Origin of the sequence: Kineosporia sp. NBRC 101731 (assembly GCF_030269305.1) — a bacterium.
Classification (GTDB): Bacteria; Actinomycetota; Actinomycetes; order Actinomycetales; family Kineosporiaceae; genus Kineosporia.
The window spans coordinates 1-112,935 of the sequence record NZ_BSTC01000010.1; the positions used below are offsets into that span (position 1 = coordinate 1).

Annotated in this window: 109 protein-coding genes (1 of these 109 only partly in view); 62 read left to right on the plus strand and 47 right to left on the minus strand. The window is 70.1% G+C overall.

The genetic code is table 11. The features are described from left to right. From QSK05_RS24375 to QSK05_RS24385, 3 genes are all read right to left on the minus strand, one after another. A partial coding sequence (locus tag QSK05_RS24375; RefSeq protein WP_285599632.1) for a DUF222 domain-containing protein occupies positions 1–645 on the minus strand: 645 nt, incomplete at its 3' end. A 155-nt stretch (positions 646–800) separates the two neighbouring features. Then, the gene (locus QSK05_RS24380) at positions 801–4,352 is read right to left on the minus strand and encodes an AAA family ATPase (protein ID WP_285599633.1); all 3,552 of its coding nucleotides are present in this window, start codon (positions 4,350–4,352) and stop codon (positions 801–803) included. Continuing rightward, positions 4,352–5,656: an exonuclease SbcCD subunit D gene (locus QSK05_RS24385; protein ID WP_285599634.1), complete on the minus strand. Its 1,305-nt coding sequence runs from the start codon at positions 5,654–5,656 to the stop codon at positions 4,352–4,354. The genes QSK05_RS24380 and QSK05_RS24385 overlap by 1 nt, the downstream gene beginning before the upstream one ends. A gap of 123 nt (positions 5,657–5,779) precedes the next feature. Between QSK05_RS24385 and QSK05_RS24390 the strand changes: the two genes are divergently transcribed. From QSK05_RS24390 to QSK05_RS24415, 6 genes are all read left to right on the plus strand, one after another. Continuing rightward, the gene (locus tag QSK05_RS24390) at positions 5,780–7,267 is read left to right on the plus strand and encodes a glutamate-cysteine ligase family protein (RefSeq protein ID WP_285599635.1); all 1,488 of its coding nucleotides are present in this window, start codon (positions 5,780–5,782) and stop codon (positions 7,265–7,267) included. Between the two features lie 159 nt (positions 7,268–7,426). Then, positions 7,427–8,482: a magnesium and cobalt transport protein CorA gene (locus tag QSK05_RS24395; protein ID WP_285599636.1), complete on the plus strand. Its 1,056-nt coding sequence runs from the start codon at positions 7,427–7,429 to the stop codon at positions 8,480–8,482. Between the two features lie 67 nt (positions 8,483–8,549). Next, positions 8,550–9,152: an ECF RNA polymerase sigma factor SigK gene (gene sigK / locus QSK05_RS24400; RefSeq protein ID WP_285599637.1), complete on the plus strand. Its 603-nt coding sequence runs from the start codon at positions 8,550–8,552 to the stop codon at positions 9,150–9,152. Further along, complete coding sequence (locus QSK05_RS24405; protein ID WP_285599638.1) at positions 9,145–9,861, plus strand: anti-sigma factor; 717 nt, start codon at positions 9,145–9,147, stop codon at positions 9,859–9,861. The genes sigK and QSK05_RS24405 overlap by 8 nt, the downstream gene beginning before the upstream one ends. A 123-nt stretch (positions 9,862–9,984) precedes the next feature. Further along, positions 9,985–10,620: a fasciclin domain-containing protein gene (locus tag QSK05_RS24410; protein ID WP_285599639.1), complete on the plus strand. Its 636-nt coding sequence runs from the start codon at positions 9,985–9,987 to the stop codon at positions 10,618–10,620. Positions 10,621–10,747: 127 nt separating this feature from the next. Then, the gene (locus tag QSK05_RS24415) at positions 10,748–11,476 is read left to right on the plus strand and encodes a PilZ domain-containing protein (RefSeq protein ID WP_285599640.1); all 729 of its coding nucleotides are present in this window, start codon (positions 10,748–10,750) and stop codon (positions 11,474–11,476) included. Between the two features lie 33 nt (positions 11,477–11,509). Here the strand turns inward: QSK05_RS24415 and QSK05_RS24420 are convergent, their stop codons facing one another. Beyond that, positions 11,510–12,319, minus strand: a complete 810-nt coding sequence (locus tag QSK05_RS24420; protein ID WP_285599641.1) for a sugar phosphate isomerase/epimerase family protein — start codon at positions 12,317–12,319, stop codon at positions 11,510–11,512. 79 nt (positions 12,320–12,398) lie between these two features. Between QSK05_RS24420 and QSK05_RS24425 the strand changes: the two genes are divergently transcribed. From QSK05_RS24425 to QSK05_RS24445, 5 genes are read left to right on the plus strand one after another with little or no spacing between them, the layout of a single operon-like run. After that, on the plus strand, positions 12,399–13,367 hold the full coding sequence (locus tag QSK05_RS24425; protein ID WP_285599642.1) for an ABC transporter substrate-binding protein: 969 nt from the start codon (positions 12,399–12,401) through the stop codon (positions 13,365–13,367). Further along, positions 13,364–14,425 carry a FecCD family ABC transporter permease gene (locus QSK05_RS24430; RefSeq protein WP_285599643.1) on the plus strand — a complete coding sequence of 354 codons (1,062 nt, stop codon included), beginning with the start codon at positions 13,364–13,366 and terminating at the stop codon, positions 14,423–14,425. The genes QSK05_RS24425 and QSK05_RS24430 overlap by 4 nt, the downstream gene beginning before the upstream one ends. Next, complete coding sequence (locus QSK05_RS24435) at positions 14,422–15,501, plus strand: FecCD family ABC transporter permease (RefSeq protein ID WP_285599644.1); 1,080 nt, start codon at positions 14,422–14,424, stop codon at positions 15,499–15,501. Before QSK05_RS24430 ends, QSK05_RS24435 begins: the two co-directional genes overlap by 4 nt. After that, complete coding sequence (locus QSK05_RS24440) at positions 15,498–16,325, plus strand: ABC transporter ATP-binding protein (protein ID WP_285599645.1); 828 nt, start codon at positions 15,498–15,500, stop codon at positions 16,323–16,325. Before QSK05_RS24435 ends, QSK05_RS24440 begins: the two co-directional genes overlap by 4 nt. Continuing rightward, positions 16,322–17,059: a GntR family transcriptional regulator gene (locus tag QSK05_RS24445; RefSeq protein ID WP_285599646.1), complete on the plus strand. Its 738-nt coding sequence runs from the start codon at positions 16,322–16,324 to the stop codon at positions 17,057–17,059. Before QSK05_RS24440 ends, QSK05_RS24445 begins: the two co-directional genes overlap by 4 nt. A gap of 6 nt (positions 17,060–17,065) precedes the next feature. Here the strand turns inward: QSK05_RS24445 and QSK05_RS24450 are convergent, their stop codons facing one another. The 3 genes from QSK05_RS24450 to QSK05_RS24460 form a co-directional block, all read right to left on the minus strand. Beyond that, entirely contained in the window at positions 17,066–18,184 is a 1,119-nt protein-coding gene (locus QSK05_RS24450; protein WP_285599647.1) for an acetamidase/formamidase family protein, read from the minus strand. Between the two features lie 146 nt (positions 18,185–18,330). Then, complete coding sequence (locus QSK05_RS24455; protein ID WP_285599648.1) at positions 18,331–20,499, minus strand: cytochrome P450/oxidoreductase; 2,169 nt, start codon at positions 20,497–20,499, stop codon at positions 18,331–18,333. A gap of 187 nt (positions 20,500–20,686) precedes the next feature. After that, positions 20,687–21,775 (minus strand): NAD(P)-dependent alcohol dehydrogenase, encoded by a 1,089-nt coding sequence (locus tag QSK05_RS24460; RefSeq protein WP_285599649.1) that lies wholly within the window; start codon positions 21,773–21,775, stop codon positions 20,687–20,689. Positions 21,776–21,848: 73 nt separating this feature from the next. Here QSK05_RS24460 and QSK05_RS24465 point away from each other — a divergent pair, with 73 nt between their 5' ends. From QSK05_RS24465 to QSK05_RS24495, 7 genes are all read left to right on the plus strand, one after another. Next, a complete protein-coding gene (locus tag QSK05_RS24465) occupies positions 21,849–23,285 on the plus strand; it encodes an aldehyde dehydrogenase family protein (RefSeq protein WP_285599650.1) in 1,437 nt (478 codons plus the stop codon). Next, entirely contained in the window at positions 23,282–24,085 is an 804-nt protein-coding gene (locus tag QSK05_RS24470; RefSeq protein ID WP_285599651.1) for a PucR family transcriptional regulator, read from the plus strand. The genes QSK05_RS24465 and QSK05_RS24470 overlap by 4 nt, the downstream gene beginning before the upstream one ends. Before the next feature lie 62 nt (positions 24,086–24,147). Then, positions 24,148–25,548, plus strand: coding sequence for an amidohydrolase family protein (locus QSK05_RS24475; RefSeq protein WP_285599652.1), 1,401 nt, complete (start codon positions 24,148–24,150; stop codon positions 25,546–25,548). A gap of 1 nt (position 25,549) precedes the next feature. Then, entirely contained in the window at positions 25,550–26,632 is a 1,083-nt protein-coding gene (locus QSK05_RS24480) for a BMP family lipoprotein (protein WP_285599653.1), read from the plus strand. Continuing rightward, positions 26,629–28,131, plus strand: coding sequence for an ABC transporter ATP-binding protein (locus QSK05_RS24485; RefSeq protein WP_285599654.1), 1,503 nt, complete (start codon positions 26,629–26,631; stop codon positions 28,129–28,131). The genes QSK05_RS24480 and QSK05_RS24485 overlap by 4 nt, the downstream gene beginning before the upstream one ends. Then, entirely contained in the window at positions 28,128–29,198 is a 1,071-nt protein-coding gene (locus QSK05_RS24490; protein ID WP_285599655.1) for an ABC transporter permease, read from the plus strand. The genes QSK05_RS24485 and QSK05_RS24490 overlap by 4 nt, the downstream gene beginning before the upstream one ends. 1 nt (position 29,199) lies before the next feature. Then, positions 29,200–30,114, plus strand: a complete 915-nt coding sequence (locus QSK05_RS24495; RefSeq protein ID WP_285599656.1) for an ABC transporter permease — start codon at positions 29,200–29,202, stop codon at positions 30,112–30,114. Between the two features lie 12 nt (positions 30,115–30,126). Here the strand turns inward: QSK05_RS24495 and QSK05_RS24500 are convergent, their stop codons facing one another. Further along, positions 30,127–31,161: an aldo/keto reductase gene (locus tag QSK05_RS24500; RefSeq protein WP_285599657.1), complete on the minus strand. Its 1,035-nt coding sequence runs from the start codon at positions 31,159–31,161 to the stop codon at positions 30,127–30,129. 155 nt (positions 31,162–31,316) lie between these two features. Here QSK05_RS24500 and QSK05_RS24505 point away from each other — a divergent pair, with 155 nt between their 5' ends. The 6 genes from QSK05_RS24505 to QSK05_RS24530 all read left to right on the plus strand — a co-directional run bounded on the left by QSK05_RS24505 (position 31,317) and on the right by QSK05_RS24530 (position 36,330). Then, positions 31,317–31,775: a VOC family protein gene (locus QSK05_RS24505; RefSeq protein ID WP_285599658.1), complete on the plus strand. Its 459-nt coding sequence runs from the start codon at positions 31,317–31,319 to the stop codon at positions 31,773–31,775. A 4-nt stretch (positions 31,776–31,779) separates the two neighbouring features. Further along, the gene (locus QSK05_RS24510) at positions 31,780–32,157 is read left to right on the plus strand and encodes a nuclear transport factor 2 family protein (RefSeq protein WP_285599659.1); all 378 of its coding nucleotides are present in this window, start codon (positions 31,780–31,782) and stop codon (positions 32,155–32,157) included. Positions 32,158–32,196: 39 nt separating this feature from the next. After that, positions 32,197–33,534: an aromatic ring-hydroxylating oxygenase subunit alpha gene (locus QSK05_RS24515; RefSeq protein WP_285599660.1), complete on the plus strand. Its 1,338-nt coding sequence runs from the start codon at positions 32,197–32,199 to the stop codon at positions 33,532–33,534. Then, positions 33,531–34,100 (plus strand): aromatic-ring-hydroxylating dioxygenase subunit beta, encoded by a 570-nt coding sequence (locus QSK05_RS24520; protein ID WP_285599661.1) that lies wholly within the window; start codon positions 33,531–33,533, stop codon positions 34,098–34,100. The genes QSK05_RS24515 and QSK05_RS24520 overlap by 4 nt, the downstream gene beginning before the upstream one ends. A gap of 26 nt (positions 34,101–34,126) precedes the next feature. Then, positions 34,127–35,137: a VOC family protein gene (locus tag QSK05_RS24525; RefSeq protein ID WP_285599662.1), complete on the plus strand. Its 1,011-nt coding sequence runs from the start codon at positions 34,127–34,129 to the stop codon at positions 35,135–35,137. Between the two features lie 77 nt (positions 35,138–35,214). Then, positions 35,215–36,330 carry a zinc-binding metallopeptidase family protein gene (locus QSK05_RS24530; RefSeq protein WP_285599663.1) on the plus strand — a complete coding sequence of 372 codons (1,116 nt, stop codon included), beginning with the start codon at positions 35,215–35,217 and terminating at the stop codon, positions 36,328–36,330. A gap of 49 nt (positions 36,331–36,379) precedes the next feature. On the opposite strand, the gene QSK05_RS24535 is transcribed toward QSK05_RS24530, so the two are convergent. From QSK05_RS24535 to QSK05_RS24620, 18 genes are all read right to left on the minus strand, one after another. After that, a complete protein-coding gene (locus QSK05_RS24535; protein ID WP_285599664.1) occupies positions 36,380–37,456 on the minus strand; it encodes a TauD/TfdA family dioxygenase in 1,077 nt (358 codons plus the stop codon). 106 nt (positions 37,457–37,562) lie between these two features. Then, on the minus strand, positions 37,563–37,694 hold the full coding sequence (locus QSK05_RS24540) for a hypothetical protein (protein WP_285599665.1): 132 nt from the start codon (positions 37,692–37,694) through the stop codon (positions 37,563–37,565). Between the two features lie 133 nt (positions 37,695–37,827). Continuing rightward, entirely contained in the window at positions 37,828–39,426 is a 1,599-nt protein-coding gene (locus tag QSK05_RS24545) for an amidohydrolase (RefSeq protein WP_285599666.1), read from the minus strand. Between the two features lie 85 nt (positions 39,427–39,511). Continuing rightward, the gene (locus QSK05_RS24550) at positions 39,512–41,014 is read right to left on the minus strand and encodes a gamma-glutamyltransferase (RefSeq protein WP_285599667.1); all 1,503 of its coding nucleotides are present in this window, start codon (positions 41,012–41,014) and stop codon (positions 39,512–39,514) included. An 8-nt stretch (positions 41,015–41,022) separates the two neighbouring features. Then, positions 41,023–41,655 carry a cyclase family protein gene (locus tag QSK05_RS24555; protein ID WP_285599668.1) on the minus strand — a complete coding sequence of 211 codons (633 nt, stop codon included), beginning with the start codon at positions 41,653–41,655 and terminating at the stop codon, positions 41,023–41,025. 13 nt (positions 41,656–41,668) lie between these two features. Further along, a complete protein-coding gene (locus QSK05_RS24560) occupies positions 41,669–42,427 on the minus strand; it encodes a creatininase family protein (protein ID WP_285599669.1) in 759 nt (252 codons plus the stop codon). Positions 42,428–42,444: 17 nt separating this feature from the next. Further along, positions 42,445–42,870 carry a cytidine/deoxycytidylate deaminase family protein gene (locus QSK05_RS24565; RefSeq protein WP_285599670.1) on the minus strand — a complete coding sequence of 142 codons (426 nt, stop codon included), beginning with the start codon at positions 42,868–42,870 and terminating at the stop codon, positions 42,445–42,447. Further along, positions 42,867–43,625: an amidohydrolase family protein gene (locus QSK05_RS24570; RefSeq protein ID WP_285599671.1), complete on the minus strand. Its 759-nt coding sequence runs from the start codon at positions 43,623–43,625 to the stop codon at positions 42,867–42,869. The genes QSK05_RS24565 and QSK05_RS24570 overlap by 4 nt, the downstream gene beginning before the upstream one ends. Next, positions 43,615–44,634, minus strand: coding sequence for an ABC transporter ATP-binding protein (locus tag QSK05_RS24575; protein WP_285599672.1), 1,020 nt, complete (start codon positions 44,632–44,634; stop codon positions 43,615–43,617). The genes QSK05_RS24570 and QSK05_RS24575 overlap by 11 nt, the downstream gene beginning before the upstream one ends. Further along, on the minus strand, positions 44,631–45,638 hold the full coding sequence (locus tag QSK05_RS24580; RefSeq protein WP_285599673.1) for an ABC transporter ATP-binding protein: 1,008 nt from the start codon (positions 45,636–45,638) through the stop codon (positions 44,631–44,633). Before QSK05_RS24580 ends, QSK05_RS24575 begins: the two co-directional genes overlap by 4 nt. After that, on the minus strand, positions 45,635–46,324 hold the full coding sequence (locus QSK05_RS24585; protein ID WP_285599674.1) for an alpha/beta hydrolase: 690 nt from the start codon (positions 46,322–46,324) through the stop codon (positions 45,635–45,637). The genes QSK05_RS24580 and QSK05_RS24585 overlap by 4 nt, the downstream gene beginning before the upstream one ends. 1 nt (position 46,325) lies before the next feature. Further along, positions 46,326–47,405, minus strand: a complete 1,080-nt coding sequence (locus QSK05_RS24590; protein ID WP_285599675.1) for an ABC transporter permease — start codon at positions 47,403–47,405, stop codon at positions 46,326–46,328. Then, a complete protein-coding gene (locus QSK05_RS24595) occupies positions 47,402–48,238 on the minus strand; it encodes an ABC transporter permease (RefSeq protein WP_285599676.1) in 837 nt (278 codons plus the stop codon). Before QSK05_RS24595 ends, QSK05_RS24590 begins: the two co-directional genes overlap by 4 nt. After that, positions 48,231–49,895, minus strand: a complete 1,665-nt coding sequence (locus QSK05_RS24600) for an ABC transporter substrate-binding protein (RefSeq protein ID WP_285599677.1) — start codon at positions 49,893–49,895, stop codon at positions 48,231–48,233. The genes QSK05_RS24595 and QSK05_RS24600 overlap by 8 nt, the downstream gene beginning before the upstream one ends. A gap of 396 nt (positions 49,896–50,291) precedes the next feature. Beyond that, positions 50,292–50,423: a hypothetical protein gene (locus QSK05_RS24605; RefSeq protein WP_285599678.1), complete on the minus strand. Its 132-nt coding sequence runs from the start codon at positions 50,421–50,423 to the stop codon at positions 50,292–50,294. A 152-nt stretch (positions 50,424–50,575) separates the two neighbouring features. Next, on the minus strand, positions 50,576–51,118 hold the full coding sequence (locus QSK05_RS24610; protein ID WP_285599679.1) for a flavoprotein: 543 nt from the start codon (positions 51,116–51,118) through the stop codon (positions 50,576–50,578). A gap of 201 nt (positions 51,119–51,319) precedes the next feature. Then, complete coding sequence (locus QSK05_RS24615) at positions 51,320–52,120, minus strand: ABC transporter permease (protein WP_285599680.1); 801 nt, start codon at positions 52,118–52,120, stop codon at positions 51,320–51,322. After that, positions 52,117–53,097: an ABC transporter ATP-binding protein gene (locus QSK05_RS24620; RefSeq protein ID WP_285599681.1), complete on the minus strand. Its 981-nt coding sequence runs from the start codon at positions 53,095–53,097 to the stop codon at positions 52,117–52,119. Before QSK05_RS24620 ends, QSK05_RS24615 begins: the two co-directional genes overlap by 4 nt. Positions 53,098–53,337: 240 nt before the next feature. Here QSK05_RS24620 and QSK05_RS24625 point away from each other — a divergent pair, with 240 nt between their 5' ends. The 10 genes from QSK05_RS24625 to QSK05_RS24670 all read left to right on the plus strand — a co-directional run bounded on the left by QSK05_RS24625 (position 53,338) and on the right by QSK05_RS24670 (position 62,627). Further along, positions 53,338–54,144 (plus strand): helix-turn-helix transcriptional regulator, encoded by an 807-nt coding sequence (locus QSK05_RS24625; RefSeq protein ID WP_285599682.1) that lies wholly within the window; start codon positions 53,338–53,340, stop codon positions 54,142–54,144. Continuing rightward, positions 54,122–55,534: a Fe-S cluster assembly protein SufB gene (gene sufB / locus QSK05_RS24630; RefSeq protein WP_285599683.1), complete on the plus strand. Its 1,413-nt coding sequence runs from the start codon at positions 54,122–54,124 to the stop codon at positions 55,532–55,534. Before QSK05_RS24625 ends, sufB begins: the two co-directional genes overlap by 23 nt. Before the next feature lie 49 nt (positions 55,535–55,583). Further along, entirely contained in the window at positions 55,584–56,753 is a 1,170-nt protein-coding gene (gene sufD / locus QSK05_RS24635) for a Fe-S cluster assembly protein SufD (RefSeq protein WP_285599684.1), read from the plus strand. Further along, positions 56,750–57,115, plus strand: a complete 366-nt coding sequence (locus QSK05_RS24640; RefSeq protein ID WP_285599685.1) for a non-heme iron oxygenase ferredoxin subunit — start codon at positions 56,750–56,752, stop codon at positions 57,113–57,115. The genes sufD and QSK05_RS24640 overlap by 4 nt, the downstream gene beginning before the upstream one ends. A 6-nt stretch (positions 57,116–57,121) precedes the next feature. Continuing rightward, a complete protein-coding gene (gene sufC, locus QSK05_RS24645; RefSeq protein WP_285599686.1) occupies positions 57,122–57,883 on the plus strand; it encodes a Fe-S cluster assembly ATPase SufC in 762 nt (253 codons plus the stop codon). A 79-nt stretch (positions 57,884–57,962) separates the two neighbouring features. Further along, positions 57,963–59,252, plus strand: a complete 1,290-nt coding sequence (locus tag QSK05_RS24650) for a SufS family cysteine desulfurase (protein WP_285599687.1) — start codon at positions 57,963–57,965, stop codon at positions 59,250–59,252. A gap of 3 nt (positions 59,253–59,255) precedes the next feature. Then, positions 59,256–59,741 (plus strand): Fe-S cluster assembly sulfur transfer protein SufU, encoded by a 486-nt coding sequence (gene sufU, locus QSK05_RS24655; RefSeq protein WP_285599688.1) that lies wholly within the window; start codon positions 59,256–59,258, stop codon positions 59,739–59,741. Then, positions 59,738–60,094, plus strand: coding sequence for a metal-sulfur cluster assembly factor (locus QSK05_RS24660; protein ID WP_285599689.1), 357 nt, complete (start codon positions 59,738–59,740; stop codon positions 60,092–60,094). The genes sufU and QSK05_RS24660 overlap by 4 nt, the downstream gene beginning before the upstream one ends. Positions 60,095–60,164: 70 nt before the next feature. Then, positions 60,165–61,403, plus strand: coding sequence for a GGDEF domain-containing protein (locus tag QSK05_RS24665; protein ID WP_285599690.1), 1,239 nt, complete (start codon positions 60,165–60,167; stop codon positions 61,401–61,403). A 3-nt stretch (positions 61,404–61,406) separates the two neighbouring features. Further along, positions 61,407–62,627, plus strand: coding sequence for a GGDEF domain-containing protein (locus tag QSK05_RS24670; RefSeq protein ID WP_285599691.1), 1,221 nt, complete (start codon positions 61,407–61,409; stop codon positions 62,625–62,627). Between the two features lie 4 nt (positions 62,628–62,631). Here the strand turns inward: QSK05_RS24670 and ypfJ are convergent, their stop codons facing one another. Next, entirely contained in the window at positions 62,632–63,543 is a 912-nt protein-coding gene (gene ypfJ, locus QSK05_RS24675) for a KPN_02809 family neutral zinc metallopeptidase (RefSeq protein WP_502879824.1), read from the minus strand. A gap of 149 nt (positions 63,544–63,692) precedes the next feature. Here ypfJ and QSK05_RS24680 point away from each other — a divergent pair, with 149 nt between their 5' ends. The 5 genes from QSK05_RS24680 (at position 63,693) to QSK05_RS24700 (ending at position 67,782) form a co-directional block, all read left to right on the plus strand. Then, entirely contained in the window at positions 63,693–65,291 is a 1,599-nt protein-coding gene (locus QSK05_RS24680; protein ID WP_285599693.1) for an ABC-F family ATP-binding cassette domain-containing protein, read from the plus strand. Positions 65,292–65,531: 240 nt separating this feature from the next. Continuing rightward, positions 65,532–65,750: a helix-turn-helix domain-containing protein gene (locus QSK05_RS24685; RefSeq protein WP_231482189.1), complete on the plus strand. Its 219-nt coding sequence runs from the start codon at positions 65,532–65,534 to the stop codon at positions 65,748–65,750. Between the two features lie 300 nt (positions 65,751–66,050). Further along, entirely contained in the window at positions 66,051–66,485 is a 435-nt protein-coding gene (locus QSK05_RS24690) for a DUF3099 domain-containing protein (RefSeq protein WP_285599695.1), read from the plus strand. A 182-nt stretch (positions 66,486–66,667) separates the two neighbouring features. Continuing rightward, positions 66,668–66,853 (plus strand): hypothetical protein, encoded by a 186-nt coding sequence (locus QSK05_RS24695; protein WP_352302574.1) that lies wholly within the window; start codon positions 66,668–66,670, stop codon positions 66,851–66,853. Continuing rightward, entirely contained in the window at positions 66,850–67,782 is a 933-nt protein-coding gene (locus QSK05_RS24700; protein ID WP_285599697.1) for an SURF1 family cytochrome oxidase biogenesis protein, read from the plus strand. Before QSK05_RS24695 ends, QSK05_RS24700 begins: the two co-directional genes overlap by 4 nt. Before the next feature lie 14 nt (positions 67,783–67,796). On the opposite strand, the gene QSK05_RS24705 is transcribed toward QSK05_RS24700, so the two are convergent. Next, positions 67,797–68,654: a prephenate dehydratase gene (locus QSK05_RS24705; protein ID WP_285599698.1), complete on the minus strand. Its 858-nt coding sequence runs from the start codon at positions 68,652–68,654 to the stop codon at positions 67,797–67,799. A 156-nt stretch (positions 68,655–68,810) separates the two neighbouring features. Here QSK05_RS24705 and QSK05_RS24710 point away from each other — a divergent pair, with 156 nt between their 5' ends. After that, a complete protein-coding gene (locus QSK05_RS24710) occupies positions 68,811–69,575 on the plus strand; it encodes an SDR family oxidoreductase (RefSeq protein ID WP_285599699.1) in 765 nt (254 codons plus the stop codon). 13 nt (positions 69,576–69,588) lie between these two features. Here QSK05_RS24710 and QSK05_RS24715 read toward each other — a convergent pair whose 3' ends face one another. The 3 genes from QSK05_RS24715 to QSK05_RS24725 are packed head-to-tail and all read right to left on the minus strand — an operon-like array spanning position 69,589 to position 73,529. After that, entirely contained in the window at positions 69,589–70,983 is a 1,395-nt protein-coding gene (locus QSK05_RS24715; protein ID WP_285599700.1) for a metallopeptidase TldD-related protein, read from the minus strand. Continuing rightward, positions 70,980–72,500: a TldD/PmbA family protein gene (locus tag QSK05_RS24720; protein WP_352302576.1), complete on the minus strand. Its 1,521-nt coding sequence runs from the start codon at positions 72,498–72,500 to the stop codon at positions 70,980–70,982. Before QSK05_RS24720 ends, QSK05_RS24715 begins: the two co-directional genes overlap by 4 nt. Positions 72,501–72,509: 9 nt before the next feature. After that, on the minus strand, positions 72,510–73,529 hold the full coding sequence (locus tag QSK05_RS24725) for a quinone oxidoreductase family protein (RefSeq protein ID WP_285599702.1): 1,020 nt from the start codon (positions 73,527–73,529) through the stop codon (positions 72,510–72,512). A 288-nt stretch (positions 73,530–73,817) separates the two neighbouring features. Between QSK05_RS24725 and fabG the strand changes: the two genes are divergently transcribed. Together fabG and fabI are read left to right on the plus strand one after the other, a co-directional pair. After that, entirely contained in the window at positions 73,818–74,522 is a 705-nt protein-coding gene (fabG, locus tag QSK05_RS24730; protein WP_285599703.1) for a 3-oxoacyl-[acyl-carrier-protein] reductase, read from the plus strand. 72 nt (positions 74,523–74,594) lie between these two features. Then, a complete protein-coding gene (gene fabI / locus QSK05_RS24735) occupies positions 74,595–75,368 on the plus strand; it encodes an enoyl-ACP reductase FabI (RefSeq protein ID WP_285599704.1) in 774 nt (257 codons plus the stop codon). Positions 75,369–75,437: 69 nt separating this feature from the next. Here the strand turns inward: fabI and QSK05_RS24740 are convergent, their stop codons facing one another. The 3 genes from QSK05_RS24740 to QSK05_RS24750 form a co-directional block, all read right to left on the minus strand. Next, positions 75,438–75,998, minus strand: coding sequence for a SixA phosphatase family protein (locus QSK05_RS24740; protein WP_285599705.1), 561 nt, complete (start codon positions 75,996–75,998; stop codon positions 75,438–75,440). Beyond that, positions 75,995–77,284 carry a phosphoserine phosphatase SerB gene (gene serB / locus QSK05_RS24745; RefSeq protein ID WP_502879822.1) on the minus strand — a complete coding sequence of 430 codons (1,290 nt, stop codon included), beginning with the start codon at positions 77,282–77,284 and terminating at the stop codon, positions 75,995–75,997. The genes QSK05_RS24740 and serB overlap by 4 nt, the downstream gene beginning before the upstream one ends. Before the next feature lie 110 nt (positions 77,285–77,394). Beyond that, complete coding sequence (locus tag QSK05_RS24750) at positions 77,395–78,009, minus strand: helix-turn-helix domain-containing protein (RefSeq protein WP_285599707.1); 615 nt, start codon at positions 78,007–78,009, stop codon at positions 77,395–77,397. A gap of 144 nt (positions 78,010–78,153) precedes the next feature. Here QSK05_RS24750 and QSK05_RS24755 point away from each other — a divergent pair, with 144 nt between their 5' ends. Together QSK05_RS24755 and QSK05_RS24760 are read left to right on the plus strand one after the other, a co-directional pair. After that, entirely contained in the window at positions 78,154–79,101 is a 948-nt protein-coding gene (locus QSK05_RS24755) for an NAD(P)/FAD-dependent oxidoreductase (RefSeq protein WP_285599708.1), read from the plus strand. After that, positions 79,098–79,727, plus strand: coding sequence for a class I SAM-dependent methyltransferase (locus tag QSK05_RS24760; RefSeq protein ID WP_285599709.1), 630 nt, complete (start codon positions 79,098–79,100; stop codon positions 79,725–79,727). The genes QSK05_RS24755 and QSK05_RS24760 overlap by 4 nt, the downstream gene beginning before the upstream one ends. A gap of 92 nt (positions 79,728–79,819) precedes the next feature. Here the strand turns inward: QSK05_RS24760 and QSK05_RS24765 are convergent, their stop codons facing one another. Then, positions 79,820–80,590, minus strand: coding sequence for an LLM class F420-dependent oxidoreductase (locus tag QSK05_RS24765; RefSeq protein WP_285599710.1), 771 nt, complete (start codon positions 80,588–80,590; stop codon positions 79,820–79,822). A 42-nt stretch (positions 80,591–80,632) separates the two neighbouring features. Continuing rightward, on the minus strand, positions 80,633–81,874 hold the full coding sequence (glgC, locus tag QSK05_RS24770) for a glucose-1-phosphate adenylyltransferase (protein WP_285599711.1): 1,242 nt from the start codon (positions 81,872–81,874) through the stop codon (positions 80,633–80,635). 47 nt (positions 81,875–81,921) lie between these two features. Between glgC and glgA the strand changes: the two genes are divergently transcribed. Continuing rightward, positions 81,922–83,103, plus strand: a complete 1,182-nt coding sequence (gene glgA / locus QSK05_RS24775) for a glycogen synthase (protein ID WP_285599712.1) — start codon at positions 81,922–81,924, stop codon at positions 83,101–83,103. 89 nt (positions 83,104–83,192) lie between these two features. Here the strand turns inward: glgA and QSK05_RS24780 are convergent, their stop codons facing one another. Beyond that, positions 83,193–84,005 (minus strand): Rv1486c family protein, encoded by an 813-nt coding sequence (locus QSK05_RS24780; protein WP_285599713.1) that lies wholly within the window; start codon positions 84,003–84,005, stop codon positions 83,193–83,195. A gap of 105 nt (positions 84,006–84,110) precedes the next feature. On the opposite strand from QSK05_RS24780, the gene QSK05_RS24785 reads away from it, so the two are divergent. The 3 genes from QSK05_RS24785 to QSK05_RS24795 are packed head-to-tail and all read left to right on the plus strand — an operon-like array spanning position 84,111 to position 86,541. After that, entirely contained in the window at positions 84,111–84,899 is a 789-nt protein-coding gene (locus QSK05_RS24785; RefSeq protein ID WP_285599714.1) for an ABC transporter ATP-binding protein, read from the plus strand. Between the two features lie 44 nt (positions 84,900–84,943). Continuing rightward, a complete protein-coding gene (locus QSK05_RS24790) occupies positions 84,944–85,411 on the plus strand; it encodes an NfeD family protein (RefSeq protein ID WP_285599715.1) in 468 nt (155 codons plus the stop codon). A gap of 2 nt (positions 85,412–85,413) precedes the next feature. Then, the gene (locus tag QSK05_RS24795; protein WP_285599716.1) at positions 85,414–86,541 is read left to right on the plus strand and encodes an SPFH domain-containing protein; all 1,128 of its coding nucleotides are present in this window, start codon (positions 85,414–85,416) and stop codon (positions 86,539–86,541) included. A gap of 15 nt (positions 86,542–86,556) precedes the next feature. On the opposite strand, the gene QSK05_RS24800 is transcribed toward QSK05_RS24795, so the two are convergent. Beyond that, on the minus strand, positions 86,557–87,660 hold the full coding sequence (locus QSK05_RS24800) for a lytic transglycosylase domain-containing protein (protein WP_285599717.1): 1,104 nt from the start codon (positions 87,658–87,660) through the stop codon (positions 86,557–86,559). 165 nt (positions 87,661–87,825) lie between these two features. Between QSK05_RS24800 and QSK05_RS24805 the strand changes: the two genes are divergently transcribed. Both QSK05_RS24805 and QSK05_RS24810 read left to right on the plus strand, forming a co-directional pair. Next, positions 87,826–89,319 (plus strand): cryptochrome/photolyase family protein, encoded by a 1,494-nt coding sequence (locus QSK05_RS24805; protein WP_285599718.1) that lies wholly within the window; start codon positions 87,826–87,828, stop codon positions 89,317–89,319. A gap of 13 nt (positions 89,320–89,332) precedes the next feature. Next, the gene (locus QSK05_RS24810; RefSeq protein WP_285599719.1) at positions 89,333–90,142 is read left to right on the plus strand and encodes a TrmH family RNA methyltransferase; all 810 of its coding nucleotides are present in this window, start codon (positions 89,333–89,335) and stop codon (positions 90,140–90,142) included. Positions 90,143–90,235: 93 nt separating this feature from the next. Here the strand turns inward: QSK05_RS24810 and QSK05_RS24815 are convergent, their stop codons facing one another. After that, entirely contained in the window at positions 90,236–91,216 is a 981-nt protein-coding gene (locus QSK05_RS24815; RefSeq protein ID WP_285599720.1) for an EAL domain-containing protein, read from the minus strand. Between the two features lie 202 nt (positions 91,217–91,418). Then, positions 91,419–91,961 (minus strand): MarR family winged helix-turn-helix transcriptional regulator, encoded by a 543-nt coding sequence (locus QSK05_RS24820; protein WP_285599721.1) that lies wholly within the window; start codon positions 91,959–91,961, stop codon positions 91,419–91,421. Between the two features lie 102 nt (positions 91,962–92,063). Here QSK05_RS24820 and QSK05_RS24825 point away from each other — a divergent pair, with 102 nt between their 5' ends. Beyond that, positions 92,064–93,536 (plus strand): DUF6924 domain-containing protein, encoded by a 1,473-nt coding sequence (locus QSK05_RS24825; RefSeq protein WP_285599722.1) that lies wholly within the window; start codon positions 92,064–92,066, stop codon positions 93,534–93,536. 124 nt (positions 93,537–93,660) lie between these two features. On the opposite strand, the gene QSK05_RS24830 is transcribed toward QSK05_RS24825, so the two are convergent. The 5 genes from QSK05_RS24830 to QSK05_RS24850 all read right to left on the minus strand — a co-directional run bounded on the left by QSK05_RS24830 (position 93,661) and on the right by QSK05_RS24850 (position 97,575). Beyond that, on the minus strand, positions 93,661–94,599 hold the full coding sequence (locus QSK05_RS24830; protein ID WP_285599723.1) for a ribose-phosphate diphosphokinase: 939 nt from the start codon (positions 94,597–94,599) through the stop codon (positions 93,661–93,663). A gap of 11 nt (positions 94,600–94,610) precedes the next feature. Next, positions 94,611–95,984 carry an acyl-CoA synthetase gene (locus QSK05_RS24835; RefSeq protein WP_285599724.1) on the minus strand — a complete coding sequence of 458 codons (1,374 nt, stop codon included), beginning with the start codon at positions 95,982–95,984 and terminating at the stop codon, positions 94,611–94,613. Between the two features lie 18 nt (positions 95,985–96,002). After that, complete coding sequence (locus tag QSK05_RS24840) at positions 96,003–96,407, minus strand: RidA family protein (protein ID WP_285599725.1); 405 nt, start codon at positions 96,405–96,407, stop codon at positions 96,003–96,005. 133 nt (positions 96,408–96,540) lie between these two features. After that, on the minus strand, positions 96,541–97,077 hold the full coding sequence (locus tag QSK05_RS24845) for a ferritin (protein WP_285599726.1): 537 nt from the start codon (positions 97,075–97,077) through the stop codon (positions 96,541–96,543). Positions 97,078–97,131: 54 nt separating this feature from the next. Beyond that, positions 97,132–97,575 carry a DUF2470 domain-containing protein gene (locus QSK05_RS24850; RefSeq protein WP_285599727.1) on the minus strand — a complete coding sequence of 148 codons (444 nt, stop codon included), beginning with the start codon at positions 97,573–97,575 and terminating at the stop codon, positions 97,132–97,134. A 361-nt stretch (positions 97,576–97,936) separates the two neighbouring features. Here QSK05_RS24850 and rpsD point away from each other — a divergent pair, with 361 nt between their 5' ends. The 4 genes from rpsD to QSK05_RS24870 all read left to right on the plus strand — a co-directional run bounded on the left by rpsD (position 97,937) and on the right by QSK05_RS24870 (position 102,028). After that, positions 97,937–98,545, plus strand: coding sequence for a 30S ribosomal protein S4 (gene rpsD, locus QSK05_RS24855; RefSeq protein WP_285599728.1), 609 nt, complete (start codon positions 97,937–97,939; stop codon positions 98,543–98,545). Positions 98,546–98,725: 180 nt separating this feature from the next. Then, entirely contained in the window at positions 98,726–99,412 is a 687-nt protein-coding gene (locus QSK05_RS24860; RefSeq protein ID WP_285599729.1) for a (2Fe-2S)-binding protein, read from the plus strand. A 116-nt stretch (positions 99,413–99,528) separates the two neighbouring features. Beyond that, positions 99,529–100,362 (plus strand): SGNH/GDSL hydrolase family protein, encoded by an 834-nt coding sequence (locus QSK05_RS24865; protein WP_285599730.1) that lies wholly within the window; start codon positions 99,529–99,531, stop codon positions 100,360–100,362. 94 nt (positions 100,363–100,456) lie between these two features. After that, the gene (locus QSK05_RS24870) at positions 100,457–102,028 is read left to right on the plus strand and encodes a methyl-accepting chemotaxis protein (protein ID WP_285599731.1); all 1,572 of its coding nucleotides are present in this window, start codon (positions 100,457–100,459) and stop codon (positions 102,026–102,028) included. A 69-nt stretch (positions 102,029–102,097) separates the two neighbouring features. Here the strand turns inward: QSK05_RS24870 and QSK05_RS24875 are convergent, their stop codons facing one another. Both QSK05_RS24875 and QSK05_RS24880 read right to left on the minus strand, forming a co-directional pair. Then, positions 102,098–102,805 carry a TetR/AcrR family transcriptional regulator gene (locus QSK05_RS24875; protein WP_285599732.1) on the minus strand — a complete coding sequence of 236 codons (708 nt, stop codon included), beginning with the start codon at positions 102,803–102,805 and terminating at the stop codon, positions 102,098–102,100. A gap of 75 nt (positions 102,806–102,880) precedes the next feature. After that, complete coding sequence (locus QSK05_RS24880) at positions 102,881–104,497, minus strand: DHA2 family efflux MFS transporter permease subunit (protein ID WP_285599733.1); 1,617 nt, start codon at positions 104,495–104,497, stop codon at positions 102,881–102,883. Positions 104,498–104,691: 194 nt separating this feature from the next. On the opposite strand from QSK05_RS24880, the gene QSK05_RS24885 reads away from it, so the two are divergent. The 7 genes from QSK05_RS24885 to QSK05_RS24915 form a co-directional block, all read left to right on the plus strand. Then, the gene (locus QSK05_RS24885; RefSeq protein WP_285599734.1) at positions 104,692–106,221 is read left to right on the plus strand and encodes a GntT/GntP/DsdX family permease; all 1,530 of its coding nucleotides are present in this window, start codon (positions 104,692–104,694) and stop codon (positions 106,219–106,221) included. Positions 106,222–106,272: 51 nt separating this feature from the next. Further along, positions 106,273–107,376, plus strand: a complete 1,104-nt coding sequence (locus tag QSK05_RS24890) for a phospholipase D-like domain-containing protein (RefSeq protein WP_285599735.1) — start codon at positions 106,273–106,275, stop codon at positions 107,374–107,376. Between the two features lie 369 nt (positions 107,377–107,745). Continuing rightward, on the plus strand, positions 107,746–108,741 hold the full coding sequence (locus tag QSK05_RS24895) for an ABC transporter permease (RefSeq protein WP_285599736.1): 996 nt from the start codon (positions 107,746–107,748) through the stop codon (positions 108,739–108,741). A gap of 60 nt (positions 108,742–108,801) precedes the next feature. Then, positions 108,802–110,589, plus strand: a complete 1,788-nt coding sequence (locus QSK05_RS24900; RefSeq protein WP_285599737.1) for an ABC transporter substrate-binding protein — start codon at positions 108,802–108,804, stop codon at positions 110,587–110,589. A 54-nt stretch (positions 110,590–110,643) separates the two neighbouring features. After that, positions 110,644–111,657, plus strand: a complete 1,014-nt coding sequence (locus tag QSK05_RS24905; protein ID WP_285599738.1) for an ABC transporter permease — start codon at positions 110,644–110,646, stop codon at positions 111,655–111,657. Position 111,658: 1 nt separating this feature from the next. Beyond that, complete coding sequence (locus QSK05_RS24910) at positions 111,659–112,720, plus strand: ABC transporter ATP-binding protein (protein ID WP_285599739.1); 1,062 nt, start codon at positions 111,659–111,661, stop codon at positions 112,718–112,720. Next, on the plus strand, positions 112,717–112,935 hold the 5' end (the start) of the coding sequence (locus QSK05_RS24915; protein WP_285599740.1) for an ABC transporter ATP-binding protein. It continues 849 nt past the right edge of the window; the window shows 219 of its 1,068 coding nt (coding positions 1–219); it begins with the start codon at positions 112,717–112,719; its stop codon lies off the right edge, out of view. The genes QSK05_RS24910 and QSK05_RS24915 overlap by 4 nt, the downstream gene beginning before the upstream one ends.

Consider the following 112,935-nt stretch of genomic DNA (forward strand, 5'->3'; position numbering starts at 1 on the left):
CTGCAGCACGGCGTCCAGCCCTCCCATCCCATCGGTCAACGGGTAGGCATGCACGCAGCGTTCTTTCTTCTTCGCCTCCCGCCGCCGACGGGCCGCCTCCGGATCGGCCTTCTGAATCGCGCGCCGCACGGCATCCGTGGCCTGCTGATAGGTCTTGCCCGCCAGACGCGCCGCCAGAGAGTCCTGCACGGCCTGCCACGCCGGTGTCCCGGGCTGTAAAGCGTTACGCATCTGGGTGTTCACCGCGACCGCCGTGCGCCAGTCCAGGCTCCCCGCCCGCACCAGCGCCAGGATCGCCGGCAGATCTTCACAGACCTGGATCGAGTCACCCACCCGGTTCATCGCTGCCCCACGACCCAGCCCCAGCGACAAGGCAATCTCACTGCCGGTCAGCTCAATCCCATCGACCGCGTCGTAGGAACCGCTCGAGGTCATGCTCCGAGCAGCAAGATCTGCTGCACGGGTGAGCCATTCAGCCTGCGAGGCGTCGAGGTAGCGCTTGATTCTCTCGGCGGCAGCCACGGAACCCAGAAGAAACGTCTCCGAACCGTTCGAACAGGAACAATTTTCAACAGCCTGAAGCAGCTCAAGAGCAGACATGGCCGCCAGATCGACATCCGGCCAAGCCGACAGCAGAACACCCACTCCCATGACCGCGCCCCCGCACTCGTGGTTCGAACAGGTGTCCCTAGTCTACGCCACTTTTGCGTAGGCAGGACCCACCACAACCCGAGTGAAGCATGAGACAACGGTGACGCAATGAGTCGAAATCTCTTCTATATCTAGGATTTAGTCAAAACTCATACGGCAGAAGCTGTTACTCCGACCCGCAGGTACGACCCTGTCCGGGTCTTGACCACCTCGAGCTGGGCCGGGATCCGGTCGCGCAGGTCGGCTACGTGGCTGACCAGGCCGACTGCCCGCCCGCCGCTGCGCAGGCCGTCGAGCACGTCCATCACCTCGTCCAGGGTGTCCTGGTCGAGACTGCCGAAACCCTCGTCCACCAGAAGGGTCTCGATGGTCGCACCGCCCGCTTCGGCCTGCACCACGTCGGCCAGGCCGAGAGCCAGGGCCAGGGAGGTGCAGAACGTCTCACCGCCGGACAGGGTGCCCGGGTCGCGCTGCTGACCGGTCCAGCCGTCGACCACGGCCAGCCCCAGGCCGGAGCGGGCGCCGCCCTTCGACGGGCCGTCGGTGTGCACGAGTTCGTAGCGTCCGCCAGACATCGCCGCCAGCCGTGAACTGGCCGCCTGGGCAACCTGTTCCAGGCGCGCGGCCAGTACGTACGCGCTCAGTCGCATGCGCATCTGATTGTCTCCGCCGGTGCCCTCGACACAGCGGGACACAGCATCCAGCGTGGCGAAAGAGCTTCGCAGTGGAGCGGTCTCGGTGGCGTGCAGCTCCAGCTCGTCGGCCAGGCCGCTGAGGGCCCGGGCTGCCCGGGTGGCCAGCGTGTGCCGCTCCTGCGCCGCCTGATGTGCCGCCCGCGCGACCGCGAAGGCTTCGGTCAGCTCGTCGGCCAGGGTGTCGAGATCGGCGGCCTCCACCCAATGGGGGACGCCCGCCCGCCCGGTTCCCGGGACGGTCCCCACCTCCTCCGGCGTGTCGTCCTCAGTTTCACGAGCCTTCCCGGTCGGGCGGACCCGTCCGGTCTCGCCGACCCGTCCAGCCCCGTCGGCCGTTCCAGCACCGCCGGCCAGTCCAGCACCGCCGGCCAGTCCAGCACCGCCGGCCAGTCCAGCACTGCCGGCCAGTCCAGCACCGCCAGATTGTCCGACACCACTGGCCTGTCCAGTGTCGCCAGCCCTTCCCATCCCGACAGTCTGTCCAGCGCTACCGGTCTGTCCAGCATCGCCAGTCTTTCCAGTAACGTCGACCTTTCCGATGCCGTCGGCCCGACCCCGCCCGATCTCGTCGTCCTCAGTTCTGTCGGCAGTTGTGTCGGCCTGGGGTGACCCGATCTCCGGCGGCGCCGTGTCCGGGAGGTCCAGGACGAGACCGGTCTCTTCCCAGAGACCCAGCATGGGCTGGTCCTGGGTGGCCTTCTTCCGGCGCGGCCTCTTCGCCGGCCGTGGTTTCGGGGGAGGACCGGCGGCGGCCTGTTCCGCCCGGGTCAGCTCGTCGAGCAGCGCGGTGACCTGGGCCAGCCGGGTGTCGTGGTCGGTGATGAGCGCGGCCAGTTCCTCGCGCTCCGACTCGGTCAGAGCGGCTGCCGCGGCGGCCTCGCGGTCAGGGAAACCCGCTGCGGCAGAGGCATCATCGGCCGCAGCCCGGGCGCGTTTGAGGCGGGAGAGAGCCGCGATCAGGGCCCGGGAGGCGTCTTCGTACTCGGTCAGGGCGTCGACCGCGTCGACCAGGCGGCTGTGCCGGGCCTGCAACCCGGCGTCTTCGCCCCGGGCCTCGTCGAGGCGGGCACGCAGGTCGTCACGGCGGCTGTCGAGCGCGGCCAGGTCTTCCCGGCCGGCGGAGGCGGCCTCGGTGGCCGTCTCGATCCGGGAGCGGGCGGCCTCCAGCGACGCCTGCAGCCCGGCCAGCTGGTCGTTCAGCTGGGTCACCCGGGCCTGGGCCCGGTTCGCCTCGGTGAGGCGGGCCTGGGCGGCGGCCAGGTCGTCCATCGCGGACCCGGCGTCGGCGCCGTCGGTCATGGCGGTCAGCGCGGCCATCTCCTGACGCCCCGACTCCACCCGCTGGCGTGCCTTCTCCCGGCGGGCGGCGGTCTGGGCCTCCCGCTCGGCGGCGCGTTCCTGCTCCTGGTCGGTGACCAGGCCGCCGTGATCCTGGGCCGGGCGGGGATGTTCCCGCGACCCGCAGACCGGGCACGCGTCGTGGCGGCCCAGACCCGCCGCCAGCTCGGCGGCCATCCCGGCCAGGCGCCGGGCCTGGAGCTCCTGCTGGGCCGAGACCGCTGCCTGGTGCACGTCGATCACCGCGCGCAGCGTGTCTTCCAGCGCGTTCTGCTCCTGCGCCAGGTGCTGCGCGGTGAGCACGGCCTCGGCCACCCGCTTGGCGCGTTCCAGGTCGCGCTGCCGGTCACCGGCGGAGGAAGCCAGTACCTCACTGTCGTTACGGGCCGCCAGCAGCTGCTCGACCTGCCCGGCCAGCGCGAGGCCGGCCCGCTCGGCGACGGCCCGCTCCTGCTCGGCCCGGTTCACCTGATCGTGTCGCGCGGTGAACTCGCGGTCGAGGCGCCCCAGCTCGAGCTCGGCGGAGAGCAACGTGGAGAGGGCCCCCAGCTCGGCCCGCAGTTGCGCCAGCCGGGTGGCCGGGACCGCCTCGAGCACGGCGGCCTCACCGGTCTTGCGCACCCCGGTCGCGGCCGACTCGACGCGGAATTCGGCGGTCTCGACCTCCGCCGACGCCGCGTCGAGTTCGGCCAGCAACGGCAGCAGCACCGGGGCGTGCCCCGCGGCCTGCAGCCGGGCCCGGCGCTCTTCCTGATCCTGGGCGTGCGCGGTCAGGAGATCGCGTTCGGCGCCCAGTTCGCGCCGGCGGTCGCGCAGGCGCACCCGCTCGGTGATCGCGTCGCTCGCGAGACGGGCCTTCTCGTGCGCGGTCTCGGCCCGTCCCACGGCCGCGTGGGCACTGCGCAGCTCGGTCTGGGCCTGCCGGGCCCAGGCGCGTACCCGCCGGGCGACGGCCTCGGTGTCACCGAGATCGGGCGCGGGACCCGGGGGAACGGACGGCCCGAGGCTGGCCTCGGACGCCCGGGCGAAGAGGCGCGCCGTCTCCTCGCGGGCCGCGCCCACCGACCCCGCAGCCTCACGCCGCCGTTCGCCCAGCCAGCCCTCGACGGCGGCGAAACGGTCGGTGCCGAAGAGCTTCTGGAGCAGCGGGCGGCGTTCCTCGGCGGTGGCCCGCAGGAACGCCGCGAACTCGCCCTGGGGCAGCAGCACCAGCTTGGTGAACTGGTCGGGCCCCAGCCCGATGAGCTGCCCGATCAGGTCGCCGGCCTCGTCCATGCGATGGGTGAGGCCGACCCAGTCGTCACCGGCCCGCTCGCGCACCACCACCCGCGCCTGCTCACGGGTGAATCCGGTGCCGCGCTTCTTCGGGCGCTGCCACTCGGGGGAGCGGGTGATCTCCAGACGCCGCCCCGAGACCGTGAACTCGCACACCACCTCGGACTTCACGGCCGGGTCGGCGTGGTCGCTGCGGTAGCGGGACCCGGCGCCGCGACTGCCCGGCACCCGGCCGTAGAGGGCGAAGCAGATGGCGTCGAGCACGCTGGTCTTGCCCGCCCCGGTGGGGCCGTGCAGCAGGAACAGCCCGGCGTCGCTGAGCTCGTCGAAGTCGATGCTCTGACGCTCCGCGAAAGGCCCGAACGCGGTGATCTCCAGCCGGTGCAGACGCATCAGGCGGACCGGCCCGGACGGCGGCCCTTACCCCGGGGCGAGAGCAGGGCGTGCAGTTCCGCGTCCGAGACCGTCTCCGCGGCCATCGCCGCCAGGTCGCGGTAGGCCGGGCCGGGGGCGACGCCCTCCATGCTCTCGATCAGCGCGGCCTCCAGCGCCTGCTGCATGAGCACCGTCTCGGCGGGGGTGGCGGGACGGTCCCGGACATGCTCGAGAAAGCCGCAGCAGACATCCAGATCGGGCCGCCCGGCGATCTTCTCGGTGTACGACGCGGGCCCGGCACCGGCCGAACGGTCGGGCTCCAGCCGTAGTTCCAGCAGATGCGGAAAACGCCGCCGCAGCTGCTCCATCGGCTCGGCCGGACGCTGCGGATCGGTGAGGGTGATCTGGGCCCAGCTGCTCTCATCGTTCGCAAAGCGTTCTGAACCCAGCAACTCGGAGAGGTGACCGCGCAACCGGGCCAGCCGCCGCGGCACCGGCGCCGGGACCTCCTCGACGGACCGCAGGCCGTCCGCGTCCAGAGACACCATCCAGCTGCCCTTGACGTGAGCCGCCTCGGAGAACGAGAACGCCAGCGGGGAACCGCTGTACCGCACCGGGCGGGCCAGGTGCTGCCGCCCGTGCAGATGCCCCAGCGCCACGTAGTCGATGCCGTCGAACAACCCCAGCGGCACCTGGCCCAGACCCCCGACGGACAGCTCGCGCTCGCTGTCGGAGGCCGAGCCGCCCATCACGAAGGCGTGTGCGGAGACCACCGAGCGCACCCCGGGCCGGGACGCCAGGTCGTGCCGGACCAGGTCCAGGGCCGCCCCGAGCACCCCCGGGTGACTGCGCTCGGACCCCAGCACCCCGGCGGCCAGCGCGGGTTCAAGGTAGGGGATCGGGTAGAACGCCACCTCACCGTGCTCGTCGGGCAGCAGGACGGGTGTGCCCACGGCGACCGGATCGGTGCGGATGTGCAGCCCGGCCGCGGACAGCAGCCGGGCGTTGAACCCCAGCCGGCGGGAGGAGTCGTGGTTGCCGCTGGAGAGGATCACCTGCGCCCCGGCCGAGACCAGCCGGTGCAGACCCTCGTCGAGCAGGGCCACCGCGTCGACCCCCGGCAGCGCCCGGTCGTAGATGTCGCCCGCGACCAGCACCACGTCGATCTTCTCGGCCCGCACCACCCCGACCAGGTGATCGAACTGGGCCGCCTGGGCGGCCAGCAGATCCACCCGGTGGAACGACCGGCCCAGGTGCCAGTCGGAGCTGTGGAGGATGCGCACGACGAACACCGTAGGCTCGCCCACCGACAGTTCCGTCATCGCCACTCCGAAAATACGGACAAAAGCGGAGCGTCTCGGACATGCATCGCCGGGTGTAACTCCGTATGCACCATTGATCATCTGCTCTCGCCAGCACGGCCGGAGTGTGGTTTGGTCGAGAGCATGGGTGACGAGATCTCCGCGAGCCGCTACACGGCGGAGGAGAGGCAGCGCTACCGCGAGAAGGTGGATCTCTGCCTCGACGTGTTCGAGCGGGTCCTGGCCACCTGGAACTTCGACGACGACCGGCCGATGACCGGCCTGGAGATGGAACTGAACCTGGTCGGCCCGGACTACCGGCCGACGCTGCGCAACGCCGCGGTGCTCGAGGGGATCGGCGACCCGAACTTCCAGACCGAGCTGGGTGCCTACAACATCGAGCTGAACGTGGAGCCCTCGCCGCTGGGCGAGCTGGCCCGCATGGAGGGTCGCCTGCGGGAGGTGCTGAACCAGGCGGAGAGCGCCGCCAACGAGAACGGCGCGCACATCGTGATGGTGGGCATCCTGCCCACGACGATGCCCGAGCACCTGAACGACCCGGAGTGGATGACCGCCTCCCCGCGGTACAAGGCCCTCAACGACTCGATCCTCGCCGCGCGGGGTGAGAACCTGCACCTCGACATCACCGGCGCCGAACGGCTCTCCACCTTCGCGAACTCGCTGGCGCCCGAGTCCGCCTGCACCAGCGTGCAATTGCATGTGCAGGTGCACCCGGACGACTTCGCCCGCGCCTGGAACGCCGCGCAGGTGCTGGCCGGCCCGCAGCTGGCGGTGGGCGCGAACTCGCCGTTCTTCTTCGGTCGCCGGCTCTGGGCCGAGACCCGGATCGAGCTCTTCAAGCAGGCCACCGACACCCGCCCGCAGGAGCTGCAGAACCAGGGGGTGCGTCCCCGGGTCTGGTTCGGGGAGAAGTGGATCTCCTCGATCTTCGACCTGTTCGCCGAGAACGGCTGGTACTTCCCCTCGCTGCTGCCCGAACTGAGCGAGGAGGACCCGGTGGCGGTGCTCGACGCCGGGAAGGCCCCCACGCTCCAGGAGCTGCGGCTGCACAACGGCACGGTCTACCGCTGGAACCGGCCGATCTACGCGGTGGTCGACGGGGAACCGCACGTGCGGGTGGAGAACCGGGTGCTGCCGGCCGGCCCGACGGTGGTGGACACGGTGGCCAACGCGGCGTTCTTCCACGGGGTGCTGCGCACGCTGATGGAGGAGTCCCGGCCGGTCTGGTCGAAGATGTCGTTCGCGGCGGCCGAGGACAATTTCCTGGCCTGTGCCAAGGACGGTCTGGACGCCACGGTGTACACCCCCGGGCTGGGGCAGTCCGGGGTGGACGAGCTGGTGCTGCGGCGGATGCTGCCGATGGCGGCCGAGGGTCTGGCCTCGGCCGGGGTGCCGGGCAGCGACGTGGACCGTTACCTGGGCATCATCGAGGACCGGGTGAAGTCCGGCCTGAACGGGGCGGCCTGGCAGGTGGCGGCGGTGGAGCGGCTGGAGCAGGGCGCCGGTGGCTCGTCCGGGATGGATCGCGCCGAGGCGCTACGCCGGATGACCGAGCGTTACTGCGAGGGTATGCACGCGAATGAGCCGGTACACACCTGGTCGTTGCCGTAGCCTCGCGGGGTTCGGTGGTCGGTTCGGGGTATGTGGGCTGGAGTTCAATTGAGGACGCCTCAGCGCTGGTTCGCGCGTGGGTTACAGAACCGGGATCTCGCGTTGGAGCGCCTGCGCGCGGCGCGGCCGGTGTGGATGAGTACGTGGGACAGGCGGCCCGTGGACACGGAGCAGACGGACGGCATCCCTCGTCGGCAACGGCACCACAACGTGGAAGACGTGATCGGCGACTGTGCGGTCTACGAGCCGGGCCTCAAGCGCAGCACCCGGCTGCCCATGCAGAAGGCCGCCCGTACCGCCCGCCGCACCGACGGTTTCGTCTGGATCGGCCTGCAGAATCCGTCCGCGGACGACGTGCTGCACGTGGCCGAGGAGTTCCGGCTGCCCGACCTGGCCGTGGAGGACGCGATCAGCGCCCACCAGCGGGCCAAGCTCGAGGTGTACGAGGACCTGTGGTTCATGGTGCTGCGCCCGGTGCGGTACGTGGACCGCGAGGAGATCGTCGACGTCGAGGAGATCGCGCTCTTCATCGGCCCGCACTTCCTGGTGTCGGTGCGGCACGGCAAGACCGATGTGCTCACCCGGGTGCGCAAGGAACTGGACGCCGGGCGGCTGGAGTCGAGCGAGCGCGGCCCGATCGCGGTGCTGCACCGGGTGGCCGACCTGATCGTGGACGAGTACGCCGAGGTGGCGCAGTCGATCGACGACGACATCGCGGAGATCGAGCAGCAGGTGTTCGGCGAGCGTGAGGCCGACCACACCGAGCGTATCTACAAGCTCAAGCGTGAGGTGCTGGAGTTCCGCCGGGCGGTGATACCGCTGGGCGAACCGATGTTCAAGCTGATGACGGGCTCACTGCCCGGGATGGATGACAAGGCCCGGCAGTACTTCCGCGACGTGCACGACCACATCATGCGGGTGACCGACGAGATCGAGCGCCAGGACAGCCTGCTCTCCGACGTGCTCCAGGCCAACGTGGCCCGTCTGTCGGTGACGCAGAACGAGGTCTCGGTGCGGCAGAACGAGGACATGCGCAAGATCTCGGCGTGGGCCGCGATCGGCCTGGTGCCCACCGCGATCGCCGGGATCTACGGAATGAACTTCGACAACATGCCCGAGCTGAGATGGCATTACGGGTACTACTTCGCCATCACCGCGATCGTCGGCATCAGCGCCGGGCTCTGGGGCCTGTTCAAGCGCAACAACTGGCTCTGACGGTGCCACCAATCCGCGGGCGGGGGCGCTCCGAACTGATGCCGGAGTGCGGATCTGGGAGGCACTGATGGTGGGACGGCAAGAGGCCGCACCCGGTCTGAGTTCGGTTCCTGAACCGGGCGAGACGACCGAGACGCTGCTGGAGCGGGTGGGGCGTGGTGACGAGGCCGCCTTCGAGCAGGTGTACGCCCGGGTGGCCGACGTGGTGTTCGGCCTGGCCCGGTCGGTGCTGCGCGACCCGCACCAGGCCGAGGAGGTCGCCCAGGAGGTGCTGCTCGAGGTCTGGCGCAGCGCTGCCCGCTTCGACGCGGCCAAGGGCAGCGCCCGCGCCTGGATCGCCACCCTCACCCACCGCCGGGCCGTCGACCGGGTGCGCAGTTCCCAGGCCGCCCGCAACCGCGACCAGGTGGTGGCCTCGCGCAGCAACGAGCGCGAGTACGACGAGGTGGTCGAGAAGGTGGAACGCACCCTCGACGCCGAGCGGGTGCGTCACTGCCTGGACGGCCTGACCCCGCGTCAGCGGGACACGGTCACCCTGGCCTATTACGGCGGTCGCTCGTACGCCGACGTGGCCGGCCTGCTCAAGCTCCCGCTGGGCACGGTAAAGACGAGAATGCGTGACGGGCTGATCCGGCTGCGCGACTGCCTGGGGGTGGGCTCGGATGCCTGACCTGCATGATCTGCACACACTGGCCGCTGCCTACGCGCTGGACGCGCTGGACGACCTGGAACGCCGCGCCTTCGAGCGGCACCTGCCCGACTGCGAGTCCTGCACCCTCGAGGTGCGGGAGTTCTCCGAGGCCGCGGCCTCCCTGGCCGCCCGGGTCGCCGAGCCGGCTCCCGCCGGTCTGCACGCCGCGGTGATGTCCGAGATCGGCCGTACCCGGCAACTGTCCTCCAGCAGTGGACGACCCGGTCGCCGTTTCGGTCAGGGGCGCCTTCTCGCCGGGGCCGCGGCGGTCCTGCTCGTGATCGCCGGGGTGGCGGGGCTCGGCGGGACGGCCTGGCACGAGCACCGCCTCGCCCAGGAGGCCCGCGCGACGGCCGCCGGGATCACCCGCGTCCTCACCGACCCCGACCGGATCGAGACGAGCCGCGAGGTGGCGGGCGGTGGCCGGGCCACGATGGTGATGGCCGACGGCGGAGCCGTGCTGTCCACCAGCGGGATACCGGACGCGCCGAGCGGCCACGAGTACCAGATGTGGGTGATGCGGGACGGGACGGTGCAGTCCGGGGGGATCCTGAGCGTCCGGGACGGTGACGGTTCCGCGTTCATGACCGGCCTGAGCACCGACGTCCGCCTGGCGGTGTCGGTCGAGCCGGCCGGCGGGTCGGTGCGGCCGACCACCACCCCGGTGGTGGAGCTCAGCGCGTCCTGAATTCCGGTCGCTCCCACGATCGGACGATTTCCCTACCAGGTGTTTCGCTCTGGTCGCCGGGGCTGCCCCCCGGAGGAGGGTGGAGCCGGAAATCGACGTCTGCCAGGGGAAGAAGGCCGTTCCATGAACACGCAGATCCGCCGGACGATCGCTCTCGGTGCCACGCTCACGGCGACCGTCGGGCTGGCGGCGTGCAGCGGCAGCGACAGCACGGCGAACGCCACCCCGACCGCGGTTTCCGCCACCGCCCCCGCCAACCTGTCCGTGGAGCAGGCCAGCCTGGTCGGGCCGGGCTGCAATGCCTACGTCACCCAGGTACCCACCGGGAAGGGCTCGGTGGAGGGCATGGCGAACGACCCCGTCGTCACCGCCGCGAGCCACAACCCGATGCTGAAGACGCTCACCAAGGCCCTCTCCGGCAAGCTGAACCCCACGGTGAACCTCAAGGAGACCCTCAACGGCAAGGAGTACACCGTCTTCGCGCCGGTCGACACGGCCTTCGCCCAGCTCGACGCGAAGACCATGGACAAGCTCAGGAAGAACCCCGCCGAACTGGCCAAGGTGCTCACCTACCACGTGATCGCCGATGAGCTGGAGCCCTCCGAGGTGGTCGGCAAGCAGGTCAGCGTGCAGGGTGAAGAACTCGACGTCACCGGTAAGGGCAACACCATCAAGGTCAACGGCGCAAACGTGATCTGCGGCGGTATCAAGACCGCCAACGCCACGGTGTACCTGATCGACAAGGTGCTCCGGCCCTGAAATCGTGACCGGGCGTCACGGCCTGCTGCGTTCGGGTGATCATTTCGTCGATACCTGAACAACAGGCTGTGACGGCCCCACACTGAATCCGGCAGGAGTACAGCCGGTTCGAGGATGGGGTTTTCCGATGGCGTCGATCGCCTGGGGCAGCAAGCTGGTCGTGCGGGCCGGCGACGTCGAGGTGTCGATGCGCTCGCTGCGTACCGTGGACCTGACCGGCTCCGGCTGGGCGATCCCGGTCATGGCCGATCTGCAGAGCCTGCAGGACGCCGGCCTCCCGGACCCCGCGTCCGGCCCGCTCACCGTCGACCTCACCACCGACTCCGGCCCGATCCGGATGGACGTCGAGATCGTCGCCACTGCCGGTGATCTCATGCTGCGCTCGGCCAAGACCCGGCCCTCGGAGGCGCTCCGTCCTGCCTCTCTCACCGATCAGCGTCGGGAGAACGTGCGCGGGCCGGTGAATCTGGAGTTCCGGGGGACGCTGATGGGGCGCCCGGACCAGACGGGCGTCCGCCGGGGTCCACCGACCCGCCGCCCCCTGCAGCCGGGTTCGCTGGCCGCGATGGGACCGGGTCCCGAGGCGATGGCCACCCTGATCGGCGTCACCACGTCGATCTCGGCCGGTGGGCTGTGCGCCGACCTGGAGGAGAGCGCCCCGATCACCCCCGGCGTCCAGATCTACGGCGAGGTCACGCTGCCCGGCGGCGACCTGGTGCCGGTGCTGATGATCGTGCTGGAGGAGACCCGCAAGGGCTTTCGCGCCGAGTTCACCGACATCTCACCCATCGACCGCGAACGCCTGGTGCGCCTGGTGTTCAACCGCGAACGCACCGAGCGGGCCAACCGCCGCTAGCCCCACCCGCCGCGTGCTCACCGAAGGGGTTTTTCACGGCAGGTGGTGCGGGGCCTTCTCGCGGAGGTGGGTCAGGCTTCGGGTCTGGGCGTCGGGGGAGTCCAGCTCGATCGCGACCTGGGCGTCGTAACCCGTTGCGGCCAGGGCGTCCAGGGCCGCAGCCACATCGAGGGTGCCCTCGCCCAGGGCCAGGTGGTGGTCGATGACGCCGTCGTTGTCGGTGAGCTGCACGTGCCCGATGCGGCCCTTCAGCTGTTCCACGAACGCCGGTGCACCACCGGGCAGCAGGTTCGCGTGGCCCAGGTCGGCGCAGGCGGTCAGGGCGGGGGAGTCGGCCAGGTCGAGGATGGTCAGCACCTCGTCGGCCGTGCAGCCCAGGTAGCGGATCTCCGCCGTGGTCGGCAGCTCGTTCATGTTCTCCAGCGCCAGGGTGATGCCCCGCTCCGCGGCGTACCGGGCGGCCCGGCCCAGGGTGCGCGCCGCCTGCTCGACCCGCGCCTCGCGGTCGTCACCGAACCAGTAGCCGCCGTGCACGATGACGACGGGGCAGCCCAGACCCTCGGCGAGGTCGACATATCCGGTCAGGTGCTCCGCAACCGCCTCGCGGACGCCCGGTGTGATCTCGGCGACGTTCACCGCCGAGTCGGTGTGCAGAACGGCGGAGAAGTCGTGCTGGTCCAGCAGGTCCGCGACCAGTGTCAACCGCTCGGCGTCGAAGCGCTCGGGTCGGTTCGCGGCGTGCTGGCAGCTGAACTCCAGCCCGGAGAGCCCCTCTTCGGCAACTCGCGGAAAAGTCTCCTCGAGCGGGGAGGGGCCGGTGGCGAGAGCGATCTGCAGGGACATGGGTGACCTTTCGCGGCGTCTGGGCCCTCCCATCCTGCCCCATTGCCTTCTGTAGACAATGTTAGGTAAACCTATCCTCATGTCTTCCGTTCGATCTTCGCTGCGCCGGGCCGGTGCGGCCTGCACCATCGCTCTTCTCACCACGGCCTGCGGGTCGGCCAGCTCCGGCAGCTCCGGCAGCACCGGTACGGCCGGAGCCACCCGCACGGTCCAGACCGCGCTCGGCGCCGTCGAGGTACCCGAGAAGATCGACTCCGTGGTCGTTCTCGAGGGCCGACGCGACCAGGACCTGGTGCTCGCCCTCGGCCTGCCGCTCACCGGCGTCCCGCAGCTCGACCCGGGGGCCGGCTACGAACTGGAGAATCCGCTCGCCGCCGCGGTGAAGGCCTCCGGCGCGAAGGAACTCTTCATCGAGGGCGAGATCAACCTCGAGGCCATCGCCGCCACCGGCCCCGACCTGATCGTCAGCCGGGCCGGTGACGTGGAGGGCATCCAGGCCGAACTCCAGGCCATCGCCCCGGTCGTGACCGTCGGCGAGCAGACCACCTCGACCTGGCAGGACGACCTCACCCTGCTCGGCGAGGCCACCGGCACCAGCGCGAAGGCCGCCGGGCAGATCGCCGCCTACGACGCCCGGGTGGCGCAGATCAAGGAGAAGTACGCCGACGAGATCGCGAGCACCAAGGTCGCGCCGATCGTCTACAACCTGGAGGGAACCGGCGTCCGCGCCCAGCGCCTGCAGTCGCAGGTGCTGCGCGACATCGGCGCCACCCCGTCACAGGCCTTCGCCGACGCGATCGCCGACGCCGACACCGAGGTCGAGTTCAGCCCGGAACAGACGCTGAAGGCTTACCAGGACGCCGACGCCATGCTGGTCGCCATCAACACCACGGACGACCGGGAGGCGTCCGAGAAGGACAAACTCTTCCAGGAACTGCCCGCGGTGAAGAACGACCGGGTCGTGCGCACCGACAAGTTCTCGTTCGAGGGCGGCCCGATCACCGCGATGCACGTGCTCGACGTGGTCGAGCAGCTCTACCGGACATGAGCCTCTCCGGATCCGTGGCCACCCGGCCCCCGGCCGCCCGGGCGAGAACCGCTCCGGCGCAGGCCGGCCAGCTCGCCGCGACCGCCGCCGGCCTGGGGCTCGCCGTGCTGCTCAGTCTCGCCGCCGGGTCCCGTGCCCTGGGCCCCGGTGAACTGCTCGACGTGGTCCGGGGTTCTGGTTCCCTCGAGGCCCGCGCCATCGTGCTCGACCTGCGTCTGAGCCGCACCGTCGCCGCCGTGATCGCCGGTGCGGGACTCGCGGTGGCGGGTGCCGTCATCCAGGGCCACACCCGCAACCCCCTCGCCGATCCCGGCCTGCTCGGCGTCACCTCGGGCGCCGCCGTCGCCGTGGTTCTGGCGATCTTCCTGCTCGGCATCACCGACCCGGCCGGCTACCTGTGGTTCTGCCTGCTCGGCGCCTTCACCGGAACCGTGCTGGTCGCCGCGGTGGGCCTGGCCGGAGCCCGCCGCCGCGACGCCTCACCCGCCTCTCTGGTGCTCGCCGGGGCCGCCGTCAACGCCCTGCTCGGGGCCATCACCGGGGTCATGCTCCTGCTCGACTCGGCCACCCTCGACGTGTACCGCTTCTGGACCGTCGGCTCCCTGGCCGGCGCTCCCGGCCCGGAGGTCCTGACCGTCGCCGGCCCGCTGGTCCTCGCCGGGATCGTCCTCGCGCTGGTCCACGCCCCCGCCCTGGATGCCCTCGCCCTCGGCGACGACGCCGCGAAGGCTTTGGGCCGAAACCCTCTACATACCCGTCTGATCGGTCTGGCGGCCGTCACCCTGCTGGTCGGGGGAGCCGTCGCCGGCGCCGGTTCCCTGGGGTTCGTCGGGCTCCTCGCACCGCACGTGGTGCGTCACCTCACCGGTCCCGCCCACCGCTGGCTCCTGCCGCAGTGTGCGCTCGTGGGTGCGATTCTCGTGCTGCTCGCCGACGTCGCGGGCCGTCTGGTGGTGCATCCGGCCGAACTTCCGGTGGGGGTGGTGCTGGGTGTCTTCGGGGCCCCGGCGTTCGTCGTGATCGTGCTGCGCCTACGAGCCAATGGGGGACGCCGATGAGCACCGAGGTCTCCCGGCTCACCGGTGCGGTGCCCGCCGTCCGGGTGTTCGGCCTCAGCGCCCGGCTGCGGGTGCGTCATCTGACGGTGATCGGGATCGGCCTGGTGCTTGCGCTCGCGGTCGCCGTGATCTCCGCCGGGACGGGTGATTACCGCATCCCGCCGGGCCGCGTGATCGCGGTGCTGCTCGGTCGCGGCAACCCGATGGAAGAGCTCGTGCTCACCACGATCCGCCTGCCCCGGGTCCTGCTCGGCCTGGTGGTCGGCGCGGCTCTCGGGGTGTCCGGTGCGATCGTGCAGGCCACCGCCCGTAACGCGCTGGCCAGTCCCGACCTGCTCGGCGTCACCGCCGGGGCGAGCGTCGGGGCCGTGACGGTCATCGTCATCGGTGGTGACGGCGCCTCGTCCGGCCTGCTCCGCTCGGTCGGGCTGCCGGCGGCGGCGCTGATCGGGGCGGGCCTCGCGACCGGAGGCGTGCTCATCCTGCTGCGGCGCACCGGAGCCGACGGGCTTCGTCCTCTGCTCGTCGGTATCGGGGTGTCGGCCTTTCTGTCGGGCATCGTCAGCTGGCTGATGGTCGCGGCGACCGTCGACGACGCCGCCCGGGCCAACCTCTGGCTCACCGGGACCCTGAACGGCCGCTCCTGGCCGGAGTTCTGGTCAGCCACGGCGGCCCTGGCGGTGATCGGCCCGCCGCTGGTGGTGCTGGCGCCGCGCCTGCTCACGCTGCGCCTGGGGATCGACGTCGCGCGGGGCCTGGGCCTGGCCACCGGCCGCACCCAGACGATGCTGCTGATGGCGGCCGTGGTGCTCGCCGGGGCGACCACCGCGGTCGCCGGCCCGATCGGCTTCGTGGCGCTGGTCGTCCCTCATCTTGCCCGTCTGGCGACCGGAGCCGCCGGACCGCCGCTGGCCGCGTCCGCCGTTCTCGGTGCGCTGCTGCTGGTGACCGCCGATCTGGTGGCGCGCACCGCGTTCGCCCCGATCCAGATCCCGACCGGTGCCGTCACCGCGTTCGTCGGCGCCCCGTTCCTGATCTGGCTGCTCGTCCGCCACCGCAAGGGAGTGCTGTCGTGAGTTCGTCCATCAGCGGATCCGGGCTGACCGTGGCCTACACCGGCGCACCGGCCCTGGACGATGTCAGCATCGGTGTGGAACCCGGCACCGTGACCGCCGTCATCGGGCCCAACGGCTGCGGGAAGTCCACGCTGCTGCGTACTCTCGCCCGTTTGCAGAAACCCGACGCCGGGGTGGTGACGCTCGACGGCACCGTGATCAACCGGCTGCCCTCCCGCCTGGTGGCGCAGCGGATGGGTGTGCTGCCGCAGTCGCCCACGGCCCCCGACGGCCTGAGCGTGCTCGACCTGGTGGCCCGGGGCCGGGACCCGCACCGCCGCTGGTACGACCAGTGGTCGGCCCGCGACGAGGAGATCAGCCTGGCCGCCCTCGCCCGCTGCGGTCTGCTCGACCTGGCCGCGCGGGAGCTGGAGTCGCTGTCCGGCGGGCAGCGGCAGCGGGCCTGGATCGCGATGGCCCTGGCCCAGGAACCGCAGCTGCTCCTGCTCGACGAGCCCACCACCTACCTCGACGTGGTGCACCAGATCGAGGTGCTCGACCTGCTGCGATCGCTGCACACCGAGGCCGGCACCACGGTCGTGATGGTGCTGCACGATCTCAGTCTGGCCGCCCGGTACGCGAACCGGATCGTGGCGATGCGCACCGGTAGGGTGGTTGCCGACGGCGGGTACGGCGACGTGATCACCCCCGAGGTGCTGGCCCGGGTCTTCGACCTGGACTGCGACGTGGTCAGCGATCCGCGCACGGGCCGGCCGGTGGTTCTCCCGCACGGTCGTGCGGTTCCAGCTCCCGGACAGGACGATTTCCCGGATAGGACGAGATGAGCACGAGCGGACGAGGACGTCGCGCCCACGTGATGATCGGCGACCCACCGAGCATGACCGACCTGGCCGCCGACGCACTGCGCGGCATGATCCTGCGCGGTGAGCTGGACCAGGGCGAGCGGGTGGTGGAGAACCAGCTCACCACCACGCTGGGGGTCAGCCGGCCGCCGCTGCGCGAGGCCCTGCGCATCCTGCAGCAGGAGGGGCTCATCGAGCAGGTGCCCCGTCGCGGTGCCGTGGTGCGGGTGCTCACGCTCCACGACGTCTACGAGATCGTCACGCTGCGCACCACATTGGAGACGATGGCGGTGCGGCTCGGGGTGCCCTGCCGGGTTCCCGCCCGGCTGGAGACGCTGCGTGAGGCCCTCGAGATCTGGGAGCACAACGCCGCCGATGACCGTGAAGACCTGTCCACCGAAGATTCCTCCCGCTTCCACCTCGCTCTCATCGGCCTGGCCGGGCACTCCCGCCTGGACGACGCCTACCGTGCCATCGCCCTGCAACTGCGCCTGTGCATGCGCCTGAACCGGGCGGCGCGGGCCGACACGGAGTCCCTGACCGCCCGGGCGGCCCGGCACCGTCGCCTGTTCGAGAAGATCGAGTCGGGTGACACGGAGGCTGTCCTCAGCGAACTGAGCGATCCCGCGTCGCTGAGTTTCGTGCTCTCGTACGCCACCACCCATCCGCCGACGACGCCCGAGTCGGCGGCCTGGCTGGCCTCTCTCGGCTCCTGAATCCCCTCAGCGCCTGACCTCCCGCAGGTCGGCCTTGCGGATCTTTCCGTGCACGCCCTTGGTGGCGTCGACCACCTGGCTCACCGAGAAGTCGCCGGCCGCGCTGAGATAGGCCATGGCCAGATGGCGTTCGATGCCGTAATCGGTGGCGAGCAGGTCGAGGGCGCACCGGACGGCGTCTTTCATCGCCTCGTCGAGGTCTTCGTCCATCCCGATCGGGATCAGCAGGTCGTCGGTCTCGGCGAACGGGCGCGGCGTGCCGCCCGGGCGCCGCGTGGCACCACCAGGGATCAGGTCGAGTCTCACGGTGGCCCGCAGCGAGGCCTCGAAGGCGGTCAGCGCCACCTCGCCGTCGCCCTGCGCGAAGTGCGGATCACCGAAGTAGGCCAGCGCGTCAGGCACCTGGACCGGTAGGTAGAACGTGGAACCGACGCCGAGCAGGTTCACGTCGATGTTGCCCCCGTGACGGCCCGGCGGCACCGAGTGCAGCCGCTGTGAACCCGGCGTCGCGACACCCATCACCCCGAGGAAAGGACTGAGGGGGAACGTGATCCGGCCCCGGTCGGGGTTGTCCCGGTCGACGGCCATCACCCCGGTACCCGCTCGGTGACCCGGTACGGCGGTGGCGAACGTGGTGACGGGATCGGTCACACCCGGCACCGGCATCTCCCCGGGCAGCGCGCCGAAACCGTGACGGGCGCTGACCATTCCGTACCCGACGCGGGGGGTGAGGGCCAGGACGGTGATGGCCAGGAGGTCACCCGGCCGCGCGCCGCGCACGGCGACCGGGCCGGTGACCACGTGCGGCCCGTCGTCCCAGAAGTCGTGGGCCAGGCCGGAAGCGGCTACGGCCCGGGCGTCGTCCAGCACCTCGGCCCGGTCGATCCCGAAGCGCCCGAAGAACTCCTCCGGTTCCCGCCCCTGATCCTCCAGCACCCCTTCATGGCTGAGGGTGTCGACGGTGATGACCTCACCTGGGTTCACGGCCGCTCTGGGCGTGTCGTCCTGACAGGGCAGCCGTCCCCAGAAAACGTTCTCGGGTAACGAATTCAGGTAGGCGCCGTCGGTGTGGGCGCCGGGCTGGAGCACGGGAAAGCTTGCCCGGTCAGAGGGTAGGGCAGTCACGGACGCGACTCCTCGGAGTGGGTGGCCAACTTCTCTGTTCGTGATCATGCAGAACCTCCCCGAAGTTCTAGAACTCTGGACGCGACAGTTCTAGAACTCGGGGGAGGTTTTGCATGATCACGGAAGGTCTCTTGGGGGGTGCGGCCTCAGAGGTCGAGCACTAGGGGGCCCTCGGCGCAGCGGCTGATGCAGATCATCATCGTTGCGCCGGCCTCGCGCTCGGCCGGCGTCAGCAGGCTGTCGCGGTGCTCGGGAATGCCGGACAGGACGCGGGTCTCGCAGGCTCCGCAGTAGCCCTTCTCACAGTCGTAGGCCAGGTTCGGGCGGGCCTGGCGGACCACCTCGATGAGTCGCTGATCCGGGGGCACGGGCAGGCGGGTGCCGGTGCGGCTCAGGATCACCTCGAACGGGGGGTTGGTGGCCGGGTCGCCGAGAGTGTCGACGTCGGGGGCCGTGAAACGTTCCGTGTACAGAGCGAGACCATGTGCAGCGCAGGCCGTCTCGACCGCGGTGAGCATGCTCGGGGAGCCGCAGGCGTAGACCGCGGTGCCCTCCGGCAGGCCCTGCACGTGCCGGGCGAAGTCCGGGTAACCGGATTCCTCGTACGGCACGACCGTGAGTCCGCCCAGGTCTTCCAGCTCGGCGACGAAGGCCATGCCGGCACGCCGGCGTCCGCCGTAGACCACACGGAACGTCCGGCCGGTCGAGGCCGCGTGGTGAATCATCGGCAGCAGGGGAGTGATGCCGATGCCCCCGGCCAGGAAGAGGTACGACGGTGCCTCGGACAGGGGAAAGTGGTTGCGGGGTGGACGGAATCCCACGACGAGACCCGGGGTAGCGATGTGGTGCAGCTCCAGGGAGCCGCCGCGGCCCTCGTCTTCCCGCAGCACGGCGATCCGGTACCGGGAAAGGTCCGCCGGGTCACCGCAGAGCGAGTACTGCCTCAACTGGCCACTGGGCAGCACGATCTCGAGGTGGGCACCGGGTTCCCAGGGTGGCAGGGCGCAGCCGTCGGGAGCGGTGAACTCGACCGAGAGAATGTCCCGCGCGATCTCCTCGACCGCGCCGACGGTGAGCGTGTCCGGGGTGACCGTGAAGGGCCGGCCGGGGGTGAAGCGGGCCGGGATCGCGTCCCAGCCGACCTGGTTGCCCTTGGTCGGGTACTCCTGCAGTCCGGCCTCGTCGATCGTGTAGTCGCCCAGCCGGGTGAGCACCTGACCGATCATCTCGGTGAACATGGCCCGGGCCAGGTGGGCGCCCACACAGCGGTGGGTGCCGATGCCGAAACTCAGGTGACGGCGGGCGTCCCGGTCGAGCCGGATCTCGTCCGGCGCCTCGAAGACCGCCGGGTCGTAATTGGCTGCCACCCAGGGAATCAGCACGCGGTCGCCGTGTTTCACCGGGCAGCCGCCGATGGAGGTGTCGGTGGTGGCGGTGCGGGCCATCGATTGCGACGGGGCGAAAGCGCGCAGGAACTCCTCGGTGGCACTCGTGAGGAGGTCTGGATGCTCGCGCAGGCGGGCCCGGTCGTGCGGGTGGCGGGCCAGGTGCACCAGGGTCGATCCGGTCAGAGAGGTGGTGGTGTCGACCCCGCCGGCCACGAGAAGGCCGATCACGGAGACCAGTTCGTCGTCACCGAAAGGGTTCCCGTCGGGCCGTCGGGCGCCGGCGAGGGTGGAGACCGCGTCGTCGCAAGGTGTCTCACGGCGCGATCGGATGAGCTCGCGGATGCGCTGGTCCATGAAGGCGAGTCCGGCGGCGCCCCGCGCGGCCCGTTCACTACCGGCCCGGGCCGCGAAGATGTCATGGATCGGCCCGGCCAGGCGGGGCCAGTCGTCTTCGGGAAATCCGAGCCAGTCAAGGGTTACCGCGGCCGGAAGGGGGTTGGTGAGATCGCCGACGAGGTCGGCGGATCCGGCCTCGATGAACGCGTCCATCACCCGTGCGGTGTGCCGCGCGATCATCGGCCGTAGCCGGGCCACCGCGGCGGGACTGAGCAGCGGCTCGATCAGATCGCGGTACAGCGTGGAGCGGGGCGGGTCGAGCTCGATCGGGTACTGCTCCAGGCCCGCGCCCCGGGGAATCACGATGACCGTGCCGTCACCGGCGGGATCGGCGTCCCGGGAGGAGGAGAAGGTGGCATCGTCCCGTGCGGTTCTCACGACGTCCGCATAGGTCGTGGTGTAGACGAAACCGCCGTGTGCGGTGGTGCGCCCGACCGGACAGCTCTCCCGGAATCCCGCGTAGTAGGCAACGGGATCCTCGTTCGCGAGGTCGCTGTGATGGTCGAACGGAGCCACGGGGAGATGGGACATGGGCACGCTCCAGCGTGTCGTGTGCGCGGTGTTCCCCGGCCGCGCCACCGGGACGTACCTCGTGGTGATGCCCACCATATGATCTGACGTGCGTCGAAACAACCTGTTGGAGGCATATTTTCGCCGGGCGTCGCGGTCGTTTCGAAATCGTTTCGAAGGAGGCCTGACCTGCGGGGACGTCGGGGAGTCATCGGGGCAGGCGCAGGACCGCCTTGGTCACCTCGCCGTTTCTCAGGGCATTCACCGCCTCGTTGATCTCCTCGAAGCAGAAGGAGGTGATCAGCGGGTCGACGGGGAAACGGCCGGCGGCGTGCAGGTCGAGGAGCTGGGGGATGAAGGTCTGGGGCACCGAGGCACCGGCGATGATGCCGGTGATGGAGCGCCCGTTGAGAACGCTGCGCCACTCGAAACTCATCGACTCGCTCGGCCCGATGCCGATCACCCCGGCGTGCCCGAGCGGGCCCAGTGCCTCGACCGCTGTGCGCAGCACCTTCTCGTGCCCCGTCGTGTCCATGGCGAAGTCCAGCCCACCAGGCACGATGTCGCGCAGGGCCCCCGCGGCATCGCCAGCGGACGCATCCACGACAGCCGTCGCACCGGCCACCCGGGCGGCCTCGAGACGGCGGGCGTCGATGTCTACCGCGACGATCGGTGAACAGCCTGACAACGAGGCCGCGATGACCGCCGCGGTGCCCACCGCACCCGCGCCGAACACGGCGATGCTGCTGCCCACGGCCGGTTTCAGCACGTTCAGCACACCCCCGGCGCCGGTCTGGAACCCGCAACCGAAAGGCCCTGCGAGATCGAGGTCGGCATCGGGACGCAGCCGCACCACCGCCCGCACCGGCGCCACCACGTGGCTGGCGAACGAGGACTGGCCCAGGAAATGTGCATTCACGTCCTGACCTGCGAAGGTCACCGCGGTGGAGCCGTCGGCCCGGCGCCCGGAGAAGTTCAGGGCGTCGAAGGAACGGCAGTAGGCGGGGGCCCCGTGCCGGCAACTGGAACACGTGCCGCACGAGGTGAACGACATCGCCACCCGATCGCCCGGCGCCAGATCGGTGACCCGGGAACCGACCGCCTCGACCACCCCCGATCCCTCGTGGCCGAGAAGCGCGGGCGTGGGGAAGAAATTCGCGAACTCCAGATCGGTTCCGCAGATCCCGACGGCGACGACGCGGACCAGAACCTCGTCCGGACCTGGGGCGGAGAGTTCGACGTCAGTGATTCTGAAAGGAGAAGAGGGCTTTTCGAGCAGGGCTGCGGTGATGCGCATCAGCACGCCTTTCTGCGTCACAAAGCGAGATCGCATCTTGACCTTTGAAACGAGCCCGGTCAAGGATGCCCCCATGCCGACTCTCGAGGTCCCGCAGGCACGACACCTCATCGACGGCGGATGGGTCCCCGCCCGGCACCGGGGCACGTTGGACGTCGTTGATCCGGCGACGCACAAAGCTTTTCACGTCATCGCGAACGGCGGTGCGAGCGATGTCGACGCGGCTGTCGCCGCCGCGCGCACCGCTGCGCCGGGCTGGGCGGCGATGAACCCGTCCGACCGTGGGGCCCTGCTCGGACGGTGGGCCGCCCTCATCGGTGACCACGTCGAGGAGCTGGCCGCCCTGGAGGCCCGCGACGTGGGCAAGCCCTTGTCGGGCGGCCGGATGAACATCTGGATCGCGCAGGGCATCATCGCCTACTTCGCCGGGGCTGCCGACAAGCTCACCGGTGTCACCCTGCCGACCCGCGACCCCGACTACCTGGGCCTGACCCTGCGCGAGCCGTTCGGCGTCTGCGCGGTCCTGATCCCGTGGAACGTGCCGGCCGTCCTCACCGCGGCGAACGTCGCCCCGGCCCTGGCCGCCGGCAACACCGTGGTGCTCAAACCCTCCGAGGTGGCGCCGCTGGTGACGCTCGCCCTCGCCGACCTGGCCGTGCGCGCCGGACTGCCGGCGGGCGTCCTCAATCTGGTCACCGGTGAGGGCGCGACGGCCGGCGTGGCACTGACCGGTCATCCCGACATCGACCACATCAGCTTCGTCGGCTCCACGGGCACCGGCCGCGCGGTGATGGCCGGCGCCGCCACACACCTGGTGCCGGTGAAGCTGGAACTGGGCGGCAAGTCGCCGAACGTGCTGTTCGCCGACGCCGACCTGGACGTGGCGCTGCCCGCGATCGTCGCCTCGATCACCGAGAACGCCGGGCAGAACTGTTACGCCGGGTCGCGCCTGGTGGTGGAGTCGTCGATCCACGACGAGGTGGTCGAGCGCCTGGAGGAGCTGATGGCCGCCGTCCGGCTCGGCACCTGGGAGGAAGACCTCGACATGGGGCCCCTGGTCAGTCAGGCGCAGCACGACCGGGTGGCCGGGTTCCTCCAGGATCCCCAGGCCCGGCTGGTGACCGGAGGGCGCACCGGGGACGGCTGGTTCATCGAGCCCACGGTGTTCGACCAGGTCACCCCGGACCTGCGGCTGGCCCGGGAGGAGATCTTCGGGCCGGTGCTGGCGGTGCAGACGTTCACCGGCTTCGACCAGGCCGTGCAGTACGCCAACGCCACCGACTTCGGTCTGCTGGCGTGTCTGTGGACCGGTGACATCTCGAAGGCCCTGCGGCTGGCCCGGCGCACCCGGGCCGGTCAGGTGGCGGTGAACCAGTTCCACGACGCCGGGGTGATCGGCTTCCCGTTCAACATGCAGCGCGACAGCGGTTTCAGCGCAGGTGGAGGTTATGCGGCGATGCGTGAATACACCCAGGAGAAGGCTGTGGCGATCAGGTTGCTGGGCCCGTGACGGACACCCTGCCGGCCGGTGACGTGCTCATCGACGGTCTGCGGGGCGTCCTCGACGCCCCTGCCGATCTCGCGGATCTGGCCGATCTGGCGGATCTGGCGGATCTGGCCGGCCCGGCATCCCGGCTGGGCTGGGACCTGCGCCGTCCGCACCGCGCGATCGCGCTGTACTACGACGGCCCGGCCCCGGCCCGCTGGGCGGGTGCCCTGAGCCGGCTCGGCCGCCCGGTCTCGCGAGAGGGTCGATACGCCTGGACTCTCGTTCCCGGATCTGACGACACGGCCGAACTGCGTCAGATCAGAACCCAATTGGGGACGTCTGGGGCCGCCGACGACGTGCTGGCCGCCAGTGGGCCGGTGGCCCACGGGGTGGAACAGACCCGGACCTCGTTCGACGAGGCCGACCGGCTGCTGAGGCTGTGCCGGTCGCGGGACCGCACCCGGGAGATGCCCTACAGTCACGCCGGGCTGGCCCAGCTGCTCGTCGGGGTGCCCGCCGGCCGGCTCGAGGAATTCGCCGGTGACCACCTGCGTCCTCTGCTGGATCGCCCCGACCTGCTCGAGACCCTGGCCGCCTGGCTGGATTCCGGGGGGAGCCGGCGGGTGGTGTCCGAGCGCCTTCACCTGCACCGCAATTCGGTCGGCTACCGGGTGGCCAGCATCCGGCGGCTGCTCGGGTACGACCCGCTCGACCCGGCACTCGCACCCGCACTGTCTGCTGCACTGCTCGCGGGTGAGATCGTTCGATCACGTCAAATCCTTGCGGTGAGCGGTGTTCCGGCGGGTGTTTCGCCGACGTGACGGCCGATGACGAGTTCCTGTGCAGCGTTGACACCCGGGCATACCGGGGCAACCATGTCGCTATGCCAACCGTCGACGCACCGCGCGAGGTGGTCCCCGTTCTCCTGGTGACGGGTGGCGACGTGGTCACGATGGACGAGGAACGGCGCGTTCTGGAGAACACGAGCGTCGCCGTCGCCGACGGCATCATCGTGGCCCTGGGGCCGGCGCGGGAGGTGCGCGAGCGGTTCCCGGGGGCGCAGGAGCTCGACGCGACCGGCACCGTCGTGATCCCCGGCCTGATCGACGCGCACCAGCACACCACGGTCGATCCGCTGGTCCGTAGCCTGATTCCCGACGACATTCCTTCGCATGCAGCCATTTACAACTGGGCCGTACCGCTGCACCAGCACGCCGACGGAGACGACGACGAGCTCGCCGCCACGATCACCGCCGTCGACTGCCTGACCCGTGGTGTCACCACCGTGCTGGAACCGGGCACCGTCGCTCATCCGCTGCGGGTGGCGCAGGGGCTGAGGAAGGCCGGGATCCGGGGTCGCGTCGGTGGCTGGGGCTGGGACGCGCAAGGGCTGCCGTTCTCGGCACCGGCGGGCGAAGTACTCGCCGCGCAGCGGGAAACCGTTGCTGCACTAAGCGATCCGAGCGGCCTGGTGACTGGCTGGGTCACCCTGGTGGGGCACGACCTGGTCAGTGACGAGCTGTTCCAGGGGGCCCTGAAACTCGCCGAGGAGTTGGATACCACTGTCACCTGGCATCTTTCGCCGGGACCGGACGATGCCCGGTCCTATCTGCGTCGCACCGGCGTGCGCCCGGTCGAGCATCTGCTGCGGATCGGTGCGCTCGGTCCTCGGCTGCTGATCGGGCACGGGGTCTGGCTGGAGGGTGCCGAGCTGGAGGCGCTGCTGAGCACCGGCACCGCCCTCGCGGCCTGCCCGGGTGCCTACCTGCGGCTCGGCCAGGGTGTGGGCCGGGCCGGGCGCTACGCCGAGTTCGTGCACCGGGGAGGCCGTCTGGCCCTGGGGTGCGACTCGCACAACGCCGGCGACGCACCCGACGTGCTGCGGGCCGCCCAGTTGCTCGCCGGGCTGGAGCGTGACCGTGGCACCGAGCCACCGTTGCGTGCCGCCGACGTGCTGGCCCTGGCCACCGTCTCCGGCGCCGAGGCCATCGGGGCCGGTCAGGAGCTGGGGGCGATCCGGGTCGGGTTCGCGGGCGATCTGGTCCTGCTCGACACCTCCCGTCCGGGCTGGATCCCCCGGGCCACCGGGTTTCCCGCGCTGGCCCGTCAACTGGTCTGGGGTGCCGTCTCCGACACGGTCCGCGACGTCGTCGTGGCGGGCCGGGTCGTGGTCCGCGACCGGCGTCCCCTGTTCGTCGATCTCCCCGAACTCCGTGTCCACGCCGCGGCCCGTCAGGGTGCGCTGCTGTCCCGGGCAGGTATGTCAATCTCTGAAGGGTCCTGACATGAAGACTTTTTCTCTGCGCCTGATGGCGGGCACCGCGGCCGTGGCGGCCGGGGTGTCACTGACCTCCTGCGCCAGCAACGACGAGACGGCCTCCACGGCACCGTCGTCGGCGGCCGCGACCCAGGGCACGGTGCCCGCCGGGGAACCGGACGTGAACGGGGACGGGAAGGTCGTGATCGGGGTTCTCAGCCCCGGCGACATCCACGACAAGGGTTACTACCAGAGCTTCGTCGACGCCGCCGACACCTTCGCGAAGGACCAGGGCTGGAAGGTGATCAGCCGAGGGAGCGTCGCTCCGACCGACGCACTCAACGCGGCCCGGGCGCTGTGTCAGCAGAAGGTCGACCTGGTCGCGCTGGGCGCCTCGGAACTGTCGGACGCGATCCCCGCCTCGACCGAGGCGGTGTGCTCGAAAACGGCCTGGTACGTGCCCAGCTCCGAGAACGTCGACCAGACCCCGGAGATCTTCCTGAGCTCCGACAACCCCTCGCAGGACATGCTCGCGGCGGGGTACGCGGCCGGTCTGGTGCTGCAGGACAAGAAGTCCACGAAGGCCGGCTTCATCGCCGGGCCGGAGGCCGACTACAGCGTCGAGGCCGCGAAGGCCTACGAGGCGGGCATCAAGATGGTGGTACCCGACGCGCAGGTCAGTGTCACCTACAACGGTGACGCGAACGATCCGGCCAAGGGCCGGGAATCGGCGCAGGCTCAGATCAGTCAGGGGGTCAGCATCACCTACCCGTACCTGGGTGGCGCCACCGACGCCGTGGCCGAGCTGGCGAACTCGGCCGGCGTCGCCGTGCTGACCCCGGGCACCGACCGTTGCGACTCCACCGCGCCGACGTACGACATCTCGGTGATCTTCAGTCCGGGCGACTACCTGACCGCCGGCCTGGAGGAGTTCGCCGACGGCAAGCTCGTGATGGGCGTGGAGAAGGTCTGGAAGATGGGCATCGACCCGTACCCGACCGTCAAGCTCTGCGACGCCACGCCGGAACAGCAGGCGAAGGTCGACGACCTGATGAAGAAGATGGGCAGCGGCGAGATCGACGCCGACGCCGAAGTGGCGAAGCTCGGATGAACCCTGCGGCGCTGGAGGTCTCCGGGGTCAGCAAGCGATACGGCAGCGTTCTGGCCTGCGACGCGGTGGATCTCACGGTCAACGGTGGTGAGATCCACGGCCTGCTGGGTGAGAACGGTGCGGGCAAGTCCACGCTGATGAAGATCCTGCTCGGCCTCGTGCACCGCGACGCCGGCACGATCTCGCTGCGGGGCGTGCCCACCGAGATCTCCGACCCACAGGCCGCGGCGAAGCTCGGTCTGGGCATGGTGCACCAGCACTTCAGCCTGATCGAGCCGCTGACCGTCTGGGAGAACGTGATCCTGGGTGACACCGGCCGCATCGACCGGCGGGCCGCCTGCGCCGATGTGGAACGGGTGGCCGCCGAGTACGGGCTGCCGATCGATCCGCGAGCCCGGGTGGCAGACCTGTCACCCGGGCTCCGGCAGCGGGTCGAACTGGTGAAGTGCCTGCGGCGCAACCCTTCCGTGCTGGTGCTCGATGAACCCACCTCCGTGCTCACACAGGCGGAGTCGGCGGAACTGTTCGGGGTGCTGCGGGCGGTGACGACGACCCAGAACCGGGCCGTGGTGCTCATCAGCCACAAGCTCGGTGAGATCATGGCGGCCACCGACCAGGTGACGGTGCTGCGTCGGGGCCGGGTGCGGTTCCACGGGGCCACGGCCTCCACCGGTCCGGCCGAACTGGCCCGGGAGATGGTCGGCCGCGACGTGTCCCTCCTGGCGGAGGGAGCGGCGCTGGGGATGCTGACGGGTTCCTCGTCCACCGTCGGCGCCACCACCGACCGGACCCCCGCCCTGAGACTGACCGGACTACGGGCCGACCCGGCCCTGGGGCCCCTCGACCTGAGGGTGGCGCCGGGCGAGATCGTCGGGGTGTACGGAGTGGAGGGCAACGGGCAGACCGAGCTCGGGCGGGTGCTGGCCGGCCTCTTGCGGCCGCGGGCCGGAACGGTGGAGATCGACGGGAAACCGCTGGGAAAAGGCGCTCCACTGGGGGTTATTCCCGAGGACCGGCACCACTGCGGCGTCGTGCTCGACCTCAGCGTCACCGACAACCTGCTGATGAAGACCCTGGACGGGTTCAGTGGCCGCACCGGCCTGCTCGACCGCCCCGCCATGAGACGTCGCGCCCAGCAACTGATCGACGACTTCGGTATCCGTACCCCCTCTCCCGACACCCTCGTCCGTACGCTGTCGGGCGGCAACCAGCAACGCGTGGTGCTGGCCCGGGAACTGTCCGCGCGACCGAAGGTGCTCGTGGCCGCGCAGCCCACCCACGGGCTCGACGTCGGCGCCATCGAGGAGATGTACGAACGCCTGCGGGCGGTGGCCGCGCAGGGGGTGGCGGTGCTGCTGATCTCCACCGAACTGGAGGAGGTGATGGCCCTGGCCTCCCGCATCGTCGTGATGTCGCGCGGGCGTATCACCGGCGAGCTGACCACCGCGGAGGCAACGACCGAGCGGCTCGGGCTGCTCGTGGGCGGGATGGCCGCATGAGCCGCCTCACCCTGGCCGGAACCTGTTTCAGCCTGGCCGCCGCGCTCGTGCTGTCGGGTCTGCTGATCGTGCTGACCGGTTACTCCCCGGACGCCGCGCTGCGGGCACTCTTCGACGGTAGCCTGGCCGACGGCCCGGCCCTCACCTCCACGCTGCTCTACACCGCGCCGCTGTTGCTGGTGGCGCTCGGGACCTGCGTGTCCACCCGGGCCGGGGTATTCAACATCGGCCAGGAGGGGCAGGTGCTCATCGGCTGCTTCGCCGGGGCCTGGTGCGCGCTGCGCCTGGCCCTGCCCGGCGTGCTGTTGCTGGTCGTGGTGCTGCTCGCGGCGGCGGCCGGGGGAGCGTTCTGGGCCTGGCTGAGTTCGCTGATGTACCGCTGGCGCGGTGTGAACATCGTGGTGAGCACCCTGCTGATGGTGTTCGTGGCGCAGCAGCTGATCGCGTTCTCGGTGGGGCAGGCCTGGTTCCTCCAGCAGTCCAAGGGCGACAAGGCCGTGGTGGCGCCGCAGTCCAACCAGCTGCCGCTGAACGCCCGGTTGCCCTCGTTCGGTGAGTACCCGCACGTCATGGTCAATCTCGGGCTCGTTCTGGCCGTGGTGCTGATGGCGGCCGTGGCGATCGGTCTGGCCCGCACCCGCTGGGGTTTCCGGCTGAACCTCACCGGGTTGAGCCCGGCGGCGGCCCAGCACGCGGGGGTGCGCATCGGGCTGGTCACCTCGCTGGCCCTGGTCGTGTCCGGCGCGTTCTCCGGGCTCGCCGGGGCGCTGATGCTGGCCGGACCGATCGGCACCTACCGGCTGCAACCGGGGATGTCGGCGAACGTCGGCTGGGACGGTCTGCTCGTGGCGCTGGTCGCCCGGAACCGGCCCTGGCTGTGTGCCCCCGTCGCGCTGTTGTTCGGGGTGCTGCGGGCCGGGGGCGGCTTCCTGTCCGCCACCGGCGTGCCCTTCTACCTCGTCGACGTGGTGAAGTCGCTGCTCGTGCTGGCGCTGGTGGTCCCGCCGGTCCTGGCCTCCCGGCTGGCGTTGCCGGTGCGGAGAAGTCCTGTTGCGGTGGAGGTCTGACATGAGCCTGGCCTTCGACACGGAAATCATCCTGTCCAGCGGGGTACGGCTGGCCACGCCCCTGGCGTTCGCCGCGCTCGGTGAGTACGTGGCCGAACGCGCCGGGTGCCTGAACATCTCGGTGGAGGCCATGATGCTCGGCGCGGCCTTCGGGTCGATCGCCACGGCCGCCGCGACGGGCAGTGCGACCGCCGGGCTGCTCGCGGGGGTGCTGATCGGGGCGCTCATAGCCTTCGTGCACGCCGGCCTCTCGCACCACGCGGAGATCAACACGTTCGTGGTGGGACTCGCCCTGAACACCCTGGTGCTCGGTCTGACCAGCTACTTCATCGCCACCAGCACGTATGTGGGGCATCAGGTGGCGCAGGTGCGGGTGCCGGTGCTGAGTGACATCCCGGTGATCGGTGCCCCGCTGTTCGTCGAGCGCTGGCCGGTGTACCTGCTGCTGGTGCTGATTCCCCTGACCTGGTGGCTGGTCGCGCGCAGTCGCTGGGGGCTGGAGCTGCGGGCGGTGGGCGAGAACCCGGCGGCCGCCGATGTCACCGGCATCCACGTGAACCGGCGCCGGCGGCAGGCCATGCTCTGGTGCGGTGCTCTGGCCGGCCTCGGCGGGGCCCACCTGGCCGTGGGAGAGGTGGGTTCGTTCAGCCAGAACATGACGGCCGGGCGGGGCTACATCGTCATCGCGGCGGTGATCTTCGGGGCCTGGCGGCTGGGGCGCACCCTGCTCGGCTGTGCCTTGTTCGGCCTGGCCGACGCCCTGCGCCTGGCCCTGCCGGCGCTGGGGGTGACCCTGAACTCGCAGTTCCTCGCGGCGGCGCCGTACCTGCTGGCCCTGGTCGCCATGCTGGCCTTCGTCGCCACCTCCCGCGAGCCGAGGGCCCTGGGACAACCCTTCGAGCGGGGGTCGGGGTGAGAGGGCGTCACCTCAGCGGCGGCGCTGCGACGCGTCGGTGAGGGCCGGCGGCTCGTAGCCGATGTCGGCCGGGTTGATCACCGTCCCCGGAGCGATCACCTGGTCGATCGCGTCCAGGACATCGGGGGAGAGCGTCACGTCGCCCGCTGCCAGCTGGCCCAGGAGCTGCTCCTCGGTGCGCGGCCCCATGATCGCGCTGGTCACGGCCGGGTGGTTCAGCACGAAGCCGAGAGCCAGGTGGATCAGCGACAGGCCGGCCCCGTCGGCGATCGCGGCGAGCTGCTCGACCAGGGCCAGTTTACGGTCGCGCATCGAGGTCTCGGCGAAGTCGAAATGGTCTTTCTCGCGCAGCGCCCGTGAGTCCGGCGCCGGCTGTTGCCCGGCGCGGTACTTCCCGGTCAGCCACCCACCGTTCAGCGGGCTCCAGACCAGCACCCCGAGCCGGTGACGCAGGGCCGTGGGCAGTACGGCGGCCTCACCGTGCCGGGCCAGCACCGAGTACGACAGCTGCTCGGTGGCGAACCGTTCGCGGTGCCGGTCCTGCGCGACCCACTGCGCCTCGACCAGCTGTTCGGCCGGAAAGCTGGAGGTGCCGATCGCCCGGATCTTGCCCTGGCGCACCAGATCGCTGAGAACGCCCAGGGTCTCGTCGATGTCGGTGGACGGGTCGGGGCGGTGTATCTGGTAGAGGTCGAGGTGGTCGGTGCCCAGCCGGCGCAGGCTGGCCTCGACCGCCCGGGTGATCCAGACCCGGGAGTTGCCGCGGCGGTTGCGGTCGAGCGGGTCGCCCGGCATCGCGTTGTGCCCCTTGGTGGCCAGCACCACGCTGTCGCGGCGCCCGGCCAGGGCCCGGCCGAGGATCTCCTCGGACTCGCCGAACGCGTAGACGTCGGCGGTGTCCACGAAGTTCACGCCGGCATCCAGCGCGGCGTGGACCATCCGGTGACAGGCGGCCTCGTCCGGGTTGCCCCAGGCGCCGAACATCATGGTGCCCAGGCACAGGGTGCTCACCTCGACACCGGTGCGGCCCAGGGTGCGGTATTGCATGGGGCAACTCCTCGATCGGGGCGGAAACCTTCTTCCGGGCGATGCTTTCATGTGCCCCAGGGTCACGGCCAGAGAATCCGGAAACAGCGCCGGGCGGTGTCTCCTCGTGCCCGGAGCACATGGACGACGTGCCCGGGGCGTTCTAGCCTCGAACCATGTCCTCACCCCTCACCTCACCCCGCTGGACCCATGTGGCCCTGCCCACCGGGAATCTGGACGCGGCCATCGAGTTCTACACCTCGCTCACGCCCCTGGTGGTGGTCGAGCGGTTCTCCGACGACGCCGGTGAGAGTGCCTGGCTGTCCAACGACCAGCAGGTCGACACCCCGATGGTGCTCGTGCTGGTCTCGTTCAACCAGGACCGGGGCGGGCAGCTGGGTCTGCTCACGCCGTTCGCTCACATCGGTATCGAGGTGCCGGAGCGCTCCGACGTCGACGCGATGGCCGAGCGGGCGCGGGAGAAGGGGTGTCTGCACTGGGAACCCCGCGACATGCCCGGCCCGGTCGGCTACATCTGCGCGTTCAAGGACCCGGACGGCAACGTCATCGAGATCTCCCACAACCAGAAGGTGTTCGAGCTGGTGCGCAAGCTGTGGGGGCCCGGCGCTGAGTGAGGTCGTGCGCGCCTACCTGGCCGCGCTGAACGCCGCCGACGTCGAGGCGGTGCTCGCCTGCGTGGCCGAGGATTTCGTCAACGAGCACACCGCCGTGGACGCGGTGAGCCGGTTCGGGAAGGCCGCGTACGCGGCTGCCCTCCCGGGCTTCCTCCAGGATTTCGACGGGCTGCGCTACCGGGCCGAGAGCATCATCTCCGACGGTGCGCAGGTGGCCGTGCCCTACCGGATGTCGTTCCGGCACCGGCCCTCCTCCGGTGCGCCGGTGAGTGTCCGCGGCGCCTTCGTGTTCGTGCTGACGCCGGAGGGCCTGATCGGCCGCCGCACCGACTACTGGGACTCCGGCGAGGTCGGCCGTCAGATCGCAGCGTTCCACCCGTAACGCATCCCTCGCCCGCACGACCGAGAGAGGTCCCGGCGCATGGCTCACCTTCCACCTCCCACGGCCCTGGTGACCGAGAACTGGGACGAGCAGACCTTCCGCGTGCATCGCGAGGCCTACCGCTCCCAGGCCTTGTTCGACGCCGAGCGGGACCGGGTCTGGGCCCGGAACTGGCTGTATCTCGGCCACGAGACCGAAATCCCGAACCCCCATGACTTCACGGTGCGCACGCTCGCGGGTCGTCCTCTGATCTTCGTGCGCGACGGGGAGGGCGAGATCCACGCGTTCCTCAACTCCTGCCCGCACCGCGGAACCGTGGTCTGTCGCGAGAACCAGGGGAATGCCAAGCATTTCGCCTGCTTCTACCACGCCTGGACCTTTCGCTCGGACGGTGCGGTCTCCTCGATCCCGGGTGCTGACGCCTACCACCGGGACGAGGCGTTCCGGGCGTCGATGGCGCTGCGGTCGGTGGCCCGGCTGGAGATGCACGAGGGCTACGTCTTCGTCGCGTTCACGCCCGACGTGCCGCCGCTGCTGGAGCATCTGGGCGACGCCGCCGACTACCTGACCATGATCGAGCAGCAGCACGCCGGCGGCATGAGGACCCTGCCCGGCACGCAGCTGTACTCGGTGCGTGGCAACTGGAAACTCGCGGTGGAGAACGCGATGGACGGTTACCACTTCGCACCGACCCACAACACGTTCGTCGGGTACCTGCGCGAGAGCGGTTTTGCGGTCACGGATGACGACCAGTATGCGTACACCCTCCAGAACGGCCATCTGTTGCTGGTTCTCACCGGTCACGGCGGGCGCATCAGCATGCTCTGGGAGCCCCGGTTCGGTGAGGACGAGCGGGTGCGCACCGCTGCGCACCGGGCCGAGATGGTGCAGCGGCTGGGTGCGGAGCGGGCGCACCACGTGGCCGACGAGAGCCACATTCTCTACGTCTGGCCGAACCTGCTGCTGTTCGACATCGAGGGCCTCTCGATCCGGCAGCTCGAGCCGGTGTCGCCCGGCGTCACCGACGTGCGCGCCTGGCAACTGGTGCCGCGCGAGGAGGATCCGGACGCCCGGGCACTGCGCATGCGCACGGTGGTCAGCTTCGTCGGGCCGGGAGGGCTGGCCACGCCGGACGACATCGAGGCGTACGAGGCCGTGCAGCGCGGCATCGAGGCCACCGCCGGCGGCGGTGAGATCGACGTCAGCGACATGTCACGCGGGATGGCCGACGAGATCAAGGGCGTCCAGGGACGATCGATCGACGAGGGGGCCATGCGCGGCTTCTGGCGGCACTGGGTGGACGCGGTGGAACCGGGACGCTGGTCGGTCACCGGCCCGCGTCCGCAGAGTTTCGTGACCGGGCGGGACGTCCGGTGAGCGCGGTCCTGGACACCGTGAAGCGTTCCGACGTGGAGGACTGGCTGTACGCCGAGGCCGACATCCTCGACGCCTGGGACTACGACGCGTGGCTGGCGCTCTTCGAGCCCGGGGCCCGCTTCGAGGTGCCGACCACGGACTTCCGCGGCTGGTCGCCCCTGGGGTCCGGCTCGTTCGTCACGGACGACTGGGACCTGATCAAGGCGCGGGTGAAGCGGCTGAAATCCCGCAAGGCGCACGCCGAGAACCCGCATTCCCGCACGCACCGCCTGGTCTCGAACGTCCGGCTGCACGCCATCACCGACCCGGCGGCGCCGCTGCGGGTCGGCCCCGTGTCCACCGACGTGGCCGTCACGGCCCGGGACTTCGGCGATCTCAGCCACTGCCTGCGGGTCACCGCGTCGTTCGTGGTGCACCGCGCCCGCGACGGCCGCTTCGACAGCTACGTCGGCCGCTACGACCACGTGCTGGCTCCCGCCGACGACGGTTTCCGGTTCCGGCTGCGCCGCTCGATCCTCGGGCACGAGGTCCTCACCGCCGGCGCCCGGCTCAGCTTCATTCTCTAGTCCTCTCTGATTCTCAGGAGATCGCGTTGACCGAGCACACCTATGCCTTCGGCTTCCGCCCGGAGGCCGACGAGGCCACGGCCGGGCAGGCCCGTGCCGAACTACAGGCCTTCACCGAGCGCTGGGGCGCGATCCTCGACGACCGGAGCGCACCGGCCTCCACCCGCCCGCACGCTCCGTACGGTTTCGAGTACGCCCGCATCGAGGTGCCCGATCTGCCCGCCACGATCGAGTTCCTCGAGTACCACGTCGGGCTGCAACTCGAACAGCGCACCGACGACTACGCCTACCTGCGCTCCGACATCGAGCACCACTGCATCGAGCTGATCGCCGCGCCGCACCGGAAGGACGGGGCGACCACCGCCATCGGCTACAGCGTCGAGAGCACGCAGGTGCTCGGGCAGATCCAGAAGCGGGTGGTCGATGCCGGTCTGGACGTCCTGGAACTGCAAGACCGGCAGAAGAGTTTCTGCAGCGACGGTTTCGCCGTGACCGACCCGAACGGACTGATCGTGGAGCTCTTCACCGACTTCCACGAATACGCCGAGCCGCCGCACCTGGAGATCCGCCCGACCGACCTGATCCACCCCTTCCTGTCCACCACCCGGTGGGAGGAGACCGTGGCCTTCTACACCGACGTACTCGGTTTCCTGCCCTCCGACCACGTCGTCGGGTCCACCACGTTCCTGCGGGGCGAAGACCGCTACCACCACAGCCTGGCCGTGCAGAAGAACAAGGAGTTCTTCGTCGGGCACCTGTGTTTCGCCATGAAGAGCCTCGACCACGTGATGCGCCTGCGGGCGCGGGCTCTCTACCGGGGCGCCCCCATCGCCAGCGACATCGTGAACCACTCGGCGTCCACGAGCATCGCCTTCTATCTGCACGACACCCGGTTCGGGCCGCGCTTCGAGCTCTGCGACCGCCACCGGGTGCTCACTCCCGCCGAGCACGAGACGCACCGCGCCCGGCACATGCCCGCCGACCCGCGCAACATCGACGTCTGGCGGCCCGCGTCCGACGACTGGGGCCGGTTCTGACGCAGGAGCTCCTGCGGGAGATCCTGGTCCAGCTCGACAGCACACCGTCTCCGCACGGTCGCGAACGGGAGGCGGCCGTGCGGTTGCGTGCGTGGTGCTCGGCGCGGTGGCCGTTCATCTCCTGGAGGGTGCAGGAATACGGTGACGGCGGAGCCAATCTGGTGGCCTCCTGCGGTGAGACGCCGTCGGGACGGGTGCTGTACTCGCATCTGGACACCTCACTGAACGGCTCGCTGGAGGACGCCGTCGTCACCGGACGCACGGATCCGCCGGGTCCGTTGCGGATCGGCGAGGACGGCACGGTGGACGGGTTCGGCCTGGGGGTCGCCCGCGGGCCGGCCGCCGCGGCGCTCGTGGGGTTCGTGGAGTCCATGGATTTCGTGGATTTCGTGGACGCGGCCCCGCACGTGCGTGAGGGCGCCACCCTCCTTCTCGCCGGCAGCGGTACGCATCGCCTTCTCCCCGGCGAGACCACGGGTGTCGAGGCCTATCTCGCCGCCCACGAGCATCCCCGGCAGGCGATCATCGCCAAGGCCGGGCCGCCGGCCGTGCTCCACTCCGAGCCCGGCGCCGCGTACCTGACCGTGCGGGTCGAGGGACGACAGGGCGCGGTACTGGCCCGGCGGTTCCATCGGCCCGAGGGAGGGGTGCTCGCCCACACCGGCCGCCTGATCGACGCGATCGAGGCCTGGCGGGTGGCTCACCTCGCCCGCAGAACACCGTCCCGGATCGGGGCCGAGGTCGGCATCGGCCATCTGCGTTCCGGCCTGGTCACCAAGCCCGACCTGATCCCGGCGGTTCTCGAGCTGGGCCTGTACCTGGTCACGATCCCCGGAGACCGGGTTCCCGACATCGGCCGGGATCTCGAAAATACCCTTCGGGCCGTGGCTCCGGAAGGATGCACGGTGCGGGTCGATCACCACGAGATCCATGCCGCCGGACTGACCGACGATGACGCTCCGATCGTTCGCCGAGCCCGTGCCGTGCGGGAGAGATACCTCGGACCCGAACAGTCCGTCACCGGCTGGACCGGATCGACCGACGGCGTGGTCTTGCGCGGTCACGGTATCGACACCGTCCGTCTGGGGCCCACGATCGCCCCGCTGCCGGAAGATCGGCGACGGGACCGGACCACCCTGGACCACCTCGTCCTCTGGTCGCAGATCTACCGTGATCTTCTGACGCAGACGTGAAGGACGCCCGGGAGCCTGAGGCTCCCGGGCGTCCTTCATCAGTGAAAGATCAGTTACCCCAGTCGAAATTGGGGGTGACCGCGTCGGCGATCGTGAACCGTCCACCCGGCAGCACCCCACCGGCCGGTTCGCCCATGGTGACCACGTGCTTGCCGAACTTCTCCACCAGGGGCCGGCCGACGTCGCGTTTGAGCCACAGGCGTAGCAGGTGGCGGCGGCGTTCGGGCTCGGCGAAGTCGAGGTAGCCGGTGCGGGAGTGCAGAGCGGCGTAGTTCAGCAGCCACTGCACGTCGCCGGGCTGGAAGTTCATGTCCAGGGCCAGCCCGGGTTCCTGGGAGATCTCGTCGAACAGGTTGAGCACCTCGATCTGCTCGGGGGTCAGGCGGGGCACCTCCTCGAACCGCTGGGCCGAGAAGACCATCGACATACCCGCGTAGATGCTGAAAATACCGTCCACATAAGAGACGACGGGAGAGGTGTAGGTGTTGCCGGGAGCGTCCGGGTCCTGCTTCTTCCAGTCCCAGTGGAACGGCTCGAACAGCAGCGGCGCCAGATCCGGGCGCCGGCGCAGCACCTCGTTGTAGATCGTGGTGCCGCTGACCAGACTGCTCGCGCCGCCCTCGCGGGCGCCGCGCAGGCACATCAGGGCCACCACGTCGGAGGAGTCGGAGTGGAAGGGCAGACGGTCGCGCACGCGGGAAGGTTTCGCGCCTTCGTCGGCGAGAGTCTTGTCCGAGGTGGCAATCACGTGGTCGAGCAGGTCGCCCATCTGGTTCTGCCCGATCGGCAGGCCCAGGTGCAGACCCATGATGAAGAAGATCGCCCCGGCCAGAACATCGCCGTACTCTTCGGTCTTCAGGCCCCGGATGAGGATGAAGCCCCGGCCGGAGTCCAGCTGGCGGGCCGACTCCTCGTTCAGCCGGGTACAGGCGGGCAGGGGGTAGTCGGCGGCGGTGACGGTGCGCAGGTCCGGGTCGTCGGCCACGAACCGGCGGCCCGCGGCCTCCAGGTCGCTGAGCTCGGCCGGGCCGAGTTCGTAGATCCATGCGGTGGATCCGGCCAGGTCGGAGCCTCTCCAGGCGGAGGGGCCGGAGATCGGTTCCCGGCTGGTCGTGGTGTCGGTCATCGTGAGTACTCCCGGGGTGGGGGCGAATCAGGACGTCGCTGGGCACCGGGCCGGCCTGGGGGCAGGCGTGAACCCGGAAAGACCTTGCCGTGAAAAGGGAAGAACCCTAGAAGGGCACCTGCGGGTTGCCGACGGCCGTACCGGGACGGCGCAGGCCCTCACGGGGCGGGCGGCAACGCAGGGGATCGGCGTGACGCAGGCCGACGGACGGCATGCCGGGGGTGGCCATCGATGTCATGTCGGCCTCCCCGGGAGAAGATGCGGTCCCGTCCCAGGCTAGGTAGCCGCGTTGATGGCGTCAATATGCGAGACGGCTTCTCGCAGTCAGTTTTACCTGATGATCACGGAGGAAGTGGGGGTTCGCGGTCAGGTCAGGTCAGCGCCGGGCGGCCGTCTACCAGGGTGGTCAGCACCTGGCCCTGGCGCAGCTCCTCGTCGTCGCAGGTGAGGGGGTTGACATCGAGGGCCACCAGGTCGGCGGGGCCGCCCGGCGACAGGTGGCCGCGGGTTCCGGTGATCGCGGCGGCGCCGGTGGTGAACAGGGTCAGGGCCTCGGCGGGGGTGATGGCCTGCGCCGGGCCGAGGGGGGTGCCGCGGCCCCGCACCCTGCGGGTGCGGGCCTGCCACATGCCGAAGAGCGGGGACATCGGTGGGCCCGGGCCGTCGCTGCCGCCCCCGACCAGGACCCCGGCGTCGAGCCAGGCGCGCAGCGGGTTGGCCTGAGCGGCTTCGGCCTCGCTGAGCCGGTCGATCAGGGCGGTGCCGAAGGCCCACTGCAGAGCGGGATGCGCGGAGACCGGCACACCGAGCCGGGCGGCCCGCGACAAGGCCGAACCGCTGGGGGAGAGGTAGCCGTGGATGATGTGGAATCCGGTGCCGCGGTAGGGCTGGTCGCCGGCCCAGTTCAGCACCTCGAGCACGTCGAGCAGGGCGTCGATCGCGGCGTCGCCGACCGCGTGCACCCCGACGCCGCGTCCGCCGAGCCCGGCCGAGCAGTGGGCGCGCAGCGTGTCCAGAGTGATGCTCTGGTTGCCGTGGTCCGGTTTCCCGGGGCCCGGCCAGGGGCTGGAGCGCCACGCGGTGCCCAGCGATCCGCCGCCGTCCAGGAAGAGTTTCGTGGGACCGGTGCGGAGCCGGCGGGGGTCGACCTCGTCGATGCCGGAAGTGCTGAGGAAGGAGGCGATCTCGAGGGGACTCACATCGTCCGAGCCGAGCGGCATGACCACGCAGCGCTGACCCAGCCAGCCCTCCTGCGCGGCGCTGATCCAGGCCGGGAGCTCGGCCAGGGTGACGGCCGGATCCATCGCGGTGGTGATGCCCTGGCGCAGCAGCTCGGCCTGGCCCAGCCGGATCCAGCGGACGCGGGTCTCGAGATCCGGTGCGGGTTGCACGTTCCGGACCAGGGCTACGGCGGGGTGCTCGATCAGCAGCCCGGTCACCCGTCCGGTGCGGTCACGGTGGATCCGTCCGCCGGCCGGATCCGGCGTGGTGGCGGTGATCCCGGCGTCGTGGAGCACCGGTGAACTGACGATCGCGTCGTGGCCCTTGCGGTCGAGCAGCACGCGGCGGCCGGGGCAGGCCCGGTCGAGGTCGGACCGGTCGGGCAGGCGCCCCTCGGCCAGGTCGATCGCCTCGAACTCGGCGTCGGCCTCGATCCAGCCCGCGTGGCCGGCGGCGAATTCGGCCAGCCGCCGCTCGATCTCCTGCACGCTGCGCACCTCGCCGAGGTCGCAACGGTCCTGACGCCGGCCGGCCCACAGCACGTGCACGTGGCTGTCGGTGAAGCCCGGCAGAACCGTTCCGGGCAGGTCGATCTCGCGTACCCGCCCACCGAGCTCGGCGCGCACCCATCCGCGTGACCCCCAGGACACGATCGCCCCGTCGCGCACGCCGATGGCCTCGACCCGGGCCGGCATCTCGTTCTCCGGGGCCAGCGTGTGGATGTCGCCGGTGATGAGGACGTCAGGCATGGGGCCGGGCACTCCGGGGGCTGGGAGGTGACAGTTCTAGAACTCTGGGGAGGTTTTGCATGATCACGAACAAGGGGGGTGTGTGTCAGGGCTGGTCGGGGCTGGTCAGGATTGTTCCTACTCCGTCGGCCCGGGGGTCGGCGGCGGCCGAGAGGCCGGCCCGGTTCAGGCGGCTGACCTGGACGTGCCCGGCGTCGTCGCGCTTGGTCACCGAGGTCACCACGGTCAGGCCCAGGTCGGCCGCGGCTGACGAGAGAGCTTGCGTACCGGGAACATCGGGCTCCAGCAGCAGGGTGGGGGAGGGCATTCCGAGGTCGCGGGAGCCGATCACCCAGCGCGGGCGGTCCAGGATGGCGCCCAGGTCGTCGGCCACCAGGGCGTCTTCCGCGACCTGGGAGAGGATCCAGGCCTGGGCCCGGCCACCCTGGCAGCCCAGGGCCATCACGGTGTCGCCGGCGACCGCGATCACCGGGCAGAGGGTGTGCGGGGGACGGGCGCCCGGCTGCACGCGGCCCGGGTGAGCGGGGTCGATGCTGAACGCGGAGCCCCGGTTGTGGAACACGATGCCGGTCTCGGGGTCGAGCAGACCGGAACCGAAGGTCTGGAACACGCTCTGGATCAGGGTGACCGCGGTGCCGTCAGACCCCACGGCGGTCACGGCCACGGTGTCGCCGGCCGGCTTGGGACCGGTCGGCAAGGCCTGCACGGAGGCGGCGGACGCACCCAGCAGCGCCTCCACGTCGATCGGGCCCTTCGCCGGGTCACCGAGCAGGGCGTCGCGCCGCAGCTCGGCCTCGCGGGCGGCGGCGAGCCGGCCGGCCGGCGGGGCGGCCAGCACGGCCAGCAGAGCCGCTCCCTGACTGGGCGGGGGAGCGACCGACCAGACCACGCCGTCCTTCGTCCGGGACAGCGGTTCGCCGACCTCGGCCCGGTGGGCGGCAAGGTCGGAGGCCCGCAGCGGACTGCCGAACCGCTCCAGTGCGGCCGCGACCCGCTCGGCGAGCGGGCCGGTGTAGAACGAGCGCCAGTCGCGGGCGATCTGCGTCAGAGTGCCCGCCAGGGCGGGCTGCACGAGAGGTGACCCGGCCGCCCGGGGCTCACCGTCGTCCTCAAGCACCAGGGCCGACAGACCCGGATCGGCGCGGACGACCGCGAGCCGGTCGATGGTGCCCCGCACCAGCCCGGGACTGACCGCGACCCCGTCCGCCGCCAGCCCGATCGCCGGTTGCAGCAGGTCGGACAGCGGCAACCGCGCGCCGAGCGAGGCGAGTTCGGCCCAGCCGGCCACGACCCCCGGCACCGTGATGGCCAGGGGGCCACCGGGCGGCATCCGGTCGAGGCCGGCGACGGACGCCGGGTCGAACGCGGAAGCTGCCGCACCGGCCGAGATCACCGCCCGCACGTCACCGGAGGGCCTGCGGATCAGGGCGATCAGGTCACCGCCCACCGAACACTGGTGCGGGTAGGCCACGGTCAGCGCGGCCGCGGCCGCGATCGCGGCGTCCACCGCCCCACCGCCGCCGGCGACCACCGTGCGGGCGGCCGCCACCGCGTCGGGGTGGGGTGCCGCGATCGCTACCTCAGGCATGGCGTGTCTCAGTCCCTCTCGATCAGGATGGCGCGCGTGAAAGCGCCGTCGGCGTCGACCAGTTTGGTCGGCAGACACACCAATTCGTACTCGCCCGGGGGTACCTCGTCCAGGTCGGCGTTCTCCAGGATGAGGACGCCGGCGTTCAGGAGGACGTGGTGGGAGTCCCAGGTGTCGGTGCGGGTGTGGTGCTCGAGGGTCATGTAGTCGGTGCCGATCAGCTCGACGCCGTGGTCGACCAGCCACTGCGAGGCGGCCGGGCCGACGCCGACCCAGGTCTGGGCCCGCTCGGTCTCCTTCAGCGGGCCGGCCGAGTTCGTGGTCTTCAGCAGTACCCGCCGGTGCCCGGCGACACCTGCGGCCTCCAGGTGCTCGGGGAGCACCTCACCCTCGACCTGGGTGCAGTCGGCGACGATGCACGGGCCGACCATCGAGTACAGCGACACCTGGTCGATGGGTGTGGCGCCGTCGACGAAGTGCGCGGGGGCATCGACGTGGGTGCCGGTGTGCGCGCCCAGGCGCCAGCGGGTCACGTTGCTCGCGTCGCCGTTCTCCAGCGACTCGACCACCTCGACCTCGGGCTTGCGGCCCCAGTGCAGCATCTTCGGGTGGATCGGCAGGGTGATGTCGTAGATCTTCATGCGGGAACGCCTTTCAGACGGTGGGCCGGTGGGTGGGGTCCGGCCAGGGCTCGGCGACGGCGGAGGCGACAGCCTTCGCGGTGGTCTGCACACAGCGGTCGAACTCCTCCTGGCCGTGCTCGGCATTGGCCTCCTGCACTTCACGGCCCCAGACGCCGGTGTCGCTGACCTGGTCCATCCGGTAGTCCCAGAACGAGTCCACGTCGACGTGCGAGGTGGCGCGCTCCATCCGTACCAGGTCGGGGTGCAGGTGCAGCATGACCGAGGTCTCGAAGAAGTTGGCGTGCATCAGGCCGCGCCCGAACTGCACCCGGCCGTTGACCTCCGGACCGGGGTACATGGTCACGTAGCCCAGGGCCCGCACCCGCGAGTCCTTGTGCCGCACGCGCAGTTTCTCGGCACTCACGTCGAGCGCGCCGTTGTTCCAGATGTGCCCGTTCAGCAGGATGAACTGCCGCACCCCGCTGGCGTGCAGCGAGTCGATCAGGTCTTCCATCACGGCGATCATCGTCTCGGGGCGCAGCGCGACGGTGCCCGGGAAGTCACCGTGCGAACCGGACACGCCGTAGGTGACCGGCGGCAGCACCGGCACACCGGTCTGCGCCGAGACCGCCTCGGCCACGGCCTGGCAGATCAGCGTGTCCACGGCCAGCGGGAGGTGCGGGCCGTGCTGCTCGACCGCACCGACCGGAATGATCACGGCGTCGGTGCGCTTCACCACCTCGCCGGCCTCGGGCGAGGTCTGGCGTTCCCAGAAAACCGGGCTGTTCATGCGTCCTCCATTGTGTTTTACCAGACCCGGCGCGACTTCTCGGGCAGCAGGTCGAGAGCCTGGTACGTCTCCAGGGTTTCGCCGGCGGTCACCCAGACCCGCGCGTGGGGGCTGTAGTCACTGATCAGCTCGCGGCACACACCGCAGGGCGCGATCACCCGGAAGTGGTCGGCCGGCTTGATCTGCACCGAGACCACGGCCTCGATGTCGAGCGCGCTGCCGTTGCTCAGCACCGTGCCGATGGCGATGCCCTCGGCGCAGATCGAGCTGCGCCGGCAGGAGCCCTCGACGTGCACGCCGGTGTGGATCTTCCCGTCCTGGGTGCGCAGGGCGGTGGCCACCTCGTGACGGCCGTGGACCCAGACCTTCTCGAGGAGGTCCTGGGCCTTCTCCAGCAGCTCCGTGTCCTGGGGGGACATGTCCCCGGCGGAAACCCGGATCACAGGCCGAGGATCTTCGCGAAGTTCCCGCCCTCGACCAGGGCGCGGTCGGCCTCGTCGGGGATCGCCTTGGCGATCTTGAAGCGCTCGAGGTCGAAGTCGGAGCCGGGCCATTCGCTGCCCAGCAGGATCTTCGATGCGCCGAGCCGGGCGTAGGCCCGCCGCACGTCGCTCATCAGGGTGGCGGAGGTCTCCAGGAACACGTGCGGCTGGCGCTCGGCCACGATGATCGCCTCGGGCACGTTCCAGACGGCACCCATGTGCGCGATGATCGTGGGCACGTCCGGGTGGTCCTTGGCGATCTCCTCGATGGCCAGCGGTGCGCAGAACGCGTCGTCGAGGGCGTTGATGAGCACGGGAAGACCCAGCTGCGCGCACTTCTCGAAGACCGGGTCGAGCAGACCGTGGTCGGCCACGTGGTAGCCGTGCATGCTCGGGTGCAGCTTCAGGCCCTTCAGCCCGGCCGCGGCGAACCGCTCGATCTCGTCCAGGGCGTTGTCGGCCTGCGGCATCACCTGGCCGAAACCGATGAACCGGGTGGGGTGCTTGCTCACCATGTCGATGAGGAAGTCGTTCTCGATGCGCTGGGCCAGCGAGCAGACCATGGCCATGTCGACGCCGGCGGCGTCCATCCGGGTGAGGATGCGCTGCGGGTCGAACGGCACGTAGGCCGGTGGCTTCTCACCGGGCTTGGCGCCGGTCAGGTAGTCGGAGCGGCCGCGGACGTCCTGGGTGGTGTTGTAGGCATCAATGATCAATGTCGGCGTGCTCCTTGGTCGTTTCCATACCGATGGTGTTCAAGGGACTCTGCTGGTTCAACGGAAAGTGACACCGGACGCTACGGCCCGGCTCGAGTTCCTGGAGCGCCGGCTGCTCGGTGCGGCACCGGTCGGTGACCTTCGGGCAGCGGCTGGAGAAGAGGCAACCGGGCGGGGGGTCGGCCGGGTCGGGCGGGTCGCCCTGCAGCTGCGCCTGACGGGGTTCGGCGGTGGCGGTCACCCGCGGCACCGAGGCCAGCAGGGCGGCGCTGTAGGGGTGTGCGGGGCCGGCGAAGAACCGGTCGCGCTCGGCGATCTCGATGATCTGCCCGAGATACATCACCGCCACCCGGTCGGCCAGCTGCCGCACCACACCCAGGTCGTGCGAGATGAACAGGCAGGTCAGCTTGCTCTCCTCGGTCAGGTCGGCGAGCAGGTTCACCACCTGGGCCTGGATCGAGACGTCGAGCGCCGAGACCGGCTCGTCGGCGACGATGAACTTCGGCGAGGGCGCCAGGGCCCGGGCGATCGCGATGCGCTGCCGCTGGCCGCCGGAGAACTCCCGGGGACGGCGGTGGCCGGCGTCGCGGCCCAGACCGACCAGTTCGAGCAGGTCACCGGCGCGTTCCTCGGCCTGCGCCCGGGTGGCGCCGCGGGCCCGCATCATCGGCTCGGCGATGATGTCGACGACCTTGCGGCGCGGGTTCAGCGAACCGAACGGGTCTTGGAAGATCATCTGCAGATCGGCCCAGACCGCCCGCAGCTGCGCGCCCTTCAGATGGGTGATGTCCAGCCCGAGGAAGTCGATGCGACCGGCCTGGGGCTCGATCGCCCGCAGCACAGCCCGGCCGAGACTGGATTTTCCGCAACCACTCTCGCCGACCAGGCCGAGCGTCTCGCCCTCGGAGATGGTCAGGTCGACGTCGCGCACGGCGCGCACGCGGCGCCCGCCGGGGCGGGTGTACTCCACACGCAGGCCGGTGAGCTCGAGCAGAGGGGTGGGTTTCATGCGGCACCAGCTCTCAGGGCGTTCTGCTTGGCCGTCGAGGTCAGGACACAGGCGTCGAGGTGGTCGGGGGCGGCGTCCCGCCGGATCAGCTCGGGTTGCACCGCGCAGGCGTCGTGCACGAACTCGCAGCGGGCGGCGAAGGCGCAGCCGTCAGGACGTTTCACGCCGGACAGCGGGCTGCCCTTGATCGCGGCCAGCCGGCGCGGCCGGGGGCCGTCGATCCGGGGCATCGAGTTGAGCAGGCCGATCGTGTACGGGTGCTGGGGGGAGTTGAGCACCTCGTCGCGGGTGCCCACCTCCACGATGCGCCCGGCGTACATCACGGCGATCCGGTCGGCGACCTCGGCGACCACGCCCAGGTCGTGGGTGATGAGCACGATGGCGCTGCCGTGCTCGGCCTGCATGCGCTTGAGCAGGGCCAGCACCTGGGCCTGGATGGTCACGTCGAGCGCGGTGGTGGGCTCGTCGGCGATCAGCACGCCCGGGTCGTTCGCCAGGGCGATGGCGATCATCACGCGCTGGCGCATACCGCCGGAGAGCTGGTGCGGGTAGGCCCGGGCGCTCTGCTGCGGGTTGGGGATACCGACGTCGCCGAGCAGACTCTGCGCCTTCTTCAGGGCCTCGGCCCTGGAGATCTTCTGGTGCTGCCGGATCATCTCGGCGACCTGCTTGCCGACGCGCTGTACCGGGTTCAGCGCGGCCAGCGCGTCCTGGAACACCACGGCGAGGTCGGCGCCCCGGATGGTCTGCAGCTGCTTCAGGCTCGCCGCCACCAGGTCGGTGCCCCGGAAGTCGGCGGTGCCCGAGATGTGCGTGCGGGGGCCGCGGTTCAGTCCGGTCAGACCCATGGTGAGGGCCGACTTGCCGGAGCCGGACTCACCGACCAGGGCCAGCAGCTCACCGGCGCGCAGATCCAGGCTGACGCCGTTCACGGCCGGCAGTCGGCCCGAGGGCACGTCGAACTCGACCTTGAGGTCCCGGATGCGCAGGACGGTCTCGCTCATAGGGCTCTCACGGCCTCGTCGATGAGTTCCACCACCCGGCCGGGGCTGACCTGGGGCACGGAGTGGCTGCCGGGCACGTCGTAGGTGACGGCCTCCATCCGCGCGGCCATGTCCCGCTGGGTGTCGGTGCGCAGCGTCTTGTCCTGGGCCGCGACCAGGTACCAGCGCGGTAGGTCACGCCAGGCGGCGGCCGGGGCCTTCTGCTCGAAGATGGCGTTGGCGCTGGGCCGACTGTCGCTCTTCCACAGCACGCGCATCTCCGGGGAGACGTCCGGGTTGATCTCGGCCCAGTACTCCGGGGTGTCCGCCGACGTCCACTCGCCGTTCGGGCCGCGCAGCATGTGCTTGGAGACCTCGGCCGGGGGATAGCGCACCAGGATGTCCTGGATCGACTCACCGGTGTCGGGACCCCAGGCAGCCACGTAGACCAGGCCGCGCACCCGGGGATGCACCCCGGCGCCGCCGATCACCGCGCCCCCGTAGGAGTGACCCACCAGCAGCACGTCGCCGGTGGTGTGCTCGTCGATCCAGGCGGTGGTGGTGGCGACATCGTCCAGGAGCGACGTCATCGGGTTCGTCACCGCGCTGACGGCGTAACCGCTCTCCTCCAGCAGCGGGAGGACCCGGGCCCAGGTCTTCGGGGTTCCACCGGCGCCGTGCACCAGAACGATTTCGATTGCGGGCATGTCAGCTCTCTCCCAGCCGTGGGTCCAGCACCAGGTACAGGATGTCGACGGCCGCATTGACCAGTGTGAACAGCAGGGCGATCGCCAGCGCGGCGCCCTGCACGACCGGGTAGTCGCGCTGCAGCACCGCGTCCACGAGCAGCACGCCGACCCCCGGGTAGGAGAAGACCGTCTCGGTGACGGTGGAACCGCCCAGCAACGTGCCGAACTGGAGCCCGAGCACGGTGATGATGGGCAGCGAGGCGTTGCGCAGCACGTGCCGGCGCACCACCTGGTTCTCGTCCAGGCCCTTCATCTGGGCGGTGCGGACGAAGTCGTCGCCCAGCACCTCCAGCACGCTCGCGCGCACGATGCGGGTGATGAATCCGGCGGTGGACAGCGCCAGGGTGGACGCGGGCAGGATCAGGTGCTGCAGCCAGGGCCAGATCAGCTCGGGCCGGTCCTGGAGCATCGCGTCGAGGAGCACGAAGTTGGTCAGGGGCTGGTAGCTCAGCTGGTTCGGCACCCGGCCGATCACCGGGAGCCAGCCCAGCCAGACGCCGAACACCACGATGCCGAGCACGCCCAGGGCGAACCAGGGAAGGCTGAAGGTGACCGTGGCGGCGGCCCGGGTGGTGGTGTCGACCCAGGTGTCCTTGCGCAGCGCCGCCCACAGCCCGGTGATGCCGCCCAGGACGACCGCGATCAGCATGGCCGCCACGGTCAGCTCGATGGTGGCGGGCAGGGCGTTGCCGATCAGCGTGAGGACGTCGTTGCCACCGAAGTAGGACGCGCCGAAGTCGCCGGTCACCAGGTCGCGCAGGTAGATCAGATACTGCTGCGGGAGGGACTTGTCCAGACCGAGGTTGGCGCTGATCTCGGCGGCGTTGGCGGTGAGCTGGGCGGCGCTCTGGTCGGTCGAGCCGCCCCCCGCCAGGCTCGTGGCGGGGGATCCGGGCAGCAGCCGCAGGGCGACGAAGACGAGGGTCGCCAGGGCCCACAGCACCAGGGGGATGGTGAGCAGGCGCAGGGCGATCATGCGCGGCAGGCCGCCCAGGCTGCGCCGGGGCGGTTTACGGGCCGCCACGGTGGTGGTCGTCATGAGAGCCCCCGCGGGTCGAGTGCGTCGCGCAGGTCGTCACCGGCGAAGTTGCAGGCGACGACGAAGATCAGGGTGGCCAGGGCCGGCAGCAGGGTCAGGGACGGCGTGGTCAGCACGAACTCCTGCCCGGCCTGCACCATGTTTCCCCAGTCCGGCGTCGAGGCCGGGATACCCAGGCCGAGGTACGACAGACCGGCCGCGAAGCCGGCGGCGATGGAGAGAGTCATGACCACCTGGGCCAGCATCGTGCCGGCGATGTTCGGCAGGATCTCCTGGAGCATGATGCGCGGACCGCGGGCACCCCCGAGTTTCGAGGCCAGCACGTAGTCCCGGGCCGCCTCCCGGGCGCTCAGGGCCCGGGCGAGCCGGGCCAGACCCGGCGCCAGCGAGATGCCGATGCCGATCACCAGCGTCGTCGTCCCCGCCCCGGCCCCCGCGACCAGCAGGATGATGAGCAGGATCGAGGGGAAGGCCAGTGCCAGGTCGACCAGCCGCATCACGGTCGCGTCGACCAGGCCACCGAAGTAGCCCGCCGCCAGACCGATCAGCGTGCCGATGAAGGTCGCCAGCGCGGTCGCCAGCACCGCCACGGTCAGCAGCGGCCGGGCGCCGTGCACGAGCCGGGCCAGTTCGTCGCGGCCCAGGTCGTCGGTGCCGAGCAGGTGCCCGCTGCTGCCGACCGGCAGCAGCGGGCTGTTGCTCTGACGTAGCGGGTCGGCGCTGATCAGGAACGGCCCGATCAGCGCGACCAGCACGAAGAACGCCAGCACCAGCCACGACACGGCAGACAGCCAGTTCGTGGCAATGGTGCGGTTTCTCAGAAGATCAGACACTCGCCTTCTCCATGAAGCACCGGTGGTTGCCGAGGGCGTTCGAGTTGAAGCCCTTCACTCCGGCGCCGCTGACCACCGGGTTGGTGGAGTAGCCCAGCATCACGAGCACCATGTACTTCTCGGCCCAGCGACGCTGGATGTCCGTGTACTTGGCGGTGCGCTCGGCGCCGTCGGGCAGGTTCTTGGCCTCGTAGAGGTCGTCCTCGAACGCGTCCGCACCGTCCAGACTCGCGAAACCGGTGGCGAAGTCGCCGTACACGCCGGACGGTTTGGCCATCGCGCCGATCATGTTGTCCGGGTCGGGCACATACGAGTTGCGCTCCCAGATCATCAGGTCGTGGTAGTCGTCCTCCGGGTCGATGACGCGACCGAAGTACGTGGCCGGGTCGACCGAATCGACCTCGACCTTGAGGCCCAGGTCGGTCAGGTTCTGCTCGACGATCTGCGCGGCCTTGGGGTGCCAGCTGTCGCTCGCCGCCATCAGCTTCACCGTGCGGCCTTCGGCGCCGGCCCCCTTCAGCAGTTCCTTGGCCTTGGCCATGTCCTGCGTGCTGAGATCCTTCAGCGAGGCGTCGTAGCCGTTCTGCGAGGGCGGGATGGTGTAGCCGTCGGGCGTCTGGCCCTTGCCGAAGAACGCCTGCGAGACAATGGCGTTGCGGTCGATCGCGAGGTTGATGGCCTGGCGCACCTCGAGCTCGGGGATGCGGCGCGCGTCGACCATCATGATCGCGTCGAAGCCGAGCGAGGTGTCGTACACCGTCACCGCGTCGTTCTTGGCCAGCGAGGCCAGCGACGAGTAGGGCGTGAACTGGGTGGCCGAGATGTCGCCCGAGATCAGCGAACTCACAATGGTGGACGGGTCGGTCACCTGCTGCAGAACGAGTCGGTCGATCGGGGGGCGGCCCAGGCGGAAGTCGTCGAACGCCTCCAGCACCACGGACTGTCCCGAGGTGGACGACACGAACTTGAACGGGCCGGTACCGACCAGGCCCTTGCCGATGTCCGCGCCCTTCTCCTTCAGCGCCGCGCTGGAGATGATCCGGCCGCCGATGTCGGACAGGCGCGACAGCACGGTGCGGTCGGGCTTGAGCAGCACCATGACGACGGTCAGGTCGTCCTTGGCCTTGAGTGACTTCACGTTCGCGCCCAGGCTGTTCAGCGGGCGGGACGCGCCGTCGGGGAGGGTCTTGTCCTTCTCGTCGAACTGCCGGTTCAGGCTGGCCAGCACGTCGGCCGAGGTGAACGTGGTGCCGTCGTGGAACGTGACGCCGCTGCGCAGCTTGAACGTGTAGGTGAGCTGGTCGTCCGAGATCTCCCAGGACTCCGCCAGGTCGGGCTGCGGGGTGTTGTCCTCGAAGGAGATGAAGGTCAGGCCGCGGCAGATGCAGTCGACCGCCATCCAGTCGCCCAGGGTGGTGTAGAAGGCGGGATCGTTGACCGCGCTGGTGCCGTCAATGGCCATGGTCAGGGTGCCGCCCTTCTGGGCGCTCCCCGAATCCTTGTCGTCGTCGGCGGCCACGCCGCACGCCGAGAGCAGGCCGCTGAGGCCGAACGTCATTCCCATACCCAGCAGTCCGGCACCGCGGAGCATGGTGCGACGGGAGACGTCGGGGGTTTCCGGCGAGGGCTGGGGTGCGGCGGAGGTGGGGCGCGGCATGGGGAGCTCCTACGAGACGGGCAGGTCGGCAGGGGGGTCGCTGGATAGCAATCGTCGTAGATTGGATCCATCTAGAAGTGGAACGTATCCTGAATGGGTCAGCGCGTCTAGGGTGGCCGGTGGATGCACGGAGTTGTTTCACCTGGGTAAAGGCTCGTGGTGCGGGGTGTTTCGTCGGCCGGGGTGAGGGTGTGCCCTCGCGGCCCCGTCCGTGGGCCGGTCATTCCCGAGCCGTAGGCCGGGAGGTGGATCTTGCCCTGGGGTGTAGCGGACTTTCGCGACAATTGCGATAACAGGCTGTGCAGCGCCGATGAGATGGCTGCCGGCCCCGTGGCTCCCGTGACCGGGGAAGATCCGTGCGCCCAGGCCGCACGGATCTTCCCCGGTCGGCCGATCTCAGGCGGCGGCGAGCGGGGTGACCGCGCCGCCACCGAACCGGCCGAGCAGTTTCTGGGCGCCGTGCAGGAAGAGGGTGGCGCCGACGCCGACGCCGACGCCGACCCGCAGGCCGAGGAGCCTTCGCGACATGGTGGTACTCCTTGCTCTCGCCCGGCTCCCCGGGCGTCGGCGCTGTCACCCGGGCACCGGATGTGGTTCAACGCTGGATTGTTTCCCGGCGAACGGAATGAGTCGAGAGCAGTACCTGGCGAAATGCCCCGTACGCCGGTGCGGGATACCTCTCACCGAGACTGGATCTCCTGGCGGATCCGGTCCCAGGGCAGTCCCTGCTCCCGGCGCGGCGAGCGCAGCGGCCAGATGTCCTCACCCGTCATCACCCGCACGCCGGCCGATCGCAGGGTCGCGACGTGCCCGTCCCAGGCCGGGTGCCGGGTGTGGCCCAGGTTGATGCAGGGGAACACCACCACCGGCACGTCCTCGCGGCCGATCATCTCGTTGGCCACGGTCATCGCCTGGTTGTCGCTGATCGCCAGGGCGAGTTTGGCCACCGCGTTCGCCGTGGCCGGCACGACCGCACAGACGTCCGGTTCCGGGTGTGGCCGGGGGCGTCCGGGCAGACGGGTCTCCCAGCGCACCGGCAGCCCGGTGAGCGACTCCAGACGGGACGCCTCGCCGTCGTCCGTGAGCCAGGTGCCCGCGGTGGGGGTCAGCGTGATCGCGACCCGCCAGCCGGCCTCGACGAGCGGTGTCACGAGATGTGGCCGCAGTCCGGCGATCCCGCCGGCGGCGCAGGCCACCAGGCTCAGGACTCTTCCGTCAGCCACGGTGCCCGCCCCCCTTTATTGAGGACGACCACGAGCTTCCGGGGTCGAGGTCGGGTCGGTCGGGGGCGGGGAGGGTCGGCATGATCACGGGAAAGGTTTGCATGATCCCGGACAGAAGCTTCTGCCGTACGGAAGCTTCTGTCCGGGATCAGGCACACCTCTCCCGGGTCTCCGGGCCGGGAGATGCCCTCACGGCGCGGTTCAGCTGTCCCAGCGGAACCAGCGGACGGTCGCGGCGGTACCGGCCACGGTCCAGGCGGCCAGGACGAGGAGGTCGCGCCAGGGCCAGTCGCCGTGGGCCAGGGTGGTGCGCAGACCGTCGCCGAGAGCGCCGGAGGGCAGCCAGCGCACCACATCGCCGAGGGGACCGAGCTGGTCGGGGGCCAGCACCACACCACCGCCGGCGAGCAGCAGCACCCAGATCAGGTTGGCGGCCGCGAGAACGGCCTCCGCGCGCAGGGTTCCGGCCAGCAGCAGGCCGATGCTGACGAACGCGGCCGAGCCCAGCAGCCCGACGACCAGGGCCGGCAGCAGGCCCGCGAGGGAGGGGTGCCAGCCCAGCAACAGGCCCACGGCGCCCAGTAGCACCACCTGGATCGCGGAGACCACGGCGACAGCGCCCAGCCGCCCGGCGATCAGGCCGGAACGACCCAGGGGAGTGGTGCCGAGCAGGCGCAGCAGCCCGGCTCGGCGGTCGAAGCCGGTGCTGATGGCCTGGCCGGTGAACGACGTGGAGATCAGGGCCAGGGCCAGCACCCCGGGCGTGGCCAGGTCGATACGACGGCCCGCGCCCAGATCGACGACGCCGCTCTTCGCCAGACCGGCCAGCACGAACAGCGGCAGGACGACGGTCAGCAGCAGCTGCTCGCCGTTGCGGAGCATGGCGCCCGCGTCGAACCTGGTCTGCGCCAGCACCCGGCGCAGCACCGGGGCGGCCCGGTCGGCGCCGGTCTCACGCACCGAGGTCTGGGATCCGGGCACGGTCATCCCGATCGCGCTCACGCCCCGATCACCTCGGTCGTGGCCTCGGTCTGCCGGGCCGCGATCTCCAGGAACACATCTTCCAGACTCCTGCGGCCGAGCACCAGGCCCTCGGGCATGAACCCGAGCCGGGCGCACCACGTGGTGGTGGCGGCGACGTCGGCCGGCAGCAGATGGGCCTCCGGGGTGCGGTTGGCGACGACGTAGCTCCCGGGACGCACCTCGGTGGCGGCGATCCCGGCGGAGAGCAGGGGATCCAGCTCGGCCAGGTCCAGACCGGGTGGGCCCCCGAAGGTCAGGGTGTGGTCACTGCCTCCGGTCAGCTCGCGCGGGGTGCCCGCGGCGACGACCCGGCCGGCGGCCATCAGGACGACGTGGTCGGCGAGCCGCTCGGCCTCGTCCAGCAGGTGGGTGGTGAGCACGACGGCGACGCCCGAGCGGCGCAGTCCGCCGATCAGGTCCCAGACCGCGAGCCGGGCCTGCGGATCGAGACCGGCGGTGGGCTCGTCCAGGAACGCCACGTCCGGGCGGCCGACCAGGGCCACGGCCAGGGCCAGGCGCTGGCGCTCGCCACCGGACAGGCGCCGGACGGGGGTGCGCAGGCGTGACCCCAGGTCGAGCGTGGCCACGAGCTGCGGAACGTCGAGGGGCCGGGCGTACATCGCCGCCGCCAGGGAGAGCACATCGGCGGCCCGCGCGGCCTGGGGCAGGCCGCCGTCCTGGAGCATGACGCCCACCCGGGGCCGCAGCCAGGCGCCGTCCGTGGCCGGATCGCGACCGAGGACCCGCACCGTGCCGCCGTCGGGGCGGCGCAGCCCTTCGCAGCACTCGACGGTGCTCGTCTTACCGGCGCCGTTGAGGCCGAGCACGGCGGTCACCGCACCCGCGGCCGCGGTGAACGTCGCACCGTCGACGGCGACCTTCGAGCCGTAGCGCTTCACCAGCCCGGTCACCTCGACGGCGGCGGGACCTGCGGGTGGCGCGGATGTTCCTGGCACACCTCCACCATAGGGAAGTGCGGCGGGTCCTTCGGCACGACCCCGCCGTCCACCCGGCCCGGCGACGTGGTTGTCTATCCCGGCAACGCGCGGGAACCGGCCACCGACGGGGTTCACCGCGACGGTGGGTGCGGAACTTAGGCTGACCTTCCGTGACGCACCAGACAGAACCCGTGCGAGACCGGTGCGGGTTCTCGGCTTGAGCTGGGCGTCGAATAACGTCACACTGATGTGGTGGAAATGACTGAGGCCGATCGCATGGAGGATCGGGGTACCCGGAATCGGGTGTCCCGCGAGATCCTGCACCACGGTCCTGTCACCGCGAGTGATCTGGCGGCCACCCTGGGGCTCACGCCCGCAGCGGTGCGCCGGCACCTGGACACCCTGACAGACCAGGGCCTCGTGTGCACCTGGGACCCGCCTGAGGGCGCTCCCCGGCGCCGCGGCCGTCCGGCACGGCTCTTCGTGCTGACGGACGCCGGTCACTCGGCGATGTCGACCGCTTATGACGACCTGGCCGTCCAGCTGCTGGAGTTCCTGGCGCAGACGGCCGGTCCCGATGCCGTGCGTGAGTTCGCCGTGGTGCGGGCCGAACGGCTCGCCCAGAGATACCGGCCCGCCGTCGAGGCGGTCGGGGAAGACACCCACCGCCGTGCCGGTGCGCTGGCGCAGGCACTCAGCACGGATGGATACGCGGCCAGCGTGCGTTCACTGGACGAGCGGGGCCGCGCCAAGGACGACCAGACCGCCCAACAGACCGGCAAGCAGCTGTGCCAGGGCCACTGCCCGGTGCAGCAGGTGGCCGCGCAGTTCCCCCAGCTCTGCGAGGCCGAGACGCACGCGTTCTCCAGCCTCCTGGGGGTTCACGTCCAGCGCCTGGCCACCCTGGCCCACGGCGAGCACGTCTGCACCACGCACATCCCGTTGAGCGCGGTCTCGGCCTCGCTCGACGGTCGCAGTCCCGCCGGCCGGCCCGCGTCAGCACCCGGGCCGGAAGTCACGTCACCTGAGGAGAAAGCCGCCGATGAGCACCGTTTCGCATCCTGAACTCGAGGGCATCGGCCGCTACGAGTTCGGCTGGGCCGACTCCGACGACGCCGGGGCGACCGCGCAGCGCGGTCTGTCCGAGGCCGTGGTCCGGGACATCTCGGCCAAGAAGAACGAGCCGGAATGGATGCTGAACCAGCGTCTCAAGGGCCTGAAGCTCTTCGCCAAGAAGCCCATGCCGACCTGGGGTTCCGACCTGTCGGGCATCGACTTCGACAACATCAAGTACTTCGTCCGCTCCACGGAGAAGCAGGCCACCTCCTGGGACGACCTGCCGGACGACATCAAGAACACCTACGACAAGCTCGGCATCCCCGAGGCGGAGAAGCAGCGCCTGGTCGCCGGTGTGGCCGCGCAGTACGAGTCCGAGGTGGTCTACCACCAGATCAACGAGGAACTCGAGAAGCAGGGTGTCATCTTCGTCGACACCGACACCGGCCTGCGGGAGTACCCGGAGCTGTTCCAGGAGTACTTCGGCTCGGTCATCCCGGTGGGCGACAACAAGTTCGCCTCGCTGAACAGCTCGGTGTGGTCGGGTGGCTCGTTCATCTACGTGCCCAAGGGCGTCCACGTCGAGATCCCGCTGCAGGCCTACTTCCGGATCAACACCGAGAACATGGGCCAGTTCGAGCGCACGCTGATCATCGCCGACGAGGGCTCGTACGTGCACTACGTCGAGGGCTGCACGGCACCGATCTACAGCTCCGACTCGCTGCACTCGGCCGTGGTCGAGATCGTCGTGAAGAAGAACGCCCGGGTGCGGTACACGACCATCCAGAACTGGTCGAACAACGTCTACAACCTGGTCACCAAGCGGGCCACCGCGGCCGAGGGCGCGACCATGGAGTGGGTCGACGGCAACATCGGCTCCAAGGTCACGATGAAGTACCCCGCCATCTACCTGCTCGGTGAGCACGCCAAGGGCGAGACGCTGTCCATCGCGTTCGCCGGTGAGGGCCAGCACCAGGACGCCGGCGCCAAGATGGTGCACGCCGCTCCGCACACCTCCTCGTCGATCGTGAGCAAGTCGGTCGCCCGGGGCGGTGGCCGTACCTCCTACCGCGGCCTGATCCAGGTGCTGGAGGGCTCGCACCACTCGGCGAGCACCGTGCGCTGCGACGCGCTGCTGGTCGACACGATCAGCCGGTCCGACACCTACCCCTACGTCGACGTCCGCGAGGACGACGTGTCGATGGGTCACGAGGCCACGGTCTCGAAGGTGAGCGAGGACCAGCTGTTCTACCTGATGTCGCGCGGCATGACGGAGGAGGAGGCCATGGCGATGATCGTGCGTGGCTTCGTCGAGCCGATCGCCCGTGAGCTGCCGATGGAGTACGCGCTCGAGCTGAACCGCCTGATCGAGCTCCAGATGGAAGGCGCGGTTGGCTAGTCCGCCCCACCTCGTCCTTCAAGCCCACCGAAAACGTAGACAGAGAGCCATGACTGAGACATACACGATCGAAGGCGGACCGGTCGAGCTGCACCGCTCGAGCTTCGACGTCGCAGACTTCCCGCTGCCGACCGGCCGCGAGGAGGACTGGCGGTTCACCCCGCTGGACCGTCTGCGCGGCCTGCTCGACGGTGGCCCCTCGGACGGCCGGCTGAGCTGGACGACCGACCTGCCCGAGGGTGTCGAGCTGACCACGGTCGGCGCCGGTGACCCCTACCTGCGCTCGGTGCCCAAGCCGGTCGACCGGGTGGGCGTGCTGGCCCTGGCCAACGCGACCGACGGTGCCGTGGTGCTGCGTGTTCCGGCGAACGCCGAGCCGGCCGCGCCGGCCGTGATCCGCCTGACGGGTACCGGCGGCGACGTGGTCTGGGGCCACGTCATCCTCGACATCGGTGCCAACGCCCAGGTGTCCGTCGTCATCGAGCACAGTGGCAGCGCCCGGTACGCCGGTGAGCTGTCGGTGCTGGTCGGCGACGGCGCGAAGCTCAAGCTGGTCAGTGTGCAGGGCTGGGACAGCGACGCCGTTCACGTCCAGCACACCGGCGTGCGCCTGGGTAAGGACGCCTCGATCGCGTCCACCCAGATCACGCTCGGTGGCGACCTGGTCCGGTTCGTCGAGACCGTGGAGTACACCGGCCCGGGCGGCGACGCCGAGATGGCCGGTCTCTACATCGCCGACGCCGGGCAGCACCAGGAACACCGCCTGTTCGTCGACCACAGCGCGCCGAAGTGCCGCAGCAACGTGACCTACAAGGGCGCGCTGCAGGGCGAGGGTGCGCACACCGTGTGGGTCGGCGACGTGCTGATCCGCGCCACGGCCGAGGGCACCGACACCTACGAGATGAACCGGAACCTGGTGCTGACCGACGGCACCCGGGCCGACTCGGTGCCGAACCTGGAGATCGAGACCGGCGAGATCGTCGGTGCCGGTCACGCCAGCACCACCGGCCGGTTCGACGACGAGCAGCTGTTCTACCTGCAGGCCCGCGGCATCAGCGAGGAAGAGGCGCGCCGCCTGGTCGTGCGCGGCTTCTTCGCCGAGCTGATCCACAAGATCGGCATCCCCGACCTGCAGGACCGTCTGCTGGCCGCGATCGAGGCCGAGCTGGGTGGCGAGCCCGAAGCAGCGATCAGCGCCGTCACCGAGGAGCACGCGTGAGCCGCGAGCGCGTCGCCGGTCTCGCCGACCTGAAGGCCGGCGAGGCGATCCAGGTGAAGAGCGGTGGCCGGAACATCGCTCTGGCCCGGGAGGCCTCGGGCGAGGTGCACGCGGTCGCCGACCTCTGCACGCACGCCGCGGTGTCGCTGTCGGAGGGCGACGTGGAGGGCTGTGCGATCGAGTGCTGGCTCCACGGTTCGGCCTTCGACCTGCGCACCGGCGCCCCCACCGCGCCGCCCGCCATCACCCCGGTGGACGTGTACGCCGTCACTGTCGAGGGTGACGACGTCTACGTGGACACCGACATCATCGTGAACGCCAGCTCGTCAGCTGCATCCTCAGCTGCATCCAAGGAGAACTGAACCGCCATGGCCACTCTGGAAATCCGCGACCTGCACGTCAGCGTCGAGACCGAGCAGGGTCCCAAGGAGATCCTGCGCGGCGTCGACCTGACCATCGCCTCCGGCGAGACGCACGCGATCATGGGCCCGAACGGCTCGGGCAAGTCCACCCTGGCGTATTCCATCGCGGGGCACCCGAAGTACACGATCACCTCCGGCACGGTCACGCTCGACGGCGAGAACCTGCTCGAGATGAGCGTGGACGAGCGTGCCCGCGCCGGTCTCTTCCTCGCCATGCAGTACCCGGTCGAGGTCGCCGGTGTCACCGTGTCGAACTTCCTGCGCACGGCCAAGACCGCGATCGACGGCAAGGCCCCGGCCCTGCGCCACTGGGTCAAAGACGTCCGCGGCGCCATGGACGCGCTGAAGATGGACCCGGCCTTCGCCGAGCGCGACGTCAACGCGGGCTTCTCCGGCGGTGAGAAGAAGCGCCACGAGATCCTCCAGATGGAGCTGCTGAAGCCCCGTTTCGCGGTGCTCGACGAGACCGACTCGGGCCTCGACGTGGACGCGCTGAAGGTCGTCTCCGAGGGTGTCAACCGGGTGCGTGAGAACAGTGAGGTCGGCGTTCTGCTGATCACGCACTACACGCGCATCCTGCGCTACATCAAGCCCGACTTCGTGCACGTGTTCGTCGACGGCAAGGTCGCGGCCGCGGGTGGCCCGGAGCTGGCCGACGAGCTCGAGGCCAACGGCTACGACCGTTTCACCACCTCCGCGAGCGTCTGAACCAACCAAAATTGAGGACGCTCACGGGCGGGGCCCGTCAGCGTCCTCAATTTTCGATCTGACACTAAGGATCTGATCTGTGACCCTCACGTCCACGCCGGCGAAGCCGCTGGATCACGACGAGGTCGAGGCGATCCGCGCGGACTTCCCGATCCTGCACCGCACGGTCGGCGACGGCGCGGAGCTCGTCTACCTGGACTCCGGCGCCACCTCGCAGCGCCCGCGACAGGTGCTGCAGGCCGAGTACGACTTCGCCAGCACCTCCTACAGCGCGGTGCACCGTGGTGCCCACACGCTGGCGAGTGAGGCGACGGACGCGTTCGAGGCGGCCCGCGAGACCGTGGCCCGGTTCGTCGGTATCCCCACCGACGGCGTGGTCTGGACCCGGAACGCCACCGAGGGACTCAACGTCCTCGCGGCGGCGCTGACCGATCCCGAATCCGGGCAGTACGCGCTGAAGCCCGGTGACGAGGTGCTCGTCACCGAGATGGAGCACCACGCCAACCTGGTGCCCTGGCAGCGCGCGGCCGCCCGCAGCGGCGCCACCCTGCGGTGGATCCCGCTGACCGATGCCGGCCGGCTCGACCTGAGCGGCATCGACGGGCCGAACGGTTTGATCAATGAGCGGACGAAGGTGGTCGCGTTCGCGCACGCCTCCAACGTGCTCGGCACGATCAACCCGGTCGCGCAGCTCGTCGCGAAAGCCCGGGCCGTGGGCGCCCTGACGATTCTCGACGCCTGCCAGTCGGTGCCGCACCTGCCGGTCGACCTGAGCGCGCTCGGTGTCGACGCCGCGGTGTTCTCCGGTCACAAGATGCTCGGCCCCACGGGGATCGGTGTGCTCGCGGCGCGCCCGGGCCTGCTCGACGCCCTGCCCCCGGTGCTGACCGGCGGGTCGATGGTCGAACGGGTCACGATGGAGACCGCGACCTTCCGCGAGGCCCCGCAGCGGTTCGAGGCCGGCACCCCGCCGGTGGCCCAGGCCGTGGCGCTGCGTGCTGCTGTGGACTACCTCGACCGGGTCGGCATGGACCGCATCGCGGCCCGCGAGCACCAGCTGGCCCAGCTGATGCTCGACGGTGTTCACAGCGTCGCCGGGGTTCGCGTGATCGGCCCGAACGATGCCGAGGACCGCACCGCCATGGTCGCTTTCGAGGTCGAGGGCGTGCACCCGCACGACGTCGGCCAGGTGCTCGACGCCGCCGGTGTAGCCGTCCGCGTCGGCCATCACTGCGCGCAGCCGGTGCACCGCCGGTTCGGCGTGAACGCGTCCAGTCGCGCCAGCGCCTACCTCTACACCACCGACGCCGACGTCGAGCGCTTCGTCGAGGCGCTCGGCACGGTCCGCGGATTCTTCGGCAGGAGCTGAACCTTGTCCTCTCTCGAATCCCTGTACCAGCAGGTGATCCTGGATCACTCCAAGGAGAAGCACGGCCGGGCCGACCTCGGTGAGGGCGACGTGCTCGACCCGCTGAGCACGGCGCGCAGCCACCAGTACAACCCGCTGTGCGGGGACGAGGTAACCGTTCAGATCACCCTCGGCGGCACCGACGTCGAGACCGTGGCCTGGACCGGCGATGGCTGCTCCATCAGCCAGGCCGCCACCTCGGTGATGCACGACCTGATCGTCGGCAAGCCCGTCGACGAGGCCCGCGGCATCCTCGCCGACTACCGCACCATGCTGCGCAGCCGCGGCGAGGGCGAACCCGACGAAGAGGTGCTCGGCGACGCCGTGGCCTTCGCCGGGGTCAGCCGGCACGCGAACCGCGTGAAGTGCGCCATTCTGGGATGGACGGCGTTCGAGGACGCGTTGCTGCGTATCGAGGCCGCACGACCGACAGCAAAGGACGAATCATGAGCGACTCGATCGATGTGGCAGTGGACACCAGCCCGGCCGACGTGCCCGCCGACGTGGCGGACGTCGAGGAGGCTCTGCGCGACGTCGTCGACCCCGAGCTGGGCATCAACGTCGTCGACCTGGGCCTGATCTACGGCATCCAGATCGACCAGAACAACCACGCGACGATCGACATGACGCTGACGTCGGCGGCCTGCCCGCTGACCGACGTGATCGAGGACCAGGCGGCCGCCGCGCTGGACCCGATCGTCAAGGGCCACGCCATCAACTGGGTGTGGATGCCGCCGTGGGGCCCGGACAAGATCACCGACGACGGTCGTGAGCAGCTGCGGGCCCTGGGCTTCAACCTGTAGTAGCTCGCCAGTACCGTGTCCGTCCGGGCTCATCCCTCAATGAGGGCGCCCGGGCGGACGAAGACCAGGCGTGCTCGACATCTGGCGGCTCGTGGTGGCACCGAACCCGGTGCTCGACGACGTCGTCCGCGACGGGCTGCTGGTGCAGTCCGCGCAGGCCTCCCGGCTGAGCAGTCTGATGGGGCTGCCGTTGTCGGTCGTGGTGCTGGTCGTGATGACCGCGAACGGGGCGGCGCCGGGCCAGGCCATCGCGTGGACCGTCCTGGTCCTGCTGGTCATGCTGCTGTACGTGGGCGGCGTCGGCCGTCTGGTGACGCACTCCCCGGGTCGGCCGTACCCGGCCAGACTGCTCGCCTTCACCGTGCTCCAGGCCCTGGGCGGTATCGCCTGGGGCCTTCTGCCGTTCATGGTCACCCCGGTGCCGGGCGACAGCACGATCATGTCGGTGGCGGGCAACGTGATCACCCTGGCCGTCGCGGCCAACGCGATCTTCAGCTCGGCCACGCCCCGGCCCTGGGTCGCTTTCCACCTGACGGCGCTGGGTGTCGGCTCCACCGGGCTGATCGTCCACGGCGAGCTCGGGGTGGCGGCCCTGAACGCGCTGACCCTGGTGGCGGCCTTCCCCCTGGCCCGGTACATGTTCCAGCAGGTGGCCCAGGCCCGGCTGGTGGCCCGGCACAACGGGCTGCTGGCCGAGGACCTGCGCGCCGAGCGCGAGGCCGTGGAACGCGTCAACCTCCAGCTGTCCGAGGCCAACACCGAACTGCGGCACCAGGCGACGCGGGACCCGCTGACCGGGCTGCCGAACCGCACGCTGTTCTTCGACCACCTGGAGCGCTCGCTGCGCCACGGCCGTCGGCACCACACGCCGGTGGCCGTGATCTATTTCGACCTGGACCGGTTCAAGGCGGTCAACGACACCCTCGGCCACGGGGCCGGTGACGACCTGCTGATCCAGGTGGCCGACCGTACCCAGGCGGTGTTGCGCAGCCCCGATCTCCTGGCCCGGCTCGGGGGTGACGAGTTCGTCGTGCTCACCCATGACTACGACGCCGGTCAGGGGCCGCAGGCCGCCACCCAGGTGGCCGAGCGGGTGCGGGTGGTGCTGGCGGTGCCGTTCGACCTGTCCGGCAACCTGGTGACCGTCTCCGGCAGCCTGGGGGTGGCGCTCGACGAGCCCGGACTGAGCGCCGAGGATCTGGTGGAACGGGCCGACATGGCGCTCTACCGGGCCAAGCAGCTGGGCCGCGACCGGGTCTGCGAGTACGAGCCGGACCTCAATTGGACGCTTCCGGCTGTCGAGTCCTGAAGGGTGCAGGACATCTGGCGGATGCTCCGGGCCCCGGACCCGGACATCGACGACGTCGTGCGCCGGGAGCTGCTGAGCCAGTCCGCGGAGGCGGCCCGGGTCAGCAACCTGCTCGGCGCCGGGCTGGTCGTCACCGCCGTCACCGTGCTGGGATTCGGCCACGTGCCCTGGCCCGGGGTGATCGGCTGGTGCGCCCTGACGATGACCTGGTGCGTGTTCTTCCACCACGCCGTGCCCCGGCTGGTCATCCGCCAGGCGACCGGTTCCCTGACGGCGCTCGGGCGCCGGTTCACCGTGATCCAGGTCTTCGCCGGCCTGATCTGGGGCAGCATCTGCGTGCTGGTGCGGCCGGCCCAGGAGCAGCCCGAGCTGATCGCCGTGCCGGTGGCGGTGGTGATGCTGGCCGACGCCGCGAACCTGCTGTTCTGCAACGCCACGCCGGTCGCCTACCGGGGGTACCACGTCGGCATCGTGGTGATCAGCAGCATGGGCCTGGCCTCCCAGGGCTTCTGGTCGCTGCTCGCCTTCATCGCGTTCGGCGCGATAGGGGCCCCGACGCTGGCCCGGTACGGGTACCGGCAGGTGGCCGAGGCCCGGCTGCTGGCCCGGCAGAACGCCCTGCTGGCCGACGAGGTGCGCACCGAACGCGAGGCCGTCGAGCAGATCAACCTGCGGCTGTCCGAGGCCAACGCCGAGCTCGCGCACAAGGCCACCCGGGACCCGCTGACCGGTCTGCCGAACCGGGCCCTGTTCTTCGACCACCTGGCCAGCGCCCTGGTGCGCAGCCGTCAGGTGGGGCGCCGGCTCGGCGTCATCTACTTCGACCTCGACCGGTTCAAGGTCGTCAACGACAGCCTGGGTCACGGTGCCGGTGACGACCTGCTGCGCCAGGCCGGCGCCCGGATCAGCGCCGTGCTGCGCAGCGGCGACGTACTGGCGCGCCTGGGTGGTGACGAGTTCGTCGTGCTCACCGGCGACCGCAGCGACCCCACCGGCGGCGCCGGGGTGGCCGAGCGGGTCCGTCAGGTGCTGGAGGAGCCGTTCGTGCTGGACGGACGCGAGGTACGGGTCTCCTCCAGTCTCGGGGTAGCGGTCGACGACGGCTTCTCGACCGGCGAGCAGCTGGTCGAGTTCGCCGACATCGCCCTCTACCGGGCCAAGCAGGGCGGGCGGAACCGGGTGGCCCGGTTCAGCCCCTCCATGCTGGAGCCGACCGGGCCCTAGAGCTCTAAAGCCCCATCGACGCGAACGTGTCGCACTGGTCGATGTCGCCGCTGGAGTAGCCGGTGGTGAACCACTGCTTGCGCTGGGCCGCCGAACCGTGGGTCCAGGAGTCCTGGTCGACCCGGCCGGTCGCCTTCTTCTGGATGCGGTCGTCGCCCACGGCCTGCGCGGCCTTCTGCGCCTCGGCGATGTTGGCCTTGGTCAGGTCGATACCGCTCTTGCGCTGGTCGGCCAGCGTCGACCAGACCCCGGCGTAGCAGTCGGCCTGGAGTTCCATCGCGACCGAGTACTCGTTCTCCTGCTTCGGGTTCTTCTGCTGGGCCTGGCGCACCTGCTCCTCGGTGCCCAGCAGCGTCTGCAGGTGGTGGCCGTACTCGTGGGCCAGGATGTAGGCCTGTGCGAACTCGCCCTCGGCCCCGTACTCCTTCTGCAGCTGGTCGAGGAAGTTCAGGTCCAGGAAGATCTCCTCGCCGGAGGGGCAGTAGAACGGCCCGACCTGTGAGGACGCCTGGCCGCAGCCGGTGCTCACGGCGTCGTCGAAGAACGCCAGCTGGGGCGCGTGATAGTCCAGGCCGCGCCGGGCGAACTCGTCCTCCCAGGTGTTGTCCGCGATGTCGTAGACCTTGATCAGCCGGCAGTCGGTGTACTCGTCCAGGGCGCCCTGGGTGTTGCAGCGGTCGGACAGTTCCTGCCGTGATTCCTGCTTGCCGGTGCTGTTGGCACTGCCCGCGCCCAGCTGCGGCAGACCACTGCCACCGCCGTCGCCGGACCCACCGCCGAGCACGGCCACCAGCAGGTAGATCACCAGACCCACCACACCGGCACCACCGCCGATGGCGAGGCCACCGCCGGCCACTCCCATGCCGCGGCGGTCGTCCACGCCACCGACGTCCACCCGATCGTCGTCGAACTCGATACCCACCCGCGTTACCCCTGTCCTGACAGCAATGAGCGGGCCGGTCCCTGCGCCCGCGTAGAATGCTGCCACCACCTTTGGTCCGGTTCGACTGCTGCTGCACACCGGGCACCTCAGTCCCAGACCTTTCGCAGGAGCCGTACCCACCCATGATCACTGCCTCCGGTGTAGAGCTGCGCGCCGGCTCACGACTTCTCGTCGAGAACGCCAACTTCCGTGTCGGCCCAGGTCAGCGCGTCGGACTGGTCGGCCGCAACGGCGCCGGGAAGACCACTCTGACCAAGGTTCTGGCCGGGGAGGGGCAGCCCGCCGCGGGCACCGTCTCCCGTAGCGGCGAGGTCGGATATCTGCCGCAGGACCCGCGCACCGCAGACCTCACGATCCTGGCCCGCGACCGGGTGCTCAGTGCCCGGGGGCTGGACGAGGTGATCCGGAACATGCGGGTGGCCGAGGGCGAGATGGCCAGCGTCGTCGACGCGACCCGCGACGCCGCGATGGACCGCTACTCCCGCCTGGAGGCCGAGTTCACGGCCGGCGGCGGGTACGCGGCCGAGAGCGAGGCCGCCACCATCTGCGCCAGCCTGAGCCTGCCCGACCGCGTGCTGGAGCAGCCGCTGGGCACCCTCTCGGGTGGTCAGCGCCGCCGCGTCGAGCTGGCCCGGATCCTGTTCTCGGGCTCCGACACCCTGCTGCTCGACGAGCCCACCAACCACCTCGACGCCGACTCGATCGCCTGGCTGCGCGACTTCCTGAAGGTCTGGAACGGCGGCCTGATCGTGATCAGCCACGACGTGGAGCTGCTGGAGGTCGTGGTCAACCAGGTCTACCACCTGGACGCGAACCGCTCGGCCCTCGACATCTACAACGTCGGCTGGAAGAAGTACCTGGAGGCGCGCGAGACGGACGAGAAGCGCCGCCGCCGCGAGCGCCAGAACGCCGAGAAGAAGGCGTCGATCCTCCTGCAGCAGGCCGACAAGATGCGCGCCAAGGCGACCAAGGCCACGGCCGCGCAGAACATGGCCAAGCGTGCGGAGAAGCTGCTGTCCGGCCTGGAAGACACCCGCAAGGCCGACAAGGTGGCCAAGCTCCGTTTCCCGCAGCCGGCCCCCTGCGGTCGCACGCCGCTGACCGCCGAGGGGCTCAGCAAGAGCTACGGCAGCCTGGAGATCTTCACCGACGTCTCGCTGGCCATCGACCGCGGTTCCCGGGTCGTCGTGCTCGGTCTCAACGGAGCCGGCAAGACCACGCTGCTGCGCATGCTCGGCGGCATCGAGAAGCCCGACACCGGAGAGGTGGTCTCGGGCCACGGCCTGCGGCTGGGCTACTACGCGCAGGAGCACGAGACCCTCGACACCGACCGCACCGTGCTCGAGAACATGCGCACCGCGTCGCCCGATCTGAACGACACCCAGATCCGTACCGTGCTCGGCTCGTTCCTCTTCGGCGGCGACGACGCCTCCAAGCCCGCCGGTGTGCTCTCCGGCGGTGAGAAGACCCGGCTGGCGCTCGCCACCCTGGTCGTCTCCGGCGCGAACGTGCTGCTGCTCGACGAGCCCACCAACAACCTCGACCCGGCCAGCAGGGAAGAGGTGCTGGACGCCCTGCGCCGCTACGAGGGCGCCATCATTCTGGTGACTCACGACGAGGGTGCGGTGGAGGCGCTCAACCCCGAACGGGTGGTTCTTCTGCCCGACGGTGAGGAAGACCTGTGGAGCCGCGACTACCTCGACCTCGTCACCCTGGCCTGAGTTTCCGGCGGGTTATCCGGATCATCCCTTCCGAAGCCTCCCGAACTGCCCGCGAAGATCGTTCTCACCTGTGCACAGTGCGCCGTTGAGAACGGATTCGGGCGCCTGTGCCGGACCCGTTCGGAGTAGGCCGGTGTGAAAGGAATGTCCGTCAAGTCACTTTGCGTGGCAGGTCGACTGGCCGGATCTTCGACTCGAGATCACCATGGACCGAGAACGACACACGTTCGAGGAGGATTCGTGGCCGAGAGTGTTAAGAAGGGAGCCCGGATCACGGGCACCGATCGTTCGAAGCTGGCCGGTGAGCTGAAGAAGAAATACACGTCGGGCGCGAGTATTCGTGCTCTGGCGGAGGAGACGGGGCGTTCCTACGGTTTCGTCCACCGCATCCTCACCGAGAACGAGGTTCAGCTGCGTGGCCGGGGTGGAGCTACCCGAGGCAAGGCCAAGCAGCACTAAGACCTCGCGGTCGTAAGATCTTCGACAGTGAGTTCGTCCAGCACCGCTGACGGCCGGGGGCGCAAGGCACCATCTGCGCTCCCGGGCCGTCAGCGCTGTTTTGCGCTGTTCCCGTCCCCCGGGGACGTGGGGGCACCTCCCCGGCCGAAGGCCGGCGGATCGCATGATCACGACCAAGCGGGTGGCCGACCTTCGTGGTCATCGCACTAGGCGTACGGTGACAGGGTGGACAGAGGCGAAGAGCCCGGAACACGGGGGCACACGCGGCCCGTGCAGCCCGTGCACAGCATCACTGGAGCGGTGTCGCCCCTTTCCGACGATCTGGACGCACGGATCCGTCGCTACCTGATCTCGATGAGCATGCGCGTCGTCTGCGTCATCCTCGCCATCGTCGTCCACACCCGGTGGGGCCACTGGTCGTGGTGGATCTTCGCGATCGGTGCGGTCTTCCTGCCCTACGTCGCCGTCGTCATGGCCAACGCCACCGACCGGCGCGGCGGACCCGGCCCGGCCCCCGTCACCCCCGTCACCCCGTCGGTGCGCACCGCGCTGTCGTCGGCGGCTCCCGCCGCGACGGTGGACGAGGACATCGAGGTGACGATTCATCCGCCACAGCGCCCATTTCATGAAGAATCGTCCGGTTCGGAGGCTTTTGAGGGCAGTTTCGACGCTTCGCGGGCCAACGGCCGGGAATTTGTGAGGGATTCGACCCTGCCGTCCGATAGGCCGCAGTGAAGAGTCACCCGAATGGCCGTCCTGATTCATGGGTCAGACTGACACCGATCCGTGTCATACTTGCTGAGCGCGCCCTGCATCCCCCGTCGGGGTGCGCGAATGGACGCCGGGCGGCATCCCCCGTGGCCGCCCGGCGTCCGCCTTTTGGCAGACTGTCCCTCGTGACAGAACGGCAGGACCCGATGTGCAGTGCTCGCGGCTGCCGGCAGGCCGCGGTGTGGGCGCTGCGGTGGAACAACCCGAAGCTGCACACGCCCGAGCGGCGCAAGATCTGGGTGGCCTGCGACGACCACCGTGAGCACCTCGAGGAGTTCCTGAGTCTGCGGGGCTTCCTCAAGGACACGGTGAGAACCGAGGAGCTGGCGTGAGCGTCGAGGCGCCGCAGGAGACGGAAGACTCCACCCCGGCCCCCCGGCGGGGCGCCTGGGACACCACCCGGGCCGCCCTGGGCCTGCTGCGCGAACGCGGCTGGATGCTCTCCCTCGTCGGTATCGTCGTGCTGTCGATCGTGTTCGTGTTCCTCGGGCGCTGGCAGTTCCACCGGCACGAGGTCCGCTCGGCCCGCAACAACCTGATCAAGGCGAACTACGACGCCGCCCCGGTGCCGCTGAACCAGCTGATCCCCGCCACGGCCCAGAAGGCCTCCGCCGCGCTGCCCCACGACCTGCAGTATCGGCCGGTCACGGTGACGGGCGAATACCTGGCCGACCGGACGGTGCTGATCCGCAACCGGCCGCACGACCAGATCGGCCAGGCCGGCTCGCTCAGCGCCGGGGGCAGCAACTCCCAGAACGGCTACGAGGTGGTCGTGCCCCTGCGCACCACCGACGGCTCGGTGCTGTTCGTCGACCGCGGCTGGATCCCGGCCGGTGCGGCGAACGCCTCGAGGCCGGACAGTGTGCCGGCCGCGCCCACCGGCGAGGTCACGGTGGTGGCCCGGCTGCGGTCCAGCGAGGAGGCATCGAACCGCACGGCACCGGCCGGGCAGGCGGCCCGGATCAACATCCCGGCCCTGGTGCGGCAGACCGGCATCGAGCAGGACCGGGTCGCCGGGGCCTTCGGCGCCCTGGTCAGTGAAGACCCGTCCGCCACCGACACTCCCGAGGCCGCCGACCGGCCCCAGGAGAGCATCGGTATCAACCTGTCCTACTCCGTGCAGTGGGACGGGTTCGCGCTGGTGGCGTACATCCTCTTCGGCGTGGCCGCCGTGCGTGAGGTGCGCCGGCGGGACGAGGAGGAGATGGAGGACGAGGAGGAGGAAGGTCCTCCCGCCCTCACCGGTGCCACCTACCGCTGACCAGGGGACGGCCCCTAGATCCCCGGCCGCTGCTGCGCGCGGAACGGGCTGGCCCGGTACACGCCCAGCATGCGGACCTCGGCGAAGAAGCTGAGCTCCTCGAACGCCCGCGCCACGTGCGGCTCGTCGGGGTGCCCGTCGATGTCGGCCAGGAACCGGGTGGCGGTGAAGTTCCCGCCCACCATGTAGCTCTCCAGCTTGGTCATGTTCACGCCGTTCGTGGCGAAACCGCCCAGCCCTTTGTAGAGCGCGGCCGGGATGTTGCGCACGCCGAACACGAAGGTGGTCACGATCGGCCCCACTCCCGGCGCGGCGCGCAGGTTCTCGGGGGAGAGGATGATGAAGCGCGTGGTGTTGTGGGCCTCGTCCTCGAAGTCGGCCCGCAGCACGTCCAGGCCGTAGACCTCGGCGGCCAGGGTGGAGGCGATCGCGGCCACCGAGGGGTCGCCCGCCTCGATGATCTCCCGGGCGCTGCCGGCCGTGTCGGTGGCGGTCACCGGGGTGATGCCGAGGTCGCGCAGGGCGTTGCGGCACTGGTCGAGCGCCTGCGGGTGGCTGCGCGCGCTCTTGACCTGCTCCAGCGTGGTGCCCGGCAGGCCGAGCAGCTGGTGGCGGATCGGCAGGAAGTACTCGCCGACGATGTGCACCGTGGAGTCGGGCAGCAGGTAGTGGATGTCGGCCACCCGCCCGGCCGTGGAGTTCTCCACCGGGATCATCGCCAGGTCGGCCGTGCCGTCCCCGAGCGCGGTGAAGCACTCCTCGAAGGTGCGGAACGGCACCGGGTCGTAGTCGGGATAGACGTCACGGCAGGCGATGTGCGAATTGGCGCCCAGTTCACCCTGGAACGCGATCCGGCGGGTACGGGTATTCATGATGCACAGATCATGCCGCATGCGCGGACGGCTTCCACGTTCGGTCCGATCGGAGGACCCTCGTTGCGGGTTTCACCCGGCATATCGTTCTAGAGTGTTCGATCAGTCACCATGAGTCATTGGTGGGCGGTGGGGTGCGAGGAACGGGATAACTCGATGGATCTGGGTCTGTCAGACCGGGTGTACGTCGTGACGGGAGCTTCGAGGGGTCTCGGCAGGGCCTGCGCGGAACTGCTCGCGGCCGAGGGCGCGCGCCTGGTGCTGTGCGACCGCGACGAGGAGGAGCTGAAGGCGACCGCGGCGTCGCTCGGCGGTTCCGAACGGGCGATCGCCGTGCCCGGCGACATCGGTGAGCCGGGGATCGAGACCTGCCTGGTCGCGGCCGCGGTGGCCCGGTACGGGCGACTCGACGGTGGCCTGATCAGCGTCGGCGAGCCGCCGTCGGGCGCGGTGATGGACCTCGACGACGGCGCCTGGCGCATGGCGTTCGAGGAGACCTTCCTGGGTCCGCTGCGCCTGGCCCGCACGGTCGGCAAGCTGTCGTCGCGCGAGGGCGGCTCGGTGGTGCTCGTGCTGTCCACCACGGTCAAGGAAACCGTTGCGGGCCAAGCGCTCTCCGACGGTATGCGACCCGGCCTGGCGATGGCGGCCAAGACCCTGGCGAACGAGCTGGGTGACCGCAACGTGCGGGTCAACGGCATCATGCCCGGGCGCGTCGACGCCGACCGCTCCCGCACACCCGACGCCGCCGGCGGGCGCCCGGAGGAGGTGCGCCGGCAGCAGGAGTCGCGGATCCCGCTCGGAAGGTACGGCGAGCCGCTGGAATTCGCCCGTCCTGCGGTGTTCCTGCTCTCACCCGCGGCCAGTTTCGTGACGGGAACGATGCTGGCGGTAGACGGCGGCCTCTCCCACGTCCTCTAAAAACGAGGGAGGGTCAGGCGCCTTCGGCCACCGTGCTCATGTTGAAGTCCTGGATCCGCAACGCCGGCATGGCGGTGCGGGTGAACCATTCGCCCCACTCCCGGCTCAGGCACACCTCGGTGGCGCCGTAGGCGTCGATCCGGGACAGCAGGTCCACCGGGCTCTCGTTGTAGCGGAAATTGCTGGTGGCGCCGACGACCTCGCCATTCTCGACGACATAGACCCCGTCGCGGGTGAGGCCGGTCAGCAGCAGCGTCTGGGGGTCGACCTCGCGGATATACCACATCGAGCTCAGCAGCAGGCCGTTGTCCACCCCGGCCAGCAGGTCAAGGGTGCTGCCGGTGCCGTCCGCGCCGGTCAGCACCAGGTTGTCGGCCGCGGGGGCCAGAGGCAGCCCGGTCAGGCCGGCGGTGTGCCGGGTGGTGGGCAGGTTGCTGATCGTGCCGGAGTCCAGCCAGGTGGCGGCGGGGGAGGCCAGGCCGTTGTCGAACACCGAGGCCATCGGCGACGACGCGGTGGTCAGAACCCGGTCGGCGCACCCCAGTCCGGCGTGGAACGGGTCGCTGAGCAGGCTCACCGGGCTGCTGGTGATCGTCTCACCGACCCGGGTGCCACCGCCGGTGCGCGAGAACACGCTGCGGCCCTCGTGTGCGGTGCGGGCGTCGGACGACCACAGGAAGTAGATCATCAGGTCGGCGACCGAGGTGGGCGGCAACACCGTGGTGTACCGGCCCGGCTTCAGCGTGATCGGGCGTTCCTGCCAGCGCAGCCGGGTGGCGATCTCGTCGTCCATCGCCAGCACGTCGACATCACCGAAGTCGCGGGTGGCGCCCGCCACGTAGGCGGAACGGCTTCTGGCTCCGGCCTTCCCGGTCAGCTCGATGGTGCCCCGCGGCTGCTCGTGCCGGTAGCGCAGGCCCCCGGTCGTGCCCAGCCAGGTGGTGACCACCTCGTGCAGGGCGAAACCGAACGACTCGCGATCCTGGGCGCGGGAGCGCCCGAACACCTCACCGAGCGCCTCCGCGACCCCCGACAGGGTGGACGCGCCGGTCTCGGCCCCCGGGTCGGCGAACCCGGGCAGTTCCTCGCCGGTCACGAAAGGCGCCGCGTCTTCTGCCGGTTCGGCGTCGCGGGCCAGGGCGACGGTGTCGGCGGCGAGAGCCCGAACGCCGTCCGCGTCCAGCCCCTGACGGCTCAGCACGCCCGCACCGGTGCCACCGGCGACGGGCGCGCCGACGATCACGGTGACCGTGCGGGCGGAGGTCAGGCCGTTGGTGGTCAGGCCGCTCAGGGCCCAGCGCAGATTCGCGGTGCTGGCCTCGGAGACCAGCACCGCGGCGCCCAGATCGGCTCCGGCCCGGGCAATTTCGCCGAGGGCGATCTCGACGAACTCCGACGACGTGCTCATCGGCCCCCCTCGCTGCGCGTGTTGAGCACCTTGACCTGCTCGAAAAGTGTGGCCGGGGCGCCGTGGCTGACCCAGGCGGACTGACCGGGCTGGGCCTTGCCGCAGTTCGACGCCCCACCGAGGTAGTAGGTGGACGGTCCGCCCAGGCCCTTCAGCGAGCCCCAGAAGCCCGGTGTGGAGCCCTGGTAGGCGGCGTCTTTCACCTGCCCGGCCAGCTTCCCACCCTGGATCCGGTAGAACCGCTGGGCGGTGAACTGGAAGTTGTAGCGCTGCATGTCGATCGACCAGGACTTGTCGCCGACCACGTAGAGGCCGTCGTCCACACCGGAGATCAGGTCGGCGGTCGTCACGTCCGAGGAGCCCGCTGCATCAGGGGCCAGACTGACGTTCGCCATCCGCTGCACCGGCACGTTGAGTGCCGAGTCGGCGTACGCGCAGCCGTTGGACGCCGCGAAACCACAGCGCGCGGCCATCGCCCGGTCGAGCTGGAAGCCGGCCAGCACACCGCCCGAGACCAGGTCCCAGGAGCGGGTGGCCACGCCCTCGTCGTCGAAACCGATGGTGGCCCCACCGTGCGGGGTGGTGCGGTCGGCCGTGACGTTCATCAGGTCGCTGCCGTAGCGGAACCTGCCGACGCCCTCCAGGCGGGCGAAACTGGTTCCGGCGTAGGCCGCCTCGTAGCCCAGGGAGCGGTCGAGCTCGGTCGCGTGGCCGACCGACTCGTGGATGGTGAGCCAGAGGTTGGTCGGGTCGATGACCAGGTCGTAGTCGCCTGCGGTCACCGTGGGCGCCTTCACCCGTTCGGCGAGATGCTCCGGCAGACGCTCGATCTCGGCCGCGAAGTCCCATCCCTCACCGAGCACGTACTCCCAGCCGCGGGCCACCGGCGGGGCCAGTGAGCGCATCGACTCCGGACCGGCCGGTGCGATCGCCACCACGGTGATCTCGGGCTCGATCAGCACCCGCTGCTGCCGGGTGACCGTACCGGCCAGGTCGGCGTAGAACTTCTGCTCCTTGGCCAGGTTCAGCGTGACGTCACAGTGGTCCACGCCGTCGGCGGCGAGCAGCGTGCCCGACCAGCCGGCCAGGTGCCGGGCCCGTTCCGCCACGGGAACCGCGAACGGGTCGGTCGTGTACGGCGAGACCCAGGTGGCACCGGCGTGCACCGGCTCAGGGGCCAGCTCGACCCGCTCGGCGACCAGGGGCCGCGAGATCCGGGCCACCTCCAGCGCCCGCCGGGCGGTCGCCACGGCGGCGGCCGGGGTGAGCTCGTCGGTGGCGGCGAAACCCCAGACCCCGTCGAGCAGCACGCGCACCGCCAGGCCGGCGACCACCGCGTCGGAGCTGGACGACAGCCGGGCGTCGCGCACCTGCATCGACCCACCGCGCATGCGCTGCACCCGTAGGTCGGCATGCTGCAGCAAGCTGCCCCCGGCGCTGCGGGCGTGCTGCAGCGCCGCGTCGGCCAGTGAGTCCAGGGGGAGAGCGAGGAAGTCGGCGTCGATCTGCGCCGTCATTGCCGTCATTCAGGACTCCTTAGCGACGACCTGCGTGATCCCTTGTCCGGAGATGTCGAGCACCAGCTTCCCGGTGCTGCGGCGGCTGCGAAGATCCTCGTGCGCGCGGGCGGCCTCGGCAAGGGGATAACTGCCACCCAGGACCGGGTTGAGCACGCCGGCCCGCACCATCGAGCGCATCTCCTCCAGCGCGCCGGCCAGCAGGCCGGGCTGGGCCACGGCGTGGGGGAGCCAGAAGCCGGTCAGCGTGAGCGACTTGCGCATCAGCTTCTGCACGCGCACCGGTGCCGGGTCGATCTTCGAGGCGAGCCCGAACACCGCGATCCGCCCCAGTGGGCGCAGGGAGGCCAGGGAACCGTCGAAGACGTGCCCACCGGTCATCTCCAGCACCAGGTCGACACCCTGGCCGTCGTTCGCGGCGAGCAGCGCGTCACGCACCTCGTCGGCGGTGGTCGTGGCCGAGATGTCGAGAGCCACGTGGGCGCCGAGCGAGCGCGCCAGCTCGCACTTGGCCTCGCCCGAGGCGGTGGCGATGATGCGCCCGGCACCCCAGGCCCGGGCCAGCTGCACGGCCATGGTGCCGACGCCGCCGGCCGCGGCGTGGATCACGACGGTCTCGCCCCCGCGCAGTTCGGCGCTGCGTCGCAACAGGTGCCAGGCGGTGGTGCCGTGCACCAGCAGGGCCAGGGCCTGGGCGTCGGTCAGATCGTCTTTCAGCCTGAAGGCCTGGTCGGACGGCACCACGACGCGCTCGGCGTAGCCACCTCCGCCCGAGGTGAGCCCCAGCACACGGGTGCCGATCGGGAGGCCCGACCCGGCGACGACCCGGCCGACGACCTCGCTGCCCGGCACGAACGGCAGGGTCTGCCGGACCAGGTAGGAATCTTCGGCCTGGTGGGTGTCGGCGTAGTTCACCCCGGCCGAGTCGACCTCGACCAGCAGTTCACCCGCACCGGGCGTGGGTTCGTCGAGGTCGGTCACCCTGAGTACCTCGGGACCGCCGAACTCGGTAATCTGCACAGCTCGCACGGCGTGAACCTACTCCTTTTCCCCGGCCGGGACAGGCCCCCGCCGCCGGGCACTTGTACGGTTCCGACAGATTTCCGGGTCGATCTTTGCCCTGGGTGCGCTGGTGCGTGGCTGTTCCGGAGTCGGATAACGTCACTCACCGGATTCCGTTCGTCGTCGGCCGGTCGGCGCGCCGCCGCGCGAGACCGTGACCGGATCGAGACGAATCGATACGAATCGACACGGAACGGCACGAACCGATCCGGATCGATAGGGAACGGCAGCTTGGAAAACAACGGAAGGGTGATCGTGGCTCGCAGTGTGCTGGTGACTGGTGGTAACCGAGGGATCGGACTGGCGATCGCCCGGGCGATGGCGGAGGACGGCGACGCCGTCACCGTGACCCACCGCAGCGGCGAGCCGCCGGCCGGCCTGAAGGGTGTCCTCTGCGAGATCACCGACACCGAGTCGGTGAAGAACGCGGTGGCCCAGGTCGAGGCCGACCAGGGCCCGATCGAGGTGCTCGTGGCGAACGCGGGCGTCACCCGCGACACGCTGCTCATGAGGATGAGTGACGACGACTGGGACACGGTCGTCGACACCAACCTGGGTGGCACGTTCCGCTGTGTGCGGGCCGTCAGCAAGTCGATGATCAAGGCCCGTCGTGGCCGCATCATCCTGGTCGGCAGCGTCGTCGGCCTGATGGGATCGCCGGGGCAGGTGAACTACGCGGCCACCAAGTCCGGTCTGGTCGGCATGGCCCGCGCGATCACCCGGGAGATCGGTGGGCGGGGCATCACCACCAACGTCGTGGCGCCGGGCTTCATCGACACGGACATGACGGCGTCCCTGCCGGAGAAGGTGCGGAGCGAGTACCTGAGCCGGATCCCGGCCGGCCGGTTCGGCAATGTCGACGAGATCGCGGCCACCGTGCGCTTCCTCGCCTCCGACTCGGCCGCCTACATCACCGGCGCGGTCATCCCCGTCGACGGTGGCATCGGCATGGGTCACTGACCTACAGATGAGTTTTCGCCCGCGGCCGCACGGGCCGCGGGCGTTTTCTGCGAAGTGAAAGGGACTGCACGAATGGGACTGCTCGAGGGCAAGAAGCTGCTCGTGACGGGTGTGCTGATGGACTCGTCCATCGCTTTCCACGCGGCGAGGGTTGCCCAGGAGGAGGGCGCCGAGGTCGTGCTGAGCTCCTTCGGCCGGCAGATGAAGCTCACGCAGGCCATCGCCAAGCGCCTGCCGAAGACCCCGCCGGTGATCGAGCTCGATGTCACCAGCACCGAAGACCTGGCCGCGCTGCCCGAGCGGGTGCGCGAGCACGTCGACAGCCTGGACGGCGTGCTGCACTCCATCGGTTTCGCGCCGCAGAGCGCGATGGGTGGCAACTTCCTCAACACCGAGTGGGAAGACGTCGCCACGGCGCTGCAGATCTCGGCCTTCAGCTACAAGTCGCTGGCTGTGGCCGCACTGCCGCTGCTGAAGGAGGGCGGCGCGGTGGTCGGCCTGACCCTCGACGCGCGCATCGCCTGGCCGACCTACGACTGGATGGGTGTGGCCAAGGCCGCGCTGGAGTCGACGTCACGCTATGTGGCCCGGGACCTGGGTCCCAAGGGCATCCGCAGCAACATCGTGGCGGCCGGCCCGCTGCGCACCACGGCCGCGAAGGCGATCCCGAGTTTCGAGGCCTTCGACGAGCTGTTCCAGAACCGCGCCCCGCTGGGCTGGGACGTGCGTAACGCGGAGCCCACCGCCAAGGCCTGCGTGGCGCTGCTGTCCGACTGGTTCCCGGCGACCACGGGCACGATCGTGTACGTGGACGGCGGTTTCCAGGCGATGGCCGGCAACGTCTGATCAAACCCGGAAGTGAGGACGTTGTGGGCGCCGCCCACAACGTCCTCACTCTTTGTCCCGGAAAGTTTCTCAGCCGATCGAGCCGCCACCGTCGGCCCGGGGTACCACGAACTTCTCCAGCCGTCCGTCACCGGGCGCCAGGTCGGCCCACTCCCGCTCGACCGCCAGCACCGCGATACCCGCGGTCGGGAAGCCGGCCTTGACGTGCTGCACGGCGTCCGGGTCGGACCCGGCGCCGGCCAGGGACAGCGTGGCCTCCGACATGGTCGGCTCGTGCCCGACCAGCACCACGACGGATGCCTGGCCCCCGGCCTTACGCACGGTCTCGACCAGGTCGAACACCCCCGCCTCGTACAGGCCGTGCGGGTACTTCACCTCGGGGTGGGCCGGCTGCGCGAGTTCTCCCGAGAGGCCCTCGAGCACGGTGCGCCAGGTCTGCCGGGTGCGCCGGGCGGGGGAGCACAGCACCAGGTCGGGGACGGCGACGAGCGCCAGCTCCTGACCACCCACCACGGCGTCGAGCAGGCCGCGCGGTGCCAGCGGACGGTCCACGTCCTCCTGGCCGGGCGTCGCCTGCTCCGCCTTCGCGTGCCGGATCAGGATCAGCCTGCGGGTCGGTGCGGTGCTCATGATCGGTTCCCTCCGGTCGGTGCTTCGGCCTCACCCGGAACAGCCGGGGCAAGATCTTCGTCGGCGTCCTCGATCTCGGATCGCGGGATCCCGAGCAGGTACAGCACGGCGTCGAGGTAGGGCACGCTCACCGAGGTGTCGGCCTGCTCACGAACTACCGGCTTGGCGCAGAAGGCGATGCCCAGGCCGGCGGTGGCCAGCATGTCCAGGTCGTTCGCGCCGTCGCCGATCGCGACCGTGCGGGACAGCGACAGACCCTCGAGCTCGGCGAACCGGCGCAGCGAGGCAGCCTTGGCGGCGCGGTCGACCACCGCTCCCACCACCCGGCCGGTGAGGTGCCCGTCGGCGACCTCCAGCTGGTTGGCCGCCACGTGATGGATGCCGAGGTCGCGGGCCAGGGGCGCCACCACCTCGATGAACCCGCCCGACACCACACCCAGGGTGAAGCCCAGACGGCGCAGGGTGCGGGTGAGCGTGCGGGCGCCGCGGGTCAGGCGCACCGAGTGGTAGACGTCGTCCAGCACGCTCTCGGGCAGCCCGGCCAGGCAGGCGACGCGCTCGTGCAGGCTCTGCGCGAAGTCCAGCTCGCCGCGCATGGCCCGCTCGGTGACGTGGGCGACCTGCTTCTCCACCTCCGGGCCGGCGTGGCCCGCGAGCAGCTCGATCACCTCGTCCTGGATCAGCGTGGAGTCGACGTCCATCACCACCAGGCGTCGGCCGCGGCGGGCCAGCCCGGCCGGGCAGACGGCGAGGTCGGCCCCGTGAGCCATCGCCTCGGCGGTCAGTTCGCGGCGCAGCACCTCACCGTCACCACCGGACACGTCCATCTCGATGGTGGTGACCGGGAAGCGGGAGATGCGCCGGATGCGGTCGATGTTGGCCCCGTGCTCGGCGATCCGGCCCGCGACCCCGGCCACGGCCGAGGGCAGCAACGGCGCGCCGAGCATGGTCACGGCCAGCCGGTTGCGGCGTCGCTTGGAGTTGTCACCGGTGCCCGGCAACCCGGTCACCGTCAGCCCGAGCTCTCCGCCGACCACACGCACGGCGCCGATCGTGCCCGCCTCGTCGTCGCCGGCCGTCACCAGCACGGCGAGGGACAGATGACCCCGCACCACCACCTGCTCCACATCGAGAACCTCGACGCCGGAACGGGTCAGGGCCTGGAAGACGGCGGTCGTCACCCCCGGCCGGTCGGGGCCGGTGAGGGTGAACAGCACGGTGGGGGAGCCGTCGGAGGGCAGGGAGGTCGTCGGTGCCGGAGCATCCTGCTGCGTGGTCACGGCCATGAGGCTAGTCGAGCGTTGCCGGAACGAGACCATTCCCCGGCTGAGGGATTCATCCCAATAGCCCTCGGACGGCGCCGTGCTCACGCCTGTTCATGTCTGTTCACGCCTTTTCACGGTTGCCGGGGCCGGGCCCGCACGTGCATACGCTCACCCTGTGGGCCGAACAGTCCCAGTACCTCCGTCGGCGTGGGATCCGGATTTCCCATCCAGTGCGGGGTGCGGGTGTCGAACTCGGCCACCTCGCCCGCCTCCAGCACGAAGTCGTGCTCACCGAGCACCAGCCGGAGCCGGCCGCCGAGCACGTAGATCCAGTCGTAGCCCTCGTGGGTGCGCTGGTCGTCCGGCGCGGGCCCGGTGCCCGGGAAGTTCGGCGGGTAGATGATCTTGTAGGCCTGGAGTCCGCCGGGCCGGCGGCTCAGCGGCAGGTAGACCGCACCGTGCCGTTCGATGCGGCGGGGCCGGATCCGCGGGTCACCGGTTGCCGGGGCGTCGACCAGCTCGTCCAGCGCCACCTGGTGCGCCCGGGCCAGGGGCAGCAGAAGCTCCAGCGTGGGCCGCCTCTGGCCCGCCTCGAGCCTCGACAGTGTGCTCACGGAGATGCCGGTCTCCTCGGCGAGCTCGGCCAGCGTGGCCCCGCGCTCCTGCCTCAACTGCCGCAGCCGCGGGCCGACAGCATGGAGGACGTCCTCGAACCCCTCGTCCCCGCCCTCTGCGTCCGTGATCATGCCAACTCTCCCCGGTGGTCCTGAACTCGCTTCACCCGTCCATTTGCCGTTCCAGCAACAAAGTTTGTCAAGACCGGGAACCCGGAGGCACTCTCGGAAGCAGCTCGGACACAGCTCGGACGAGTATGCCGACGAGGAGGAACGATGAGGAACACCTACGACGTCGTGGTCATCGGTGGGGGAGCGGCCGGCCTGAGCGGCGCCGTCACCCTGGCCCGGTCACTGCGATCAGTACTGGTGGTGGACGCGGGCGACCCACGCAACGCCCCGGCCGAGGCGATGCACAACTACCTGGGCCGCGAGGGCACCTCGCCGCTCGACCTGGTGGCCGACGGGCGCAAGGAGCTCGAGGGCTACGGGGGAGAGGTGGTGTCCGGGGTCGTGACCGGTGCCCGGCCCACCGACGACGGGTTCGTCATCACCCTGGAGAGCGGCGAGAGCGTGCAGGCCCGCCGCCTCCTGCTGGCCACCGGTCTGCGGGACGAGCTGCCCGCGGTCGAGGGCCTGGCCGCACGCTGGGGCAAGGACGTCATCCACTGCCCCTACTGCCACGGATACGAGCACCGTGGGCAGGCGATCGGGGTGCTGGCCTCCACCCCGATGGTGATGCACCAGGCGCTGATGTTCCGGCAGCTCTCGGACGACGTGGTGGTGTTCACCCACACCGCGCCCGACCTCGGGGCCGATGCTCTCGAGCAGCTGGCCGCGCTCGGCGTGCGGGTGGTCGAGGGCGAGGTGGCCGCGGTCGAGATGAAGGACGAGGGGATCACCGGGGTGCGGCTGGTGTCGGGCGAGGTGGTGGCGCGGGAGGTCGTGGTGGTCGCGCCGCGCTTCAACGCCCGCGTCGCCGGGCTCGAGGGCCTCGGCCTGGAGATCACCGAGATGGTGGTGGAGGGCGCCGTGCTGGGGACCTCGGTGCAGGCCGATCCCACCGGGAAGACGAACGTGCCCGGGGTGTGGGCGGCCGGCAACGTCGCCTCGATGGCCGCACAGGTCGTCATCTCCGCCGGGGCCGGGCTGATGGCCGGCTCACAGATCAACTACGACCTGATCCTCGACGACACCCGCCGGGCCGTGGAGGCGGCGAGATGACCGACCACCACGTCTGGTTCGAGGCCCCGGCCTGGGAGGAACGCTACGGCGGCGCCGACCGGATCTTCAGCGGCAACGTCAACCCGCAGCTGGTCACCGAGGTCGAAGGGCTGGAGCCGGGCTCGGCCCTGGACGCCGGCTGCGGTGAGGGCGGCGACGTGTTCTGGCTGGCGGCGCGGGGCTGGCGGGTCACGGGGGCCGACTTCTCCCGGGTGGTGCTGGAGAAGAACGAGGCCTGGGCCGCAGAGCTGGGGGAGGACATCGCCACCCGCACCGAGTGGGTGCACGCCGACCTGCGCTCGTGGCAGCCGCCGCGGGGCCAGTACGACCTGGTGACGAGCCATTTCGTCCACCCGACCGAGCCCGAGCCGTTCCGCCGCCTGGCGTCGGCCGTGGCCCCCGGCGGCCAGCTGCTGATCGTGCTGCACAGCCCGCTCGACCTGGCCACGACGATGGGCCGGCCCGACCTGCCCGACGCCTTCTGGACGGCCGAGGAGATCGCCGACTGCCTGGACCTCACCGGCTGGGAGGTGATCACGTCGGCGGCCCGGCCGCGTCCGGCGAAGGATCCCGAGGGTCACGACATCACGATCCACGACACGGTGTTCCGGGCCCGCCGATCCTGACCCCCACGTCCCGGTCGTGATCATGCGAACTCTCCCCGGGGAAAGTTCGCATGATCACGGACCAGGAAGAGCGGTGGTGACCCGACGCGTCCTCAATCCTTCTTCGCGTCGCGGAAGGCCACCCACTCGCGCACCAGACCCATGTCGTAGTCGGGCCCGTTCAGCCCCACGGTGAAGAGGTTGGCGCCCGCGGCGATGAGTTCCTCACCGACCTCGTCGGGGGCCTTGTCCACGCCGATCGAGCGTTCCACGGCGGAGCTGGGCCGGCCCTCGGTGTCGCACCACTCGTCGAGGATCGCGCTCTTGCGCCTGAGCACCTCGACATCGCCGAAGGTGTGCCAGATGTCGGCGTGACGTGCGGTGTAGCGCAGCGTCTTCTTCTCGCCACCCCCGCCGATCAGGATCGGGATGTCGCGCGTGGGCGCCGGGTTCACCTTCTGCCAGCGGGCCTCGATCCGCGCCAGCGCCTGCTCCAGGTCGGCGAGGCGAGTGCCCGCGGTGCCGAAGTCGTAGCCGTACTCGTCGTAGTCGCGCTCGAACCAGCCCGCGCCGATCCCGAGGATCAGCCGGCCGCCGGAGATGTGGTCGACGGTGCGGGCCATATCGGCCAGCAGATCGGCGTTGCGGTAGCTGTTGCAGGTGACGAGCGCGCCGATCTCGATGCGCGACGTCGCCTCCGCCCAGGCACCGAGCATGGTCCAGCACTCGAAGTGCTTGCCGTCGGCCTCACCGTAGAGCGGGAAGAAGTGGTCCCAGTTGAAGGCGATGTCGACGCCGATCTCCTCGGCCTCCGCCACCGCCCGGCGGATGTCGGCGTAGTCCGCGTGCTGCGGCTGAATCTGTACCCCGATGCGAATGGTCACGCGTCGCACTCTAAGCGTGACCATTCGCGTTCGCACGGGTAATTACACGGTGACGCGCTGGCCCTTGCCGATCACCGTGATGCCGGACTCGGTGACCACGAAACCGCGCTCGCGGTCGGCCACCGGGTCCATGCCGATGCGGGCGCCCTCGGGCACCACCACGTTCTTGTCGAGGATCGCGCGGCGCACCACGGCGTGCCGGCCGATGTCGACGCCGTCCATCAGCACGCTCTCGCTGACCGTCGACCACGACCGCACGTTGACGTTGGGCGAGAGCACCGAGCTCTCCACGAACGCCCCCGAGACCACGGTGCCGGGGGAGACGATCGAGTTCACCGCGTGGCCGATGCGGCCCTGCCAGCCGTGCACGAACTTGGCCGGGGGCCACGGGCCCTGGTGGGTGTACAGCGGCCAGTCGTAGTTGTAGAGGTTGAACACCGGGTGCACGGAGACCAGGTCCATCTGGGCCTCGAAGTAGGCCTCGATGGTGCCGACGTCACGCCAGTAGTGACGGTCGCGGTCGGTGGAACCGCGCACGTCGTTGTCCTTGAAGTCGTACACCGCGGCCTCACCCCGGCCGACGAAGTAGGGCACGATGTCGCCGCCCATGTCGTGCCGTGAGCCCGGGTCGTCCGAGTCGCTGGTCACGGCCTCGATCAGGGCCTTGGCATCGAACACGTAGTTGCCCATCGAGGCGAGCACCTCGTTCGGCGAGTCCGGCAGCCCGACCGGGTTGGCCGGCTTCTCCAGGAACGCCTCGATGCGGCGCGGGTCCTCGTCGTAGGTCTTGATCACACCGAACTGGTCGGCCTCGGAGATCGGCGTGCGGATACCGGCGACCGTGCAGCCGGCCCCGGACTCGATGTGCTGCTGGACCATGGCCGCGAAGTCCATGCGGTACACGTGGTCGGCGCCGACCACCACGACGATGTCGGGCTTCTCGTCGTTCACCAGGTTGAGGCTCTGGAAGATCGCGTCGGCGCTGCCCAGGTACCAGCGCTTGCCCACCCGCTGCTGCGCCGGGACCGGCGCGATGTAGTTGCCCAGCTGCGTCGACATCCGCCAGGCCTGCGCGATGTGCCGGTCGAGGCTGTGGCTCTTGTACTGGGTGAGTACCACGATCCGCAGGTACCCGGAATTGACCAGATTGCTCAACGCGAAATCGACGAGACGGTAGACGCCTCCGAAGGGAACAGCGGGTTTGGCGCGGTCTAACGTCAGTGGCATCAACCGCTTGCCCTCCCCGCCGGCCAGAACGATCGCCAGAACCTTCGGATTCGCCATGTGCTGACTGTATGGCGTCGGCTCGTTGTCGCACTACGGTGGGCAGCATGCGCGTCGACGTTCTCTCCCGTGAATACCCGCCGGATGTCTATGGAGGGGCGGGTGTTCACGTGCAGAATCTCGTGGAGGTGCTCCGCCGCCAGATCGACGTGGAGGTTCGCACCTTCGGTGAACCGCGCGACGAACGGTCGGTGACCGCCTATCCGGAGCCGGCCACGCTGGCCGCGGCCAACCCGGCCCTGCGCACCTTCGGGGTTGATCTGGCCATCGCCGCGGACTGTGCCGGGGCCGACCTGGTCCACTCCCACACCTGGTACGCCAACCTCGCCGGGCACCTGGCCTCACTGCTGCACGGCGTGCCCCATGTGCTCACCGCGCACAGCCTGGAGCCGCTGCGGCCGTGGAAGGCCGAGCAGCTCGGTGGTGGGTACGCGCTGAGCTCGTGGGCCGAGAAGACCGCCTACGAGGCCGCGGCCGCGGTGATCGCGGTCAGCGCCGGCATGCGCGACGACATCCTGCGGTCCTACCCCTCGGTCGACCCGGACAAGGTCAGGGTCGTGCACAACGGCATCGACCTGTCGGGCTGGAAGCGGATCGAGGACGAGGCGACCGTGCGGTCGCTGGGCATCGACCCCGCCCGGCCGAGTGTGGTCTTCGTCGGCCGCATCACCCGGCAGAAGGGCCTGCCCTACCTGCTGCGCGCCGCGGCCCTGCTGCCGCCGGAGATCCAGCTGGTGCTCTGCGCCGGGGCCCCCGACACCCCGGAGATCATGGCCGAGGTCTCCTCGCTGGTGGAGGAGCTGGGCAAGACCCGCGACGGCGTGGTCTGGATCCAGCGCATGCTGCCCCGCGACGAGCTGTGCACCGTGCTCTCCGCCGCCACCGCATTCGTCTGCCCGTCGGTCTACGAGCCCCTGGGCATCGTGAACCTGGAGGCCATGGCCTGCGAGGCGGCCGTGGTCGGCACGGCCACGGGCGGTATCCCGGAGGTCGTGCAGGACGGCGTCACCGGTCTGCTGGTGCCGATCGAGCAGGTCGACGACGGCACCGGAACCCCCCTGGATCCGGAGAAGTTCGTGGCCGACCTGGCCGCGGCGCTGACCGAGGTCTGCGCCGACCCCGAGCGGGCCCGGGCCTGGGGACGCGCGGGCCGGCAGCGCGCCGAGAGCCACTTCTCCTGGGACGCCATCTCGGAGAGCACGATCGAGGTCTACCGCTCGGTGCTGTAGGGGGATGGAGGTCTCCCGGCGCTAGTGGGCCGGGAGGCGCCCCCAGCGGGTGAGGGCCGACGCGGTCAGGCCCCCTGCGGTCAGTACACCTAGTCGTCCTCGGGTTCCTTGATGCCGTTGATGGCCGCGACCATCGCCCGGCGGGACACCACGTCGAGGCGCCGTAGAGCCTGACTGCGCCGGTGGGCCTCGGCCTGGGTGACCGCCGCGCCGTCGTCCTCGCTCGCCAGCTCGACGATCGCGCGCACCCGGGCGGCCCGGGACAGCACCTGCACCACGCGTTTCGGGGTGGTCGGGGGAATCATGCCGCTCTCCAGACCGCCGTCGCGGATGGCGGCGACCCGGTCGGCCGCGTCGTCGCGCCAGCGGGCCACGTCGAGCCGGGCCAGTTCCTCGACCGCCTCGGCCAGGGCCGAGCGCAGTTCCCGGTCGGCGTCCGCGACGCTGCCGATGTCGGTGACCCGGCGGCGACCCACCGACTGGGCCCTCCACGCGACCATCGCGCCGGGCTCGTAGACTGAACCGAATTCGGTGATCTCGGCCACCAGCCCGATGGCCGGGCCGGCCGGATCGTTGACGCCGTCGCCCGCCAGCACCGCCTCGCCGGTCTCCACGGCCGCCTCGTTGAACGCCGGCGGGCCCGGCAGCCCGAGCAGGTCGCCGGGCGCGGGGAGGGCCACGTGCAGGGAGGGTGTGCCGTGCCGTTGCAGGCTGACGAGCAGGTCGAGCAGGCTGCCCGCGGGTGGCAGACCCAGCGTGGCCGCGACCTCGAAGTCGGCCGTGACCTGGTGCGGTTCGTCGTCACGGGTGACGGCGTTGACGGCCTGGGCCGGGTCCACGCCGTCCGCGAGCACGGCCGTGCCCCAGGCGGCGAGACGGGCGGACCGTGGCAGCAGGAGCATCCACCAAGCCTAAAGCTTCATCTGAGGGGGGACGGAAAGGTGATCATCGTCCTGATGGCCGGACCCGGCGGCGCACCGGGTCGCGAGTGCCATAGGGTCGTGCTCATGGCCGACGTGCTGGACCTGGACGGCGTCACGATCATGCGTGGCGGCAACGCTCTCCTGGACGACGTGAGCTGGGAGGTCAGCGAAGGCGAGCGGTGGGTGGTCCTGGGCCCGAACGGCGCCGGTAAGACCACCCTCCTCCAGGTCGCCGCGGCGCGCATGCATCCCACCAAGGGCAGCGCGACGATCCTCGGTGAGACGCTCGGCGGCACCGACGTGTTCGAGCTGCGCCCCCGCATCGGCCTGGCGAGTGCGGCTCTGGCGGAGCGTATTCCGGCCGAAGAGCTGGTGCGTGACGTGGTGCTGACCGCCGCCTACGCGATCTCCGGCCGCTGGCGCGAGCAGTACGACACCCTCGACCACGGCCGCGCGAAAGACCTGCTCGCGGCCTTCGGCGTGGGGCACCTGGCCGACCGCACCTTCGGCACCCTGAGCGAGGGCGAGCGCAAGCGGGTCCAGCTGGCCCGCTCCCTGATGACCGACCCGGAACTGGTGCTGCTCGACGAGCCGGCCGCGGGCCTGGACCTGGGCAGCCGCGAGACCCTCGTGCGTGACCTGGCCGAGCTGGCCGGGGACAAGAAGTCGCCGGTGCTGGTGCTGGTCACGCACCACGTGGAGGAGATCCCGCCGGGGTTCACCCACGTCCTCATGCTGCAGGCCGGGAAGACCGTCGTCGCCGGGCCGATCGACGAGACCCTCACCGACGAGAACCTGAGCACCACCTTCGACGTTCCTCTGAATGTCAGGCGTAACGCGCAACGCTGGTCGGCAGTGCTGCGTCAGGAGTAGTGGAGGGGCGCTGATGCGCCCTCCGTGAGACGGGAGGACGCACAGTGGACAATTGGGGAGACCACGCCTGGCTGATCTGGATCGGTGTGGCCGTGGTGTTCGGCCTGATCGAGATCACGTCACTCGACTTCTTCTTCCTCATGCTGGCCGGTGGTGCGCTCGCCGCCTCACTGTCCGACGCCCTGGGTGCCGGGGTCCCCCTCCAGGTGATCGTCTTCGCGATCGCCTCGGGTGCGTTGCTGTTCGCCGTGCGTCCACCGCTCAAGGCCTGGGCCGCGCGTGGCGAAAGCGTGATCACCGGCACGGCCGCCCTGGTGGGGCACGAGGCGCGGGTTCTCGAGCCGGTGACGGAGACCAGCGGTCTGGTGAAGCTGTCCGGTGAGACCTGGACTGCCCGGGTCGACCCGGGCCGGCCGTCGCTGGAGATCGACAGTCCCGTGTACGTGGTCAGGATCGACGGTGCCGCCGCCGTGGTGGCGCCCTTGCACGAACTCCCCGAAGGAAGGCTGTAGTCATGGAACCAGGTGATGTCGTGCTCCTCGTCGTCCTCGCACTGGTGGTGCTGATGGTGCTGACGACCATCGCGAAAGCGGTCCGGATCGTCCCGCAGGCCACCTCCGTGCTCGTCGAACGGCTGGGCCGCTACTCGCGCACCCTGGAACCGGGTCTGCACTTCCTGGTCCCGTTCGTCGACCGGCCGCGGGCCGTGGTCGACATGCGTGAGCAGGTCGTCTCGTTCCCGCCGCAGCCGGTGATCACCTCGGACAACCTGGTGGTCAACATCGACACGGTGATCTACTTCCAGCCGACCGACCCCAAGGCTGCCGTCTACGAGATCTACAACTACATCCAGGGCATCGAGCAGCTCACCGTCACCACGCTGCGGAACGTGATCGGTTCGCTCGACCTGGAGCAGACCCTGACCAGCCGCGACCAGATCAACGGTCAGCTGCGTGGGGTGCTCGACGACGCCACGGGCCGCTGGGGCATCCGGGTCAACCGGGTCGAGCTCAAGGCCATCGACCCGCCGGCCTCGGTGCAGGACTCGATGGAGAAGCAGATGCGGGCCGAGCGCGACCGGCGCGCGGCGATCCTGAACGCCGAGGGCGTCAAGCAGTCGCAGATCCTCACGGCCGAGGGTGACAAGCAGTCGTCCATCCTGCGGGCCGAGGGTCAGGCTCAGGCCGCGGTGCTCAAGGCCCAGGGTGAGTCGCGGGCCATCCTCCAGGTGTTCGACGCCATCCACCGCGGTGACGCCGACCCGAAGCTGCTGGCCTACCAGTACCTGCAGATGCTGCCGCAGATCGCGAACGGCACCGCCAGCAAGATGTGGATCGTGCCGACCGAGCTCACCCAGGCGCTCAGCAGCATCAGCGGCGCCCTCGGCGGCAACGACGCGACGATCTCGGCCCCCTCGGCCGCCCGGTACTCCTCGCCGGACAACGAAGTGGGCACGAACCCGTTCAGCGACACCACGCTGGAAGACCCGAACGAGGCCCTGGAGCGGGCCCGGCAGGAGGCCGCCTCCGCGTCCGCCGAGGCCGACGCCGACTCCCGCAGGGCGTCGGGCAGCACCAGCCCTGCCGGGTACACGCAGCCCATCCCGAAGAACGACGACTACGGCACCCCGCCGGTGCAGTAGGCGTCACTGGCTCACCTACTGACCCACCTCGGCCGCGCGGGCGATGATTGCCTGCTCGGCCGAGAGCACCAGGTCGACGTACCAGTCGGCCCGGTTGTACGCGAACAGCGCGGTCCGGTCCCGGGCCGCGCTGTCTCCCGTTCCCCGCCCGATCCCACTGGCACACAGGTAGTTCGCCGCCGAGAAGATCGCGTCCTGCGGGTCCTGGATGTCCGTCACCCCGTTCAGGTCACCGTCCACGCCGTAGGCCGCGAACGTCGCCGGCATGAACTGCATGGGCCCCTGTGCCCCCGCCGACGAGGGCCCCACGTTGCGCCCGTGCCCACTCTCCACCTGACCCACCGCCGCCAGCAGCGTCCACCGCAGGCTGGCACAGGTACCCGCCGCATCCTGGTACGCGATCTGGTACTCAGCCGGGATACCCAGCGCGGTGACGACACCCGTGGCCCGGCGCCGCTGTTCCCGGGCCTGGCGCTGTGCCTGCGCGATGCGCTCGCGGGCCGCCTGCACCGCGCGGGCCTGCTGGGCCCTGCGGTCCAGGCGCGCCAGCGTCGTGCGCGCCTTCGCCAGCGCGATCCGGGCCCGGTCGGCGTCCTGCCGTAGTTCGCCCATCGCCGCCGACTGCTCGACCGCCGCCGCATCGGCCTGCGCCACCTTCTGCCCGGCCCGCCGTGCCACCGCCTGGGTGTCCCGCAGGATCTGCTGGTCGGAGTCGAGCACGCTCTTCAGCAGCCGGTCGTTGGTGCCGTACCGCCAGAGCGCGTCGCTGGGGGAGTCCGCCAGCAACAGCGTTGCCATCAGCCCCACCGTGCCGCCGGCGGCGTACACGGCCCGCACGTCCCGAGCCCGCCGCGCCGCGGCCCGGTGCTCCAGCCGCTTCAGCCGCTCGGCGTCGGCACTCGCCGCATCCGCCACCGAGAACGCCCGTGACACCCGCGAAAGCTGTCGCGCCATCGCCATCTCGGCGTCCTCGTACTGATCCACCAGCCGATCCACCCGGCCCTGGGCCCGCGCCGCCCGCCGCTGCGCCTGTGTCACGGAGGAGGCCTGGGCCGTGCCGGCGGCCGGTACGAGCACCCCGGCGGCGATCACGAAGGCCAGCAGCCAACGGCTGGTCACAGGCAGCGAGGCTCGAGGCACACCTCCAGGGATCGGCGCGGACCGGGCCGGCCTTGACGACATCGGGGTGGGGCCGGGGACGGAAGGTTTGGGGCGGGTGTTCTTCTCCCGGGCCTTGGGCTGCTGGTTGCTCTGTGTAGCGGAGGGGTGGCTAGGGTGGTGGCCATGACGGGATGGCGCTGGTTGTTCGCGGATCAGCTGGGGCCGCATTTCCTGGACGACGACGAGCAGCCGGTGCTGCTGATCGAGTCGCGGAGGGTGTTCGAGCGTCGGCGGTTCCATCGGCGAAAAGCTCATCTGGTGCTGTCGGCCCTGCGGCACCGGGCGGCCGAGCTGGGGGAACGGGCCCAGGTGCGGCGGGTCGATACCTACCGGGAAGGCCTGCCGAGGTCGCTGAAGGGTCTCAGCGTCTGCGCGCCCACCACCTACGCCGCCCGTCGGCTGGTGCAGAGCCTGAAGGGCGTCGAGGTGCTGCCCTCGCGCGGCTACGCGATCGACGAGGAGGCGTTCGGGAAGTGGGCGCAGCGCCGGCAGGGGCGCAAGCTGGTGATGGAAGACTTCTACCGGGATGTCCGCACGTACCACCGCCTGCTCCTGGAGGGCGACGGGGAACCGGTCGGCGGCCGGTGGAACTACGACCAGGACAACCGCGAACCCCCTCCCCGGACCGCGACGCTCGGGGAGGCCACCGGCGTCCAAAAGCCTTGGTGGCCGCAGGAGGACGAGATCGACGAGGAGGTCCGGGCCGACCTCGACCGCTGGGCCGCCGACGGGGTGGAGTTCATCGGCGACGACGGGCCGCGCCGGTTCGCCGTCACCCGGGACGAGGCGCTGCAGGCGCTGGAGTCGTTCGTGACCACGCGGCTGGAGGACTTCGGCCCGTACGAGGACGCCATCCTGGAGGACGACCGCTGGATGGCGCACTCCCTGCTCTCCGTGCCCCTGAATCTCGGCCTGCTGCATCCGGTCGAAGTGGCCAGAAGGGCGGAACAAGCCTGGAAGGACGGGGACGCGGGGCTCGCCAGTACCGAGGGTTTCGTGCGGCAGGTGGTGGGCTGGCGGGACTACGTCTGGCACGTCTACTGGCATTTCGGCGACGACTACCGGCGGCGCAACCAGCTCGGGGCCCGGCAGGAGCTGCCCCGGTGGTTCGCCGAGCTCGACCCCGACGGCGAGGTGCAGGCCAAGTGCCTGTCCAGCGCGCTGGCGTCGGTGCGCCAAGACGGCTGGGCGCACCACATCCCGCGGTTGATGGTGCTCGGGAACTGGGCGCTGCAGCGGGGTTACGACCCGGTCGAGGTGACCGACTGGTTCCACCGGAACTTCGTCGACGGCTACGACTGGGTGATGGTGCCGAACGTGGTCGGGATGGCCCTGCACGCCGACGGCGGCGCCATGATGACCAAGCCCTATGCGGCCGGTGGCGCCTACATCCACCGGATGAGCAACCACTGCGGCGGGTGCCGGTACGACCCGAAGAAGCGGGTGGGCGACGACGCGTGCCCGTTCACCGCCGGGTACTGGGCCTTCCTGGACCGCAACCGCGACGAGTTCGCGGGCAACCACCGGATGAGCCGTTCGTACGCCGGCATGGGCCGGCTGAAAGACCTCGAGGCGCTGCTGGAGCAGGAGCGGCACCGGGGGACTCAGGCGCCCTAATAAGCTGCGCACCGTGACACTGATCCACCTCGACGATCCGAACGACGAACGCCTCGCCGACTACGTGAGCCTGACCGACGTCGTCCTGCGCACCCGCCTCGAACCGGCCGGTGGCCTGTACATGGCCGAGAGCGAGAAGGTGATCCGCAGGGCCCTGCGGGCCGGCCACCGGCCGCGCTCGATGGTGCTGGCCGAGAACTGGCGTTCCTCGCTCGACGACCTGGTCGCGGACATGCTGGCGGCCGACGTGCCGGTGTTCACCGGCCCGATCGACCTGATCGAGAAGATCACCGGATTCCACGTGCACCGGGGTGCGATCGCCGCGATGCACCGGCCGGCACTGCCGCCCGTCGCGCAGGTCATCGAGAACGCTCGCCGCATCGTCGTTCTGGAGAACATCACCGACCACACCAACGTGGGCGCGATCTTCCGGTCGGTGGCCGGGCTGGGTGCCGACGCGGTGCTCGTCACCCCGCGCTGCGCCGACCCGTTCTACCGCCGTTCGGTGCGGGTCTCGATGGGCACGGTGTTCCAGGTGCCGTGGACCCGGATCGACCCCTGGCCCGAGGGGATCGACCTGCTGCAGATGGCTGGGTTCACGGTGGCCGCCCTGGCTCTGCGCCCGGACGCGGTGAGTCTGGACGACTTCGTCGCGAGCGCCCCGCCGAAGGCGGCGCTGGTGCTGGGCGCCGAGGGGGACGGGCTGAGCCCGGTCACGATCGAGCACGCCGACCGCACCGTCACCATCCCGATGGCCGGGGGAGTGGACTCCCTGAACGTCGCGGCCGCGGCGGCCGTCGCGATGTGGTCGCTGCGGGTCTAGGGCACACCCGGGGGACAGGGGCGTGCATGGTCACGGCAGGGAGGGGGCTGCCCGCGACCATGCACGACCCGGCTCTGGGCGGTGGTGACCGGTTCAGAGCAGCCGGGGCCACTGCGTGTCGTCGTTCTTGCGGTAGCTGTCCAGGTCGATGTAGCGGCCACCCACCGGTTTACCCACCAGGGGCTGGGTCTCGTCCCAGTCCTCGTGCGTCGCGCCCTGCCGGGGGATCAGCCCGGGCTGGGTGTTCCAGACCCGCAGCCACTCGCAGACCTCCGGAGACGGCGGGGTGAAGCCCGGCCGGGCGCGACCGAACAGCCAGCCCGAGGCCAGGCGCACGCCACTGCCGCGCAGCACGCTGGCCTCGTCGAGGCTCTCGACGTCCTCGGCCAGCACGGCCGCACCGAGGTCCTCGGCCAGGTCGACCACGTTCTCCACCAGGCGACGGCGCACCGCGTGCTCGTGTACGTCACGCACCAGCTCGGCGGGGATCTGGATCAGGTCGGGCACCAGGTGCTCCAGCGCCAGCAGATCACCCAGCCCGGCCGCCCCGACGCCGGCCGCCAGGAGCAGCCCCCGGGCGCGCAGGCCGGAGAGTACGTCGATCGCGGGATGCCCGGGGGTGATGTGCGGCGTGATGAGACTCAGCACCAGGTCGCTGATCTGGCCCGCGAGGTCGAGCACGTCGAGCACGTCGCGGTGGGTCAGGGCGTCGGCGTCCATCTCCACGGCGAGGAACTTCTCCGCGGGCAGAGCCGTGCGTTCGCGCACGGCGGCCTGCAGGGCGAGGGCCCCGAGCTGGCCGGAGAGACCGGCCTGCGCGGCGGCCTCGAAGTACGGTGCGGCCGAGCGGGCGGCCCAGTCGCCGACCCGCACGGTGGCCTGATATCCCAGGCAGGTGCCGTCGGCCAGCGCCACGACCGGCCGGTGGATGCTGCGGATCGTGGCCGGGCGCGCCAGCGTCTGCGCTATCGGTTCGGCGATCTCGGGCTCGCGCGGCGCGATGACGGCAAGGTCCGACGATCCCAGGCGGATGGGCGGTTCCTCGTGGGGGCGCCCCGGAACGACAGTCGTCACGTCCGACACGCTAGGACCAGGGCGCACCACAGTCCATCACTGCGTGTCTATGTTCGATAACGCTCTGTCAATACGCCGGGATCTGTCCCCCTCGCCGGTTCTGAGCGGGTGGACGATCGGGTCCAGTCCGCACAGATCGGTACCAGCCAGCGCGGCGGCATCCAAAACGGTCGAACGACGGACGATGACGCGCCCGGGGCGCTCAGGCCACCCGCGAGGAGGGCCGGTCTTCGTGCCGGACGGCCCCCTCCTGCTGACGCGAGGTGCACTCCTGCTCGATCTCGGCGGAGCTCTCGCGCAGCCCGGCGACGATCGCGTCGGTGATCTCGCCGAGCTGGAGCATCTGCTCGCGGCTGAGCCGGTCGAACAGGTGGCTGCGCACGCTGCTGACGTGTGAGGGTGCAGCGTTGGTGAGGGCCTCGAAGCCGTCGTCGGTGAGCACCGCGAACGCGCCCCGGCGGTCGGTCGGGCAGCTCTCGCGCTCCACCCAGCCATTGGCCACGAGCCGCGCCACCGCGTGGGAGAGGCGGCTGCGGGAGGAGTCGCTGACCTCGGCCAGGTCACTCATGCGCAGCCGTCGGTCGGGTGACTCGGACAGTCGCACCAGGATCTCGTAGTACGACTGGGGAATGCCGCTGTCACGCTGCAGCTCGCGATCGAGCTGGGCGCTGAGAAGCCTGGTCGCAGCCAGGTACGAGCGCCAGGTGTGGTGCTCGTCCTGATCCAGCCACCGGGGTTCCGTCATGCGTGCATCGTACCTTTCGGTGTCCCGCTCCGCGCGGGAAGGTTGAGCGCTCACCCAAATGGGCGGCCTGAACGGGCACGGCCCACCGGCCGTGGACCAGCTATGACCGGTATGACCCGTAGATCCGAGCTCCGGCCGGGGCAGTTCCTGAACCGGTCCGCCCTGACCTCGCCCGCCGGGCGGTTCGTGCTGCGCAACGCCCGGTACGGCGGCGCTACCGAGCTGACCGACGAGGCCACCGGCACGACGCTGTGGACGGTTCCGGGGGACAACGTCTACGGCCAGAGCACCCTGGTGTTCGGTCTGGACGGCGACCTGATGGTGTGGAACCACCACCGCGAACGAGGCTGGAGTGCTGGGACGGCCGGGCGTGGCGCGGTGCTGCTGCGGTTGACCGACGCCGGGGACGTGGTGCTGCTCGATGCCGGTGGGGGCACGGTCTGGAGCAGTGGCACCGCGGTGTCCTTCGATCCCTTCCCGCCGTACGAGGCCGACGGGCGACAGGCCGATGACGAGGGCCCGGCTCCCGATCGGCAGCACAGGCTCGCGGCCCTTTTCGATTCCCTCGCCCCGGAGCACGGCTACACCGTCGCGGTGGTGCGGGATGTGAGCCCGGACCAGGCGCTGGGTCGCTGGGGTCTGGTGGGGGAGGAACGGGCCACGACCACCTGGCAGGAACTCCAGGCCCGGCGCGGCGACCGGATCCCGGTCGCGGCCGTTGCCCTGGGCCCGCACACCCTGCTGATGGCCGGGGCGCCCTGGCTGCCGGGTGACCCGCTCTCCACCGGGACCACCGCTGTCCAGGAGTCCCGTCGGCCGGGCTGCGGCTGGTCGGAGGAATGGTCGATGCACGTCGACGGCGCGACCGTGAGCCACCTGCGCGAGGGACAGCCCAAGCGCCGCATCGGGATGACCCGGCCCGAGCTGCTGCGCGCCGCCGCCGGGGCTGACGTGGAGCCTCACCTGTTGGGCAATGTCGACTGGCTGGCCTCGTGCGCCGGCCTGGAGTTCGTCTGCCTGGTGGCCGGCGTCATGCCCACGGCCGACGACGTGAACGGCCCGGTGCTCGGCGGTCTGGTGCCTGTCTCCCTGGCGGAACCGCCCGAGCCGGAGGCCGTCGTCGCACCGCCGGGGCGCCCGGCGATCCCCGCTCAGGAGTTCGTGCTGGTCCGCACCGACTACTCCGACGACGGGGCCTGGGCCGCCCTGCTCGACGCGGCGCGCCGGGGCGACCTGTTCGGGGACGGCGAGATGGAGCCCGTGGACGACCCGGGCTGGGACGGCGCCACGCCGGACGAGGTGCTGGCCGCCGTGCCGAACCGGGACGAGATCGCGACCGTCTTCATCGTCGACCACGAGGCCCTGACCGGCGAGGACTACCCGGTGCTCGTGGTGAACCCCGATCTGCCGGAGGCGAGCGAGAACTACGAGCCGGTCGAGGGGGTCAGCCGCACCCTGCGGGCGACCGCCGACGAGCTCTTCTCGATCTTCGCCAACCTCAGCATCGCCAACGCCGACTGGGAGGACTACCTCCCCGATCCGGACGCCGCCGACCAGGTGTTCCGCGGGTACTGAACAGGCCGCCGACAGGAGTCGACGATCCAGCACCAGCGGGGGAGGACGAGGTGGCCGTCGCCGCCGTGACCCGGGCCGGCCACCCCGTCGACCCGCGCCCAGCCGCCTCCTCAATGCATGAAAGTCAGTGGAACAGCGACGATACCGACTCGCCGTTGTGGATACGACGGATCGCCTCCGCGAGAGCGGGGGCGATCGACAGCACCGTGAGCTTGGGCACCTGCTTGTCCTTGCCGATCGGCACGGTGTTGGTGCAGACCACCTCGAGCACGTCGTCCTGGGCCTGGAGTTTGTCGAGCGCGCCGGAGGAGAACAGGCCGTGCGTGCAGGCCACCCGGATCTGGCCCACATCACGCTCGCGCAGACGGTCGAGCAACTCGAGAATGGTGCTGCCCTTGGCGATCTCGTCATCCAGGACGATCACGTCACGGCCCCGGACATCGCCGATGATGTCGGTGATGACGACCTTGTCGTCGGAGAATCGCTGCTTGGCGCCCGCCGCGACCGGCACCCCCAGGATCCGCGCGAAGGCCGTGGCCGCCTTGGCGTTACCGAGGTCGGGGGACACGACGACGGTGTTGGACAGATCGTTCGGCTGGAAGTGCGCCGCGAGCTCCCGCAGGGCGTGCAGGTGGTCGACCGGCACGCTGAAGAAACCGTGCACCTGGGGCGAGTGCAGCGTCATCGTCAGGACCCGGCCCGCCCCCGCGGTGCTGAGCAGATCGGCGACCAGCCGGCCACCGATCGAGATACGCGGGGCGTCCTTCTTGTCCGAGCGCGCGTACGCGTAATGCGGCATCACCACGGTGGTGCGCGCGGCTGAGGCCCCCCGGGCGGCGTCGAGCAGCAGGAGCAGCTCGACCAGATTGTCCTGCACCGGCGGAACCAGCGGCTGGATCAGGTACACGTCACGCTCGCGGCAGTTGGCCTGCAACTGGACCTCGAGGCAGTCGTTCGCGAAGCGTGAGGTGCGCGAGGGAAGGAGCGGCACGGAGAGGTACTGGCAGATTTCCTCCGCCAGCTCGACGTGGGCGCTGCCGGAGAAGATGGCGATGTCTCTCACATGCAGTGATCCTAACCGAGCAGCTGCTTCACCACTTTCCCCATGGCATTGCGCGGCAGTTCGGGCAGGAACACCACCTCCCGCGGCCGCTTGTGCACCGACAGCCGGGTCGCGACGTGATCGATCACCTGCTGCTCGTCGATCCCCTCACCGACCACGAAGGCCCGCACCCGCTCGCCCAGGTCGTCGTCCGGGATGCCCACCACCGCGACCTCGCGCACGCCCGCCAGGGCGAGCAGGACGTCCTCGATCTCGCCGGCACCGATGCGGTAACCGCCACTCTTGATCAGATCGGTGGACGCCCGACCGACGATGCGGTGCCAGCCGTCGGGGTGGATGGTGGCGACGTCACCCGTGCGGAACCAGCCGTCGGGCGTGAAGGCGGACGCGTTCGCGTCCGGGCGGCCCAGATAACCGCCGAACACGGTGGGCCCGTGGACCTGGAGCTCACCGACGGCCTCGCCGTCGTGGGGCAGCCGGATGCCGTCGTCGTCCACCAGACGCGTGCCCACGCCCGACAGCGGGACGCCGACCAGACCCGGCCGGCGCTCGCCGTCGGCCCGGCTGCTCACCGTGATCAGCGTCTCGGTCATGCCGTAACGCTCCACCGGACGGTGCCCGGTGAGCTCCTCGACGCGGCCGAACACCGGGGCCGGCAGGGGAGCGCTGCCCGAGACCAGGAGCCGGGCCCGGCGCAGGGCGGCGGCCGACGGCGCGTCGGCGGCGACCCGCGACCACACCGTGGGCACGCCGAAGAACAGCGAACCCCGCTGCTCCCGGGCAGCCCGGGCGTACTCGGCGGGTTTCGGCCGCACCGTGTGCACCAGTCGTGACCCGTGACGCAGAGGGCCCAGGACACCGAGGACCAGGCCGTGGACATGAAAGATCGGCAGGCCGTGGACGAGGGTGTCGTCCGGCGTCCAGTCCCAGGCCCGGGCCAGGGAGTCCAGGCAGGCGGCGATCGCGGCGTGGGTCACCGGTACGCCCTTGGGGGCTCCGGTGGTGCCACTCGTGTAAAGAATCAGCGCGGTGCTGTCCGGCGTGGGGTCGGGGTGACTGCCGGTGCCCCTCGCCCCCGGATCGATCGTCTGCGGATCGAGGACGAGGTCGGCGCCGCAGTCGCGCAGGATGTGTGCGCGCTCGGTGTCGCCGCTGTCCGGGGGCACGGGCACCACCGGCACGCCCGCCAGCAGGCAGCCGACGATGCCGGTGACCGTGCGGGCGTCTGCGGTGGCCTCGATCGCCACGGCCTTCGCCCCCGCCACCCGGTCGGCGACCGCGGTGGCGGCCGCCAGCAGTTGCTCACGGCCCAGGCCCACCTCGCCGACGCGGACGGCGTCGCCCTGGTCGGGGTGAGGCTCGGTCAGCGAGGTGAGCAGCGGCATCCGGTCAGTTCATCAGCTTCAGGCGACGACGGCCAGGGCGTCGATCTCCACCAGCATGTCGGGGTGGGGGAGGCCGACCATCACGGTGGTGCGTGAGGGCAGCACACCGCTCTCGCAGCGGGCGGTGAGGTATTCGGCGTAGGCCTCGTTCATCGCGCCGAAGTGGTCGCGGGTGGTGAGGTAGACACGCAGCATGATCACGTCGTCGAACGTGGCTCCACCGGCGCTGAGCACGGCCTCGACGTTCTCCAGCACCCGCAGGGTCTGGGCCTTCACGTCGCCCTGGTGCACGAACTCACCGGTCACGGGGTCGGTCGGGCCCTGACCCGAGACCTGCACGGTGTTACCCGCCCGCACGCCGGCGGAGAAGGGCAGGCCGGGGGCCGGGGCGTCCGGCGGGGTCAGGGCGGAGCGTTGGGTCATCTGGGGGGAATCCTTCGACGGCAGTTGGCGAGGGGTGTGAACGCGAGGAGCGGGGCGCCAGCATGACAGGCGCCCCGCTCCGTTCGTCTACAGCCTACCTGTAATATTTCGGGATTGCCTGGTGCACTTGCGGTTACAGAGCGCCCCCGGCCACGGCCGGGGCGGACGGGTCGGCCGGCTCGGCTCCGGTCTCCCGGGCCACGAAGTCCTCGATCTTGAAGTAGTCGGTGCCCGCCCGCTCGCAGATGGCCAGCAGGGTCTGCATCGAGGCCACCTCCTCGACCTGCTCCTTGAGGAACCAGAGCATGAACTGCTCACCCAGGAAGTCGCCGCCGTCCCGGGCTGCCTTGAACAGCGCCTCGATCTGGCGGGTGACGGTTTCTTCCTGGGCCAGGGCCAGGGCCACCAGTTCCGTCGGCTCGCCGAAGTCGTTGCGGATGTCGCCGAAGCCGGGGATGCGCGGCGGGATGTCCCGGTCCAGGAGGTACTTGACCATCATCATCGCGTGGTTGCGCTCCTCGACGGCCTGCCGGTAGTAGAACCCGGCCAGCTGCGGAAGATCGCGTGCGTCGAACCACACCGCCAGGGCGACGTACTGCTGCTGGGCGGTGAACTCGTGGTTGATCTGCTCCTGGAGCAGGGTGACGAACGGTGATTCCTTGTCCGACATGGCTCTTCCGCCTTCGGTCCGTAGGTGAGCGGGAAGTTTTTCACCCTAGACCGGTCATCGGGCGCAAGGGCGCCGGCGACTCCCCTCGGCCAGGAGATGTCGCAGCTCGGCGGCCGCTTCCGTGCCGGAGTCGACCCGGCGGCGGAACGCCAGGCGGACGTCCGTGTGGTCGCGGAGCTTCTCGATCCGCAGCACGATGCCGTAGCGGTCGAGGGCGATCGGCATCACCCTCATCACCCCGAGCATCGCCTCGGGCTCGCAGAGCCGGGACAGCGTGACGACCGCGTCCGGATGGTGGGCCACGAGGTGCTGGAGCTGATCGGCGGCCCCGAGGTGGAGGGGGTCCGGCTCGCTGCGCCGGTAGTCCTCCACGGTGACCCAGTCGTGGCGGCCGGCTTCCTCGAGCATGACCTCGGCCACGTCGATCCGCAGGCTGACGGACCCGGCCGAGGCGGCCCGGCCGACGTCCGGCTGCCGGGCGGGGTGGGCGAGCGACATCCAGCCACCCAGGCAGACGCGTGACCGGACCCGGTCGCGCACACTGACCGCGCAGAGTTCGGTAAGCTCTACGGTGACTGGAATATCTTCTTCGGAAGTTCCTCGGGCTGCCTGAGCAGCCCGAGCTAACGTGCTGCTTGTCTCTAGCGTTAGGATCACGTCGCCCATCGGGTCGTCGTGATGACATCCGAGAAGGTCAACGCGACCGCCGTCCCACCGGACCGACACCGAGGCGGCCGCGGCCAGAACAGTTCGAGCTCTTTCCGCCTGTGACGGGCGGGTGGGGGTGTGCGTGCGAGTGTCCACTTGCGCCTCCAGCAACATAGGTAAGCCTTACCTAAACTACCGTGGAGATCAGTCAGTGAATAACCCCCGTCCCAAGGCGAAGTTGTCTCGCGCCCTCGGCATCCCGCTCACCCCGAAGTGCGTGAAGTACTTCGAGCAGCGTCCCTACCCGCCGGGCGACCACGGTCGTGCGCGCAAGTCCACCTCGGACTACAAGGTGCGTCTGCTCGAGAAGCAGCGTCTGCGCTTCCAGTACAACATCAGCGAGACGCAGATGGCCCGGGCCTTCGAGAAGGCTCACCGTGGCGCGACGAAGACCGGCGAGGCGCTGGTCGTCTCGCTCGAGACCCGTCTCGACGCCCTGGTGCTGCGCAGCGGCTTCGCCCGCACGATCTACCAGGCCCGCCAGAACGTGGTCCACCGCCACATCACCGTCAACGGCATCCTCGTCGACAAGCCGTCGTACCAGGTCAAGCCGGAAGACGTGATCGCGGTCGCGCCGCGCAGCCGGAACAAGACCCCGTTCCAGGTTGCCGCCGCCGGTGCTCACCAGCTGGCCACCACCCCGCCCTACCTCGAGGTGCTGCTCCCGCAGCTCCACGCCCGGCTGGTTCGCCTGCCGGTTCGCGAAGAGGTTCCGGTGACCTGCAACGAGCAGCTCGTCGTCGAGTACTACTCGCGCTGACCCGCTCCTGGCTCGGCACCACCCAGCAACACCTCGCACCACTCTGGCTGTTCACCTCCACGGGTGACGTACGCGGTGCAGGGCCCGGAATTTTGGGTTCCTGCACCGCTACGGTCGTTGCCCCAAGGCCGTGACCTTCGTCACCCTGGTGTGCAGTTCTTCTCGATGAGGGAGTCGGGCATGACCGTCGGCATCACCGGCGGTCTGCCCGAACCCATCGGTTTCCTGCCCGGCAGCCTGCTCCTGGATCGCGACTGGCTGTCCGGTCAGGTGCGTGACACCGGCGCCTTCTACGGCTGCCGGGAACCCCGCGTGAGTACCACTCTCTGGTGGTACTCAGCGAGCGCGGTCCTGTTCGGGCCGGCGATCCACGAACTCGTCCTGCTCGGGGCCGGTCTCTCGCTCGACCCGGCGGCGCTGCGGATGACCGCGCGGCCGTCCGGCCTGGAGCGGGTCGTGCCCGGCAGGCCCCTCGACCCCGGTCCCGCCGCCTTCGGCCGGCATCTCGACGCAGCTCTCGCCCCGGTGATCCGGGCGCTCGGTGACGTCGGTCAGGTCACGCCCCAGTCGCTGTGGGCGGTCGCCGCCGACTCCCTGGCCACCCGGCTGCTCACCTCCCGGGCCCCCGATCCGGCGGGCTGGGCCGCGGACATCGCCGGCGCCAGCGAGCGGCTGAGCCCCACGCCCCGCTTCGTCCAGGTCCAAGGTCGCCCCGGCGCTGCACCGAGCACCTATGTGCACCGCGTCTCGTGCTGTCAGATCTACCGCGTGCCGATGAGCCTGTGCCTCAGCTGCCCGCGCCGGCCCCCGGCCGAGCGCCGGCAGCGGCTGGAGACCCACGCGGCCGCCCGGGCGCCGGGCTCCTGAAAAACCTCTTCCGTGATCAGGCCAAGTGACCCCGGCCCCCCGGGGACACTTGGCCTGATCACGAACAAAAGGTGTGGGCACCACCCTCACCGACTCCTGGCCCAAGGAAGGTACCCATGGCCCTGCGCACCATCGACCCCGCGTCCCTCGACAGCTTCGTCGCGCTCGGTGACTCGTTCACCGAAGGGCTGCACGACGAGATCGGGCCGGACGGGCGGCACCGGGGCTGGGCCGACCGGGTCGCCGACGGACTGGCCACGGCCAACGGCCGGGTGCGGTACGCCAACCTCGCCATCCGCGGACGCCTGCTCGACCAGGTGGTGGCCGAGCAGGTTCCGGTGGCCCTGGCGCTGAAGCCGGCGCTGGTCGCGTTCAACGCCGGGGGCAATGACGCGCTGCGCCCGCGGGCCGATCTGGGCCGGGTGTTCGCGACGTTCGAGGAGAACGTGGCCCGGCTGCGGGAGAACGGATCGCAGGTGCTGCTGTTCACCTCGCTCGGCCCGCCCCGGGCCCCGGGCGACCGGGTGGCCCGCGGCACGTCCGGCCTGATCAGCAAGTTCACCGCGTTCAACACGTGCGTGCGCCGCGTGGCCGACCGCTACGAGTGCGCCCTGGCCGACATCGGTGCCGCCCCCGCCCTGCTCGACCGCCGCTTCTGGCACGAGGACCGGCTGCACCTGGCCCCGGAGGGGCACGCACGGGTGGCCGCGGCGGCGATGGAATCGCTCGGCCTGGGTGATCCGGCGCTGCTCGCGGGGGAGACGGGCTGGTGGCGGGCGTCGCTGCCGGAGAAGGTCGTCACCGGCCGGGTCGCGGACATCGCCTCCGACCTGCGCTGGGCCCGGACCTTCCTGATGCCGTGGATCGGGCGGCGTCTGCGAGGGGTCTCCAGCGGGGACGCGCTGCTGCCGAAGAGGGCCGAGATGATCGAGATCGTCGCGACCCCCTGAACGGGTGCCGGGCCGTCAGCGGGCCTTCAGTAAGACACCGGCAGTCCCGATATCCACCCCGACCACTCGGATCGCTGTTGGGGGTAGCTGGTACATGTCTCGTCTCTCGGCCTGGCCGATCCGCAGGGTGTTCAACGTGCTGGTGGCCCTCACGGTGATCACCCTGGTGGCGATCGCGATCGTGGTGAGCTTCTCCTACAGCAGTCAGACGTCCAAACGGGCGGACTACGACCAGCTCGTCCGGGCCTACATCGGCACCAAGGACATGCAGAACACCGGCACCAGCATCATTCTCGACAACACCGTAGTGAACTACGTGCCCTCGGCCGCCGAGGCGTACAAGAAGAACCTGACGACGGACCTGGCGGCCATGCAGAACCTGGTCGAGACGAACACGGCGCTCGATGTCCCGGACAAGCTCAAGGAAGAGATCACCGCGATCGGGACGGCCTACGCCGCGCTCGGTGACTTCCTGTCCACGGCCGGAGCGCCCACCGACCCGGCCGAACAGGCCCAGCAGACCAAAGACTTCGGCACCCTGACGGCGGCGACCAGTGCCGCGCTCAAGGCCGCGCAGGACACGGCGTACGCCCGGATCGTGGAGCTGAACGCCGAGATCCACAGTGTCGGCAAGAACACGAACATCGTCACCCTGGCCCTGTGCGCCTTCACCGCCCTGCTGATCGGTGGTTCGCTGCTGGCCTACGGCCGGCGGATCAGCACCAGTGTGGACGAGCTGCGGATGGCGGTGGACCAGGTGTCCAACGGCGACCTGACTCACTCCGTCCCGGTGCACGGCCGGGACGAGCTGGCCCTGATGGCCGGTTCCCTGGAGACCATGCGCCTCAAGCTGGTGCAGATGTTCCGGCAGCTGACCGATTCCAGCAACCGGCTGGGCGACTCGGCGGTCAGCCTGAGCGGCATTTTCTCCGAGGTGGGAGCCTCGTCCGAGCGCACCTCCACGCAGATGGGCACGGTCTCGGCCACGGCCAACGAGGTGTCGGCCAACATCCAGGCGGTCGCGGCCGGTTCCGAGGAGATGGGCGCCTCGATCGGTGAGATTGCCCGCAGCGCCGGTGATGCCGCCCGGGAGGCGACCGCCGCGGTGAACGCCGTGGAGTCGACCACCGGAACGATGAACAAGCTCGGTGACAGCTCGCGGGAGATCGGCGACGTGATCAAGCTGATCACCTCGATCGCGGAGCAGACCAACCTGCTCGCGCTGAACGCGACGATCGAGGCGGCGCGGGCCGGTGATGCGGGTAAGGGCTTCGCGGTGGTCGCGGACGAGGTCAAGCAGCTGGCGCAGGAGACCGCCCGGGCCACCGAGGACATCTCCAGCCGGGTCGAGACCATCCAGGCCGATGCGGTCCAGGCCGGTGAGGCGATCCAGGGGGTCGCCGCCGTCATCAACCGGATCAACGAGTATCAGGCCACGATCGCCTCGGCGGTGGAGGAACAGAGCGCCACGACACAGGCCATCAACTCGGGGGTGAACGAGGCGGCGAACGGTTCCACCCAGATCGCCGGCTCGATCGCCTCGGCCGCCCAGGACGCCGCGACCAATGCGGCGTCGATGCAGCAGGGCACCGACAACGCCCAGCAGATCGCCTCGCTGCGGCAACAGCTGAACACCCTGATCTCGAGTTTCCGTCTGCCTGCCTGACAACATCTGCAAGCATCTGAAAACAACCGTCCCCGGGCCGACATCGGCCCGGGGACGGTTGCTCGACGATCAGTCCGGGACCACCGAGAGGTGCCCTGGTGGCCCCACGCAGTCCGGGGCACAGATCTCGAGCAGCTCCTGGTCGGTCAGCGGCACCCCCGGCAACGGGAGCGCGCCGTGCGGCCTCAGCCCGGCCAGCACGAGCGCCAGCTGCCGTCGCCAGGCGTCGGGGGTGGAGAACTTGCCCACCCCGTGCAGCATGAACTGCGTGACAGCCAGATCGGTGACCGAGACGTCTTGGCGCACAGCACCTTCGGCCTTGGCCTGGGCCAGGATCGCGGCGACGGTCGGCTGAATCCGGGCCACCTTCTCCACCACTTGCGCCTGCATCGACGCCGCCACCGAGACATCGCCGAAGAGAAGCTCTTTCAGCCCCCGGTCGGCGATCTGCATCTCGACCGACCGGGTGATCAGCGTGACCAGCCCGGTCCACGCGTCCGGTGCGTCCTGAGCCTGTTCGGTCAGCTCCACCAGGGCCTCCACCCGGCTCACGAACAGGGCCTCGATGAGCGAGGACTTGTCCGGGAACCGGCGGTAGACGGTGCCGGTGCCGACGCCGGCATGACGAGCTATCTCGTCCAGACCGGCGTCGAGGCCCCGTTCGGCGAACACCTCGGCCGCCGCCGCGAGAATCCGGCGCCGGTTGCGCTCGGCGTCGGCCCGCAGCGGCCGCCGTCCTTCTCGTTCTTCGCGCCCTACTGTCTGTTCCAGCGTCATTGCCGGACCTCCCAGAGGGAAAACCAGTGTGTCTCGACCATGATGCCGCACTTCCCGCCGGGTTTCGCCGGACGGTCAGCCCATCATCATGTGGGCCTGCATCTGCGCGGCCTCTTCGTCGCTGATCTGCGGCTTGCGCTTCGGCAGCAGCACGGCGGCCACCACGAACGCGACGGCGACCATGGCCGTGGCCCACCAGAAGGTGTGGCCGAACGCCTCGGCCGTCCGCGCCAGGGCCTCCTGGAGACCGGCCAGAACGGTCGGGTCCTGGGCCTTGGACGGGTCGGCCGCGACCGCTCCCTGGGCGGCGAGCGCCTCGGCGGGCACCTTGTCCTTGATGGCAGCCGTGAGGATCACGACCATCACCGCGGTACCGATGGAGGAGCCGGCCTGCTGAATGATGTTCAGCGTGGTGCTGGCCTTGGCCACCGCGGCGTGGCGCAGCGTCTGCATGGCGCCGGTCATCAGCGGCATCATCGAGAAGCCCATGCCGACGCCCTGGAGGAACAGGTAGGCCGACAGCTCCCAGTAGGACGTGTCGGCGGCGATCTGGGTCAGGCCGATGAACGACAGGGCCACGGCCAGCAGACCGAACGGGGCGACCCGGCCGACGCCGGTGCGGTCCACCAGGATGCCGGCGATCGGCATGGCGATCATCGCGCCCAGACCCTGCGGGGCCAGCAGCAGACCGGTGTCGAAAGCGCCCTCGCCGCGCACCTGCTGGAGGTACAGCGGCAGCAGCAGCATGCCGCCGAACACCGAGATGATCATCAGGCCCATGGTGACCGAGGAGGCCGCGAAGACCTTGTTGGTGAACAGGCGCAGGTCGATCAGCGCGTCGTCACCCTTGCGCAGGGCGTGCCAGACGAAGACGGTCAGCAGCACGGCGCCGGCGACCATCGGGCCGATCACGATGGCGTGCCCGAAGCCGCTCTTCTCGGACGACTGGGCCAGGCCGAAGATCAGCAGGGCGAGGCCGGGGGAGAGCAGGGCCAGGCCGGTCCAGTCCAGCTTGTGGCCGGGCGTGGGAACGTCTTTCGGCAGGATGCGGAAGGACATGAACAGGGCCAGGGCGCCGATCGGGGCGTTGATGATGAAGATCCAGCGCCAGCTGAAGTCTTCCACCAGCCAGCCACCGAGGATCGGGCCGAGGATCGGGCCGAGCAGCATCGGCACACCCATCACGGCCATCACCCGGCCGAGACGCTGCGGGCCGGCGGCGCGGGTCAGGATCGTCATACCGGCCGGCATCACCATGCCGCCACCCAGACCCTGCAGCACCCGGAAGGCGATGAGAGACGTGTCGTTCCAGGCGATGCCGGACAGCACCGAGCCGATCACGAACAGGAAGATCGAGGTCATGTAGAGCCGCTTGGTGCCGAAACGCTCAGCGCCCCAGCCGGTCAGTGGGATGACCGTGGCCAGCGCCAGGGTGTAGCCGGTGGCCACCCACTGGATCGTGGCGAGATTCGTGTTGAAGTCGTCCACCAGCGACGGCAGTGCCACGTTGACGACGGTGACATCGAGGATGGACATGATGGCGCCGAGAACGACACAGGCCGCCACGAGCAGCAGCCCGCGGTCGAGGCCCTGCGGCGCCGGTGCGCTCGGCGTTGTCGGTGCCGGTGCCGGTGCCGGTGCCGGTGCCGGCGCGCCGGGCTCGGCGGCCTGGCCAGGTTCTGTGGTTGACATGGAGATCCCCGGGAGAAAGAAGTGGAGAGAAGTTTCCGGAACACCCTAGTGGAAGTGGAAAAGCAGATTCCACTTAGTTTCCCCTGGGCAGATGCTGTGTCGCGGCTGTGCAGACCGGCCTCGAAGTGCACATAACGGAAATCCTGCCTATCGTCCCGGGGTTGCACCGCTCCGGACGGACCAAGGAGGGTCTCGTGACGTCGTCCGCCCTGCCGCTGCTCGCGGCCGAAACCGCGAAGGCGTCGGGGGATGCCCGGCTGATCACGGCGGCGGTGCTGGGGATCGCCGTCGTCATCCTGCTCATCGCCTTGGCGAAACTGCACCCGTTCCTGGCCCTGGTTCTGGGTTCCGCCGTGCTGGGCATTGTCGGAGGTCTCGGGGTCGCGGGCACCATCGACAGTTTCACCGGTGGGGTCGGGGCCACGGCCGGAACGGTCGGCCTGCTGATCGCGCTGGGCAACATGATCGGCGCGCTGCTGGCCGATTCCGGCGGGGCCGACCGGATCGTCGACCGCGTGGTCAGCCGGGTCCCCGGAGGTCGGCTGCCCTGGGCGATGGCCGGGGTGGCGGCCCTCATCGGACTGCCGTTGTTCTTCGAGATCGGTGTCGTCCTGCTGGTTCCGGTGGTGCTCCTGGTCTCGGCGCGGACCCAGGTTCCGCTGCTGAAGGTAGCCATCCCCGCACTTGCCGGGCTCTCGGTATTACACGGTCTGGTGCCACCGCATCCCGGCCCGCTGGCCGCGGTCACCGCCCTCGACGCCGATCTCGGCCTGACGCTGATGTTCGGCCTGATCCTGGCGATCCCCACGGTGATCCTGGCGGGGCCGGTGTTCGCGTCGTGGGTGTCGCGGTACGTGGTGGCCCAGGCGCCTCCTGCGCTGGTGGCTTCCGGCGGGGTCACAGGGGTGCTTGAGGACGACGGTGAGCGTCGGGGGGCCGCCGAGGACGTGGGCGGGCCCACCGACCCGGACGGACCGGACGACCCGGACGGACCGGACGGACCGGGCGGACCGGGCGGACCGGGCGGACCGGCGTCCACCCTGGGCTTCCCGGCGCGGCGCCCCGCCTTCTGGCCCGCCGTGCTGACCATCCTGCTCCCGGTCGTCCTGATGCTCGTGCGGGCCGTGGGTGAGCTGACCCTCGACGAGGGCGACGGTCTGCGCGAGGCCCTCGAGGTGGCGGGCGAGCCGCTGGTCGCGCTGCTGGCCGGCGTGCTGCTGGCCATGTTCACCCTGGGTTTCGCCACCGGGATGGATCGCTCGCAGGTGTCCGGGAGCATCGCCGGGGCGTTGCCGTCGATCTCCGCGATTCTCCTGATCGTCGCCGCCGGAGGCGGTTTCAAGCAGGTGCTGATCGATGCCGGGGTCGGTCAGGTGATCGCCGACGCGGCCCGGGACACCGACCTGTCGCCTCTGCTGCTGGGCTGGCTGGTGGCCGTCGGGATCCGGGTGGCCACCGGTTCGGCCACGGTCGCCACGATCACGGCGGCCGGCATCGTGGTGCCGCTGGCCGCCGACCTGAGCAGCCCGCAGCTGTCGCTGCTGGTCCTGGCGATCGGTACCGGCTCCCTGTTCTTCTCGCACGTCAACGACGCCGGTTTCTGGCTGGTGAAGGAGTATCTCGGTCTCACCGTGGGACAGACCCTGCGCACCTGGTCGGTGATGGAGACGCTGATCTCGGTGATCGGCCTGGCCGGGGTGCTGCTGCTGTCGCTGCTGGTCTAGCCAAGGAGCACCTCCGCGGTGTCTGATGGCTCCTGCAGGCAGGGGGCCTTCATGGGGATCAAGGTCGGCGGTATCGAGTTGTTCATGGGCCCGCCCGCGCTCGGGGGCCCGGACGACCTCGACGAGGTCGTGCGTGACTTCATCGGCGGGGCCAAGCGCAGCCTGGCCATCGCGGCGCAGGAACTGGACTCGCGATCGGTGGCACAGGCCGTGCTGGCCGCGCAGGCCGCGAAGATCCGGGTGCGGCTGATCCTCGAGGGGGATTACCTCACCGAGGCCCGCCCGCCGGGCGACCCCTGGGCGCCGGCCGGTGACAACGAGACCAACCGCGTCATCCATTCCGCGCTGCTGCGGTCGGGGGTCGACGTGGTCACCGACCTGAATCCGGCCATCTTCCACCAGAAGTTCATCGTGCGGGACCCGGGTGAGCCGACCGCCGCCGTCCTGACCGGCTCGGCCAACTTCACCCGCACCGACACCGGCACGAACGACCCGCCGCAGTCGCCGGGCGTGGTCGGCAACAACCTCAACCACATCGCGATCCTCTACGGGCGCACCGCGGCGAAGACCTACCTTGCCGAGTTCGACCGGATGCGCTCGGGTCTCTTCGGTGCCACGCACGAGCGGGTGGAGGCCCGGCCGGTCGAGTTCCGTCTCGGGAAAGTGCGGGTCAAGCCCGTTTTCGCGCCCCGTCAGGGGCCGGAGATGGAGATCATGAAACAGATGCTGAAGGCCGCCACCAGCATCGACTTCGCGATGTTCACCTTCGCGCGGTCGTCCGGTATTGACGACGCGATGATCCGCCTGGCGCCGACTCTGGACCGGCTGCGGGGTGTGCTCGACCGCGGACAGGGCGTGCAGAAGTGGGCGGCGACGCAGCCGCTGAAGGCGGCCGGGGTGGAACTGCACCAGAACCGGCCGGGCACCGGCGTGCGCAAGCTGCACCACAAGCTGATGGTGATCGACGAGCGACTCCTGGTGATCGGCAGTTTCAACTACACCGGCCCGGCAACCACGCTGAATGACGAGAACATCATCGTCATCGGTGATCTCGAGGAGGCCGACCCCGTGAGCGAGGAAGCGCAGCGGCGTCTGGCGGGCTACGCCCTGGTCGAGATCGAGCGGATCGTCCGGGACCTGACCGAACCCGTCTGAGGTTCAGCAGGCGGCGTTAATTCTTTGTTTCGCAGCTCCGGCGGTCCTGAGCGTGGATTCATCACAATCGGATGACGGCGGGCCCACAGGAGTGACATATCGGCCGAACTAAGGGCAACCTTACTGGCCAGACGGTTCCCAAGTGGCTAACGTGCACCGAAACTCACGGGTAACAGGAAGTTTTGCACTTCGTTCCCGTCCTGGTCATACCGTGTCCGAGGCCCGCGTCCAGGGCGATCCGGTCACGTCCGCTCCGCCTGAAGTCCAGCTCCGTCGCACTGCCTGTTCCCGTCAACGCGTTCCACCAGGTCCCGTTCCCGAACCCGCACCGCCCGGTCGTAGGTCCGCCAGAAGGAGAGTCCGACCCGTATGTCCGCTCCGCTCGACGTACCCGGGGGTGCGACCGAAGCACAGCCCGAGGCCGTTCTCTCCGGTGCCGGGGTGGCGATCCAGGGACGCTCCCTCACGCAGATCGCCTGGCTGCGGCTGCGGCGTGACCGCTGGGCGCTGGCCGGCGGCGTCATCGTCGTCCTGCTGATCCTGATCGCGATCTTCGCGCCGCTGGTCGTGGCTCTCCTGGGGCACCCGCCCAACGAGTTCCACCCCGACCAGATCGACCCGGACCTGGCCACGCCGATCCACCCGCTGGGGGGCATCACCGGCGACTTCCTGCTCGGCGTGGAGCCGCTGAACGGTCGTGACCTGTTCAGCCGGGTGGTCTACGGCGCCCGGATCTCGCTGCTCATCGCGTTTCTCGCGACGCTGCTGTCGGTGTTCATCGGCACGGTGCTCGGGGTGGTCGCGGGTTACTACGGCCGCTGGATCGACACGCTGATCAGCCGCACCATGGACCTCTTCCTGGCGTTCCCCCTGCTGGTGTTCGCCCTGGCCCTGGCCGGGGTGGTGCCCGACAAGGCGTTCGGGCTGAGCGGCGACGCGCTGCGTATCGCGCTGCTGATCTTCATCATCGGCTTCTTCAACTGGCCCTACATCGGCCGCATCGTGCGCGGGCAGACCCTGTCGCTGCGAGAGCGTGAGTTCGTCGACGCCGCACGTAGTCTCGGTGCCCGCACGCCGTACATCCTGTTCCGTGAGCTGCTGCCGAACCTGGCCGCGCCGATCCTGGTGTACGCCACGCTGCTGATCCCGACCAACATCCTGTTCGAGGCGGCCCTGTCGTTCCTCGGCGTGGGTGTGCGCCCGCCCACCCCGACCTGGGGCGGCATGCTCTCCGAGGCCACCACGTACTACCGGGTCGACCCCACCTTCATGATGGTGCCCGGTGTCGCGATCTTCGTGACCGTGCTGGCCTTCAACATCCTCGGTGACGGCCTGAGGGACGCCCTGGACCCCCGCGCCCGCTGACGTTCCACTCGTACGGGGGTTCGGCGCTGTTCCCCTGCAACGATTTTCCAAGAAGGTGCCGTGCTGGCCAAGACAGTGAAGGTGGAACACACCATGAGAAGAAGGCGCACGACCATCGCCGTCGCCGGCGCTGCCGCGCTGACGGTGAGCCTGGCGGCGTGCGGCGGGGGATCCTCGTCCGGCGACGACGGGGACGCCGGTGGCGCGGCCAAGTTCGACGCCGCTGTCACCGGTGTCGTCAACTCCTCCGACGCCAAGGGCGGCACCCTCCGCTACGCGAACGAGGGTGAGTGGGACTCCACCGACCCGGGTGACACCTACTACGGGTACTCCTGGAACTTCGCCCGCTACTACACGCGCACCCTGGTGACCTACAAGTCCGCGCCCGGCGCCGAGGGTGCCACCCTGGTCCCGGACCTCGCGACCAGCCTGGGCAAGTCGTCCGACGGCGGCAAGACCTGGACCTACACGCTGAAGGACGGCCTGAAGTTCGAGGACGGCTCGCCGATCACCTCGGGCGACATCCGTTACGCGGTGGAGCGCCAGCTCGACAAGACCACGTTCCCGCACGGGCCCACGTACTTCAACGACTTCCTGGCCGACGTGCCCGAGGGTTACTCGGTCTACAAGGACAAGAAGGACCTCGACGCGATCGAGACGCCGGACGACAAGACCATCGTCTTCCACCTGAACCAGGCGTTCAGCGGGTTCGACTACTTCGCCGGCCTTCCCGCCACCGCTCCGGTGCCGAAGGACAAGGACACCGGCTCGAAGTACAAGTCCGCGGTGGTCTCCTCGGGCCCGTACAAGTTCTCGGACTACGAGGCCGGCAAGAGCTTCAAGCTGGTCCGCAACGACCAGTGGGACGCGGCCACCGACGAGGTGCGCCCGGCCCTGCCGGACCAGATCGACGTGACGCTCAACGTCAACAAGGACGACATCGACCAGCGTCTGCTCTCGGGTGACCTCGACGTCTCCGTCACCCAGCTGGGTATCGGCGCGGCCGCCAAGGCGCAGGTGCTGGCCGACCCCGAGGAGAAGAAGAACTCGGACTCGGCCCCGCTGAACCGCACCTGGTTCACCTCGATCAACAGCGAGGTCGCGCCGTTCGACAACATCGACTGCCGCAAGGCGGTCATCTACGCGGCCGACCACACCGGCTACCAGACGGCCTTCGGCGGCTCGATCGGTGGCGGCGACGTGGCCACCAGCCTGCTGCCCCCGACCATCCCGGGCCAGCAGAAGGTCGACCTGTACCCGGTCAGCGCGCAGACCGGCGACGAGGCCAAGGCCAAGGAGGCGCTCACCGCCTGCGGCAAGCCCGACGGCTTCGAGACCAGCTACAGCTACCGCACCGAGCGTCCGGCCGAGAAGGCCGCCGCCGAGTCGATGCAGCAGTCGCTGGCCAAGGTCGGCATCAAGGTGACCCTGAAGCCCTACCCGCAGGGTGACTACTTCTCGCTGTACGCCGGTAAGCCGTCCTTCGCCAAGAAGGAAGGCCTGGGCCTGATGGCCAACGGCTGGGCGGCCGACTGGCCGGACGGTTACGGCTTCCTGTCCCAGCTGGTCGACAGCCGGGTCATCCGCGAGACCGGTGGCGCCTCGAACCTGAGCGTCCGCGACCCCGAGATCGACAAGCTCATCGACCTCGCCGTCAACGAGCAGGACACGGCCAAGCGTGAGCAGGAGTGGGCCGACATCGACAAGAAGGTCATGGAAGGCGCCTGGGTGTACCCGGGTGTCTGGGCGAAGGTGCTGCTGTACCGGCCCAAGACCCTGACCAACGTGTTCGTGAGCAGCGGCTACGACGGATACGACTACTCCGCGCTCGGCGTGGCGAAGAGCTGAAAGGCAACACAGCACCATGAATCGACGACGACGGCGACCGGAAAGGACTGAGCAGTGACGGCATTCATCGCCAGGCGCGCGGTCGCCGCCGTCGTCATCCTGGCCCTGGTCAGCTTCATCACCTTCGCGATCTTCTTCCTGGTGCCGAGGCTGGCCGGGGCGAGTGCCGACGACCTGGCCTCGCGCTACGTGGGCAAGACGGCCGGTGCCGAGCAGGTGCACGAGCGGGCGGTGCAGCTCGGCTTCACCGACCCGGTGTACGTGCAGTACGGCGACTTCGTGAAGGGCATCTTCGCGGGCCGCGACTACGACCTCGGCGGGCCGGCACCGGAGCACTGCCCGGCCCCCTGCCTCGGGTTCTCGTTCATCGACCAGAACCCGGTGCTGCCCGACCTGCTCGACCGGCTGCCGGTGACGCTGTCGCTGGCCGCCGGGGCGGCGCTGATCTGGCTGATCAGCGGCGTCGGGGTCGGTGTGCTCTCGGCCCTGCGCCGGGGCACGGTGTTCGACCGGGCGGCCATGGCCGTGGCGCTCGCGGGTGTCTCCCTGCCGATCTTCTTCACCGGTCTGCTGGCCCTGTCGGTGTTCAGCTACACCCTGAAGATCTTCCCGCCGGGCAGTAGCTACACCCCGTTGCTGGAGAACCCGATCGAGTGGGCCTACGACCTGATCCTGCCCTGGGTCACGCTGGCCTTCCTCTACGCGGCCGGGTACGCCCGGCTGACCCGGGCGGGCATGCTCGAGACGATGAACGAGGACTACATCCGCACGGCCCGGGCCAAGGGCCTGCCCGAGCGCACGGTGGTGCTGAAGCACGCCCTGCGCTCCACCCTCACCCCGGTGCTGACGATCTTCGGTCTCGACCTGGGCCTGCTGGTGGGTGGCGCGATCCTGACCGAGTCGACGTTCTCGCTGCCCGGTCTCGGCTCGTACACGGTGCAGGCGATCTCCCACAACGACCTGCCCAAGGTGCTCGGCGTGACCCTGCTGGCCGCCACCTTCGTGGTGATAGCCAACCTGGTCGTCGACATTCTGTACGCCGTGATCGACCCGAGGGTGAGGCTCTGAGGTGACCGAGGTTTCCACCGCCGGAGACGGTGACCGCCAACGTCCGTTCCTGGACGTCCGTGACCTGCGCATCCACTTCCCGACCGACGACGGTCTGGTGAAATCGGTCGACGGGCTCAGCTTCTCGCTGGAACGCGGGAAGACGCTGGGGATCGTCGGCGAGTCCGGCTCGGGCAAGAGCGTGTCCAGCATGGGCATCATGGGTCTGCACCGCACCACGAACGCCCAGGTCTCCGGCGAGATCTGGCTGGACGGCGACGAACTGGTCTCGGCCAGTGCCGACTTCGTCCGGAAGCTGCGCGGCCGCAAGATGGCCATGATCTTCCAGGACCCGCTGTCCTCCCTGCACCCGTACTTCAAGGTCGGCGCGCAGATCATCGAGGCGTACCGGCTGTACAACGACGTCAGCAAGAAGCAGGCCCGTCAGCACGCGATCGATCTGCTCGGCCGGGTCGGCATTCCGGAGCCCTCCTCACGGGTGGACGACTACCCGCACCAGTTCTCCGGCGGCATGCGCCAGCGCGCGATGATCGCGATGGCGCTCGCCTGTGACCCCGAGCTGCTGATCGCCGACGAGCCGACCACGGCCCTGGACGTCACCGTGCAGGCCGAGATCCTCGACCTGATCCGCGACCTGCAGCAGGAGTTCGGCTCGGCGGTCATCATGATCACCCACGACCTCGGGGTGATCGCGGAGCTGGCCGACGACGTGCTGGTGATGTATGGCGGCAAGGCGGTGGAGCACGCCTCGGTGCACGATCTCTTCCGGGCGCCCGAACACCCCTACACCTGGGGCCTGCTCAGCTCGATGCCGCGGATGGACCGGGTGCGCGCCGAGCGGCTGCTGCCCGTTCCCGGCAGCCCGCCGAGCCTGATCAGCCTGCCGCCCGGCTGCGCGTTCAGCCCGCGCTGCCCCTATGACGAACTGACCGACGGGAAGGCGCTGACCGACGTGCCCGAACTGCTCCCGGTACCGGGCCGGGCGGCGCACCGCGTGGCCTGTCACCTGCCGTCCGCCCAGCGCCGGCAGATCTGGACGGAGGAGGTGTCACCGCGCCTGTGAGTACAGTTTCCGAGGTCCCCGCGGACGAGGGGACGACGCAGGACGACCTCCTGCTCGACGTGAAGGGCCTGAAGCGGCACTTCCCGGTGAACCGGGGCGCCGTGCTGCGCCGCCAGGTCGCCGCGGTGAAGGCCGTGGACGGTATCGACTTCCAGGTGCGCCGGGGCGAGACCCTGGGCCTGGTGGGGGAGTCCGGTTGCGGCAAGACCACCACC

Excerpts from the sequence above, each read along its gene's own strand:
- QSK05_RS24380 (WP_285599633.1), bottom strand. The coding sequence starts at position 4,352 with ATGCGTCTGCACCGGCTGGAGATCACCGCGTTCGGGCCTTTCGCGGAG.
- QSK05_RS24385 (WP_285599634.1), bottom strand. The coding sequence starts at position 5,656 with ATGACGGAACTGTCGGTGGGCGAGCCTACGGTGTTCGTCGTGCGCATC.
- QSK05_RS24390 (WP_285599635.1), top strand. The coding sequence starts at position 5,780 with ATGGGTGACGAGATCTCCGCGAGCCGCTACACGGCGGAGGAGAGGCAG.
- sigK (WP_285599637.1), top strand. The coding sequence starts at position 8,550 with ATGGTGGGACGGCAAGAGGCCGCACCCGGTCTGAGTTCGGTTCCTGAA.
- QSK05_RS24405 (WP_285599638.1), top strand. The coding sequence starts at position 9,145 with ATGCCTGACCTGCATGATCTGCACACACTGGCCGCTGCCTACGCGCTG.
- QSK05_RS24410 (WP_285599639.1), top strand. The coding sequence starts at position 9,985 with ATGAACACGCAGATCCGCCGGACGATCGCTCTCGGTGCCACGCTCACG.
- QSK05_RS24415 (WP_285599640.1), top strand. The coding sequence starts at position 10,748 with ATGGCGTCGATCGCCTGGGGCAGCAAGCTGGTCGTGCGGGCCGGCGAC.
- QSK05_RS24420 (WP_285599641.1), bottom strand. The coding sequence starts at position 12,319 with ATGTCCCTGCAGATCGCTCTCGCCACCGGCCCCTCCCCGCTCGAGGAG.
- QSK05_RS24425 (WP_285599642.1), top strand. The coding sequence starts at position 12,399 with ATGTCTTCCGTTCGATCTTCGCTGCGCCGGGCCGGTGCGGCCTGCACC.
- QSK05_RS24430 (WP_285599643.1), top strand. The coding sequence starts at position 13,364 with ATGAGCCTCTCCGGATCCGTGGCCACCCGGCCCCCGGCCGCCCGGGCG.
- QSK05_RS24435 (WP_285599644.1), top strand. The coding sequence starts at position 14,422 with ATGAGCACCGAGGTCTCCCGGCTCACCGGTGCGGTGCCCGCCGTCCGG.
- QSK05_RS24445 (WP_285599646.1), top strand. The coding sequence starts at position 16,322 with ATGAGCACGAGCGGACGAGGACGTCGCGCCCACGTGATGATCGGCGAC.
- QSK05_RS24455 (WP_285599648.1), bottom strand. The coding sequence starts at position 20,499 with ATGTCCCATCTCCCCGTGGCTCCGTTCGACCATCACAGCGACCTCGCG.
- QSK05_RS24460 (WP_285599649.1), bottom strand. The coding sequence starts at position 21,775 with ATGCGCATCACCGCAGCCCTGCTCGAAAAGCCCTCTTCTCCTTTCAGA.
- QSK05_RS24465 (WP_285599650.1), top strand. The coding sequence starts at position 21,849 with ATGCCGACTCTCGAGGTCCCGCAGGCACGACACCTCATCGACGGCGGA.
- QSK05_RS24475 (WP_285599652.1), top strand. The coding sequence starts at position 24,148 with ATGCCAACCGTCGACGCACCGCGCGAGGTGGTCCCCGTTCTCCTGGTG.
- QSK05_RS24480 (WP_285599653.1), top strand. The coding sequence starts at position 25,550 with ATGAAGACTTTTTCTCTGCGCCTGATGGCGGGCACCGCGGCCGTGGCG.
- QSK05_RS24485 (WP_285599654.1), top strand. The coding sequence starts at position 26,629 with ATGAACCCTGCGGCGCTGGAGGTCTCCGGGGTCAGCAAGCGATACGGC.
- QSK05_RS24490 (WP_285599655.1), top strand. The coding sequence starts at position 28,128 with ATGAGCCGCCTCACCCTGGCCGGAACCTGTTTCAGCCTGGCCGCCGCG.
- QSK05_RS24495 (WP_285599656.1), top strand. The coding sequence starts at position 29,200 with ATGAGCCTGGCCTTCGACACGGAAATCATCCTGTCCAGCGGGGTACGG.
- QSK05_RS24500 (WP_285599657.1), bottom strand. The coding sequence starts at position 31,161 with ATGCAATACCGCACCCTGGGCCGCACCGGTGTCGAGGTGAGCACCCTG.
- QSK05_RS24505 (WP_285599658.1), top strand. The coding sequence starts at position 31,317 with ATGTCCTCACCCCTCACCTCACCCCGCTGGACCCATGTGGCCCTGCCC.
- QSK05_RS24515 (WP_285599660.1), top strand. The coding sequence starts at position 32,197 with ATGGCTCACCTTCCACCTCCCACGGCCCTGGTGACCGAGAACTGGGAC.
- QSK05_RS24535 (WP_285599664.1), bottom strand. The coding sequence starts at position 37,456 with ATGACCGACACCACGACCAGCCGGGAACCGATCTCCGGCCCCTCCGCC.
- QSK05_RS24540 (WP_285599665.1), bottom strand. The coding sequence starts at position 37,694 with ATGACATCGATGGCCACCCCCGGCATGCCGTCCGTCGGCCTGCGTCAC.
- QSK05_RS24545 (WP_285599666.1), bottom strand. The coding sequence starts at position 39,426 with ATGCCTGACGTCCTCATCACCGGCGACATCCACACGCTGGCCCCGGAG.
- QSK05_RS24550 (WP_285599667.1), bottom strand. The coding sequence starts at position 41,014 with ATGCCTGAGGTAGCGATCGCGGCACCCCACCCCGACGCGGTGGCGGCC.
- QSK05_RS24555 (WP_285599668.1), bottom strand. The coding sequence starts at position 41,655 with ATGAAGATCTACGACATCACCCTGCCGATCCACCCGAAGATGCTGCAC.
- QSK05_RS24560 (WP_285599669.1), bottom strand. The coding sequence starts at position 42,427 with ATGAACAGCCCGGTTTTCTGGGAACGCCAGACCTCGCCCGAGGCCGGC.
- QSK05_RS24575 (WP_285599672.1), bottom strand. The coding sequence starts at position 44,634 with ATGAAACCCACCCCTCTGCTCGAGCTCACCGGCCTGCGTGTGGAGTAC.
- QSK05_RS24580 (WP_285599673.1), bottom strand. The coding sequence starts at position 45,638 with ATGAGCGAGACCGTCCTGCGCATCCGGGACCTCAAGGTCGAGTTCGAC.
- QSK05_RS24585 (WP_285599674.1), bottom strand. The coding sequence starts at position 46,324 with ATGCCCGCAATCGAAATCGTTCTGGTGCACGGCGCCGGTGGAACCCCG.
- QSK05_RS24590 (WP_285599675.1), bottom strand. The coding sequence starts at position 47,405 with ATGACGACCACCACCGTGGCGGCCCGTAAACCGCCCCGGCGCAGCCTG.
- QSK05_RS24600 (WP_285599677.1), bottom strand. The coding sequence starts at position 49,895 with ATGCCGCGCCCCACCTCCGCCGCACCCCAGCCCTCGCCGGAAACCCCC.
- QSK05_RS24605 (WP_285599678.1), bottom strand. The coding sequence starts at position 50,423 with ATGTCGCGAAGGCTCCTCGGCCTGCGGGTCGGCGTCGGCGTCGGCGTC.
- QSK05_RS24625 (WP_285599682.1), top strand. The coding sequence starts at position 53,338 with ATGACTGAGGCCGATCGCATGGAGGATCGGGGTACCCGGAATCGGGTG.
- sufB (WP_285599683.1), top strand. The coding sequence starts at position 54,122 with ATGAGCACCGTTTCGCATCCTGAACTCGAGGGCATCGGCCGCTACGAG.
- sufD (WP_285599684.1), top strand. The coding sequence starts at position 55,584 with ATGACTGAGACATACACGATCGAAGGCGGACCGGTCGAGCTGCACCGC.
- sufC (WP_285599686.1), top strand. The coding sequence starts at position 57,122 with ATGGCCACTCTGGAAATCCGCGACCTGCACGTCAGCGTCGAGACCGAG.
- QSK05_RS24660 (WP_285599689.1), top strand. The coding sequence starts at position 59,738 with ATGAGCGACTCGATCGATGTGGCAGTGGACACCAGCCCGGCCGACGTG.
- QSK05_RS24680 (WP_285599693.1), top strand. The coding sequence starts at position 63,693 with ATGATCACTGCCTCCGGTGTAGAGCTGCGCGCCGGCTCACGACTTCTC.
- QSK05_RS24695 (WP_352302574.1), top strand. The coding sequence starts at position 66,668 with ATGTGCAGTGCTCGCGGCTGCCGGCAGGCCGCGGTGTGGGCGCTGCGG.
- QSK05_RS24705 (WP_285599698.1), bottom strand. The coding sequence starts at position 68,654 with ATGAATACCCGTACCCGCCGGATCGCGTTCCAGGGTGAACTGGGCGCC.
- QSK05_RS24710 (WP_285599699.1), top strand. The coding sequence starts at position 68,811 with ATGGATCTGGGTCTGTCAGACCGGGTGTACGTCGTGACGGGAGCTTCG.
- QSK05_RS24715 (WP_285599700.1), bottom strand. The coding sequence starts at position 70,983 with ATGAGCACGTCGTCGGAGTTCGTCGAGATCGCCCTCGGCGAAATTGCC.
- QSK05_RS24720 (WP_352302576.1), bottom strand. The coding sequence starts at position 72,500 with ATGACGGCGCAGATCGACGCCGACTTCCTCGCTCTCCCCCTGGACTCA.
- fabI (WP_285599704.1), top strand. The coding sequence starts at position 74,595 with ATGGGACTGCTCGAGGGCAAGAAGCTGCTCGTGACGGGTGTGCTGATG.
- QSK05_RS24740 (WP_285599705.1), bottom strand. The coding sequence starts at position 75,998 with ATGAGCACCGCACCGACCCGCAGGCTGATCCTGATCCGGCACGCGAAG.
- serB (WP_502879822.1), bottom strand. The coding sequence starts at position 77,284 with ATGGCCGTGACCACGCAGCAGGATGCTCCGGCACCGACGACCTCCCTG.
- QSK05_RS24750 (WP_285599707.1), bottom strand. The coding sequence starts at position 78,009 with ATGATCACGGACGCAGAGGGCGGGGACGAGGGGTTCGAGGACGTCCTC.
- QSK05_RS24755 (WP_285599708.1), top strand. The coding sequence starts at position 78,154 with ATGAGGAACACCTACGACGTCGTGGTCATCGGTGGGGGAGCGGCCGGC.
- QSK05_RS24760 (WP_285599709.1), top strand. The coding sequence starts at position 79,098 with ATGACCGACCACCACGTCTGGTTCGAGGCCCCGGCCTGGGAGGAACGC.
- glgC (WP_285599711.1), bottom strand. The coding sequence starts at position 81,874 with ATGGCGAATCCGAAGGTTCTGGCGATCGTTCTGGCCGGCGGGGAGGGC.
- glgA (WP_285599712.1), top strand. The coding sequence starts at position 81,922 with ATGCGCGTCGACGTTCTCTCCCGTGAATACCCGCCGGATGTCTATGGA.
- QSK05_RS24780 (WP_285599713.1), bottom strand. The coding sequence starts at position 84,005 with ATGCTCCTGCTGCCACGGTCCGCCCGTCTCGCCGCCTGGGGCACGGCC.
- QSK05_RS24785 (WP_285599714.1), top strand. The coding sequence starts at position 84,111 with ATGGCCGACGTGCTGGACCTGGACGGCGTCACGATCATGCGTGGCGGC.
- QSK05_RS24795 (WP_285599716.1), top strand. The coding sequence starts at position 85,414 with ATGGAACCAGGTGATGTCGTGCTCCTCGTCGTCCTCGCACTGGTGGTG.
- QSK05_RS24805 (WP_285599718.1), top strand. The coding sequence starts at position 87,826 with ATGACGGGATGGCGCTGGTTGTTCGCGGATCAGCTGGGGCCGCATTTC.
- QSK05_RS24820 (WP_285599721.1), bottom strand. The coding sequence starts at position 91,961 with ATGACGGAACCCCGGTGGCTGGATCAGGACGAGCACCACACCTGGCGC.
- QSK05_RS24825 (WP_285599722.1), top strand. The coding sequence starts at position 92,064 with ATGACCGGTATGACCCGTAGATCCGAGCTCCGGCCGGGGCAGTTCCTG.
- QSK05_RS24835 (WP_285599724.1), bottom strand. The coding sequence starts at position 95,984 with ATGCCGCTGCTCACCTCGCTGACCGAGCCTCACCCCGACCAGGGCGAC.
- QSK05_RS24840 (WP_285599725.1), bottom strand. The coding sequence starts at position 96,407 with ATGACCCAACGCTCCGCCCTGACCCCGCCGGACGCCCCGGCCCCCGGC.
- QSK05_RS24845 (WP_285599726.1), bottom strand. The coding sequence starts at position 97,077 with ATGTCGGACAAGGAATCACCGTTCGTCACCCTGCTCCAGGAGCAGATC.
- QSK05_RS24850 (WP_285599727.1), bottom strand. The coding sequence starts at position 97,575 with ATGTCGCTCGCCCACCCCGCCCGGCAGCCGGACGTCGGCCGGGCCGCC.
- QSK05_RS24860 (WP_285599729.1), top strand. The coding sequence starts at position 98,726 with ATGACCGTCGGCATCACCGGCGGTCTGCCCGAACCCATCGGTTTCCTG.
- QSK05_RS24865 (WP_285599730.1), top strand. The coding sequence starts at position 99,529 with ATGGCCCTGCGCACCATCGACCCCGCGTCCCTCGACAGCTTCGTCGCG.
- QSK05_RS24870 (WP_285599731.1), top strand. The coding sequence starts at position 100,457 with ATGTCTCGTCTCTCGGCCTGGCCGATCCGCAGGGTGTTCAACGTGCTG.
- QSK05_RS24875 (WP_285599732.1), bottom strand. The coding sequence starts at position 102,805 with ATGACGCTGGAACAGACAGTAGGGCGCGAAGAACGAGAAGGACGGCGG.
- QSK05_RS24880 (WP_285599733.1), bottom strand. The coding sequence starts at position 104,497 with ATGTCAACCACAGAACCTGGCCAGGCCGCCGAGCCCGGCGCGCCGGCA.
- QSK05_RS24890 (WP_285599735.1), top strand. The coding sequence starts at position 106,273 with ATGGGGATCAAGGTCGGCGGTATCGAGTTGTTCATGGGCCCGCCCGCG.
- QSK05_RS24895 (WP_285599736.1), top strand. The coding sequence starts at position 107,746 with ATGTCCGCTCCGCTCGACGTACCCGGGGGTGCGACCGAAGCACAGCCC.